Genomic DNA, 111334 nt, shown 5'->3' on the forward strand with positions numbered 1-111334 from the left:
CGCTTTATCTGCATTGCGCTGGCCGTTACGCCGTTGCGGCAGTGGCTGCGCTGGAACTGGCTGGCTGCCTATCGCCGCATGTTTGGCTTGTATGCCTTCTTCTATGCCAGTCTGCACTGGTTGGCCTACGTCGTCTTTGACATGGGGCTGGACTGGCCTTCGATCGTGGACGATCTGATCAAGCGTCCTTTTATCTTGGTGGGAACACTGGCCTGGCTGATCCTGCTCACGCTGGCCATCACGTCCATCCCCAAGCTGATCCGGCGCATGGGCGGCAAGCGCTGGCAAATGTTGCACCGTGCCGTGTATGGCGCAGCCGCGCTGGCGGTGCTGCACTTCTGGTGGATGCGCTCAGGCAAGAACAACTTTGCCGAAGTCTGGCTGTATGGGCTGATCCTGGCCGCTTTGCTGGCGGCGCGATGGGTTTTTCAAAAGCGCAAGCAGATGCAGGCGGCGGCCAAGGCGGCCCGGGCCTGACCAGCGGCTAGCCGCTTATCACCTTGTTCGCAGCGGCTGCTTGTAGGCTCGATGGCCTAGCTTGCAGCCGGCTGCCGATGCCAGCAGAGCATTGCCCGTACCGCACAATCACAGCATGAACCCCAGTAAACGTATCCTGATCGTAGAAGACGATGCCCCCATCGCGGAGCTGCTGCAATTGCATCTGCGCGATGAAGGCTATGAGGTCGTGCATATGGCCGACGGCGATGCGGGCATGCAGGCCTTGGAGCGGGGCGGCTGGGATGCCTTGGTACTGGATCTGATGCTGCCGGGCGTGGATGGCCTGGAGATTTGCCGACGCGCCCGCGCGATGGCCTATTACGTGCCGATCATCATCACCAGTGCCCGCTCCAGCGAGATGCACCGCATCCTGGGCCTGGAGCTGGGCGCGGACGATTACCTGGCCAAGCCTTTCTCGGTGCTGGAACTAGTGGCGCGAGTGCGCGCACTGCTGCGCCGCAGCCAAGCCTTGGCACAAAACGCCCGGCTGGATGCGGGTGTGCTGGTGCTGGGCAATCTGGAGATTGATCCGATATCGCGCGAGGTGAAGGTCGATGGCGGCCAGGTGGAGCTGACTCCGCGCGAGTTTGACCTGCTGTATTTCTTTGTGCGCCACCCCGGCAAGGTGTTCTCCCGGTTTGACCTGCTCAACCAGGTCTGGGGCTATCGCCATGATGGCTATGAGCACACGGTCAACACCCATATCAATCGCCTCAGAACCAAGATCGAAGCCGACCCTAGCAGCCCCAAGCGTATCTTGACGGTCTGGGGCCATGGCTACAAATGGGCGGAGGAAACGCCATGAAGCGCCTATCCACCACCTTGGCCCAGCGCCTTACCCTCGTCTTTGTGCTCTTGCTGCTGGCCTGCAGTGCTGCAACCGTCTGGCTGCAGATGCGCGTGTTTGACCAGCGCGAACAAGAGGTGGTGCAGCGCCTGTCGCAAGATGTGGCCGCGCGTATTGCCCGTTACCCAGAGCTGATGCGCGCTGATGGACTGAACGCCGGTGCCAGCCGCGAACTGTTTGGCAAGCTGATGCAGGTCAACCCCAGCGTGGAGGTCTATTTGCTCGACGAAAGCGGCACCATCCAGGCCTACGATGCGCCGCAAGAACGGATACTGCGTCAAAAAGTCGATCTGGAGCCCTTGCAGCGCTTGTTCAGCGGAGCGGCGCTGCCGGTATTGGGTGATGACCCCCGCAGCATGACCGAGCGCAAGGTATTCAGCGCCGCGCCATTGATGCAGGGCGGCCAACGATCGGGCTATGTCTATGTGATCCTGCAAGGGCAGGGCCGTGATAGCTTGGCCGCACGCGCGAGCAGTGATGGCGCTCTGCGCAGTTTGCTGTGGTCGCTGCTGGTGGTGGTGGTGCTAGGCGCAGTGGCGGCCGCCGTGGCCTTTGGCATGATCACCCGGCCATTGCGGCGCTTGACTGCCGCTGTGCAAGATCTTCAAACCGATGGCCTCGCCGATCTGCCCCAGGCCCAGGCCAAGCTGCGGCAAGCCGCCAGTGGTGGTGCCGATATCGCCGTGCTCAGCCAGGCCTTTGAGCAGCTGGCGCAGAGAGCATCGGAGCAGTGGCAAAAGCTGCGCACACAAGACCAGCAACGCCGCGAGCTGTTCGCCAATATCTCCCACGATTTGCGCACGCCATTGACGTCATTGCATGGCTATCTGGAGACCCTGCAAATCAAGGCGGATCTGCTCTCAGCGGATGAGCGGCGCCGCTACCTGGGCATCGCGTTGGACCAAAGTCGCAAAGTGGGTGATCTGGCGCAAAAGCTCTTCGAGCTGGCGCGGCTGGAATACGGCGTCGTTAAACCCGAGCCAGAACGTTTTTTCATGCCCGACCTGCTGCAAGACGTGTTCCAGAAATTTGAGCTGGCCGCGGAGGCCAAGTCACAGCGACTGCACGCCGTCATCGACCCCGATCTGCCCCCCGTCACCGCTGACTTGGGCATGCTTGAACGGGTCCTCGTCAACCTGATCGACAACGCTATCTGCGCCACGCCGCCAGGAGGCGATATCCAGGTGGAGCTGCATGCCGCGGAGCAGGGCCGCATCAGCGTGACAGTGCAAGATAACGGCCCAGGCATACCGCCCGCGCTGCGCGACAGCCTGTTCGAACGCCCCACCTTGAGCCGCATGCACAGCCGCAGCGATGGGCGGTCTGGTGGCTTGGGCTTGATGATCGTGCACCGCATTCTGCAGCTGCACGACAGCTCGATTGAGTTGCTGAGTGGGGCGGGGGATGTGGGGGCTCGGTTTAGGTTCTATTTGCGCTAGCCGCGCATTGGCTGGCCACTTTCACAAGCGCAGGGCCGACCCCCAATTGGCCTGCCAACATTGTCTTTGCTGCAGGCAGGGCGAACCATTCTTTTTAGACACTGCCCGTCTCATCTCTCAAAAGCGATAGGGATGGGACGCTGACTCTGCATTACTTAGTGTGAATGCTTGCCTCAACCCATGAGGCCGTCGATGCGCAAATCTCCAAAATTTCCCGATTTATACCGATACGTATGCGACATCCCTTGCGCAGTGGCAAGGAGCGGGAATTTCTGACCCCTACGGTTGTAATTTTGAGACGAACTTTTAGCATGGAGCAATTCGTGCAACAAAAGGTGTCAGTAGAAGCTAAGATCAATGTGTATGGTCAATAAGTTGACTGGCAACGAAAGCTCATCTCATTTTCGCGCTAGGGTTATATGGAAGCTATTTTCTGGATTGGCATGATTTTTGGCTTCGTGGGGAGCACCTGGTTACTGTTGGAGGCCTTCACGACAGGTATCTGGTGGGGACTTGCTACTTTGTTTTTTGCCCCTGCTGGTCTGTTGTATGTTATAAATCATTGGGATAGAGCAAAAAAACCATTTCTCGTTCAGCTGTTCGGGACAGCGTTGGTCCTGATTTTTGTATTCAAGTAAAGCTGCGGAAGTCGGATAATTGTCGAGACGTAGAATTACGGGATCGAGAAGTTGGTCAATGCGTTCTTGGCCACCTGGCAGGGGGCTGCAGTCTCATGTCGATCTTAGCTTCAAACAGCGGCGCCTTTTACTGTCGGAACGCCCTGACTTCAGATCTGAAGCTGTTTTCAGCCTGCTTCTCTATCACCTCGGATTTTCTACCTGCTTGACAACGTTCAGCTTTAAATTCAGTTTGTTATCAAGTGGTGTCGGCTGAGTCTTTAACTCCGACTTGCTTATCCCTTCGGGTAAGTCCAATGGGTCAACGCTAATACGGACGGGCCACAGACATAAAAAAAAGCACCCTCAAGGGGTGCTTTTCAGTGTTCTGGCGGAGAAGGCGTCCGCTTGAGAGCTAACTCACATGCGGGTTGTACTGTGTTTTTTCAATTTTTAGCCCTTCCTACAGGCCATCGATATTTTTCTTTGCCCGCTTTTGGATCTACCGTTATTGTCGTAAGTAAGCAACATTTGCTGAACAAGCCCGATTGTGCGGCCCTGCGCAGCAACGGGATAGCCTAGGTTTTTTAGTGGGTAAAAATGGCCGAAATCGGCAGCAATCAGCCCATGATGAGGTGTCATAGGGCTGGAAAATCGGTGGCTTAATGGGTTTCAAGTTCTGACATGATTTCTGAATTTGTCGCACCTAAATTTCTAGAGCGTATTGCTAGGTAATTTTTATACATAGCTTCAACCTCTGATCGTTCGTGATTGTTACAATCAGAGAGGTGCTATCATCCATTTTTTTTGTTGCCAAGGAAGAAATCATGAGCAAAATCATCTGCTTATTCAATCACAAGGGCGGCGTTAGTAAGACGACCACTGCATTTAATTTAGGTTGGATGCTAGCAAAGAAGGGAAAGCGAGTGCTTCTAGCTGATTTCGATCCTCAGTGCAACTTAACTGGAATGGTGTTGGGTTTTAAGGGTGTTGATGACTTAGATGATTTCTACGTTGCAAATCCGCCGAACAATGTAAAGGATGCTTTAGCTCCAGCGTTTGAATCTCAACCAAGACAGATCACGGGAGCTGATTGTGTAGAAGTTGACGGTATTGATAATCTATTTTTATTGCCGGGAAATATTGGGCTATCCGAATATGAAACAACGCTTGGTATCGCGCAAGAATTGAGTGGTTCGCTGCTTCCACTTAGAAATCTTCCCGGCTCTTCTCGGTTCATGTTAGAGGTGACGGCTGCGAAATACAACATTGATATTGTGCTCGTGGACTTAAGTCCAAGCCTCGGAGCACTCAATCAGAATCTTTTAAGCACTTCTGATTTCTTCTTAGTTCCATTGCATCCCGACTACTTTTCTTCAATGGCACTGTCCTCACTTGCGAGGACGTTGCCTAGATGGCAGGCGTGGGCCAATACAGCTTATTCCATCGATGTGCTGCAAAACGCAGACTATCCATTCCCCAAGCCACATGCGACCTTTGCGGGGGCAGTTATTCAGAAGTATCGTCCGCGCAATGGGGGAGCATCAGCCGCCTTCCAAAAATGGATAGACCAATTAGGCTCTGGGCTTAAGGATACGCTCCTTCCTACCCTTGAAAGGGTTGGCATGGTGGATCAAAAAGCGTTTGCCGCTAAAGCAGGCATTGATCCTTGGATGCCACTAATGGAGGTAGCGGATTTCAACAGCCTGATTGCATTCTCGCAGGAGCATCAAGTCCCGGTGTTCGCCCTACAGCAAAAGCACTCCGACCAGTCTGGCGCAGTATGGGATCGTACGGCGATGAGCATGAAGTCTTTTGAAGAGGCATTTGATGAATGTGCTGAGCGTTTACTAAAACTTATTGCATAGTCACTGTATGTTGCCTATTGATCAGTTCAAGGAAGCATGGGGACGTTGCGATCATCTTTCAGTCATCCACGCTTTCCTGTCGCGAAATGTTGCGCCTGTTTTACGCCCTGACGAAATTCTTCGAGCCGAATGGGCTGCGCGTGTTAGTGCGCTTGACATGTACATCCATGAGCTTGTCGCTCAGCGCATGCTAGCAATCTTCGAGGGCAGGATTGTCCGATGCCCGGGTTTCTCATCTTTTAGTGTGCCGACAGAAACTATGGAACGCATTAGAACAGCCGCAACGCCTACAGACGCGAGCGCGGCGTTTGATTTAACCGTGCGGGACCAACTTTCTCGGAGGACATTTCAGTATCCAGAAGATATTGCCGATGGCTTGAGGCTGTGTTCTGGCGTTGCTTTGTGGGGCGAGGTAGCCTTGAAGTTGGGGGCGACTGTTCAAAGCAAGGATAACGAAGCAAAGCGAATGAAGAAAGAGCTAACTCAAATAGTGGCCCGCCGCAACAAGATCGTTCATGAAGGCGACATGCAACCAATTACCCCACGCGCCCCGTGGCCTATCAATCAAGCTGACGTGGCTTTCGTTACAGGGTTTATCAATTCTTTAGTAAATGCGATTGATGTGGTTGTTTAGGGTTGGCGCGGCCTGTTGTTGAGTCGTGGCGTGGCTCAAACGTGCCGACGTCAGATCAAATCCTGAACCCTAAAGAAGAGACAGCTGATCGTTGGTTACATACGGGGATGCAACTGCCATAAAGAGCGATTTGATCCAGGTCGAAGGTGAACTTTAATGGCTGAAATTCTACAAGACGAAGCCCGACGTTTCCCGACACTTAACTAGGTGGCAAAAATGCCCTGCGAGGCCCCGCCAGTGCTGGAAAGCGGAACCGCCGACTGTGCCGACGTTTGCGACCCATTAAGAGAGCGGGCGCGGCGGGGTCTCGACCGCGCGCAGCGGGGGTATGCAGGGGGTGGGCCTGGCGCGGGGTAGGGGGCGGGGTGCCCCCTGGGCTTGCGCAGGGGCCTGTGGCTGTGCCTGCGGGCCGTGGTGCGGGCGCAGGGCGTGGGCAAGGGAGTGCGCTGCCCATGCAAAAGGCCCGCGCTGTGGCGGGCCTGTGGGGCTGGGTGCGTGGCTGGCGGCGCGTGCGGCGCGGGCTGGGCCTGCTGTGGGTGTGCTGGGGCGCCGACCTAGGCCGGGCTGGCCGTAGTGCCCGGCTGGCAGACGGCGGGTAGCGCTACTCGGCGGCCTGGCCCTCGCTCAGCTGGTAGGGCTTGAAGCGCACCACCTCGCGGCCGGCTTGTGCGTTGATCGACCCGGCTATGTCGCTCTGCAGGGTGGTGATCTCATTGCGCGCAAAAACCATCGCAGCCTTTTCAACATCACCGAAGCCGCCCGTATTGTTTGGAAGCATGCCAATCAGCTGCGGCGGCACGCGGTGCGCGGCCAGAACATCGTCGCGGCTGCTGTTCTTGATGTTCAAGAAGTCATCTTTGGCCGCCACTTCGCTGATTGGGATCAGCTGCAGGCCGTCCTTCTTGCCGCCTGGCGCATAGAAGAAGACGTTGCGGAAGTTACCGCCGTTCTTCGTCTGGGTCAGCTGCTTGCGCAGGGCGTCAATGTCGCCCTGGCTTTGTGCTGGGTCAGTCGCATACAGGATGAAGCCAGCGTGCGAACCGTTGTTGTAATAGCGGCGCCGGAACAGCGTTGCGCTTTCGTTGAGCTGGGCCGACTGCATGGCGCCCAAGTAGCCGGGGACACCATAAATTTCCTGATGCAGATCGGGCTCGCGCAGGTGCAGGATAGACCCGGCTTTGAATTCATGCGGCGATTGCAGATCCGTCACGAAAAAGAATCGCCCAGGCTCGATGCCCACCCGCATGTACTTGGCCAGGGCGTGGCGCAGTACCAGCTTGTCCCCCAGCTGGTTTTCGCGCCACTCCAGATAGCCGTTGCCCAGCACACAGAAATTAAAGGCCATGGCCTTGAAGTCCGCGGCATTCAGCCACTGGGTGGGGATGAACGTGCTGGCCAGGATGTTGACCTTGCAGCGCAGGGCTGATTCATGGTGCGCGCCCACGCGCAGCAGGCGGGCCAGGGCGGCCAGGCTGACTGGTGGCTCGTACCATTCACCGTTCTGCACACACTCGGCATACTCCATCAGTGCGCTGCGCCCGCCTATCACGGGCTCGGGTTCGCCGAAGCTGAATGCCTGCACATTGGACGGCTCGCCCGCCACTGGTGCAGGTGCGGGCGATGGGGCGGCCATTGCTGCCGTGCGCTGGGGCTGCGCGGGTTTGCGTTTTCTCATGACGGATAGACCTCGATAAAGGATTGCGTTTGCGTTGTGGCCAGGCCGGTGCCCACTTCCAGTGCTTCATTGCTGAGCGCATTCATGCAGGCCCATGCCAAATCAGAGTGGCCGGTGTCTTTGCTACGGCCTGCCGCGTAAGTCACGCTGCGACCACTGGCGGTCATCTCGCGTTTGATGGCCATGAATGAGGCGGCCAGTTCTTTGTTGCCAGCGTCCCACTGCAAGCGCTTGGACTTGATGACCTGCAGGGCTTTCATCACCAGCATGGTTTTGCTTTCCACGCTGTAGTTGATGCCTCGGGCAGCGGGGTAGAACTTGACCACCAGCTGGTAGACGGCATTGCCGATGCTGGTTTGGTCAATCGTGAGCTGCTGCACGTTGTAGGTGTCGCACACCTTTTTGATCTCGGCCGCCTGCGCTTCAAAGTCCAGGCCGCGCAGCTGGCGGGTGTACAGCACGCGCAGGGGGCCGCCCGGCGTCTCAGGCGGGGCCAGCACCACCAAGCCCGCGCTGTCACCGTTTAGGCTGGGGTCATAGCCCACCCATACCGGCTGCCAGCCAAAGGGCCGCTGAGTGAATGGCTTGAAGTCCTTCCAGACCTCCCAGCTGTCCACCAAGCAGGGCTGCAGGTTGGTCAGTGGGAAGACGCTAAAGGAGTCATCCACAAAGCCGCACATCAGCAGGTTTTCAAACTCGGGGTCGGAATACTCCAGCCGCAGCTCGTCAATGTCGAAAAGATCGCAGCCACCGGCCTCTGCGTCCAAGATGTTGACGATGTGGCGCCACACCTTGTCCTCGCCCGTGAAGCCGCCCGCCAGCTTGCCGTGGGTGATATCGATATCGGTTTTGAACCGGCGCGCAAACTTCTTGGCGCTCCACAGCACATAGGCGGCGTGCTGGATGCTCGATGGCGTGCTGAAATAGGTTTTGCGCCATTTCTTGTGCATGGCCATGCCGCTGGCCACCTTGTTCAGGCGCTCAAAGTCAGCTGTCCAGAAGTACTCATCAAAGTAGAAATTTCCGTGATAGCCCTGCGCGGTGCGCGCATTGCTGCCCAAGAAGTAGAGGGTTGCGCCGTTGCCCAAAACGATGGGATCGCCCTTTAGCTCCACCTGGCAGACCTCAAAGACAAACGCCTGGATGTACTGCTTGAAGATGTGCGCCTGCGCCTTGCTGGCTGACAAGAAGATCTGATTGCGCCCCGTCTCCAGCGCATCAATCAGCGCTTCGCGGGCAAAGTACCAAGTGGCGCCGATCTGGCGGCTTTTAAGGATCTGTCGTGTGCGCTGGTGGCTGTTCTGCCACCAAGTGAGCTGGTACTTGAAGCACGATTCAATGAATGCATCGTGCAGCTGCTCGATCTGCTCTTGCGTCAGGAAGTTTTTGATGGGCTGCTTTTTGGCGACTGCATTGCGCGCATCGATATTGGGATTTAGATCGCGCTCGCGGCCCGACTGGCGATAGTTGCTGATGCGCGCGAAGCGCTCCATTTGCCGCCCGAGCAAGTCAATTTCTTTGTAGTCGCTGCCCGTCTTCTCATCTTTGGCCACCAGCTGGGCGTAGCGCGTCTCCGTCACGCCCTCGGCGCGCTGGGTGGGGCTGGCATCGGCCCAGCGCTCGGCCTTGTGCCAGCCGTGAAGCGTGGCGCGGGGCACGCCCAGCTTTTCGGCGATGTGGGTCAGCTTCCAGCCCTGCCAATAAAGGTCACGGGCGTGGCGGCGCTGGCCGGCGCCGCCATCTGTGATCGCGCTGCACTTGCCAGCGGGCAGGGCGTCAAGTTCAAACGGCAGCCCCTTGCCCTCGGGCGAAATGTCTTTGAGGACGGCAGCAGTAAACGCCTGCTCGGGCGTCACCGTGGTGATGTGTGGCCAGAATTTGCCGCTCAACTTGGACTTGGCCAAGCGCTTGACGGCACGCGCAGGAGCGCTGCTGCTGGCGGTGTCGGCAGGGGCTGGGCTGGCGTCTGGCTTTTGCGGTGCTACTTTCATTCAGCCAGTGTCTGCCGCGCGCGCGCGGAAATCGACAAGTGCAAATTGTCTGAGACGCAGCCACAGCGCGCGGAGATTGCTACAAAAACAGGGTGCGCGGAACATAGCGATAGATCAACAACCGCTTATCAGCCGCACCATGAAAACAGCCAAATTCCGCGTGGCCACCGCTGGCCCAACCGTCGATGGCCGCGTCATCAAGCCCGAATGGCTGCATGACATCGCTGAAACCTACAACCGCGACCTTATGTATGGCGCCCGTGTCTGGATGGAACATGAGCGTGGCTCTACCGACACCAGCGCATTCAATGCCCTGGGCGATGTGCAGAGCGTGGAGCTGCAAACCAACAATGGCCGCCTGGAACTGTTCGCAACGGTAGAGGCACTGCCTGCGCTGGTGGACATGAACAAGCGCGGCCAGAAGATCTATCCGAGCATTGAAGTGCGGCCGAACTTTGCGCAGACGGGCAAAGCCTATCTCACGGGTCTGGGTGTCACTGATTCCCCCTCCAGCGTGGGCACGCAGGCCTTGAAGTTCAGCCGCAATGACAAGGAAGGCGGAGCGCTTTTCTTCACGGCAAACGAAGAAGCCAAGCTCCAGATCGAAGGCGAAGACGAACCCAGCGACGACAAGCCAGCGGTCGACGACGGCAAGGGTGACGGCTTGAGCGCGAAATTCAAGAGCTTGCTGGCTAAGTTTTCGGACAACAGCAAGAAATCCGATGCCAAGCACAACGCCATGAGCGGCCAGGTGCTGGAGGTGATGACCGCTGCGCAAGAGGCCATTGAGCATGGCGCCAAGGTGCAGGCTGACCTTGACGAAAAGTTCAGCAAACAAGGCACCGAGCTGGCAGACCTCAAAAAGGACTTCGCCACCCTGAAAACCAAGCTCGAAGGCACCGAGAACCACAGCGGACAGCGCCCACCTGCCACCGGCAAGGATGCCTCGGAGCTGGCCGACTGCTAAGCAAGTTACAGCCGCTCAATAGACGCTCTCACCAACAACCGACACCAGTTTTTATAGGGACGCAATCATGCGCAACGAAACCCGCCTGAAATACACCGCCTACGTGGCGCACCAAGCCGCGCTGTCCAATGTGGAGTCTGCCGCCGTCAAATTCGCCATCGCGCCCAGCGTGCAGCAAACCTTGGAGCAGCGCATTCAAGAATCCAGCTCGTTCCTGGGCAAGATCAACATCGCCCCCGTGGATGAAATGATGGGCGAGCGCCTGGGCCTGGGCGTGAACGGCCCCATTGCCAGCCGTACCGACACCAGCGGCAACGATGAGCGCAAGCCCACCGATGTGTCGGACATGAACAGCCATAAATACATGGCAGTGCAAACCAACTACGACACCGCCATTCGCTATGCCAAGCTGGACATGTGGGCCAAGTTTCCCAACTTCCAAAAGCTGCTGTCGGGCGCCATCATTCAGCAGTGCGCGCTCGACCGCATCATGATTGGCTTCAATGGCATCAGCGCGGCGGCTAACACCAACCGTGCAGCCAATCCCCTGCTGCAGGACGTAAACAAGGGCTGGTTGCAAGACCTGCGCGAGAACCGTCCCGAAGGTGTGATGAAGGCTGGCCAGACGGCGGGCAAGGTCAAGATTGGCATGGATGCTGCCGGCCAGAAGCTGGCCGATGCGGACTACGCAAGCCTGGACGGCTTGGTGTATGACGCCCGCCATGCGCTGATCTCGCCCATCTTTTCGGAAGGCGCTGACCTGGTGGCCATCGTGGGCCGCGACCTGATGCACGACAAGCTGTTCCCCATCGTGGACGGCCAAAGCGCACCCACCGAGATGATCGCCGGCAGCCTGGTGGTCAGCCAAAAGCGCCTGGGCGGCCTGCAGGCTGTCACGGTGCCATTCTTCCCGCCTAACGCCGTGCTGATCACCAGCTTGGACAACCTGTCCATCTACTACCAGGCCAGCGCACGCCGGCGCATGGTCAAAGACCAGCCGGAAAAAGACCGCATCGCCACGTTTGAATCGTCTAACGACGCATTCGTGATCGAGAACCTGGAAAAGGCCTGCCTGGTCGAAAACATCGAGCTGGCCTAAGTCCAAGCGCACCGGCCTGCCATCGGCGGCTAAAAAAATAGGCCGCTCTTTAGCGGGCCGGTGCCCACCAACACCAAGCGGGGAACATCCACATGCGACAGACACCAGCCCAAGCGCACTACATGCGCACCATGGCTGCCCTGGCGGCCAGCGCTGGCAGTGCCGCCGACGCCCATGGCCAAACCATCGGCACCGCCTACGAGCTGCAGCTTGCCCAGCTGCACCAGCATCGCATCGCGCTGAAAGACATCAAGGCCAACGAACGCAAGGCCGAGGCCAAGCGCGCCATGCTGCCCGAATATGACGCCTACCTGGCGGGGGTGTTTGACACCCAGCCCGGTACGCAAGACGAAGTGGTGGCCACCATCCTGATTTGGGCCATTGACGCGGGCGACTATGCGCGTGCCATGCCTCTGGCCGAATACGCCCTGGCCAGCGGCATCAACCCGCCCGACAACTACAACCGCGACATGGCCAGCGTGGTGGCCGAGGAAATCGCCGAAGCCGTGCTGGCTGGCCGCTTGAAGGATCAAGACGCCATCGCAGTCACCCAGCGCGTGCTGGAGCTGACCGCCGAGACCGACATGCACGACCAGATCAAGGCCAAGCTGAACAAGGCCGCAGGCTGGGCGCTGCTGGGCAAGACCAACAGCCAGGACATTGCCATGGATGCCAAGGGCCGCACGCTGCAGGTGTGCGGCGCGGCCCTCCCGTACCTGCAACGCGCCATGGAGCTTGATCCATTGCGCGCAGGCGTCAAAAAAGACATTGAGCGATTGGAAGCGCGCCTCAAAAAGTAGCGCCCCCATCGCCATACCGTTCGCACCCCGCGACCGTGGCGGCCCCAGGGCAAAGGCAGCATTGATTTGCCACCGCCTGACGCCCTGGGCCACCGCCACACCTCAAAACCCTGAAAGCCTGAGACCGTGAATTCGCCCTTTGTCGCTGTCGCCAACCCGCCTATCAAGGGCGCCGAGCCATCGGTGGCCAATGACGGCTGGTGGCCCGAGGTGGAGTGCGAGAAGCTGCGCGAAGACGCCCGGCTCGATGGCACCGTGACGCCGGCCCGCCTGCTACTGGCTGTTGAGGACGCCATGCTCAGTGTCAACAGAGAGCTGGCCGACTGGCAGGCCGCGCAGCTGGAGCTGGGCTATGCCAGCCTGGCCGATGTGCCCGCCACCCAGCTGGGCGGCCACAGCGTGAAGCTAAAGCACTACCTGCGGGCCATCCAATCGCATGTGCAGTCGCAGCTGGCCAGCGCCTACCGCGACATTGACACCCTGCCAGACGGTGCTGGCAAAGAAAGCCGGGTGCGCAGCGCGCTGGAGATCCGGCAAGACAGCCTCGACACCCGCACCCGCCACGCCATCGCTGACCTGCAGGGCTTACCCCGCGTGATTGCCGAGCTGCTATGAACGGAGCGCAAAACACCATCACCGTGCGGGCGCTGCAAAACGATGTGCTCGACGCCCTGGTCAATCGCCACCTGGGCAGCACAGCGGGCCACGTAGAGGCAACGCTTGCCGCCAACCCCGGCCTGGCCAAGGTGGCCATGGATATCCCCATGGGCATGCCCGTGCGCCTGGTCAAGGCCGCGCAGCCCGTGCAAGACCGCATCAACCTTTGGGACTGACGACACCATGAACAAGCTGCAAACCTATTTGACCGAGGCCGGTGTGCCGGCCGAGCTGCACGCCCAGGCACTGGCCAGCCTTCAGAGCGCGCGCAAGCCTGCATTGATCCGCTTTTGGCTGGGCCTGACCGCGCCCATCGTGTGGGTGTTCATCGCTGCCTTGCTGCCCCGCAAGGCCGAGCAGCTGCCGCGCTGGCTGCGCTGGTACGACAACAACATCAGCATCAACGGCGACCGCTCGGATTGGGCGCTGATTGATGGGCGGCATATGCGCATGCCGGCGCCCGATGAAGATGTGGTGCACGACGATGGCCAGCATGTGAGCTACTGGCCGCCATACAGCCCCCGCAGCTTTCTGCCGCGCTGGAATTTCAACGGCATTCGCAACCGGTGCGGCTGGCTGGCCAAGAAGTGGGGCCAGACCCTGGAGAACATCACCTACCGCGCCGGCTTGCCGGTGCTGGATGGCGAATGGGGCAACCCCGATATCGGCCGCCAGGTGATGGGCATCCGCGTAGCCTGCGTCGGCGGCGTCTGGCAGCTGGTGCGCACCAGCAATCTATGGGGCGGCACCAAAACCGAGAACTACGGGTATGAGGTGCTGAACGCCAACACCATCGACCGTTTTGCCACCTGCACATGGACGGCATGGAGCTGGAAGGGGCCCAAAAAATGAACATCGAAGAAGCTGCACGCGATGCGGCCATGGCATCGGCTGGTGGCAAAACCGCACTGACCAGCGGCGGCGCACTAGTGGGATGGGGATTTCTAAACAGCGAATGGGTATTTGGATTCATCGGCGCCTTAATCGGCATTGGCGGAATGGCCGTGCAGTACTACTTTCTCAAGCGCCGGCGCGAGGATGACCGCATGCAAGCCGCCGAAGCAAACCGACGCGCCGAAGAACTCCACAAGCTGAAAATTCAGCTCTACAACAAGCAGCTGAACGGCGTGCCGAGCCCTGAGGCATCGGTGATCGTCAGCCCGCCGCCCACGCGCAGCAAGCAAAGCGAATTCGTGACCGACTTTGGAGGGCTGCCCGATGACTAGACCGCTGCCATACGTGCCCAAGGGCACCATCATTGCCGGGGGCGCCACCGCCGTGGGTGCTGCAGTTGCCGCGATCCTGCTGAACACCTTGCCGGTGGACGAAGGCCGGGTGCTGCCGGCCTACCTTGACCCGGTGGCCATTCCAACCATCTGCGAGGGATGGACGCGCGGCGTAAAGCTGGGCGATGTGGCCACTAATGCCGAATGCGACGCACTCACCATTCAGGGGATACAGGAAGCCTGGCAGATTTTTGAGCGCTGGGTGCCCGCTGAGGTGCGCGACAGCATGCCGGCCACCAGCGTGGCCGCGTTCCTCTCGTTCATCTACAACGCCGGCCCAGGCGCGCCGGGCGTAAAGGATGGCTTTGTCTATCTGAAAAGCGGCAACCACAGCACCATGCTGCGCCTGCTGCGGGTGGGTGATGTGGCGGCCGCCTGCCGCCAACTGCCTGCCTGGGCATCAGCCAAGGGGGTCAAGCTGCGCGGCCTAGCGCTGCGCCGTGATCGAGAAATGGCCATGTGCCTGAAAGACCTCAAGCCATGAAGCAACAACGCGGAATGCTGGATCTATCCATGGCGGCCATCGTGGCCGGGCTGGTGGTGCTGACTGTGGTGGTGGGCCTGGTGCAGCAAAACCGCATCAGCAAGCTGCGACTGCAGCACGCCGACACGTTGACCGGCATCGCGCAGGCCAATACCAAGGCCTACGAGGCGCTCGACCGCTATCGGGCTGCTGTGGACACTGCGGGCCGCGCGCTCGCGCAACAGATTCAAACGCAAGAAGGGGAAACCAATGCAAAAATTGAAGCGCTGTCTGATCTTGCTGGCATCGAGCGCGCTAGCCGCCTGCGCGACCAGCGCACCTACGACGACAGCATCCGTCATTGGCAGGGTCTGGCCAGGCGTGCCAGCACTGACGGCGAGCGCCAAGCAACAGCAGCCGCCATCGGAGTGCTTGCCGACCTGCACGCAAGACTTGATGAAAGAGCGGGAGTCTACGCGGGCCAGGCTGACCAGTGCCGCGTCCGAGGCCTGGCCTGCGAAAGAGCCTACCAAACCGTAGCCGACATGATCAACGCCGGCCCGCCAAAGGACGAATAGCATGTGGAAGCTACAAAGCCTGCGCACCCTTATCGAGGCCGCAGTGCCTGACCTCAAAGCCAACCCCGAGAATATCGAAGTGGTGGCCACCTCGGGCCGGGCAGTGGGCACGATGGCAAAAAGCCTGTCGTTTGAGTACGCCTACACCATCGAAGTGGCGGTGCTGGACTTCACTGGCCACACCGATGCGCTGTTTGTGCCGCTGATGGCATGGTTGCGCGTCCACCAGCCTGAGCTGTTGCTCAACCCTACCAGCCAGGCCAGCGGCCTGCAGTTTCGGGTGGAGCTGCTCAACACCGCAGGCGCCGATATCGGCATTCTTGTGCCCGTCACCGAGCGCGTGATTGTCACCGCCGACCCCAACCACCCCACGCGCCTGATTTGTGACCACCCCGCCGAGCCCCAGGTAATAGGCACCAATCGCCTGCCCGAGCATTGGGAGCTGTGGCTTAAAGACCAGCTGCTGGCCACATGGGACATTCCAACACCGCCCGAAGAAGCGCGGTTTGTGCTGTAGCCGATGGCAGACTTTCGCGCCATTGAAGACTGGGCCGGCCACCTGCTGGCCAAGCTGGACGGCACCGCGCGCCGGCGCCTGGCCGTGGACATTGCCCGCAAGCTGCGCACGGCCAACACCCAGCGCATGCGCGCCCAGACCGACCCGGACGGCAACGCCTGGGCACCGCGCAAGGCCCCCAGCGGCGCCCTGCGCAGCAAGCGCGCCCAGGTGCGCCAACAGGCCCAGCAGCGCAAGCCCATGTTTGCCAAGCTGCGCATGCAGCGCAACATAAGGGCGCGCAGCGAGGGCGGCAACGCGGCGGTGGTGGAGTTTGTCGGCCGCGCCCAGCGCATCGCCCGCGTACATCACTATGGCGAAACCGATCTGGTGAACCCGGGCGGCCCAAGCTACGACTACCCAGCGCGCGAGCTGATCGGCATCAGCAAAGATGACACCGATTGGCTGCGCGAATACCTGCTGGACTACCTGAGCAAGTAGCAGCCACCCGCTGCAGAAATTGTGCGAGGCGCAGCCACAGCGCCCGCTGCTGGCCTTCCGCGCGCGCGCGGCCGACACTGGCCGCATGCCCCCAAACACCAGCCCAGAAACCAACCCGCTAGAGCTATCGCGCCAACTGGCCAACGTGGCCCGCATGGGCACGATTGCGGCTGTTGACTTGGGCGCCGCGCGCTGCCGCGTCAAGACAGGCGACAACGAAACCGATTGGCTGCCATGGTTCACGAGCCGAGCCGCAGGCGACAAGGGCAGCCAGTGGTGGCCACCTGTCAAGGGTGAGCAATGCATGGTGCTGGCCACGGGCGGCGACATGGGCCAGGGCTGCGTGCTGCTGGGCGTTTACAGCGACCGCATGACCGCCCCCAGCAACCAGGCAGACACCTGCCGCACCCAGTTCAGCAAACAGGACTACAGCGAAACCGCCAAGGGCGAACACCTGCTGCACCTTGAAAAGCGCGTGCGCTTTGAAGTGGCAGAGGGCTGCAGCATCACCATGGAGCAAGACAGCATCACGTTGCAGGCCGGTGGCGCCACGCTCACCATTGGCTCGGGCCAGATCGCGGCCAACGTCAATGTGGTGGGCGAAGCCGATGTGATCGCCTCGGGCATCAGCCTGGTGAGCCACCTGCACAAGGGCGTCATTCCTGGCCCTGCATTGACCCAAGGGCCGGTGCCAGCATGATGAACGCCCAGACCGGCACCCGCATGGATGCCATCAGCCACTTGCGCCAATCGGTGATGGACATCCTGACCACGCCCATCGGCAGCCGCGTGATGCGCCGCGACTACGGCAGCCTGCTGCAGGCGCTGGTCGATCAGCCCGACAACCTGCTTGCGCAAACCCGCGTTTTTTCGGCTATCCAATCGGCGCTGATGCGCTGGGAGCCGCGCATTGAAGTCAAGCAGATCAAAAGCCTGCGCGACCCAAGCCGCCCCGGCTATGCCGAGTATCAAATTTTGGGCACCTACAACAGCGACTTTGGCGCAAGCCAGCCGCTGCGCCTGTCGGTGCCCATTGCGTGGGGGGCATCCGCATGATCGAGCTGGCCACACTGCCCGCGCCTGATGTAGTCGAAGCGCTCAACTACGAAACGATTCTGGCCACCAGCAAAGCCGACCTGGCCGACCTGCTGCGCCCGTACCTACCAGCCGTAGACGATGTGCTGGCCCTGGAGAGCGAACCGGTCACCAAGCTGCTGGAATCCTTTGCCATGCGCGAAATGGCATACCGTGCGCGCGTCAACGATGCCGCCCGTGCCCACCTGCTGGCATTTGCCAAGGGCGCCGACCTTGACCATATCGCGGCCCTGGTGGGTGTCACACGCATGGACGGCGAGGCAGACAACCGGCTGCGCACCCGTGTGCAGCTGCGCATTGCGGCGCTGGCAAGCCAGGGTACACGGGAGTACTACGAGTTTCAGGCGATGACCGCCAGCCTCAACGTGCGCGCGGCCATGGCGACCAGCCCGCTGGCTGGCAAGGTGCTGCTGCAGCTGTGGTGCCAAGACCAAGCGCAGGCCGCCGCCACGCTGGCGGCAGTCTCTGCCGTGCTGAACAGCGATGCCGGGCGCATGCTGGGCGTGCCCATCACGGTGGTCGTGTCCCAGCCAAAGGCCGTCAACATCACCGCCAACATCTACCGCACCCGCAACGCGCCGGCCAACCTGCAGCAGCTGCTGCAGACCCGGCTGCAGGATGCCTTTGCCAGCATGGGCGACCTGCGCGCGACCGTGGCGCGCAGCTACATCACCACGCTGGTGCATGTTGAAGGCGTGGCCCGGGTGGAATACCCAGACAGCACGGCGCCTGCGGAAGTGACTTCCATCCCGGTGGGCTACTTCCCAACCTTGGGCCAGGTGCTGCTGGTGGACATGGGGGTGGCATAGCCATGGCCGGCCCCAAAGTTTCCCAGCGCCACCGCAGTGTGCTGCCGCCCAATGCCAGCCTGCTGGAGCGTGCCATTGATGGCAACTTTCCAGCCGACTGGGCCAGCCTGGCCGACCAGGCCGAGCCTGCCGCAGATCCTGATGTGCTGCTGCCCTGGGTAGCGGCTCAATGGCAGCTCACCCAGTTCGACCGCTACTTTTCCGACCCGCGCGAGCTGCTGGCCAAGGGCCTGCCCTGGCTGCGTGAGCGCGGCAGCGCGGCGGCAGTCAAGCGGGCCATGGGCTGGCTGGGCTACACCGGTGTGCGGATCGAGGAAGACGGAGCGCGCCTGCACATCAGCCCGGGCCGGGAAGTCTCCATTGCCGACATGCAGCACATCGCCTACATGGTGCGGGCCAGCATCCCGCTGCATGTGAAGTTTTACCGCCTGTTCCACCGCTATGACCTGCGCCGCATCCGGCTGGACAACCGCCCACGGCTGGACAGCGGCATGCTCGACAGCGACAGCGGCGTGCCCATTGACCTGGGCGGCGAAATTGTCCTGGGCAGCCAGGGTCAGTACTTCAACGCCGTGGCCCAGCGCCCCAAGAACGGCCAGGTGCGCGCGCTGTGCACCATTGGCTGGAGCATGCGAACCCGCCGCAGGGACGTGCTGCGCCTGGACTCTTGGCGGCTCGACAGCCGCTTGCGCAAGGCGCCGCGCCTGATACCCACCCAAGTGGAAGCCCCAAACACGCCGGCCTATGTCCGGCTGCTGCCAAAAACAGGCTTTGGCCCGGCCTATGCCATCACCGCCGCAGCCCGCAATGCGCAACCCCAGCAGACGCGGGCCGAAACCTATTGCGCCGTCGTGCCGCGCACCGTCAGCGCCCGCACTTGGACGGGGTACTGGGACGGGCACGCCTGGCAAGAGTCTGAAATCGCAACCAAATTCACCGAGGAAAACACACCATGACAGTTGCTGTCTTGCAAGACGCTGGCCGCATCGCACTGGCCAAGGCCCTGGCCGCCATGACCGCCCACTTTGCGTGGGGCCGGGGCGATGGCGCTTGGGGAGCCCCGCCCGCCGTGCCCAGCAACCGCACCAACCTGCTGGCCGAGGTGGGCCGGCGCCTGGTCACCACCGTGCGCTATGTGGTGCCCGCTGTCGAGGCTGATTTTGATGTGGAGATGGACGGCAAGCAGTTCTACAAGTTCAGCGCCGACCCCACCCCCTACCTGTACCTGCGCGCCGAGTTTTCCACCGATGACGCCCTGAATGAGGAGATCCGCGAATGCGGCCTGTTCTTCGGCACGGTCGCCAAGGCAGGCGTGCCAGCGGGCCAGCGCTACCTGAAACCCGAGCAGGTGCAGGACGCGGGCTTTATGTACCACCTGACCTACCGCAGCAAATCGACGCGCGAAGGCCAAAAGGCCTATGAAGAAGCGGTGCTGCCTCTGTAATTCAAGGCCAAACAATGACCATCTACAAAACCTTTGACCGAGCTGATGGCTTTGTCAGCGTGGATCACCATGCAGACCGCATCCTGCAGTCGCGGGAGTTGAACGACAGCCAGGCCATGCAGCAAGATGCGCTGCGCCGGATCGCTGACGGAATCTTCAGCGATGGCGACATTCGCGAGGGCGCCCGCTGCGCCATGAGTGCAGCCACGGGCATCGCCACCATGGACGCCGGCAGCATCTACATTGCCGGCCGCATCCACGACGTTGCCGCTGCCCTGGTGGCAGTGCCGGTTATCGGCACCCAGTATGTGGGCATCTACCTGGACACCACGAAGGTGACCGCAGTGGATGATCCGCGCCTGTACAACCCAGCTGTGGAGGGCGAGGGACAAAACGAGCCAGGCGCCGACCGCACCCGCATGGTGGCGCGCTGGGGGCTGGCCGGCAGCCTGACAGTGCCCGGGGACTTCTTCCCGGTGTGGACGATTGAAGATGGCGTGGTCAAGCCGCGCGAGGCGCTGGGCACCAATAGCCCAATCATCGGGGCCATTAAGGATTACGACATTGCCAGCACTGGCGGCGGCAACTACGTGGTAGACGGCCTGGCGGTTCTCATGAAAGAGGATGATCCAGAGGGCAACCAGGTCTACACCGTCCAAGCCGGAGAAGCGCGGGTGGGTGGCATTGCTGTGTTCCGGCCCATCGACCGAACCGTGATTTACCCGGCTGTGGCCAACACCATGCTGATTCAGAGCGAGCCCCATGCCGCCAGCGGTGAGGAGCTGCAGACCATCGCATTTGATCGCTTCCCGGTGTTGAAGCCTGCCACCGTCCGGGTGCAGCGCAAGAAAACCCAGCTGGTGACGCGCGGCCCGGTGGCGGGCGGAGCTGACCCACTGAACGAGAACAGCGTAGTAAAGATCAACAGCGTCAAGCTGGGTGGGGTCACCTATGTGCCCAACACCGATTACAAGCTGACTGCAGGGCAAGTGGACTGGAGCCCGGGCGGTGCCGAGCCAGCGACCGGCAACCAGTACACCGTCGATTTTGAGTACATCAGTATCGAGCCGGTGCTGAACCAAACCCCGACCACCTTCCAGATTGCCAACCCGGTCAACGGCACCGTGCATTACGTGGACTACGAATTTGCCATGCGCCGCTTTGACCGCCTGGTGATGGATGACCAGGGGGTGTTCAGCGTCATCAAGGGCGTGCCGGCCACCTGGCTGCCCGTGAAGCCCGATGTGCCTGCTGGCCAGCTGCTGCTGGCCACCATCTATCAAAGCTGGATGCAGGACACGCGCCAACTGCTGCTGGACAGCTGGCGAATGGTGCCCATGCAGACCATTGCCAACTATTCCAACCGCATGGACGATATCGAGTTGGATTTGGCCGAGCTGCGTTTGGCCACCGATGTGAACGGGCGCTACAGCGGTTTGAAGAAGGGCTATTTTGCTGATCCCATGCGCGACGACAGCATGCGCGACCAGGGGATGGAACAGACAGCGCAGATCGCCGATGGGGCGCTGCAGCTCTATGAGGACTTCGGAGCGCACCTGCTTGACGATGGCAAAACCGCCTATGCCATGGGGTACGACCTTGCGGTGGGCCTGCGCCAATCAGCCTACAGCCGGAGCATGGCCATCAACCCCAGCGTGGCCGTGGGCCAGCTGCCTGCATCCATCACGCTGGCACCGCCCATCGACAGATGGGAAGTGCCAGGGGTGCGCAAGTATCCCAAAAGGGTGCAGTTCCTCTACGCCCCTATTTACTTCCCGGGGCAAACCGTTGCCGGCAGCGTGCAATCGGAGTTCGACAAGAACTTCGACAAATCCCTGATCGATACCAGCGACATCTATCTGCGCGAGATCGATGTGGGCGTGACGATTGCCGGGTTTGATCCGCTGGAGCCTGTGAAGGCTGCCACCTTTGACGGCCAGGACATTGCGCTAAAAGATGCCCAGGGACAAACGCCAACGGCGAATGCGCAGGGCGTGGTGCAAGGCAGTTTCAAGGTGCCCAAGGGCATCACTGTCGGCACCAAGCGCCTGCGGATCGAGGGCGATAACGGGAGCTATGGAGAAGCCAGCTACACCGGATCGGCCACCTTGAAGCTGTCTGTCTCTTTCCTCTATCGCGGCGACTTTATCGTGGCCGGCGTGGGCAACCAAACGGTGAACTATGTCGTATAACGTCCTGACTCAAGCAATCAACCCGCCAGCCACCGGCCAATATGCGGGCGCAAACCTGTTCTTTGCGAAGAAGGGCGAGGCCGTGCTGATCAGCATCGGCCAGGCCGACGAAAAGGGCTTGCCAAAGAACGAGATGGCCACTGTGCGGCTGGAGCCGGCGCAGATCAACACTGCGGGCGCCACGAATGTCATCTGGCCCACGCCCGTGCTGCTGCAGGCTGGCTTGCCCTATGCACTCAGCATCAGCGCGGCCGATACCGACACCGCGCCCTATGTGGCGCAGGTGGGCGAAGTCAACCAGGCGGGCGGCTATGTCACGCAGCCACCGGCAGAAATTGGCGCGCTCAGTCACACCAACGAATCGGGGGTGGTGACCAAGTATCTCAACCGCTTCTTGCGCTTTGAGCTGCTGGCCGTGCAGTACCAGCAGACAGCGCAGACCTTTGTGGTGGGGCAGCATGCGGTGGTCAACGCCACAAACCTGACGGTGAACGCCGGCGCCATCCAACCCGCGCCAGATGCCCGGGTGACCTACCAGCTCAAGCTGCTGGACGATCAGGGCGCGCTCAAGGCCACCCACGATGTGGATGTGGCGCAGCCCATTCAGCTGGCGGCGCCCCACACCGGTGGCGTGCAGGTGGAGGCCACCTTGCGGCGTGCAGCCAACGGCCTGGCACCCGTGCTTGAGCAGGGCACTGTGCTGGTGGTGGGCAGCTTGCTGGCTGATGGCACCTACATCACGCCGGCTGTTCAGCTGGCCGGTGGCAATGCCATCACGGTGATCTTCGAGGCCAGCCTGCCCGCTGGTTCCTCTGTGCAGGTGGCCTGCAGCACCGACGACGGCGCTATCTGGATTGATGTGCCCTTTGACAGCAGCAGCGCGCAGACGGCGGGCGATGTGGAGCTGACCCACAAGCGGACGGGGCTGGCCGGTGCTGCGCTGCGCTTGCGGCTGCGGCTGCTGGGGAACACCAATGCACGGCCCAAGGTGCGCAACCTGCGCGCCGTCATTCTGTAAGGGGCGGCCATGGCGACCCAAGAAGACAACACAGAGTTTTACGACCTGCCGCTGCCCTATGCGGGAAACAAGCTCTCGGACGATGTGGAGCGACTGCGCGCATTGGGCCGTGCGGTGGACGCTGCGCTGCACGAGCTGAGCGAGCTGGTGGACACCAGGGCGGACGCCGAGGCGGTAGACGGTGCGCTCGATGCGCTGCAAGAGGCCATCAACAACCTGGGCGCTGCGCGGGTGCGAACCGTCAACGGAAAAGCCGGGGAAGAAATTACCCTGGCGCGCGCCGACTTGAGGCTGGGGCCGGCTAATGGCCCAACCGCGACGAGCATCGCCTATGACCCCGGCGGGCGCGTGTCGGTGGTGACCGAGACGCTGGATGCTAAGCCAGCAGTCACCACCATCAGCTACGACGAAGACGGCAACGTCAAAACCGTGGTGACCATCTACGACGGACGCAAGCGCACCGAGACCCTGACCTACAACAACGGGCGGCTGGAAAGCTCCGCCGCAACGGAGGAAGCTGTATGAGCGTTCCATTGCTTGGGCAAGTCCTGGCGATGCTGGGCCAGGTGGCCACCAGCTTGGGCACCGCGATTACCAAAATCGCTGGAGTGCAAGACACTGCCAACACTATCCGCACCGATATCACCAGCGCTCGGGACAACATCAACACCACGACGAACAATGCGCGCGATAACGTCAAAACGCATGTATCGACAACGGTGGCGAATCTCGCCTTGAGGTCCCCAGTTAAAAGCGTTCAAAGCGGGACGATTCGAATTACCAATACGGTCACCACGGGATCGGCAACCATTACGCCGGTGAATGCGGCTGCGTGTGTGGTTCAGTTCAGTGATGGCGTTACGACTGGCGGGAGTGTTGATAGCGTCGTAAGTTCCTACTCAATCAGCGGCAGCACGTTAACAATTAATCGCAGTAACGGTAACGCTGGAACGCGCGATTTCCGGTGGAGCATCGTTGAATACAACACCAATCTGGGCTGATATGAATTACACATACGCTGAAATTGACGGGGCTGGCATGTGCTTCGCTGTATCAAACTTGGCTTCCGAAGTCGTGGATGCGAAACTGATTCCGATTGCAGCCGGAGCGATGCCTATTGGTCAACGATGGACTGGCAGCAAGTGGGTGGCGCCAGTGGCACAGGCCGACCAAAGCCCGGGGATCGTGGTGGAGAACATCACCGCCGATGCCGCTAGCAACGCCCAGACTGTCATCGCTGACACCTTCGCCGAGGTGCGCACTGTGGTGGGCACCGTGCTGACCATATCGGTGCGCATGGAGGTGGGAGGCCAGCTCTACCCGGTAAACGAGGCATTTGATATGCCCATCACCAGCGTGGATGGCCGCGTCTACCCTAAGCGGGTGCTATTTGAAGCGGGCCGCGCCACGTTCACCATCACCATGACCGAGCCCCGGATCTGGAACGTCACTGCGGAAATGATCAACAGCAGCCTGCCCCCTGAAAAGCACATGCGCTTTGCCGGCCTGCGCGTGGTGGCTGCCGAGATCTAGCCCCGCTCCCCAACCCACACACAACCCGCCCAGGCGGGTTTTTTTGTGCCTGGCGCAGCCACAGCGCCCGCTGCTGGAGTTTCACGCGCGCGCGGCAGACACTGACGGCTACAGAGAAATCAAGCGCGCCCATGCACCGGATTGCGCACCCATTCACCCTTTGGAGTATCCGAATATGGCAACAGGAAACCTGGCCAATTACCACCACGGCGTGCGCGTTGTAGAAGTCTCGGGCGGCACCGCTGAGCTGCGCATTCCATCGACCGCGGTCATTGGCCTGGTGGCCACCGGCCCCGATGCAGACGCGGCAGCTTTCCCCCTGGATAAGCCCGTGCTGTTCAGCAGCATCAGCAAAGCCCAGGCAGCAGCCGGCAGCGAAGGCACGCTGCCTCAGGCGCTGGCCATCATCGCCGACCAAGTGCGGCCCATCATCATCGTGGTGCGCGTGGCCGAAGGCGTGGGCGAAACCGACGAAGAGAAAATGGCCGACCAGATCAGCAAGGTGGTGGGCGAATACATCGGCGGCAAACGCACCGGCATTCAGGCGCTGCTTGATGCCCAATCCCAGCTCAAGGTCAAACCGCGCATCCTGGGCGCCCCTGGCCTGGACGCTAAACCCGTTGCCGAAGCGCTGACCGCAGCAGCTGAAAAGCTGCGCGCCATGGCCTATGTATATTGCGATGGCTGCGAGGATGTGAGCGAGGCCATTGCCTACGCGGAGGGCTTCGGCAAGCGCGAAACCATGGCCATCTGGCCCAACGTGATGCGCTGGGACTCGACTGCCAAGGCCAACGTGGTGGTGCCCGCTGTGGCGTTCGCCATGGGCGCCCGCGCCAAGATCGACACCGAGCAAGGCTGGCACAAAACCATCTCCAATGTGCCGCTCAACGGCATCACTGGCCTGGAGCATGCCGTCTTCTTTGACCTGCAAAGCACGGCCACCGATACCGATCTGCTCAACGAAGGCAAGGTAACCACCTGGATTGCGCAGGATGGCTACCGCCTGTGGGGCAGCCGCACCTGCTCGATTGAAACCGAGTTCACCTTTGAAAGCGCTGTGCGCACTGCGCATGTGCTGGCCGACACCATGGCCGAGGGCCACTTCTGGGCGGTGGACAAGCCCATGCATCCCAGCCTGGCTAAAGACATTCTGGAAGGCATCAACAGCCGCCTGCGCAGCCTCAGGAACCTGGGCTACATCCTGGGCGGATCGGCGTGGCTCGATACCGAGGTGAACACCACCGAGACCTTGAAGGTGGGCAAGCTCACCATCGACTACGACTACACGCCTATTCCGCCGCTGGAGGATCTGGGATTTATCCAGCGCATCAGCGACAAATATTGGGGCGACTTTGCCCAGCGCGTGGCCTCAGGCCTGTAAGCGCACCAACCACGCCACAACGCCACCACGCATAAGGACGCAACACCATGGCATTGCCCAGAAAACTCAAAAATTACGCTGTATTCAAAGACGGTATCAGCTACATGGGCGAGGTGCCCGAGCTCAATCTGCCAGTACTCACCCGCAAGATGGATGACTACCAGGCCGGGGGCATGGGTGGCCCGGTAAAGCAAGACTTCGGCATGGAAGCCATGTCGATGGAATACAAGATGGGCGGCTGGGCCGATGGCAGCCACAGCGGCTTTGGATCGGGCCGCCATGACGGCACCATGCTGCGCTTTGCTGGTGCGCTCGACAGCGAAGACACCGGCCAGGTAGATGTTGTCGAAGTCGTGGCGCGCGGCCGCATCAGCGAGATTGACAAGGGATCCGCCAAGGTAGGCGAGGCCACCGAACACACCTACAAGATGGAGCTGAGCTACTACAAGGAAGTGCTCAACGGCCAGGTCATTGTCGAGATCGACTTTGTCAACATGATCGAAAACATTGACGGCGTGGACAACATGGCCGCCGTGCGCGCGGCTCTGACCGCGTAAGCCCGCAACCCTACGCAGCTTTGCCAAGCTGCTGGGCGTGTCTCGTTACGGGGCCGCCCAGTTTCAACAGCGGGCCGCGCATCAAACCGTGCGCCCGCTGTCTTTTTGATTACCCGGAGAAGAACATGCAAACAGCTGAGCAAACCAAGCAAACCACTGCAGCCCACACCCGTAAATCGGCATCTGTCACGCTGGTGCAGCCTGTCGTGCGTGCCGGTCAGACCATTGGCCAGGTGCAGATCCTCAAGCCCAGCGTGGGGGACCTGCGCGGCCTGCTGCTGGTTGAGGTCTTGAACATGAAAGTAGATGCGCTGGCCAAGCTGCTGCCGCGTGTCACCGTACCCAATTTGATGGAGGCGGAAATCTTCCAAATGGACACCGTTGATCTGGTGTCGATGGCTACGGAGGCCGCCATTTTTTTGACTGGTGCAACGGTGCCGACCGAGTCGGAATAAAGACCGTTGAAGACATGATGGCCGACATGGCCGAAATGTGGCATTGGCAGCCATCGGACATGTGGCCGATGGAGGCGGGAGAGCTGAGCGAGTGGCGCAATCGAGCAATCAAGCGCTACAACGAAAAGCAGGAAGCCAAGGCCAAGGCCGGTAAACGATGAAAAGAGGGGCAGCATGGTCAACAAACTGCGCTTAGAGGTATTGCTGCAGGCTGTGGACAAGGTGAGCGGACCGCTCAAACGTGTGATGGCGGGTAGCGCTGCCACCTCCAACAAGATCAAGCAACTGCACAGCGACTTCAAGGCCATGGAGTCGCAGCACGGGCTTATCAACAATTTCCGCAACAGCGTTAAGGCATCCGCTGGCCTGCGTGCCGAGCTGGCCAGCCAGCAGGCCAAGGTCAAGGCCATGAGCTTGGCGCATGATGCGGCGGGCAACGTCACTGCCGGCATGGCGCGGAAGTTTGAGAAGGCCAAGGCCGAAGCTGCAGCGCTGAAAAGCCGCCTGCAGGATCAAACCCAGACCACCCAGCGTCTGCGCGAAAAAATGGCGCAGGCCGGCTTGGCCACATCAGGCCTGGCCGAGCAGGAGCGCAATCTGCGCGCGCGCATGGAGGCCTCGACAGCAGCCATTACCAAACAACGCGAGCGGCTAAAGAGCCTGGCCGAAGCGCAGCGCAAAGCCTCTGCCATGGCCGCCAAAGGCGCCACGATGGCGGCCGCAGGTGGCGCCGCGATGTATGGCGGCAAGAAGGTGATGGACATGGGCCTTAAGCCCGTGGGCGCCTTCATGCAGCACGAAGACGCGATGCTGGGCATTGCGCGACAGGTGCAAGGGGCGCGCGACGAGGCGGGCAATCTGACCGAGGTTTACCGCAAGGCCGAAGCGCAGGTGCGCGACCTTTCCACCAGGCTGCCGCAGACCACCGTGCAGATTGCGGAAATGATGACGGCCGCCGCGCGCATGGAGGTGCCCACCGATGAGCTGGGCAACTTTGTGCAGCTGGCCAGTGAAATGGCTACTGCGTTTGATGCGGTGCCAGATGAGATCGCAGAGAAAATGGGGAAGGTCGCCAAGAACTTCAACATTCCCATACAGGATATTCGAGGACTGGCCGATTCCATTAACTACCTGGATGACAACGCGATCAGCAAGGGCGCGGACATTATCGGGGTACTGAACCGCACTGGTGGCGTGGCGGCCACGGTGAAAATCTCGGGGCAGAATCTCGCGGCCTTCGCCAGCACGCTTTTGACTCTGGGGGAGCGAGAAGAGACAGCCGGCACGGCTATCAACGCCATTTTCACCAAGTTTGCTGCAGCTACTAAAGGCACAAAGAAGTTTCAATCTGCGGTGAAAGAGATAGGGCTTTCATCGAAGCAAATTCAGAAGGGTATGGCCACTGATGCAGCGGCCACCATGCTAAAAGTCTCCGAGGCCATTGCCAAGCTTCCAAAGAAGGATCAGCTCGGGGTTATGGTGGAGCTTGTCGGCATGGAGCATAGCGATACCCTGGCCAAACTGGTGGGCAAGCCGGAAGAGTTGAAGCGGCAGATGGAACTGGCAAACGGGCCAGCGGGTAAAGACAGCATGGCTAAAGAGGCTGCAGCGCGCAATGACACGCTCTCGGCCAAAACCATGATGGAGCAAAACCGCCTGTTCAACAGCATGGCGGTGGCAGGCGAGCAACTCAAGGCGCCGTTGCTGGAGATCTACAAGACACTCAATCCGCTGCTGGAGAAGTTCACCGCCTGGATGCAGGCCAATCCCGCAATCGTGGGGGGGCTCTTGAAGCTGGTGGTGGGCGCGGGCCTTTTGATGGGGGCAGTGGGCGCGCTGCTGATTCCGCTGGGACTAATGCTCGCAAAAGGTGCATTGCTGCGATTCATGCTTGCGCGCTTGGGGCTGTCCTTTGCCAACATTGGTACAGCGTTGCGCTTGGTGGGCAGTGCCTTTACTTTTGGTGGTCAGTGGCTGGGGGCCTTTGGTGCTCGCGTTGCACTTTACATTCCAGCAATCCTGAGGTTTGGCGCAGTCTTCTTGCGACTCTTGGGGCCCATCGGACTACTGATTACCGCTGGCACCATGCTCTACAGCCGGTGGGACGATGTGGTGGGCGGCGCAAAGCTGCTTTGGCAAGACCTGACCTCTGCCATTGGCAGCGGCCTGCAGGCTGTCATGGGCCTGACCAGCCAGTTTTTCAACGCCGGCGCCAACATCATTCAGGGCTTGGTCAGTGGCATCACCAGCCGCATTGCGGCCGTGCGCGATGCCGTGGGCGAAGTGGCCAGCAGCAGCATTGGCTGGTTCAAAGAAAAGCTGGGGATACACAGCCCGAGCCGCGTTTTTGCTGAGCTGGGCGGATACGTGGGCGAAGGGGCCGCGCAGGGCATTACTGGCAGCTCTAGCCTGGTGCGCAATGCTGCGCTGGGAATGGCGGCGGCCACCTTGGTACCCATGGGTGCCATGGCGCTGCCAATGGGCGGCATGCTTCCTATGCCAGACATGGCCAGCATGGCGGCAGCGGCCCCTGCTGGTGGCGCAGCTGGTGGCGGCGGTGCCAGTAGCTATGTCATCAACATCACCGTGCAAGGCAACGCCAAGGGCGACGAGATTGGCGCCGCTGTGCGGGCCGAGATTGAGCGCATCGAGCGACAAAAGGCCGCCCGCCGTGGCAGCAGCCTGACGGACATTGACTAGGAGTAGCGCAGCATGATGGCAGCCCTCGGGCAATTTGTATTTGGCCTCTCGACCCTGGCCTACAACGATCTGCAACGCAGCCAGGAATGGCGTCACCCCAGCAGCAGCCGGGTGGGCGACCGCCCGGCGCGCCAGTATGTCGGACCGGGGGATGACAAGATCACATTGACCGGCCTGCAGGTGCCGGAGTTCATGGGCGACCGCAAGGCCCTTGACCGTCTGGCAGAAATGGCAGATGCAGGCAAGGCCTACAACCTCTGCACCGGAACCGGTGAGGCGCTGGGCGCCTGGGTGATTGAAAGCCTGAACACGACGCGCAGCGTTTTCATCCGAGAAGGCGCGGCGCGTAAGGTGGAGTTCACGCTGTCCCTGGCCCGCGTGGATGCGCAGCAGGTTGACCCAAGTGGAGGATTGGACACCGGGCCGGATGGCGGCGCTGGTGATGATGATTGGTACGACAGCGACCCGTGGGATTGGTGGCTGGGCGATGATGATGACGACGATAAATGGTGATAGTCAATGGCTGAGACAACCCAACAACCCGAGGCCCTGGACGCCGGCAGCGAATACCGCCAGCCCACCTACATGCTGACCATCAACGGCAAAGACATAGGCCCAAAAATCAATGGCCGGTTGATCCGCATTGCGCTAACAGAGAGTCGCGGCGAGGAAGCTGACCAGCTCGATGTGGAGCTGAGCGACCATGACGGAAAGCTGGCCATCCCACCAAAGGGCGCCACCGTAGCCTTGCGCTGGGGATGGGTGGGCAACAGCCTGGTGGACAAAGGCGAATTTACCGTGGACGAAATCAGCCACAACGGCACTCCCGATGTGCTGAATATCCGCGCCCGCAGTGCCAACCTGGGCAAAGGCCTGCGCAGCCGCACCAGCAGCAGCTGGCACGACACCACCCTGGGCCAGATCGTGAAAGATGTAGCCAAGGCCAACGGCCTGGAAGCCAAGGTGGGGGCAAGCCTGGCCAGCAAGCGCGTGCAGCACATTGACCAGACCAACGAAAGCCCGGTGCATTTTCTGACCCGCATTGGCCGGCAGCATGATGCTGTGGCTACGGTCAAAAAAGGCGTTCTGCTGTTCCTGCCAATCAACGGTGCGGCCACCGCCAGCGGCAAGGCTATGCCGGCCGTCGTGCTGACGCGCCGCGCCGGCGACCAGCACAGCTACAACAGCTCGGAGCGCGACAGTTACAGCGGCGTGCGCGCGTACTGGGGCGACACCAACAAGAGTCAGCGCCGGGCCTCGATCGCGGGCACTGAAACCAATCTGAAAACGCTCAAAGACACCTACGCCACAGAGGATGACGCGCTGGCGGCCGCGCAGGCCGAGATGGGCCGCATTGTGCGCGGCAAGGCCACGCTGCAGATCAGCCTGGCCATCGGCCAGCCGGCGCTGGCGGTGCAAACGCCGGTCAAGGTCAGCGGCTTCAAGCCTGAGGTAGACGGCGAGGATTGGCTTATCAAAACGGTGACCAGCGAGCTGACCGGGGACGGGGGATTTACGACGAAGCTGGAGATGGAGCGGAACGGCGAGGATGACGCGCCGACGAAAACAGACGACGCGGATGAAGACGATGATGAATGAGGGTTGAAGCGCCTCATAAGTAGCGAGGCGTTAAAAAAGCCACTCTTGAGTGGCTTTTCGTCTTACTTGCTTTATTGAATTGCTTTGGCCGCCTGCTGGATATCCAGAGGCGTGCGGCCCTGGCCGCTTTTAAACGCACCGGGGTAGGTGGCGCTGCTGTATGAGCCTCCCCGATTGATGCGATCAAGAGCTGTTAGCGCTTTGCCATTCATCGCGTAAATGGTGTAGCTGTCTCCCTGCATGACCACTTCCCAATAGCCAACCTGTGCAAGAGAAGTTGAGCCGAGAGAAAAGCCGATCCCACATCGCACAATGTGACGCGATTCCAACTGACCCTGCTTGCAGTTGGTGTACTTGGCATCTGCTGGTTTTACGTCCATAACATAGGCTTCATCTAGAGCCGACACCGCTGCCTTTATCGATGGCGCATTGTCTTTGGCTGCATGAGTGCCGCTTGATGCGACGGCCAAGAATGCGAACGCAGCTGCCAATCTAAAATTCATTGTCTTCCTCGTTTATTGCTCGTAATCGCCAACCGTCGATAGCCATTAAAAGCGCCGACCGTTCCACCCGTACACCACCATTCCGCAGATCCGCACCTCGTGGCCGCCGTTCAGAATGTCGGTCTGCTTGATTGCTGGGTTGTCGCTGCTGATCTCGTATCTCCCATCCATGCGCTGCCGCACGCGCTTGATGAACAGGCGCTGGTGCGCTTCCAGCACATACACCCCATCGATATCGACTGAGTGGATATCGGTATCCACCAAGGCAAAGTCGCCACTTTCCAGCGTGCCGCGCATGCTGTCGCCATATGCATGCACCAGGCGCAGTGCTTCGGGCCGGCTTCGGGGTAGGTTCATCTGTACCCAGATCAGTGACACGGGTACATCGCCCATGACCACATCAGCGGCCAGCGCTTCGGTGCCTGGGCCCATGCTGCCGGTTGCACTGAGGAGCGGAATGTAAAGGGTGTCTTCTGAATGTGCCGGAGTTGGAGCCGGGCCGGTGAGGGCGTGACGACTAGGGGCTAAAACATCCTGGCCTTCCGCTGCCCGCTTGCCGGTGATGATGAATTGAACATCCATCCCGGCATCAGCCGCATGAGACAGAAATGCAGCAGGAGGCGAGTTGTCTCCCCTTGCCCAGGCATAGATCGTGCCCTTCGCGTAACCCTTGCCAATGTCAGAAAAATAATCAGCCTTGAGGCTCAGGCGCTCAAGTTCGGTTCGCAATCTTGAACCGATTCCTTTTGCGAGGCCGGAATCCTCAACCGATTCAGTTTCTTTTTTTGAACTCATTGTTGCTTTGTTTAGAATTCTGAACTATCATCCAGCCGTAACACCAAATTACGTCCCTTCTGGGGATGGTACACGACACCGCCGTAGGCGGGGAGGCTTGGCAAATGGCATACAAGAACCCGGATCACGCACGCACGGCCAAGAAGACCGTGCGATTCCGCCCAGAGGACTGGGCCATGTTGGAAGCGATGGCCCAGCGCCTGAAAACTGAACCAGCAACGCTGGTCTACGACATGACGATGCGCCGGGTGGATAACGAGTTGCAGGCATTGGGCCTGGGCGACGTTGCAAACCAACACAGCGCCGGCGCCGCCTGCTAATTGGCGGCCCCCGCACAACACAAGCGGCAATGACCCATGCAGCTTTCCATCGATGAGATCGGCTACAGCAAAGACCAGCTGGAAAAGCTGGAGCTGTACCGCCAGGCGATGCAGCTGCCAAGCATTGAAGCGGCTATAGAGCAGCTCAACCGCAGGCAGTTAGACAGCATGGTGGCAGCCATGACCGGCAAGCGGCCTGGCCCGCAGCTGGCAATCAACAACACAACGGCACTAGCCGGGAGCGCAGATGACAACAGCAATAAACCAACGTGAGCGCCTCACCCAACTGGCGCACGCCCGCAAGCCTGCTGCCCTGGTGGCCAAGGCTGAGCAGCCGCACAAGAAGATGGCCAGCATGCGCCTGTTTGATGGGGAAATGCAGGAGGCCGCCACCCTGGCCAGCACCAAGTGCTGGCGGCGTGGCTTCTTCATGCGCAAAGTGTTCCTGATGGGATGGGAGGAGCTGCAGGCGCAAGAAGATCCGCTGCAGTACTTCCTGGCCAGCGGCGTGGATGCCAAGCCCACCGATGAAGAGGCCAAGCACCCTAATGTGCTGGCAGGCTTGCGCTTGTATCCGCTGGAGCTGGATGCGGCCCTGCGGCAGGCCAATGCCCTGGGAGTTGAAGCGGCTGCGCCATTTCTGCGTTTTGTGTACCTGCTGGGCCTGCAGCTGTTCAAACAGCAGCGCGGCTATTGAGCGGCTCAAAAGTGGCTATATCGACGGCACAGAGGCACATCATGATGCACACCACAGCAGAACAAAAGGCATTGCACAAAGCGGTGCTAAAGACGGCCGAGCTGCGCAAACCGCGCGGCAACCACACGGGCCGCCGCCTGCGCATGGAGGGCACCCGCATGGAGTGCCCCCACTGCAAGGCAACCTGCGAAATCCGCACCAGCAAGCCGGTCAGCGCCACGATGCGCGAAACCATCTACCAATGCACCAACGTGGAATGCGGCCACACCTTTGTGGCCACCACCGAGATTGTGCGCACGCTGAGCCCCAGCGCCACGCCTGACCCCACCGTCAACCTGCCGCTGTCTACCCATGTGCGCCGCGACATGATGCGCGTGGTCCTCGACAACGCAGGCGAGGCGGCCCATGACGCCCAATTCACCCCGCCCATCACGGGCGACCTGTTTGCCGGCGACAAGCCCACGGGCGCGAGCAGCTAGCGCCTGAGCCGCTCAATAGCGGCCACCCAACACCAACCCCAATCAATTTTTGCAAGGCCTGCGGGTCTGGCAGGGGCCTTTTTTGCCCAAAAAAGCGGAGTTTTCGAAATGAGCATGTACGCAATGCACTACCTGGCCGCCAGCGGCACGCGCCACACCCATCACATTCTGGCCAGCTGCATGCAGTCGGCATGGGATGCAGCCTGCGATATCGCCGAGCAAGCCGGCGTGCGCATCGGTGGCTTTGCTGTTGAAGGGCTGGCCCGCGCATGAAGCAAGACAAGGCCGAAGCCAACGCAGTGGCAGCCGCATTGCCCTATGGCCTGCGCAAGCTGCCGGTGCGCGATGTGCCGCAGCTGCAATGCCTGGCGCCTGACTTTGAGATTGCTACGCGAAAGCCTTCGCGCCCTGCACCCATAGTGCCACCGCTCAAGAATCAAGGGGTCACTGTCGAGGAAGCCAAGGCCATGCTCGATGGCCTGCGCGATGAGTTTGCAAAAAAGGCCAGCGGCGGGCTGTACCGCGATGCAGCCGATGCCGAATGGCGCAGTCTGCCCATTGAAATGCGCGAATGCCTGCTGCGCGTAGCTGGTGTGCGGGCCAAGAGCAAGCCCGAGCTGCACAGCTTGGCCAGCCGCGCCTGGCAAGAAATGCCGGATACCGAGCGCGAAGCCATCAAACGTGTGGTGCGCTTGTTCAAACGCTATGTGCTGCCGCTGTCGGCCCTGGCCGCCAAGGTCTAAACCATGGTCAGCCCCATCCCCCGCCAAGAGCCCAAGCGCAATAGCGTGCATGAGTGGTTGCAAAACCGCCCAACCCACGCACTGGCTGACGCCCATCTGGAACGGATCGTGGAATCTGCGCCCGTAGAGTGGCAGGAGGCCTTGCGCACGCGCTATGCCTATGTGGAGCTGACCCCGCAGAACGACCCCAAGCGCCAGGGCGATAAATCGGCGCGCTACATCAAGCGCGGCACGGTGGCTTATGACAAGTGGGAACTGGAGCAAGCACCCGAGAGCTTCCGCGCCTGGGATCGCATGCAAGCCATGGCCGACTTCGAAGACAAGTTTGGCGCCGCGCTGCGGTTCAACCTGAGCGACGAAGAGATCCGCGACTGGGCCAATAAGCTGGTTTTTGATGTGGAAGAGCTGGACGCCTGGGCCGCTGTAGCCGGTGTGCCGCTGCATGCCCGCGTGGACATGGTGCGCAAGATCGCGCGCGTGATCGGTATCACCGAAGAACAGCCCATCAAAGGTGAGCCAGCCATTAAGCGGGCCAAAGACCCCAAGTGGTGGCGCCGCCGCCTGCGCAGTCACGTTGCCCGCGTGGTGGAGGCTGGCTTTATCAGCATGGGCCAGGTGCATTTGCGGGAAGGCAAATACGTCAGCAATGCAGGCATGACACGCCGCCGCCAGCAGGTGGCACGCAACGCCGCCACCCTGCAGCAAACCTTGTTCACTAACGAAGCGGGCCAGGTCTACAACCTGGGCGAACTGGCAGCCCTGGGCACCAGCAATCCGCTGGTGCGTGGTGGCGAGCTGATGACCCGTATCCGGGGCGCCGAAGAATATGCAGATCAACGGGCGCATGTGGGCTTGTTTGTCACCCTGACAGCGCCAAGCCGCTTTCATCCCATCACGGTGGGCGGGGGCAAGCCGGTGCGCAATAAGAACTACAGGGGCGCGACACCGCGCGATGCGCAGCTGTGGTTGCGTGACAAATGGACCAAAACCCGGGCCAGCCTGAACCGCCAGAATGTGCGCCCCTACGGCCTACGCGTGGCCGAACCCCACCACGACGGCACCCCACACTGGCACGCCTTGTTTTGGGTGGAGACGGAAGCCCAAGCCGAGCAGCTGGAAGAAACCATTCGGCACTACTGGCTCAGTGATGGCGGCGATGAACCCGGCGCCAAGCAGAACCGCGTCAACATCAAACGGATGGTGTCGGGTGGTGCTGCTGGTTACGTGGCCAAGTACATATCCAAGTCCGTGGGCCACCATGCCCTGGCTGAGCATTACGACTTGGTGGACGGTGAGCTGATCGAAATGCGGATGACGGCCCCCGCGCTTGAGGGCGAGGCAGGGCAAGCCACGGCTATCGACGGCGCCACACCAGCAAAGAAGGCCAAGCCGGAAATCGTCAACGGCCATTTGCGTGTGGATGCCTGGGCCGCTACTTGGGGCATTCGCCAATTCCAAACCATCGGCATGCCATCGGTGACGGTGTGGCGTGAGCTGCGCCGGGTGACGCATGACCAGCTGGAGCTGTTTGACCGTGAGGGCGACAGCCAAACCGTGCAGGCGTTTCGCGCCTGCCATCGCAATGGCGAGATCAAGGCCAACTGGTGCGAGTTTATGGAGGCCATGGGCGGCCATGCACGCAAGCGCACCGACTGGCACCTGGCCCCCGTTCGCCGCCATGTGGAAGAGGGCGCCGCCAACAAATACGGGGAAGAACTGAAATGCGGGCGACTGATTGGCTTGACGCCACAGCGCGGGCGCATGTGCGGGCGCTACCTAGTGAGCCGCCGCATTGCATGGAAGCCCTTTATTCAAACCGCCGAATCTGCTGCAGGTGCTGCAGTGGACGGCCCGAATTTTGAGCATGAAGAAGGCCAAGCGCAGGGCGTAGGTGCAACCGCGTCCCGGCAGGCTCTGCCTGCCGCTTGGACTCGTTTCAATAACTGTACGGCCCGCCTGGATGCGACCCAAAACACCGAGTTGCTGACCACCAGATTGCAGGAATTGGGCAGCTTAGAGGCCGCAATCGAGGCCGTCGAGTTTGAGGAAGGTGCATGGCTATGACCAAAACCCCCGCCCAGATCAACGCCACCAACGCCCAGCAGGGCCGCCGCATGCGCGAAGTCAGCCCACTGCTGCAGCAGGCCCTGGATGCAGGCCGCCGCGTGTGCGACGACATGCAGGACGGCCCCGAAGCCCGCCAGGCCATGAAGCGCGAGATTTTGGAGATTGCCGACACCGATGAGCGCCTGCTTGTCGGCCTGGTCGCCGGCCTGACCCACCCGCGCCTAAAGCGCGCCGATTTTGCCACCACCACCCAGCAACCAAAGGAGTAAGTGCCATGAACGCAAAACGCACGGAGCCCCGCACCCACACCTATCAGCGCAGGCCAGGCGCATATGTGGGCTCCGGCCACGACGCCAGCCACCTGGCCGCAGTTTTTGCGGCCGAGCGCGAGCGCCTGGCCAACGAAGCCGCTAAGTCCAAGCGCCGCCGTAAGCCCAAGGCCGAAGCAATGGCCAGCACCGACAAAAACCCCAACCAGCTCTGCCTGGTTGCCTGATCCCACCGAAAGACCAACACCATGCGACAAACCACCGAAATCCAACCCATGCGCAGCTACCGCGCCTTCGTCTATCCCCGCACCGCCAGCGCCTGGGACTTGGAGGGCGAGGAAGGCAGCAAGCTGGTGGACAGCATCCACCTCAAAGCCGCGAGCAGCGAAGACGCTGCCGAAAAGGCCCGCCATGTCACCGGCAAAGCCGTTCTGCGTGTTGAGCGAAAGGACTGAGCAAAATGAAGCGAGACGCCTTTTCCTTGCCCCTGTCGTTTCCCGGCGAGCTGATCATTGACAACTTCGCGGGCGGCGGCGGCACCAGCACCGGTCTGGAAGCCGCATTTGGCCGCCCCGTGGATATCGCCATCAACCACGATCCCGAGGCGCTGGCCATGCACGCAGCCAACCATCCACACACCAAGCACCTGTGCGAGAGCGTGTGGGATGTGAAGCCGGCCGAGGTGACGGGCAACCAGCCCGTTGCCCTTGTGTGGCTGTCCCCTGACTGCAAGCATTTCAGCAAGGCCAAGGGCGGCACGCCTGTGAACAAGCGCATTCGAGGCCTGGCCTGGGTTGGTATGCGTTGGGCGGCTGTGTGCAAGCCCCGTGTGCTGATGTTGGAGAACGTGGAGGAATTCCAGACCTGGGGGCCGTTGATCGTGGGCGAGGATGGCACGGCCAGGCCAGACCCTGCGCGCAGGGGCAAGACGTTTGAATCGTTCGTGCGCCAGTTGAGGGGCCTGGGCTACCAGGTGGAATGGCGGGAGCTGCGCGCAAGCGACCACGGCACGCCCACCATCCGCAAGCGCTTGTTTCTCGTCGCGCGCCGCGACGGCCTGGCCATTACCTGGCCTGAGCAGACGCATGCCGAGGCTACAGACCGCCGCGTGCTGGCTGGCAAGCTGGCAGAGCAGCGCACTGCGGCCGAGTGCATCGACTTCGCCCTGCCCGCCGAAAGCGTGTTTGGCCGCAAGCGCGCCCTGGTCGACAACACCATGCGGCGGGTGGCCAAGGGCCTGTGGCGCCATGTGCTGACCAGTGCGAGCCCGTTCATCGTGGGCGACAGCGCGCCATTCCTGAACGAACATGCCAACAGCAGCAGCCAGCGCACGATGGCCGCCGACGCTCCCCTGCGCACCATCTGTGCCCAGGTCAAGGGCGGCCACTTTTCGGTGGTGGCTCCTACCCTGGCCCCGCTGCGCGGCACGACAGAGCAGCACCTGCTGAGCCATTCTGTGGATGCGCCACTGTCCACAGTGGCCGCAGGCGGCACCCACCATGCGCTGGTGGGTGCCAATCTCATCACCATCGGCTACGGTGAGCGCGCCGGCCAAGAGCCCCGCGTGCAGGACATTCAGACCCCGCTGGGCACCGTGGTGGCCGGTGGTGTCAAAAGCGCCCTGGCCATGGCCCATATCACCAAGTTCAACACCGGCAGCGTGGGCAGCGCCATGGATGCGCCTTTGCCGACTGTGACCGCCGGCGGCACGCCCAAGCGGCCAAGCACCGGCATCCAAATGGGCATTGTGGCCGCGCACCTGACCCACCTCACCCATCACGGCGAACGAAGCGGCCACGATCCACGGCAGCCGTTGCGCACTGTCACCGGTGCACACCGTGGTGAACAAGCAATGGTGGCCGCATGCCTGGAGCAGGCCAACGGCGGCTTCTACGACGGCGACGGGCGCGCGGCTGATGATCCCATGTCAACCATCACGGCGGCCGGCAGCAACCAGCGCCTGATAACCGCCTACCTGGTGAAGTACTACAGCGAGGGCGGCCAGGACAGCGCCTGCAGCGTACCAATGCACACGGTGCCCACCAAAACCCGAATGGGCCTGGTGCAGACGGCCCAGGTGCTTGCGCACACGCTGTCGCCAGAGCATGAGCAGCGTGCGCGCCAGTGTGCTGAGCTGCTGAAAAAGCACCTGCCCGAGCAGTTTCCCGATGTGGCCGAGCTGGTGATGATGTGGCACGCGGGCAACTGGTGGGCACTGGTTGACATCACCTTGCGCATGCTCAAGCCGCGCGAGCTGTTCCGCGCCCAAGGCTTCCCCAAGGACTACCGCTTTGAACGTGTGCCAGATCCTGACCTTCTGTTCCGCAACGGCAAACAAGTGGAGGGCAACCCGCTGGACTTGCCGCAGATCGGCCTAAGCACCACCGCCCAGGTTCGCATGTGCGGCAACTCAGTCTGCCCGCCAGTGGCCGAAGCCCTGGTGCGCGCCAATTTCGCCCATGAGGCACTTATTTATGGAGCTCAACATGCTTGAACATGACCTGCAAACCATGACGCGCCAGGAATGGCAGCGGCAGTTTGCAAAGCATCTGATCGACACGGCCGACTGTGGCGAACACTTCGCCATGAAGCGCGCGGCCGACTTCGCCAGGGAATTGGAAGAAGAGGCCCTAGCAGTTATGCGGGCCGGCCTTGGTAACGGCGTGAAGTGGGAAAACCCGATCTGGTATGCCAATGAAGAAATGGCGAGTTGGAGCGACGATCTATGAAAACACCAATCCACAGCCGGGCAATGACGCGCGGCCTCTATCGCAAGGCGGCGCCGATGATGGCACTGATGGTGCGCAAGAACATGGAGGCCGAATACACCAGCGTGGGGCTGCACTGCGTGCAGGCCGATCACCAGTCAAACCAGACCGAGCTGCTTGCCCGCCTAGCCTACCTGCTTGGGATGGGTGCAGAGATTGCGCGAGCCATTCCGGTGGCCGGCGACAACCGGCCAGGCCTGCACCAGGCGCTGGCCACCGTGGTGGACATGGCGGTGGACGGGCACCGCTGGGATTCCAGCTGGGGCGCCCAGCTGTCGCTGGCCGCCGATATCAGCATCGACCTGTTTTGCAGCTACTCAAACCTGGCGCGAAGGTTTGAGCCTGGCGCGCGCCTCCTGTCGCAGCATGTGATGGCGGGCACTGTGAGTGACGATGTGATCAGGCCGGTGGAATTCCCGAACGGGAATGAAGGGGCCTAAGCGGTGTGTCTGGCTGCTGAATATTCCCGCTAGGGAATACCAGCGGAATCAACGAAGCGTAAACAGGGAGATATGGCCATGGGCATTTACCGCATGAACAAAGAAGAAGTACTGGCAGAAATGGACGTGGCCGAAATGACGCTGCGCAACCTGATTGAAAACCACGGCTTCCCGCACCCGCGCAAGGCTGGTCCACAAAAGCTGTTCTGGCTGGTCAGCGAGATTTTGACTTGGTTGGAAGAATGCCCCAAAGCTTGGCAAGGTTAAATTTCATATTCGTGCAGTCTGGTGTTAAATTCTAGCTTGAATTATTTACACAAATACTAGTTGGTGAAGGGGGTGCAAATGGGTAAAGGATATAAATCTCTTAATGTGTGTATGTATTGCGGAAGCACGGAGAATCTTACGAAAGAGCACATTGTCAACTACGGCATAAACGGTGAGTTAACTCTTAAAAATTCGAGCTGTAAATCCTGTAATGGGATTACTTCGCGGAACGAAGAATCTGTTCTAAGAGGGCAGATGGGGCAGGCTAGAATTGTTGGAGGGTTAAGAACCAGAAATCCGGAAAATCGACCAGACTCCATAAAGATAAATGTATCAAGCGTGACCGGCGAGTCCGAGGAGTTAGACGTACCCATAAAGGAGGCAACGGCATTTTTGCATATACCGTTGTTTACAGAGGCAAGTTTTTTGTCTGGCGGTAAACGTAAGGCGGGGGCTGAGGTATGCGGATTCGATACCCTGTACTTTGGAGAGAATCCAAAGGATTTTTTGCTTAAAGAGAATTATCATGGCATTACTGATAGAGTGAGAATCGATGTTCATGCTTTCGCTAAGCTTCTAGCAAAAACAGCTTATGCATTTTATGTTGCCGAGAAGGGATTATTTCCTAGGTCTGAAAGTCCAGCGCTTGCATTAATGAATGGCGAGTTGAGGGACACAAGTATCTGGGTGGGTAGTAGCTTTCAACCTTTGGCTAAAAAAACTTCGGAATTACACCAATTGGAAACTAAGGTGGTAAAAATTCGTACTGGCAAAGAAGTTGAAATTGTTCGCGTTCAGCTGTTCGCGCCTGCAGGAACGTGCATCTATGAGGTTGTAGTTAGAGCTGCAAAGTGGCGGCTTTATTTAAAGTAAAACTCAAAAACTTGCGGTGGTGAAATTTGCCCACTCCTGCATGATCACTGTCCGTTTCTCCAGCATGTCGCCGCGTCTATACGCGGCTTCTGTTTTTGTGTCGATAGCATGAGCCAAGCACAGCTCTATCGCATCGCGTGGATGGTGCGTGCATTCCCCGGCCCAATCGCGGAAGGTGGAGCGGAAACCATGCGGCACGGCTTCGGGGTAGTGCCGGCGCATCACCGCAGTTAGGGACATATCGGAGAGCATGCCGCCGCGATTGGACACAAACACCAGCTCGTCCGGCTCGCCTGGCTTCAATTGGTTCAACATGGCGAGTGCCTGCGCAGGCAACGGCACCCGGTGAAGGCGTTTGCTTTTCATGCGTTCAGCGGGCACCAGCCATAGGCCAGCAGATAGATCTAGTTCTCCCCAGCGCATACCGCGAAGTTCGCCGGATCGCGTCGAAGTCAAAATGAGCATCTGCAGCGCGCGTGCGCTTTGGCCTTTGACACTGCAAAGGCGCCGATAAAAATTAGGCAGGGCGGCGTAAGGCACGGCGGGGTGATGTTGAACCGGTGCCACCTTGTTAGGATTCGCTAAAACGTGTTCTAGCAGGCCCTTCCATTTGGCAGGGTTAGGCCCGCTGCGATGACCGTGGACGGTTGACCAATCAAGGATTTGCTCGATGCGCCCGCGCACACGTGTGGCTGTTTCTGTCTTGGTCTTCCAAATTGGAGACAGGACACGCAGCACATGCGCCTGTTCAATGTCTGCCACGTTCAGGTGGCCCATGACGGGGAAAGCGTAGGTTGCCAGCGTGCTGCGCCACTGGTTGACGTGCTTGAGGTTTCGCCAGGTGCTTTCATGCTCCTTGATGAACTTCTCTGCTGCTTGCTCAAACGGCATTTGGTAGGAAGCAGCGAGGCGGGCGGCCTCACGTTCAGCGGCACGCGCTTGCAAAGGATCAGCGCCACTGTTGCGAAGGGTGAGGGCCGATCGAGCGGCATCTCTTGCAGCTGCCAGCCCCACAGCGGGATAGCTGCCCAAGCCCATGCGCTTACGCGCGCGATGGTGTGTGTATCGATAGACCCATGAACGAGAACCGCCGATGATCTGCAGATACAGCCCGGTTACCCCTCCGACTGCGTGCGCACCTTCCTCGCGTAGGCGAGAGACTTCCAGGGCAGTTTTTTCAAGGATGCGTTTAGGCATAGGGCAGTTCCACAGGCCATCAGATAGGCCAACAAAATTTAGATTGGGGTAGTTAGGCGTTCCAGGTAAATACTGTATATAACACCAGTTAACTAAGCGTAACACGTTGGAGTATATAGAGCAATAGGCCGCGAATGGGCATAAAAAAAGCACCCTCAAGGGGTGCTTTTCAGTGTTCTGGCGGAGAAGGCGGGATTCGAACCCGCGGTGGGCTATTAACCCACACACGCTTTCCAGGCGTGCGACTTAAACCACTCATCCACCTCTCCGCATGTTTTGTACTTTTTACATCCTGTGGTGGCCAGGAAATAAAAAGCCAAGCGTGGACAGCTTGGCTGACATTTCACCTGTTGACTGGCGGAGAAGGCGGGATTCGAACCCGCGGTGGGCTATTAACCCACACACGCTTTCCAGGCGTGCGACTTAAACCACTCATCCACCTCTCCAGTCGGTGAAGCGTGTATTCTAGCCTGAAATTTGGCGCCTTCTGGCAAAGCGGGGCCTTGTTTGGCAAAAATGCAGCGCCTCCCCAGAAGGGGTGGCGCTGCATGCATGTTCGCACGCTTGGCGTCTGCGTGATTTACACGCTGCCCTTGCCGGTCTGGATCATGCGCATGGCCGAGGTGATCAGGCTGGAGACCTCGGTCATGTTGCTGGGGACGACCAAGGTGGTGTTGGCATCGCTAGCCAGTCGACCGTAAGCATCGACGGCTTGCTCGGCCACTTTCAGCTGCACGGCTTGCTCGCCGCCAGGTTGGCGGATGGCGATGGCGATGCGCTCCAGTGCTTGCGCGGTGGCATCGGCCACGGCGGTGATGGATGCGGCCTCGCCTTGTGCCTTGTTGATGGCGGCTTGCTTCTCGCCTTCGGAGCGGGCGATGAAAGCTTCGCGCTCACCGGTCGCGATATTGATTTGCTCTTGGCGGCGGCCTTCGGAGGCGGCAATCAGCGCGCGCTTTTCACGCTCGGCGGTGATCTGCGCTTGCATGGAGCGCAGGATTTCTGCTGGTGGCGTCAGATCCTTGATTTCATAGCGCAGCACCTTCACGCCCCAGTTGAGGGCCGCCTCGTCAATGGCTGCGACGATCTGGGCGTTGATCATGCCTCGCTCTTCAAAGGTCTTGTCGAGTTCCAGCTTACCGATCACGCTGCGCAGCGAGGTTTGGGCCAGCTGGGTGACGGCCATGATGTAGTTGGACGAGCCGTAGCTGGCACGCATCGGATCGGTGACCTGGAAGTACAGGATGCCGTCCACTTGCAGCTGCGTGTTGTCGCGGGTAATACAGACCTGGCTGGGGACATCCAGCGGGATTTCCTTGAGGCTGTGTTTGTAGGCCACCTTATCGACAAAGGGGATGATGAAGCGCGGGCCGGGGGCCAGGGTGCCGGCGTAGCGGCCCAGGCGTTCTTTGACCCAGGCGTGCTGCTGGGGAACGATCTTGACGGACATCGCGATAAAGATGATGGCGATGACAAATATGACGACGGCAACTTCCATGGATTCTCCTCGTGGGCGCGCTCGGCGGGCAACGCGCCAGTTTTTTCAGTGATCGGCTGGGGGCAAGCCCCTGGCTCAAAGGTCTTGGCCATTACACCATGCTGGTGTGACGGACCAAGGCGGGGTTGCGGGGCATGGCTTTGGCAGTGCTTGTTATGTTTGTACGCCCCAGGTTTTAGGGGGTGGCGGGGTTGGCGGGTTCCACAAGCAGGCGGTTGCCTTCCAGCCGCACCACACGGTAGGTGCCGGCCAGCGCAGGGTGTTGGCCCAGCAGTGCCGCAGTCCAGGGCGCGCCGCGGTAGCGTACCTGGGCGGTGCGGTCAGCATCCCATTGCTCAACATGGATGTGCTCGCCAATGTCCAGGTGCATATCCTGGTCGCGCTCCCCAGAGAGCAGCGAGCCACGGCGCTTTTGCCGCATGTAGCAGGCCAGCACCGTACCAGCGCCGACGACGGCGGCCACCAGGATTTGCACCACCTCGCCGGCACCCAGGTGCGCAGCGATGGCGGCAGCGGCCATGCCAATCGCCACCATCAGCAAATACAGCGTGCCGGTGAGCAGCTCGGCGACGACGGCCAAGCCGGTCAGCAGCCACCACACGGTTGATATCTCCATAACTCTCCCCCTTTGTTCGATGACGTTTGTAGGCTGATTGTGCGATATGCCGACCAATTTTGCGGCAATTGGCGTGGGATACATAAAAAGGGCGTGCAAATTCCGTACACTTCGCGGCTGTTTCGATTGTTTTAGTGAGGCCCGCGCTGCGGGAACGCCCATGAAGTTTCGCTTTCCCATCGTCATCATTGACGAGGACTTTCGCTCGGAAAATACTTCCGGCCTGAGCATCCGCGATCTGGCTCATGCCATCGAGGAGGAAGGCTTTGAAGTGCTGGGCGTCACCAGCTACGGTGATTTGCGGCAGTTTGCACAGCAGCAAAGCCGTGCCAGCGCTTTTATCCTGTCGATCGATGACGAGGAGTTTCAGCTGGGCGGTGGTGATGACGAGGTCGTGCACAACCTGCGTGACTTCATCACCGAGGTGCGCCGCAAGAACCCGGATGTACCAATCTACATCTACGGTGAGACGAAGACCAGCCGCCATCTGCCCAACGACATCTTGCGTGAGCTGCACGGCTTCATCCATATGTTTGAGGACACACCGGAGTTCGTGGCCAAGCACATTCTGCGCGAAGCCAAGAACTACCTCGAAGGCATCCAGCCGCCGTTCTTCAAGGCGCTGCTGGACTATGCGGAAGACGGCTCCTACAGCTGGCACTGCCCCGGCCACGGCGGCGGTGTGGCTTTCTTGAAGAGCCCCATTGGCCAGATGTACCACCAGTTCTATGGCGAGAACATGCTGCGCGCCGACGTCTGCAATGCGGTGGAAGAGCTGGGCCAGCTGCTGGACCACAACGGCGCCATTGGTGAGAGCGAGCGCAATGCGGCCCGCATCTTCAATGCCGACCACTGCTTTTTTGTGACCAACGGCACCTCCACCTCAAACAAGATGGTCTGGCACCACACGGTGGCTCCGGGCGATGTGGTGGTGGTGGACCGCAACTGCCACAAGTCCATCCTGCACTCCATCATCATGACGGGTGCGATTCCGGTTTTCTTGAAGCCCACGCGCAACCATTTCGGCATCATCGGCCCGATCCATGAGAGCGAGTTTTCGCCCAAGACGATCGAAGCCAAGATTGCGGCGAACCCGCTGCTCAAGGGCGTGGATGCCAAGTCGGTCAAGCCACGGGTGCTGACCCTGACGCAGTCGACCTATGACGGCGTGCTCTACAACACGGAGACCATCAAGCAAAAGCTCGATGGCTATGTCGACAACCTGCACTTTGACGAAGCCTGGTTGCCGCATGCGGCTTTCCACCCCTTCTATGGCAGCTACCACGCCATGGGCAAGAAGCGCGCGCGCCCGAAGCACTCCGTTGTTTACGCGACCCAGTCCATCCACAAGCTGCTGGCCGGTATCAGCCAGGCATCACATGTACTGGTGCAAGACAGCCAGACGCAAAAGCTGGACTTCAACCTGTTCAACGAGGCGTACCTGATGCACACCTCGACCAGCCCGCAGTACAGCATCATCGCCAGCTGCGATGTGGCCGCCGCGATGATGGAGCCGCCCGGCGGCACCGCGCTGGTGGAAGAGTCGATTCTGGAGGCGCTGGACTTCCGCCGCGCAATGCGCAAGGTGGATGATGAGTTTGGCGAGGACGACTGGTGGTTCCAGGTCTGGGGTCCCGATGCCCTGGCTGACGAAGGCGTGGGTTCGGCCCAGGACTGGATCATTCGCGGCCCCGACGCATCGCGCAAGTCCAAGGGCAAGAACGGCAAGGAGTTCGACAACTGGCACGGCTTTGGCGATCTGGCTGATGGCTTCAACATGCTGGACCCGATCAAGTCGACCATCGTGACGCCGGGCCTGGACCTGGACGGCGACTTTGACGAGACCGGCATCCCCGCGTCCATCGTCACCAAGTACCTGGCCGAGCACGGTGTGGTGGTTGAGAAGACGGGTCTTTACTCGTTCTTCATCATGTTCACCATCGGCATCACCAAGGGCCGCTGGAACACCATGCTGACGGCGCTGCAGCAGTTCAAGGACGACTACGAGAAGAACCAGCCAATGTGGCGCATCCTTCCCGAGTTTTGCCAGCAGCACAAGCGCTATGAGCGCATGGGCCTCAAGGACCTGTGCCAGCACGTACACCAGCTCTACGCCAAGTACGACATCGCCCGTCTGACCACGGAGATGTACCTGTCGGACCTGACTCCTGCGATGAAGCCTTCGGACGCTTTCGCGCACATTGCCCGCCGCAAGACGGACCGTGTGGAAATCGATCAGCTCGAAGGCCGTGTCACCGTTGGTCTGGTCACGCCATACCCACCGGGCATTCCGCTGCTGATTCCGGGCGAAGTCTTCAACAAGAAGATTGTGGATTACCTCTTGTTTGCGCGTGAGTTCTCCAAGCTCTGCCCGGGCTTTGAGACCGATATCCACGGTCTGGTGGAGTTGGTGGACGAGGATGGTGAAGTGCGCTACTACGCCGATTGCGTGGCCCTGGATGCCAGCGACCAGGCAGTGCAGACCCAGGTGGTGTCTGCCCCGGTCGCTTCGTCCAAAAAGCGCAGCCCCATGCTCGCCAGCAAGGCCCCAGCATCGACTGCCAAAAAGCGCTCGACGGCCGCGATGAAGAAAGCACTTCAGGCAGAAAAGCCCATGGGTGATGCCAGCGACGGTGTCGTGTCGCCGGTCGCAAAAAAGCCGCAGGCAGCACCCAAGCCTCGCAGCGTCGCCAAGCCGCGTTCACCGAAGGTGTGATCGGCAAGGCCGAAATGAGCAGGGGATTTTGAGTCCCCTGCGTCGTCCTTCCAAAAAAGCAGCGCTTGCGCTGTTTTTTTTACGTCTGGCCGGCGCTCAGGGTTCCATCGACTGATGGTTGGCGCCGTCAGGTGGCATCCCTTCTTCACGCACGCGCCAGAACGTCGCAAAGCGGGGTTTTCCGCTGTCGTGCAGGCCGCTGTACCGGTAGGTCACCCAGCTGCCGATGGCCGGAGGATGGCGCCGCTGTTTGTCGCTCAAACCGCTGCCAAGTTTGAAGGTGATCCCATCCGCGGTGCGCACCAGCAACGCGCCGGTGAGCCCCAGGTATTTGCCGTGCCCGGGCGCATAGCCGACGACCTGGGCTTCCGCATCTTCATAGGGCTTGAGCTTGAGCACAGCATCGCCGCGGCCGCTGCGGTACAAGGCACTGGCTTTGTGCAGCATCAGGCCCTCGCCGCCTTCGCGCACGACGCGCTCCATCTGCGCCATCAGGCGGGTTTCGTCGGTCTCGATCCATTGCGGTGCGGCCTGCACCCAGGGCTGCTGTACGGCGGCTACAAACTGCGTCATAGCCTGCATGCGCTGCGTAAAACTGCCCGGCGCCGCCGTTGCATCAAACACCATAAAGCGCAGGTCTTTCCACTCTGCATCGGTCGGTATAGCCTTGCGGGTGATGGATTGGGCGCGTGCAAACTGGCCGCGCCCGGCCCAAAGCTCCCCCTCCATCGGCGTGGTGGGCCAGCCCGCCGTGTACCAAGGCGGCGCGGCGATGGGGGTGCCCTGGCGTGTCCAGAGCGCTTGGCCATCCCAGTAGCCGCGAACACCATCGTATTTCTCGCTCACCCAGTACCGCTGCAGATCGAGCCCGCCCGGGTATTTTTGGGCAAGCCACAAGGCCGGCTTGGTGCTGGCCTGGGCCAGTGCCGCGAAGCAGCAGAGCAGGGCGGCCAGCCATAGCTGGCGCCACCATGGACGGGAATAAATACGCATGCAGCCCCCTCAGAATGCGGCCGAAATGGCCGTCTATCTGCATGCTAGCTTTGATAGTCATAGACTGCCAACCGCCACTGTGGTGCAGTGAGGTAAGCAGATGTTGGTAGGGGGCTAAGGCTGGTAGTTAATGAGGCCGCGATTGCAGACGTGCATACAGCCCGCCCAGCTCCATCAGCTGCTGGTGCGTACCTTGCTCGGCCACCTGGCCCCGCTCCATCACGATGACGCGGTCCGCGTGCTCGATGGTAGAGAGGCGGTGGGCAATGACCAAGGTAGTGCGGCCTTTCATCAGGCGCGAGAGAGCCTCTTGCACCAAACGCTCGGATTCGGTGTCGAGTGCCGAGGTGGCTTCATCCAGGATCAGGATCGGCGCGTTTTTGTACAGTGCCCGGGCAATCGCCAAGCGCTGGCGTTGGCCACCAGACATTTGATTGGCATTGTGGCCCACGATGCTGTGGATGCCCTGGGGCTGGCGCTCGACAAAATCCTGCAGGTTGGCGGCAGCCAGGCATTCGAGCAGGCGCGGTTCGTCGACTTCCTGGCCCAGTGCCACATTGGCGGCAATGCTGTCATTGAACATCACCACATCCTGGCTCACCATGGCGAACTGGTTGCGCAGGCTGTGCAGGTCCCAATCCGGCAAGGCCACGCCATCAATGCTGATCTGGCCTTCGCTAGGCTCCACAAAGCGTGGCAGCAGGTTGACCAGGGTGGTCTTGCCCGCGCCTGATGGGCCGACCAGGGCGACGACTTCACCGGGGTGGATCATCAGACTCAGGTGGCGCAGTGCAGGGGCTTTGTCATCGCCAAAGGCCACGCTGACATCCTGCAGCGCGATGGCGCCGCGTGCTTGATCCACCTTGTAGCCGCCGCCTTGCTCAGGCGGGATTTCTTCCAGCAGGCCCAGGCCGCGCTCCAATGCGGCAACGCCCCGGGTCAGCGGGTTGGCCACGTCGGCCAAGCGGCGGATGGGTGCGATCAGCATCAGCATCGCAGAGATAAAGGCCACAAAGCCGCCGACGGTCACATCCTTGGCATTGATGCCAGTGGTACGGCTCTGCCAGAGCGCAATGCAAATCACAGCAGACAGCGCAACCGCTGCGAGGAGCTGGGTCAGCGGCGTCATGGCTGCGGAGGCAATGGTGGCCTTGATGGCCAGCTGGCGCAGCTTGCGGCTGAGAATCTGGAAGCGACCAGACTGGCTGGCCTGGGCGGCATGGATGCGCACCATGCGGTGTGCGAGCACATTTTCTTCGACCACATAGGCCAGCTCATCGGTGGCTTGCTGGCTGGCCTTGGTGATGTGATAAAGCCGTTTGGAGAGCTTTTTCATGATCCAGGACACGCTGGGTAGCAGCACGGCGACGATCAGCGTCAGCTGCCAGTTGAGGTAGAGCAGGTACATCAACAGCGCGATGACCGTAAAGCCATCGCGCGAGAGCATCAGCAGGGCTTGCACGATGAGGGTGGAGCCGTTTTGCACTTCGTACACCACCGTGTTGGACAGTGCGCTGGCCGACTGCTTGGTGAAGAGCCCCAGGTGCGCATCAAGCACGCGGCCAAACAGGTTCTCGCGCAGGCGCATCATGCCGTCGTTGGCGATGCGGGCCAGCGCGTACTGGTTGATGAACTGCGCCAGGCCACGAATAAAAAATACCCCCACGATGGTGACTGGCACTGCCCAGAGTGGAAGGGTCCCGCCGGTAAAGCCTTGGTCGAGCAGGGGCTTGAGCAAGGCGGGGATGGCCGGCTCCGTGCTTGCTACGACGATGGTGGCAAGGATGGCGAGCACCCAGGTCCAGCGTTGGTAGCCAAAGTAGGGCGCCAGGCGCGACAGGCGTGCGCGCAGTGGCATCTGCGCAACGCTGCCAGCCGGTTTGTTGCCTTCGGCGCTGCCTGATGCCTCAGATGCACGCGAAGAAGATGGTTTTTCAGTTGTGGACATGTGGAGGTGATTCTAAAATGCACGGCTGTCGACGTTGGACGATAATAAAGAATTTGTGGGGTGTGTAACATCCTGCAGCCTTCAAGGCTTGTCATGCATAGCGCATTTATGATGGTCGGTAATGACTAAAACACGCTTCCCATCTCTCATCACGGAGGCGGCCAAGCCGCTTATCCATCGTCGTCACGTTTTGGGAGCTGCTCTCGCGGCTCCTGCAGTTCCCGCCCTGGCGCAGTTCCGGGTCGAGATCACAGGCGTTGGCATCAAGCAATTTCCCATCGCCTTACCCCAGTTTCGTGGTGAAGACGGTTCGCCCCAAAAAATCTCGGCCATCGTGCAGGCCGACCTGGTGCGCAGCGGACGCTTCAAATCCATCGATGCATCGGGGGAGCAACTCGACGAAAGCTCCCGTCCTGATGTCGCCAAATGGACGGCCAATGGCGCTGAGTATCTGTCGGTCGGCAGTGTCACCCGGGGCGCCAACGGTTTTGATGTGCGCTTCCGCTTGTGGGATGCGGTCAAGGGTGCAGACCTTGGTGGCCAGAGCTACAACGTGCCTCAAGCCGATCTGCGCTTGGTGGCGCACAAAATCTCCGACTACATCTACGAAAAAGTCACTGGCGAAAAGGGCGTGTTCTCGACCCGCATCGCCTATGTGACCAAGGCCGGTCCCCGCTATACGCTGTGGGTAGCGGATTCGGATGGTGAGAACGCGCAATCGGCGCTGGCCAGCCCAGAGCCCATCATCTCGCCCACCTGGTCACCCGCCGGCACGCAATTGGCGTATGTGTCCTTTGAGTCACGCAAGCCCGTGGTCTATGTGCATGAGGTCTCGTCGGGCCGCCGCCGCCTAATTGCCAACTTCCGCGGCTCCAACAGCGCGCCCGCCTGGTCGCCCGATGGCAGCACCTTGGCTGTCACCTTGAGCCGCGATGGCGGCTCTCAGCTCTATACCATCCCCTCGGGCGGTGGTGAACCCCGCCGCTTGATGCAGAGCAGTGGTATCGATACCGAGCCGACCTACTCTAAAGACGGCCGCTACATTTACTTTGTCAGCGACCGTGGCGGTGCACCGCAGATCTACCGCGTGGGTGCCCAAGGCGGCGGTGCTGAGCGGGTCACGTTCAGCGGGTCCTACAACATTTCTCCTTCCATCAGTCCTGATGGCAAGACACTTGCTTACATCACCCGTGCCGGTGGTGGATATAAATTGCAGGTCATGGATCTGGCTTCCAGCAATGTGGAGTCGATCACCAGCACCACGAGTGATGAAAGCCCCAGTTTTGCTCCGAACAGCCGACTCATCGTCTACGCAACCCGCGAAGGCGGTCGTGAAGCACTCATGACCACGACGCTGGATGGCAAGATCAAGGCACGACTGGCTGGGCAGAGCGGAGACATACGGGAGCCCGATTGGGGCCCATACCAGCCCTAAGATTGGTTTTTGGTAGTTAATTATTTTTATACGAGAAAATCGTTTCGGAGAGTTTTACATGTTGTCATTTAAGAAAGCTTCGCTGGCCCTGGTGGCTGCTGCCGTGTTGGCTGGTTGCAGCTCTGCACCTCCTCTGGATAACGCACCTGTCGAAGACAAGGGTGCTGCCACCGCCAATAACGGCGCTGGCGCCGGTGGTGTTGGCCAAAGCACCGTTCCCGGTGTAGACCTGAACAACAGCGCTGCCAATGGCCAAGGCCCGGTTGGCGTTGCACGCATTGTGTACTTTGACTTCGACAGCTACTCTGTCAAGGCCGATGCACAATCGATGCTGGACGCACACGCACGTTTCCTGAAGGCCAACCCTTCGCGCAAGGTCATGCTGGAAGGCAATACCGACAACCGCGGTGGCCGCGAGTACAACCTGGCCCTGGGCCAAAAGCGTGCAGAAGCCGTGCGCCGCTCGCTGAATGTGCTGGGCGTGAGCGACAGCCAACTCGAAGCCGTGTCCTTCGGCAAGGAAAAGCTGGCTGCAGAAGGTAACTCGGACGATGCGCACGCACAAAACCGCCGCGTTGAACTGAACTACCGTTAATAGGCTCCATGAACCTCACTCGCAGTACTCCCCGTTGGATTGCACTGGCCGCACTGCTGGCCTGTGCAAGCACCTCTCAAGCCGCTTTGTTTGAAGATGGCGATGCGCGTCGCGCCATCATTGAGCTGCGTCAGCGTGTCGACCAGCTGACCCAGGGAAACAACCAAAACGGTGAGGACACCTCGCAAGTGCGTCGCAGCCTGCTGGATTTTCAATCGCAGATTGAATCCATGCGTGGCGAGATGAACAAGTTGCGCGGTGAAAACGAGACTCTGCGACGTGAGGTTGCTGATCTGAAGCGCGGCCAGACCGATCTGGCCAAGGGCGTTGAAGCCCGACTTCAGCAGTTTGAGCCCGTGTCCGTCACCGTTGATGGGCAAGAGATCAAGGCAGATCCTGCTGAAAAGCGCGACTTTGAAGCGGCACTGGCGGTATTCCGTACCGGCAAGTTTGCCGATGCCGCCGGCGTATTCAGCAGCTTTATCCAACGCTATCCCAAGAGTGGCTATGTGCCATCGGCACGCTTTTGGCTGGGCAACGCGTACTACGCCACCCGCGATTACAAGCCCGCCATCGATAATTTCAAGCTGATCCTGGCCCAGGCGCCCGAACACATGCGTGCGCCCGATTCGGCCTTGTCCATCGCCAATTGCCAGATTGAGCTGAAGGATACCAAGGCAGCCCGCAAGACCTTGGAAGACCTGATCAGCGCTTACCCGCAAAGCGATGCGGCGGCTGCCGCCAAAGAGCGTCTCTCCAAATTGAAGTGATATGAGTGCACCGTCCCCATCGGCGCCCGATCAGCAGGACGCTGAAGCGGACGTTGACAATCAGCGACGCTTTGGAGGCCTGGACCGTTTGTTTGGCGTGGCGCCCGCTGCGCGAATGCGCGCCAGCAGTGTTGCGGTCATTGGCATTGGAGGCGTCGGCTCATGGACAGCAGAGGCGCTCGCCCGCAGTGGCGTTGCCCGCCTGCGCCTGATCGACTTGGACAATGTGGCCGAGTCCAACATCAACCGCCAGATCCACGCACTGACCGACACGATTGGCATGGCCAAGGTCGATGCGATGCGTGACCGTATCCGTCAGATCAATCCCCATTGTGAAGTCGAGCTGGTAGAGGACTTCCTCACCGCCGAGAACTGCGCTGCTCTGCTTGAAGGCGTGGACGGTTTTGTGGATGCCTGCGACCAGGTGCGTGCCAAGGCTGCAATGGCCAACTGGGGGCGGCGCAACCAGCGGCCTTTTGTCTGCATCGGTGCAGCGGGTGGCAAGCGCCTGGCCTGGAAGGTAGAGCAGGCAGACTTGTCGCAGACCACCCACGATCCCTTGCTGGCCCAAGTGCGCTATCGGCTGCGCAAAGAATACGGTGCGCCCAAAGACGGCAAGAAGATGCAGGTGGCCTGTATCTACAGCCAAGAGGCCGTTGCCGGCCCCGATCCTTCTTGCGCGGTCGATGGTGATGGCTCGCTGAACTGCCATGGCTATGGCTCGTCGGTGGCGGTCACGGCGACCTTTGGGATGTGTGCTGCCAGCTGGATTTTGGAAAAATTGGCGCATTCCCCAAAATGACAAAAAACCTACGCTATAATCTAAGTCTGTTGTGAGCAAGACCTCTTCTTAGGAATTTGTCAAGCAAACGCGGCGGGTCTTTAGCTCAGTCGGTAGAGCAGCGGACTTTTAATCCGTTGGTCGCGAGTTCGAATCTCGCAGGACCCACCAAGAGATAAGTATGAAAATCAAGCCCTTGCGCGAATAGCGCAGGGGCTTTTTTCTTGCCTGTGTTACCAAGGTTAGGCTCCTTTTCGCGAATCATAAGCGGCTGATTTTTTCCTTCGGGAGGGTGAAGGCCATTGCTGCCAGCTTTGTCCAATGCCTGATCCGCAAATGCCTTGATTCCCGATGCCGAAGATAAGGTCCAACATTGGTGCGGGCCTTCGAATGTTAGGAATAGCGGAGGCAAAAAAAAGCCACCGGCTGGGATGGCTTAAATGCCCGTAGGGTAACGGGCGGGAGGGATCTGGCTGACGATGGACTTTCTAAGCAATGCCCAAGTCTTGCGATGATCCTATCCAAGAGCCTTGCGTGGAATTTGTCTCTGATGTGAAGCTATATGTAACTTTTCGCAACTCTGCGAATCAGCGCGCTGGGCTGCACCACAGGCTGGTGTATAGGGACGCTGTACATCTTGCTCGAAACGAGAAAGCGCCCTGATCAGGGCGCTTTGGTTGGCAGCTTGAGGCTTAATGCTGGCATCGGCTGTTAAATTGGATGCGATTCTGAGCCTCACAGCGAGGGTTGGCTGAACTCAAGCCTATCCCGGATTCTTGAGGCCCGGCTAAGGCTGTGGCCGAGCGCAGCAGGTCTACTTAAGATCGTGCCGTCTCAGTGCATTCTGGGTGCGTCTGAAGAAGGGCAACGCTTTCGTTGGTTGGTCCAGATCAGCTTGTGGCGCCATGTACTGCTCCTGGGCAGGCGCATAGCGCTTTCCCGGAAACAGGCTTTCCTCGATTTTTCTAAAGGTTCTGGGGCCGACGCTGGGCATTTGCAGAAGCTTCTCCGGATAGCTCTCTGCGGCCTGCTCGATGGTGGTAATGCCATTCCTGGCGAGTACCCTCCACAAATGAGGAGGAAGTACCCCCTTCAGAGTACTGGCCGCATGGAACGATGGGTGTGCAGTGCTGGTATTCATCTCTAGCCATCCAACAAAGTGGTACTGAAACTCGGCCGCCTCTGCGCTTTTTGGGCGAAAGGCTGTCGAGTGACAAGCATAAAGATTCCCCGTAACAATAGGTATCACTGAAATTAGTGAATCTGCGATGGTTGATGCAAGCTGCACAGGTGCAGATGGATCTATGTGGGTATGGAGTTCGCTGGTCCATACGCTGATGGCAGAGGGCGGAGCACAAGGGGTTTTTTGATGCAACAACCGGAGCGATGATGCTGATCCCCTTTGGCCAGCATCTCGGCGTTCAGGGGAGCTGAAATTGAAGTCGCCTCGACAGCTTGAGCGCCGCCTGTGTTTATGTCGCTATGCCAGGGCCAAAAAAGTGGCCACCCGAAGGTGGCCAGAGGCGCTGTAAAAAGCCGTTCCTGATAGCTCAGGCATGTTCATGCAAATATAGAGAGGGAGGGAGGATGGTGCATGAACCCGGCAAAATCGTTAGATATATTCTATAGACTGATATAAATCGATTTTGCAAGGGTATTCCCTATATTTGCAAAAAAAAAGCCTGCCACCACCGGGACGGCCTGAGCTTCGGAGTTGGGGCAGTTTTCGCATTGTCCGTTGCTGCGATCCTGTGCCGAAATGCGTGACTGCAGATTGAAAGCGATCACAACTGCGTATGGCAGTGGACTTTCAATGCCACATTGTTTGGCCTCTACTGCCCTGGCGCACAGGAGCGGGCAGGGATCACACCCGCCGCATGGCAGAGGGCTTCAATACCGGTGTGGCTAAAACGCTTAGCTCAACAGCAAGCTCCCTGCATCCATGGCAGGTGGCCGTAAAAGATCGTCATTGACACCCATGGCCAGGCTTGCGCGCTCGATCGCTTGCCAGAGGTTGGCGGGCATACGCAAGATGTCTTCGGGAGAATCGGACCGGTCGATCCAGGCACTGATTTCCACATGTTGTGCGTGGGTGAGCAGGTCCAGGCTGAGCATCTCGTCGATGGTTTTCATAGGGGCAAGCGGTTGGGGTGGTGAGCTGACAGGAGGCATTCACCAGCGGCCATTAGAAGGGAATCTCAGTGAAAGACGGGGAGGGGGCGTGGGCGGTTCCCAGCCCAGTTGCAAGCGTCAAAGAGCGCTGGGAGCGGGTCGCTTATCGCCATGTGCTTGCATGTGTGGGCTCTGGCAGCGCTGCGCATTAGTGACCATCGAATCCTCCTCGTGCTATGGCCCACTGTAACCGGTTCCTGAAGGTACTCATGCACATTTGTTGTCGTGCAACACAGCCGTTTGCTGCGAGGCTGGCTCGCGAAGCGGATGACTCGGCTGGATCGGCGAGGGCAGTTTTGACGCAGACCGTATGTACGGAACATTTCACCCGACAATAACGGCTGTAGACAACAAGGAAAAGTCGTGAACCCTTCCCCTGAACATGCCGAGATGATTGCCAGCTACCAAAAGCTGGTTGCCGAAGTCAACAAGAAAACGGCCTTGGTACGCGTCGCATCGCTCAAAGGACCGCAGGCGATGCGTGCAGCGGCGGAGACTGCCGCCAAAGCCGAGCGCCGGCGCGATGTATTGGCATCAAAGCTGGCTGCACTCGGTGTAGTGCTTGGTGAGTGATCGAGCGCTTTTAAAGCCCGCCACTGAAAGTCAGCCGGTGAGGCCACGCACCCCGAGATGAACGCCCGCCGTGCCTGCTAGGGATGCTCTGCAAAACCCTCGCCAAGCGGGATGGACGCGGATCGGGATGAGCCGCAAGGCGTCTTTTGCAGTCAATAGCTGTAGCTATTGACAAGGAAGACAACGCAGCGGATCGCCCGAGACCGTTTTCAGACCACGGCAGGGAGTTTTGCAGAGGGTTCCTAGGCGGGTGAGCAGAATGCCCGGTTGGGATAGAGAATGTCCGTGAGCACATGCTGGCCACGGGTCTGAAGCAGGTAGGTGCCGGGGCCGCCATCGGCAATGGCCTGCTCCAGCAGTTGCAGAAATTGCTGGCGATGGTAGGCGTCATCGGGCAGCCATGCAGAAGCAGATACGGCGTTGTCTGCGCCGTCGCTCTGGGAATTGATCAACCTAATCTCTTTCATGTTGAACAATTCTCCATTCATGATTGACATTGTGCAAGTTGTTTTTGCTTGAGTTAGCAATGGTTAAAGAATCTGCGAATGAGAAAATTCATATCTATGTAAACACGAGCCTCAAAATAACGCTATATAGATCAAGTTATTGGTGCATGCGAAGGCCTTGGCTTGGCGGACTGCTGTAGTCATGTCTTCAGTCAGTGACTCAATCGGATGTAACAAAAATCTTGAAAATTCGCAGTCGATCCTGTGTCCAGTCCGACAGTGATGGCTATAGGCAGCCACGTGACTTCAGGCGCGGCCTGGTATTTTTCGCGCACAATGCTGCCTCTTGCAGCGGAGGTGCAGGGCCGTTGAATTTTGTGTCTGTCGATGGTTGGATGACGCACGTAGCGGGCTTATGCGGACGCCAACGATCGGCAGGGCCGTCAATTTGCTGCAGGTAGATGATTCAGGATGTTTGTTGTCCAGAATGTATGGGTATTGGATTTTCTGGTGTTTTGCACATATTTGGTGCAAAAATCCCTACCAATGCCCTGCATAGGTGCAAAACTCGCTATTTACTAGCACATAAGTGACATATTTGGCAATCCTTGGCATCCCTCTTGCGAGAGTTTATTAGACCTATATGCTGTCTCCGCATCGCATCTGATAGTTGCTGTATTGGCAATGTCTGCGATCCATAGCTTGATTAAAAAAGGATTCCGATATGAAGGTACCGTTTCGCCTCAACTCGATGGTGGTTGCATTTGGTCTGGCCGGCAGCATGCTGGCTGGCGCAGCCCAGGCTCAAAATATCAAGATTGGCGTGGTTATTCCTGCGACGGGTCCGCTGACCCAGTACGGTGACATGGTCAAGGAGGGCGTGGATACGGCGCTGGAGCAGATCAATGCCGCAGGGGGCGTGAATGGCAACAAGCTCGAAGCGGTGATCGTTGACGATGCCTGCGAGCCCAAGCAAGGCCCAGTGGCCGCCAACCGCGTGGTCAACGCCAAGATCCATTACGTAGTTGGTCCCGTGTGCTCGGGCGCGGCCATCGCTGCAGCGCCGATCTACAACAACGAAGGTGTGGTGGTCGTGACCCCATCGGCCACCTCGCCAGCGCTGACCGAAGGCAAGAACTTCACTTCCATCTTCCGCACCATTGGCCGTGACGACCAGCAAGGTCCTTTCGCTGCCAAGTTCATTTCCCAGAACGTCAAGCCCAAGAAGGTTGCCGTGCTGCATGACAAGCAATCCTACGGCCAAGGCATTGCCACGGCGGTGCGTGACACGCTCAAGGCAGACGGCGTGAACGTCGCGTTGTTTGAAGGTATCAATGCCGGTGACAGCGATTACTCGGCCGTGATCACCAAGCTCAAGAGCGCAGGCGTGGACTTTGTCTACTACGGCGGCTACCACCCAGAAATGGGTCTGCTGCTGCGCCAGTCGGCCGAGCAAGGCCTGAAGGTCCGCATCATGGGCCCAGAAGGTGTGGGCAATCCTGAGATCAATGCGATCGCCGGCCCGGCTGTTGAAGGCATGCTGGTGACCTTGCCAGCAGACTTCGCGTCCAACCCCAAGAACGCCGCCATCGTGAAGGCGTTCAAGGACAAGAAGCGCGATCCTTCCGGCTCGTTCCAAATGGGTTCCTACACCGCTGTGCAAGTCATTGCGGACTCGATCAAGGCCGTGGGCAATGATGGCGCCAAGGTGGCCAAGCACCTGCACACAGCTACTTTTGACACCCCACTGGGCAAGCTCGCCTGGGATGCCAAGGGTGACCTGAAGTCCTACGACTTCCAGGTGTTCAGCTGGCACAAGGACGGCAGCAAGTCGGCTGCAACCAAGTAAGTGTTTGGCAAAAGCATGGCTCTACCACATAGAGCCATGCTTTTTTATTTTGGCTGCCACAAGCGCCAATGGAATTGGGTTGGTACGGTATGAACGATTTTTTGCCCCAATTCATACAGCAGTTGTTCAATGGCTTGTCACTGGGTGCGATCTACGCGCTGGTGGCCATTGGCTACACGATGGTGTATGGAATTATCGGAATGATTAATTTCGCCCACGGCGAGATTTATATGATTGCGGCCTATATCGGCCTGGTGACCTTGTCAGCCATCGGCACACAAAGCGGGCTGCCGGTTTTTGTGGTGATTGGTGCGATGCTGCTGGTGGCCGTGGTGCTGACCGGCGTTTACGGCTATGTCGTTGAGCAAGTGGCCTACAAGCCCTTGCGCAGCAGCCCACGCCTGGTGGCGCTGATCTCGGCCATCGGTATGTCCATCTTTTTGCAGAACTGGGTGGCCCTGGGGCAGGGCGCGCGCGATATGGCGGTGCCGTCGCTGTTGCCTGGTGCATTCAACTTCCACATGGGTGATTTCGAGGTGTTTGTGCCTTACACCCGTGTCTTGATCATTGTGGTCGCAGTGGTATTGATGGCTGCGCTGACGCTCTACATCCGCCACTCGCGCATGGGCCGCGCGTCGCGCGCCTGCTCGCAGGATATGCAGATGGCCAACCTGCTGGGCATCGATACCAACAAAGTAGTGTCGTTCACCTTCATTCTGGGTGCCGTGCTGGCTGCCGTGGGTGGGGTGCTGATTGCGCTGGCGATTGGCAAGCTCAACCCCTACATCGGCTTTGTCGCCGGCATCAAGGCCTTCACGGCGGCCGTGCTGGGCGGTATCGGCAGCATTCCGGGCGCCATGCTGGGAGGCGTGTTGCTGGGCGTGGCAGAGACCATGGCCGCCGCCTATATCTCCTCGGAGTACAAAGACATCGTCGCCTTTGGCCTGCTGGTGCTGATCTTGCTCTTCCGCCCCACGGGCCTCTTGGGCAAGCCTGAAGTGGAGAAGGTCTGATGATGAAAGCGAACCTCAAAAACGCCATCATCTCGGCGGTGCTGGCAGCCTTGGTGGTGGTGCCCATCTTTGGTCTGCACCTGGAGCGCAAGGGCGGCCAGAACTACATTGAGCCGCACTGGAACCTGGTGATCTGGGGCTTTGTGATTGTGCTGGTGCTGCAGCTCATCAAACCAATGCTGGGCAAGCACATGGCGCGTGTGCAGGCACCGCGCCTGCCCGCGGTGAGCGCGCGCATGCGCATGACCCTGATGTGGCTGGTGATTGTGGCAGCTATTGCTTGGCCGTTTTTCAGCGGCCGCAATGCAGTCGACATCGCCACGTTGGCCTTGATCTATGTGATGCTGGGCCTGGGGCTGAACATTGTTGTGGGCTTTGCCGGTCTGCTGGACCTGGGCTTTGTCGGCTTTTATGCCGTGGGTGCCTACACCTATGCCTTGCTGTTCCACTGGGCCGGTTGGTCGTTCTGGGAGGCGCTGCCACTGTCCGGCGCTGCCGCTGCCTTGTTCGGCTTCTTGCTGGGCTTTCCGGTGTTGCGCCTGCGCGGCGATTACCTGGCCATCGTGACCTTGGGCTTTGGCGAAATCATCCGCCTGCTGCTGGTCAACCTGGTGGATTTCACCGGTGGTCCTGACGGCATCTCCAGCATTCCCAAGCCCACCCTGTTCGGATTTGAGCTGACGCGTACGGCGTCCCAAGAAGGCGCACAGACCTTGCAGCAGTTCCTGGGCATGGAGTTCAACACCATGCACATGGTGGTCTTCCTCTACCTGCTGGCGCTGGGCCTGGCGCTGTTCACCTTGTGGATCAGCAACCGCCTCATTCGCATGCCGATTGGCCGTGCCTGGGAAGCCTTGCGCGAAGACGAGGTGGCCTGCAAGTCGCTGGGCATGAACCCCACCAAGATCAAGCTCTCGGCCTTCACCTTGGGCGCCATGTTCGCTGGCTTTGGCGGTGCATTTTTTGCGGCACGCCAGGGCATTGTCAGCCCCGAATCCTTCAGCTTCATCGAGTCCGCCCTGATCCTGGCCATCGTGGTGCTGGGTGGCATGGGCTCGCAAATCGGGGTGGTGGTCGCTGCGATCCTGATCACGGTGCTGCCGGAGCTGGCGCGCGAGTTCTCGGAATACCGCATGCTGATTTTCGGCCTGGTGATGATCTTGATGATGGTGTGGCGTCCACAGGGTCTGTTCCCAATGAAGCGCTACCACGAAGAGTTGAAGCAATGACCGTAAACACGGAAAACGCAAACAGGGAGAAGTGTTTATGAGTCAAAGCATATTGAAGGTGGAAGGCCTGTGCATGCGCTTTGGCGGCTTGCTGGCCGTCGACCAGGTCGCGCTCGATGTCAAGCCGCAAGAGGTGTTTGCCATCATCGGCCCCAATGGCGCGGGCAAGACCACGGTGTTCAATTGCATCAGCGGCTTCTACAAGCCCACGTCCGGCACAGTGTCGCTGGATGGGCAATCGATTGCCGGGCTGGCCAGCCACCAGGTCGCCAACCACGGCGTGGTGCGCACCTTCCAGAACGTGCGCCTGTTCAAGGGCATGACGGTGCTGGAAAACCTGTTGGTGGCACAGCACCAGCAGACCAAGCGCAACTTGCTGTCGGGCCTGTTCAAGACCAAGGCCTACCGCCAGGCGGAGGAACAAGCCCAGGAGCGGGCCGTTCATTGGCTCGATGTCATGGGGCTGCGCGCCTTCAGCAACCGCGAGGCGGGCAACCTGGCCTATGGCCACCAGCGCCGGCTGGAGATCGCGCGCTGCATGATCACCAAGCCCAAGCTGCTGATGCTTGACGAGCCCGCTGCTGGCCTCAACCCGCAAGAGAAGGTGGAGCTGCAGCACCTCATCGACCGCTTGCGCCGGGAGTACGGCGTGACCGTGCTGCTGATCGAGCACGACATGAGTCTGGTGATGGGGGTGTCCGAGCGCATCCTGGTGATGGAGTATGGCAAGCCGATTGCACTGGGTGTGCCGGAGGTCATTCGCAATGACGAACGCGTGATCAAGGCGTACCTGGGAGAGTCCTGATGCAGCCGATGTTGGAAATCAAGAATATCAGCACGCATTACGGTGCGATTTGTGCGGTCAACGATGTGAGCCTGCATGTCAACCACGGAGAGATCGTCTCGCTGATCGGCAGCAATGGCGCTGGCAAGACCACCTTGCTGATGAGCGTCTGCGGCAACCCCTGCGCGACCACGGGTTCGATCAAGTTCGAGGGCGAAGAGCTGGTAGGCCAATCCTCGCACCTGATCATGCGCAAAGGCATCTCCATCTCGCCCGAAGGTCGGCGGGTCTTCAAGGACCTGACGGTCATGGAGAACCTGCAGATGGGTGCGTTCTTTTTGAACAAGCAGGAGATTGCGCAGGGCATTGACTATGTCTACGGCCTCTTTCCCCGCCTCAAGGAGCGTGCCGATCAACGTGCCGGCACCATGTCGGGCGGCGAGCAGCAGATGCTGGCCATTGGCCGGGCGCTGATGAGCAAGCCGCGCCTGCTGCTGCTCGATGAGCCTACCTTGGGCCTGGCGCCGCTGATCATTGCGCAGATCTTCGAGATCATCAAAGCCGTGCGTGAGCAAGGCGTGACCGTGTTCCTGGTGGAGCAAAACGCCAACCAGGCGCTGCAAATTGCCGACCGCGGCTATGTGCTGGAGACCGGCAAGGTCACGTTGGAAGACACGGGCGTCAACCTGCTGCGCAACCAAGACATCCGCAAGGCCTACTTGGGCGGTTGATCCGCGCAACGGCCGAGCGGGGCACACAAGGCAAAGCCGCTCCCAGTAGGGAGCGGCTTTTTCGTGGGCGCTGTGTCAGGCCGTCAGGCGGGCTGGTAATAGGCCTGGATAAGGCGGCAGGCCTCGTGCACATCATCGGTGATGTTGAACAGCTTGACGTTCTCGGGCGAGATGGTGCCGTACTCGATCATCACGTCGAAATTGAGCATGCGCGTCCAGTAATCAACGCCAAACAGCACGATCGGCACGCTCTTGGCCTTGTGGGTCTGTACCAAGGTAAGCACTTCAAAAAGCTCATCCATGGTGCCAAAGCCGCCCGGGAACACCACCAAGGCCTTGGCGCGCATCATCAGGTGCATCTTGCGCAGCGCAAAGTAGTGGAACTTGAAGCACAGCTCGGGGGTGATGTAGCGGTTGCCCGATTGCTCGTGCGGCAAGGTGATGTTCATGCCGACATTGGGTGCATGCTCTTCGGAAGCCCCGCGGTTGGCGGCCTCCATGATGCCGGGGCCGCCGCCGGTGCAGATGTAGAGGCGGTCTTCGAGTTTCTGGGTTTCGCTGAACTTGGCGACCAGGCGCGCAAAACGGCGGGCTGCATCGTAGTAGCGGCTGGTGGCCACTGCGCGCTGCGCCACCGCAATGGCTTGGGCATCACCTTGGGCAGTGGCGGCCGCCAGCAGCTGCGCCGCTTCATCCGGGGCCACAAAGCGTGCGCTGCCAAACACCACCACGGTGTTGTTGATGCCCTGAGCCGTCAGCTCCAGATCGGGTTTGAGCATCTCCAGCTGGAAACGGATGGAGCGGGTTTCGCGGCGGCTCAAAAACTCGGGATCGGCAAAGGCGAGGCGGTAGGAATCGCGCTTGGCGGCTTGCTCTGCCGGCATTTCGTTACCGAACAGGTTCCAGTCATGCGCCATGACTTGTTCGTCGAGTTGGGTGTTGGCGTCCATGGTCTTCTCCAGCTTTCTCAATGCCGGTGCCCAGCAGGCAGCAGCGTTCACAAAAAACACGAGCAGCGCAAGCGGGGCCTGCGCTGCTACTGAATATAGAGCGATTTGGGCACGCTGCTGGTGCAATACTTCAAAAAATAGGTATCAGCGTGGGGCCCAGAGTGCCTGGCCGGTCGCCAGTCCCAAGGCGGTGAGTGCCAGCGAGCCCAGCAGGTGCAGACTGCATTGCAGCAGTGCCAAGCCATAGCGCTGAGCCTGCAGCATGGATACCGTTTCCGCCGAGAAGCTGGAGAACGTGGTGAGCGCCCCCAGAAAGCCGGTGATCAGCACCAGACGCCAGACCGGGTCTATGCCGGGCGAGTTCTGGAACAGAGCCACCAGCAACCCAATGGCGTAGCCGCCCACCAGGTTGGCCGCCAAGGTGCCCCAGGGCAGCAGCGCATGCGGCTGGTTGAGCCAGCGACCCAATTGCCAACGTGCCAGAGCGCCCAGGCAGGCGCCAATCGATATGCCAATAACATTCCACATGGCAGGCAGCTTAGCAGGGAGTGGCTGTTTGCGTGAAGAACCGAGCTCAGCCCTGGGAGGCATTCCTGCTCAGCGCGTTTGCACAATGTCCTGCCAGGCGGCATAGGCGGCCAGCACGGCGGCGCGCTGCACGGTATGGGCAAACACCAGTGCATCGCCCACCACCGTCTGGTCGGGGAACTCGGTGATCAGGCTCACGGGAGTGAGCCCGTCGTTATCGACCTGCATGGTGCAGGGCGTGCCATGCCGCAGCGCAAACGGCTGGCGACCGGAGTGGCTTTGGTACAGCGCCAATTGGCGGCGGTTGTACTCTGGCAAGCCCTCAACCCGCAGCAAGGCCAGCGCCACTTGCTCGGCAAGCGCTTCTGCCTGGGGCTGCCAGTCTTCGTGGTAGCGCAGTATCAGAAAAAAACCTTTAGGAATGGTCCACAGGTCAAAGCCTTGCGGCACATAGCCCGACAAGGGACGCGTCCATTCATGCGCCGGGTAGCCATGCAGGCTCAGGTGCAACTGCGCAGCACTGGCGGCAACCGCATCTCGCCGCACGGCGCCCTCCCACCAGGGCGCATGGTCGCGGTAGGCCAGGTCATCGCCCAATGCGGTGTAGCGCGTAGCATGGTGCATCTGCTCAGGGGCGTAGCGGCAATACCACTGGTGCAGGTCATAACCGTCCGGGTTTTCAATGGGGATGTAGGCGAAGTGGCTGTCTGCCTGCTGGGCCAGTGCCAGCGCGCCGCGCAAGGCCCCGGTGACGCCCGATATCTCATTGGCATGCTGGCCGCCGCTCAGCACGACGGGGTGCTGGCTGCCTTTTTTATAGGTCGCGGCAATGCTGCGGCCCTGCACGCTTTGGCTGCTGCAGGCGATTCCGTAGGCGTCGAAGAGCGGCTGGACCAGCGCGTGCATCTGGTCCAGGCTCGGTGCACGCTGCAACTGCGCGGCATTGGTATCTGCATCGGCGATGTTGTTGGGGCTGAATGCGGCCGGTGGCAGGCGGTCATGTCCCTCCGGCAGCGGCTCGGACAGCGGCAGGGCACGGATCTGCAGATCGATGACCTGCAGCTCCAGAGGCTGGGATTGCGCAGCCATGCGAATGTCCGGCACGATCTGGCCGGGCTGCAGGCGGCGGTCACCGGCTGCGCGGCCGGACAGCTTTTGGAAGTGCTCCAGCAGCGAGAAGTACAGATCCTCGTGCATGGCCTCTGGCGTGCTCATGGTCTCGCCAGTGGCGGCAATCGCCTGCTCAAAACCCGGCAGTTGCATGGCAATGTGCAGGCGGCCAAAAAACGGCTCAGTCTGCGGCCAGGCATGCTGCGCAATAGCCTGCATGGCCTGGGCATAGGCTGCTTCATAGTCGCTGAGCAAGGCGGCATCGTGCACGAGTTCCCCCTCGTCATTGTGCGCCTGCTGCCAGCCGCAGGGGGTGATGCCGCTACCGCCATGTGCGGACTGGAAGGCCCGGTTGGGTGCGAACACGCGCAGCTTGTGGCTGCGCCCATCCTGGTAGTGCAGTTGAAGATCGTAGGTGCTGTTGTGCTGGCCGGCCTGCATTTGCAGCGCTGCACCGGGCGGCAGCATGGCGGCCAGCGGGTAGGCTTCCAGCATGAAGCGGTTGGGCGCGGCATCCGCATGCAGCGGGTAGTGCAGATGCAGGCTTTGCAGACCGGCGGTGTCCAGGTCCTCCAGCACCGCATGCACCAGGGGTTTGTAAGCGCTGTGAATGCGGGCGCGGACGCCCAGCTGGGCCAGTTGCTGCTCGGCGGCCCGCCGCGCGGCGAGGCCCTCAAAACACCAGAGCTGCCACAGCAGATCGGGCTGCGGTTGGGCAAGGCGCTCCGCGACCCAGTGGGTGAGCGTGCGGTCTATGGTGCTGGAGAGCAGAAGCGTCATGGCGAGGCCTGGGGTGAGGATGCGTGTGATCCAGCAGCATAGAACAAGCCTGCTGTTCTTGCTGTCACCCGGCCCTTATTCCCGCATGCGACTGATCCGTGGGACTCGGTTAGCCGTCTATCGCCATCCTGGGTTCAGGCGTCGTTGGCATCAGGGCTGGCAGAAACGATGCGGCTCAGGCTGGGCGGCACATCCTTGCCCATGCGACGGTCGCGGAACAGCGCAGCGCGCATCAAAAAGATGTTCGTGATGGGCACGGCCACCGACAACAGCACAGCAATCAGCAAAGTGTGAAAGCTGGGCTTGTGCGACTGCAGGCTGAAAAAGAGCACCGAGCTCCAGACAATCAGCCAGCAGCCGGCGCAGGCAATGATCGATGGGGTATGCACGCGCTCGTAGTAGCTGGGCAGGCGAAACAGGCTGAGCGCACCAATCAAGGTGACCAAGGTGCCAGCCAGCACCAGCACCGATACGACGATCTGCACCCAGATCGGCAGGTTGATTTCCGTCATTCGATCACCTCCCCGCGCAGCAGGAACTTGGCCATGGCCGTCGAGCTGACAAAGCCGAACAGCGCGATGAGCAGCGCGGCCTCAAAGTAATTGACCGATGCATAGTGGATGCCCAGCACTAGCATGGCGAGCATGCCGATCAGGTACATGCAGTCCAGTGCCAGCACGCGGTCCTGGGCCTGCGGCCCTTTGAGCAGGCGGATCATCGCAAACAACATGGCCAGCAGCAAAATGAAAAGGGCTGCCGGCATGGTCCAGGCAAGAATGATGTTCATTCGAAAATCTCCATGAGGGGCCGTTCATAGAAGGCCTTGATGTGGTCGATGACGCCCTGGGGGTCATCCGCCTCCAGCACATGCAACAGCAGGATGGATCTGTCGCGCGATATCTCGGCCCAGGCGGTGCCCGGGGTGATACAGACGATCATCGCGAGCACGGCCAAGCCGTTGGGATCCCGCAGCTGCAAGGGAACATGCACAAAGCCGGCGGGTTTCTTGCGGCTGCCCGGCATCAGCAGCAGGCGCAGCACCGCAGCATTGGATTGCACCGAATCAGCCGCAACCCGCAGGCCCAGGCGAAGGATGGTGCCGGGCTTTTTGATGCTGACCGAGCGCGGACGCAGGCCTTGGGTGAGCATGGGAATCAGCCATCCCAGCAGCACGCCGAGGATGATCTGCCCGGGGCTGGCACTGCGGTTGAGCAGCAGCCACACCAGGCACAGGAGCACGGAAAGCAGGGGCGCAGGGAAAAGCCGCTTCATGGCGTGCTACCTCCGTCGTTGGGTGCATCCAGCGCAGGCGCGGACTCGGGCAGGGTGGCAGGTACCTCGGCTGCGCCCGCAGGCTTGGATGTGGGGGAGGGCTTGGGATCGGTCTCCAGCACGGCGCGGATGTAGTTGCCTGGCGAATGGAGGTTGTCGGCTGCACGCTGGGTGTAGCGCATCACGCTGGCGCCATGGGTCACCATCAGAATGCAGCACCCCAGCAAGACGGCCAGAGGCAGGCCCTCGATCACCTTGAGCTCCGGTGTGCCGCGGCTGATGCTGGACCAGAACTCGCGAATGCCGATGCGCACCAGCGCCATCAAGGCCATCAAGCCCGTAGAAATCAGCACGGCCATGAACAACCAACCCAGCCACCCCATCTGGGTGCCTGCCGAAGAGCCCAGGCCCAAAGGGTTGAGCAGCGCCGACAGCATCGCAAATTTACCGATGAACCCGGATAGCGGAGGCAGCCCGGAGATCACCAAGGTGCAGAGCATGAACGATAGCCCCAGGAATGCCATGGCCGCCGGAATGGCCCGGCCAATCAGCACTTCCTCGTCCTCGTCCAGGTTCAAGCCGTCGCGCGGCAGCAGCTCTGCGGTCAAAAACGGCGCCTCCTCATCTTCAAAGCGTACATTGGCGCCGTCCGTCGTTCGCCATCGCTCGATCAAATCGGTGATGAGGAACAGCGCCGCCACCGCCAAGGTGGAACTGGGCATGTAGTACAGCAAGGCGCTGGTCATCAGGTTCTGGCCAAAGCCGGCAGCGGCCAGCAAGGTGCCCGCAGACAGGATGGCCGCATAGCCAGCGACATAGCCCAGGCGCTGCGTGCCCAGGATGGAGACGGCTGCATAGAGCATGGTGGCCAGTCCGCCAAGGATCAGCCAGGCGCTGCCAAAATGGGCCGACGGCCCGGCCTCGCTGCTGAACATCAGGGTCCACAAGCGCACAATCGTGTAGATGCCGACCTTGGTCATCAGCGCGAATATGGCGCCGACCGGGGCCGTGGCCGAGCCATAGGCCGGCACCAGCCAGAAGTTGAGCGGCCAGACCGCCGCCTTGATCAGGAAGGCGGTTGCCAAAATGCCGGCCGCAGTATGCAGCAAGCCCCGGTCAGCGCTGCTGACGCTGGGGATGATGCGCGCCAGGTCAGCCATGTTCAAGGTGCCGGTGATGCCGTAGAGCATCGACACGCCAATCAGGAACAGCGACGACGCCGCCAGGTTGATGGCGATGTAGTGCAGGCCATGCTGCACCCGTGATTTGCCCGAGCCGTGCAGCAGCAAACCATAGGATGCCGCCAGCATGATCTCGAAGAACACAAACAGGTTGAACAGATCGCCAGTCAGGAAGGCGCCCGCCAAGCCCATCATCTGGAACTGGAACAGCGGATGGAAGTGCACACCCGCGCGGTGCCAGCGGGAGCCCGAGTACACGACGGCACACAAGGCCACCACACTGGTGGTCAGCAGCATCAAGGCCGAGAGCCGGTCGAGCACCAGCACAATGCCAAATGGCGCGGCCCAGTTACCCGACAGGTAGACACTCATCGAGGTGGCCATGCCATCCTGGTTGCTCCACTTGACCAGGGCCATGGCGACGACCAGGCCGATCAGGCAGGAGCTGATGTTCATCAGCAGTTTGGTGCGTTGGTACTTCTCGCCCAAGGTCAGCATCAAGGCTGCCGTCAGCATGGGCAGCAAAATCGGTGCCAGCAGCAGGTGCGGCATCAGGCGCTCAGTCAGCGTCATCAACGACATCAAGGCGCCTCCTGCACATCGTTGGAGAGCGAGCCGTCCACGTGGTCAGTGCCGGTCATGCCGCGCGAGGCGAGCAGCACCACCAGGAAGAGCGCGGTCATCGCAAATCCGATCACGATGGCCGTCAGCACCAGGGCCTGCGGCATGGGGTCGGCATAGTGCATCAGATCGGTGGGCACGCCCGGTTGCAATATGGGTTCACGGTCGATGGCCAGGCCCACACGGCCCATGCTGAAGATAAACAAATTGACCGCATACGACAGCAGGAGCAAACCCATGATGATCTGAAAAGTCCGTGGGCGCAGCAGCAGCCAGACGCCGGAGCCGGTCAATACGCCAATGGCAATGGCCAGTACGATTTCCATTTGGTATTGTCCTTAGGGTTGAGAAGCGGAGTCGCTGCGTTCGCCTTGCTGGCGCTCGTGGAAGCGGAATCCCCGGACGGATTGGTGGGCAATACTGGTGAGCATCAGCATGGTCGAACCGACGACCAGCGAGAACACCCCAATGTCAAAGAACAGCGCGCTGGCGATGTGGATCTCTCCGACCAGCGGCAAGCTGAAGTGGGCGGTGTGGCTGGTCAGGAAGGGGTAGCCAAAATACCAACTGCCCACGCCGGTACCCAGCGCAAACAGCAGGCCGGCCGCAATCCAGCGGCGCGGGTAGATCGGCAGATGCGATTCCACCCAGTGCGTGCCCGAAATGATGTACTGCAGCAGTAGGCCAATGGCCAGGGTCAGGCCCGCGACAAAGCCACCACCAGGCTCGTTGTGGCCGCGCATGAACAGATACATGGCCACGATGGCGGCAAACGGCAACAGCAGCCGCACCAGCACGGCGGGGACCATCAGATAGCCCACAGCGGTATCGGTGGCGCTGCGCGGATTGAGCAGGTCGGTCTGCAAGTCAGCCGGCAAAAAGCGCTGCTGCTCGGGCACATCCATGGCCTCGGGTGCGGGGCGGAAGCGGCGCAGCAGCGCATACACCGTGAGCGCCACAATGCCGAGCACCACAATCTCGCCAAAGGTATCAAAGCCCCGGAAATCCACCAGCATGACGTTGACGACATTGGTGCCGCCGCCCTCCGTCTGGGCGCGCTCCAGGAAGAAGGTGGAGGTGCTTTCGGGGAAGGGGCGGCTCATCATTGCAAACGACAGCCAGGCCATGCCGCCACCGGCGAGCAGGGCAATCGCGAGGTCACGCCAGCGGCGCAACGTGACCAGCGCACCTTGCTGGGACACCTTTTTCAGCTTCTTGTCGCGCTTGGGCAGCCAACGCAGGCCCAGCAGCAGCAGCACGGTGGTGACGACCTCCACCACCAGCTGGGTCAAGGCCAGATCGGGGGCGGAGAACCAGAGGAAGGTCATGCAGGTGGCCAGACCTGCACCGCCCAAGGTCACCAAGGCGGCCAGGCGGTGGTATTTAACGAGGAAGGCTGCAGCCAGCGAGCAGCTGATACCGATCAGCCACAGAATGCCAAAGGCCGGCGACAGCGGTTGCAGACCCCGGTTGCCCAGCTCCAAACCGTGGATTAGCAAGGGCAGGGTAGCGGTCAGCAACGCCGCTAGCACCAGCCACAGCGCTTGCCACTGCCAACGGCGCGTGCCCAGCCAGCGCCGCATATGGCGCGCGCCATTGGTGATGATGGCCATCACCGCCTGGAACACCCATTGGCCATTCAGGCGCCCGACCAGAGGGGCATCGTCGAGGTACTGCTTTGTCCGTAACAACCGCAGCAGCAGATAGAGCAGAATGCCGGCCAGCATGGCGATGATGCTCATCACCAGCGGCGCATTGATGCCGTGCCACAGCGCCAGGCTGAACTCTGGCAAGCTGCCGCCCACGACGGGCGACGCGGCTGCATCCAGGTACTGGCCGACCGCCCAGGCCGGGAAAATGCCCACCAGCAGGCAGATCAGCACCAACAGCTCGACGGGCACCCGCATCCAGTGCGGTGGCTCATGGGGCTCGTGGGGCAGGTCAGTGGCAGGCGGTCCAAAGAACACATCGACGGTGAAGCGCAGCGAATAGGCGACGCTGAAGATGCCGGCCAAGGTGGCCGCGATCGGCAGGGCGGTGGTCAAAAACGGTGTGGTGTTGATGTACACCGTTTCGGCAAAGAACATTTCTTTGGACAGGAAGCCATTGAGCAAGGGCACCCCCGCCATGGCCGCGCTCGCCACCATGGCCAAGGTGCCGGTGATCGGCATCATCTTTTGCAGACCGGAGAGGCGGCGGATATCGCGGGTGCCCGATTCGTGGTCGACAATGCCGGCGGCCATGAACAGCGAGGCCTTGAAGGTCGCGTGGTTCATGATGTGGAAGACAGCGGCGACGGCAGCCAGCGGGCTGTTGAGGCCCAGCAGCAAGGTGATCAGACCCAGGTGCGACAGGGTGGAGTAAGCCAGCAGCGCCTTCATGTCGTGCTGGAACATGGCGATATAGCCGCCTAGCAGCAAGGTGATGGCACCTGCGCCGCCTACCAGCCAGAGCCATTCCTCGGTGCCACTGAGTGCAGGCCACAGCCGGGCCAGCAAGAAGACACCTGCTTTGACCATGGTGGCCGAATGCAGGTAGGCCGATACGGGGGTGGGTGCTGCCATCGCGCGCGGCAGCCAGAAATGGAAGGGAAACTGGGCGCTCTTGGTGAGCGCGCCCAGCAACACCAGCACAAGGGTAACGCGGTACAACTCATGGTTGCGGATCTGGTCCCCGGCAGCGAGCACGTTGTCAAGCTCATAGCTGCCGACAATGTGGCCCAACAGCAAGACACCCCCCAGCAGGCAAAGACCGCCCGTTCCGGTGACGGTCAGCGCCATGCGTGCGCCCATGCGGGCATCCTTGCGGTGGTGCCAGTAGCCAATCAGCAAGAAGGAGAACAGGCTGGTGAGTTCCCAGAAGAACACCAGCTGGATCAGGTTCCCCGACAGGACCACACCCATCATCGATCCCATGAAGGCCAGGAAGAACGAGAAGAAGCGCGGCACTGGATCGGCCTGCGACATGTAATAGCGCGCATACAGCACAACCAGACTGCCGATGCCCAGCACCAGGATGGAGAACATCCAGGCAAAGCCATCCATGCGGAAGTGCAGATCCAGTCCCAACTGACCCAGCCAGGCTACGTTGTGGTGCACCACGCCGTTGTTCTGGGTTTCGGGGAACAACATGGCGACTTGGACCACACAGAACACTGCTATGGCCCCTGCCAGCGTGGACTCTGTGTTACGCGCGTTGGCAGGCAGCAGCGCTGCAATAGCGCTGCCGATGAAGGGGAGGAGGATCAGGTATGAAAGTGCCATTTCTTTGTAAATTCTACAAGCTGGCCCGATCCCAGCTGCTACTAAAACCCGAGCAAGTTCAGGATATTGGTCATGGTTTATCGATAGTCAATACCCCATGTTAGTGACTGCAAATGCGCGAACAAAGGTGTTTTCTTGATGCCTGTTTTGAGTATGCGCCCATGCATGCTTTGCATGAATAGCCCGGCGGTTGCCCATAGCACAACACTGCAGGCTTGCTGCAGTGTCAGGCGATTGGTTCGGGGGGAGTCGATGGTGGCGCCGCGGGCCAAAAACACCGATTAGGCGTGGCGGAAGCGCATATTGCACTGCTACTGGCGTGTGGCAGCAGAATGGTGCGGGCGGGGCTGGGCTGCGTGGGGTCCGGTGCCGTGGCATATCAGGGCTCCTGCGCCCCAGGGCAGGGCGTTCACGCATCCTAGCAGAAGCAACCGGCAAGTCCTATCGCTGTTTGGATAGGTTTAGAACTGTTCTTACTGCTCTTCTACCCGGCGAGGCGGGTAGCTGTCCCAGGATTGGCAGCCCGGGCACTGCCAAAAATGCTGCCGTGCCTCGAAGCCGCAGGCGGCGCAGCGGTAGCGGGTGAGGGGTTTGGCGGCATTGTCCAGTGCACGCTGCACAGCAGGGTGGTGCTCTTCATGGCTGAGCGTTTCTTGCGCCAGCCAGCGGCCGGCGGCCACCAACGAGGGCTCATGGCGCAAATGCTCGACATACCAATCGCGTCCAACCGGACCGTCCGCATTTTCCACTCGGGCAAATTCGTCCAGCTGCACCAGGCTCTGCATCACATCCAGCGACGGCGAACTGTGGTAGTTGGCCACCAGCAGCGCGCGTACCTGCGGCTTGCGCTTGTCGGTCTTGACCAGCTCCAGCATCAGCGGCGCCACCAAAGGCACCGAAGAAGGTGACACTGAGGCTAGCGCCATCAGCGATCCCAGTGCCTGCACGGGATCGCCGCTCTTGTGCTGTAGGTGGGCGAGCTCGATCCGGGGGCGTGGTGCATGGGGCGCCTCCGACTGGGCTTGCTGCAACAAGTCCTTTGCAGCGTCGAGCTGGCCTTGGGCTTGTTGGCCCAGCGCCTGTTCGCAGAGGTAATGTGCAATGCGTACGCTGTAGTCGCCCTGGTTGTGGCTGTGCATCAGGCGCGCGATCTGCACGGCCTGTGGCCAATCATGGGCGCGCTCATAGATGGCCAGACGTGACAGACGCGCTTCGTTCTCGTAAGGGGTGTGCTCCAGCCGGGCAAGTGCGTCTTCAGCACGGTCAAGCAGGCCTGCCTTCATGAAATCCAGGGCCAGCGCATGCTGGGCACGCTCGCGTTCAGGCTTGCTGATGTCGGCGCGCGAGAGCAGGTGTTCATGAACGCGCACGGCACGGCTGTATTCGCCCCGGCGGCGGAACAGGTTGCCCAGCGCAAAGTGCAGCTCGGCAGTATCGGGGTCGTTTTGCACAGCCTCAATGAAGGCGTCGATGGCCTTGTCCTGCTGCTCGTTGAGCAGAAAGTTCAGCCCCTTGAAGTAAGCCTTGGGGGCGCTGCGGTTCTCGCGTCGGAGCTGGCGTAAATCGAAACGGGATGCCAGCCAGCCCAGCACAAAGGCGGCTGGAAAGCCCATCAGGATCCAGGAGATGTCAAATTCCATGAGGGGGCAGCGGGAGGGGGGCGTCCGCAGGGGCGTTGTTGGGAGGGGTGGGCTCAGCCGCTGCGGTTTGCGCAGCTGCTGCGCGCTGGGCGGCTTTGCGGTGCTTCCACCAGCGCGGCACCATGCCGATGATGCCGACAATCACGCCTCCGCTGAAGGCGAGCAGCACAACCAGAACGAGGGGAGCCTGCCATTGGGTGCCAAAGAACAGGTGCACCACCACATCCCGCTGGTTATTGAGCGCAAATGCAAACAGGGTGAAGAAGATGACAGCTTTGAGCAGCCACAGCAGGTATTTCATGGCGGTGACGGAGATGGCCTGGGCGCCATTCTACGTGGATTCCCGCGCGTACCTTGGAAAAGCAAATGCCAGCACAAGGCTGGCATTGGTCAAAAGAAGGTGACGAGCCTGACCGCTGTCAGTTTGCCACAACACCTTATGCAAATCAATGACTTGCGGGATGCTATCTAACCTCAACGTGCACAGTGCTGGGTCACAGTTAAAGTCGCTAGTCTAGCAGGTTGTAGGGTGAGCCTGTAGAGGATTCCTGGAGTAAAAATATTGGAAAGAACTCTCTGAGGGCATCTCAATAAGACCTTGGGCTCAGGTTCCCCCGTGTGCGGTCCTGAGGAGGACTCCGGAGGGTTGAAGGGGGGGGGCTATGATTGCTGATTGGCTTGTTGCGGTCGAATAATCTTTCCGTATATTTGGCAGTCTTGCTGACGGTTGGCTTATCTGTAAACAAAGGAATTCTTAGAGTGAACTTTCGTCTTTTGAGTCTTGTTGCTTGTTTAGCTATTGCTTCTTGTTCTGATGCTGATACTCCTAAGCCTCCGGGGACTGCGAAAGCAGATCACTCTCCCGTACAGGTCTCCACCGGGCTTACGTACGATGCTGAAAAGGTGCCTGCTAGCTTGCGGTCCTCAGTAGCTGAAAACTGGCCCAAGGTCCAGGCTTCATGCCCCGGCTTCAAGAAGTACTCCAACCAACTCGAATTTATGGATGTTGAGTACGGTGGCTCTCCTAATGCTCCCAGGGTGGAATTGAGGTTTAAGGTTCTGGATGAGCCCAATGTCATCCCTGGTGTCTATCGAGCGCATGGGCACATCTGTCAGTTTGGCTTTGCAGCGGATGGCAGTAAGTCGATCATTATGAAAAGACCATGCTCCTCAATCTGCCTTGATCGTGAAGTGGATGAGTCCCCTCTTGAGAGGCCGCTCTAACGTGGGTGTGACCACAATCGGTCGTTTACGGTCAGGGGTTCAGAGGGTGTCCGAAATATAGGGTGACATTGTTTTGTACATGGTGTATATTACGGACATCCGTTTAGTACACCCTGAGGAGCCCTTCCAGATGTCCACCAGCGCCAGCAGCACCCCTAGAGTCTTTGCCTACTGCCGTGTCTCTACCTCAGACCAGACTACCTCCAATCAGCTACAGGAGATCGCTGGAGCGGGCTTTGAGGTCTCCCCTAGGCGAGCCATCACTGAGACCGTTAGCGGCTCTGTAGCGGCCTCTGAGCGCCCTGGATGGGCCTCCCTGCTCGCCAAGCTGGAGGCTGGGGATGTGGTGGTGGTCACCAAGCTGGATCGACTAGGGCGGAATGCTATGGATGTGCGGACCACGGTAGATACCCTTGCTGCTGAGGGAATTCGGGTCTATTGCCTAGCCCTTGGTGGGATGGACCTCACGAGTCCAGCGGGCCGGATGACCATGGGGGTTATTGCCGCTGTAGCTGAGTTTGAGAAAGACCTACTCATCGAGAGGACTCAGGCAGGGCTGACCAGAGCGAAGGCTGAGGGCAAGAGCCTGGGGAGACCCAAGAGCCTGACCGATGAGGAGACTCAGGAGGTCCTCAGGAGGCTTGCTGCTGGTGAGGCTGTAGCTGCAATCGCTAGGGCTATGGGGACCAGTCGTCAGACCGTTATGCGGATCAGGCAGGGTAATCTAGAGGCGGTCTAAACTGCCCCACTGGAGGCCTCCAGGGGCTGCCTGTGAGGCTCTGGGGTCTAGCTGGTGGGGTTGCCTACATGCACGGCTATTGGTGCTCCTGAGGGCTTCCTGTGGGGCTGCCGATTAACCCACACCATCGGTAGGCGTAAGACCCTTCCAGAGGAGCCCAAAGGCACCGGAGTTCCTGTAGAGAATGACCATCATCAGATGAAGCTAGTCAGTCTTGAGGAGAGCCCGTAGTCCAGAGGAGAAACCTACAGAGAGACCCAATGGAGTCCATAGGAGCCCTATAGAGAGATGACCATACAGAGATGACCATCACTAGAGGAGAGTCTAGACCCAATGGAGAGCCCTTAAGAGTACCTATAGGGGGCATTTAACCCACACCATAAGGGACTTGAGGCCAATTGGGGTCTCCATCTGTAAAGGCATCAGTACTCCTGAGGAGACTCCTTATCTAGTCTTCTTTGGTCTTGACCTTGTAGCCCTTCTGGCGGCCTCTGGAGGCCTTCTCCAGGCGTGGCGAGGTGTAGACCCTCGGGAGGCTAATGGAGCTGTAGGAGAGGCTCAGGATGGCTTCTAGCCGGTCCTCTAGGTCAATACCTTGGTAGACCCTGGTTCCTATGCTGCCCTGCGTCTCGTGTCCTGTGATGGCATCCTGGACCTTCTCTGGTATCTTGGCCTTGGACATGCGGGTCCTGACCAGATGCCTGAAGGAGTGGAAGTCTGGATAGGCTTCAGTTAGGCCGCTATCCCTGCGGTATTGACCGAACCAATTGGAAATGTTGAGCCCTGGTCTCTCTGGTGGCAATGTGAGGATCGGCCAGAGGCTCGCATGACCTGCCTTGCGGATGGCTTCCGCATACTCCAGCAGGCCTAGCCGGATCAGTTCGGGGTGAATGGGGATGGACCTCCGGGAGGCATCTGTCTTTAGTCGTTTCCCGTCCTCATCCGTGATGCGCAGGACTGGGGTTCCGTCTTCATCTGTGATGTCTGTGGTCCGTAGCTGCGCCAGCTCTCCTATGCGGGCTCCGGTATAGAGACCTAGCAGGGGAATCCAATAGGCTGAATCGCTTCCACTCTTGGAGCCCTTGGGGGTGTCATAGGCTTGGAATAAGGGTTGACCAAATAGCGTCTGTAGCTCCTCTTCCTTCCAGCTCCTGCGGGTGGGAGTCTTGGGGACTCTGATGTCCAGACCTTCCCAGGGCTGTTTGTCAATCAGTCCCAGTTCCCTGTAGGCATAGATCAGTAAAGACTTGATGGCCGTGAGCCTGTCCCGGGCAGTCTTCTTGCCGATCCCTCTATCTGATTCCTGCAGCCATGACCTGAATGAGTCCCCCTGTTCTCTGGTCACCCGTTGGACATACAGAGGTCTGCCTAGATGCCCTTCGCACCACTCTACCGCCAGCTTGTAAGCCTGTTCTGTGGATGTGGTTCGGGTCTTGATCTTCAGCCAGCGGCCATAGACCTCCATGAGGGTGGTATTAGTGTGGCTTTTGGAGGCCGCTAGAGCCCCTGTGGAGTCCTTTGGTGCAAAGGTGAGGGGTAGGGGGTTATCCGTCTCAATAGGCTCTCCTGCGTCCCTCTGGGTGGCTTCCTGCCAGCCCATGCGGTAGGCTGATAGGTAGGCATAGAGCGCCTCCTTCAGGCCTCCGGTCTCCCTGATAACGGTGAAGCCCATGGCCAGAGCATCAGCCTGAAGGAGTGGCAAGACAGATCGGAGATTCATCCGAGCTAGGTCCTCCCCGGCCTCCTGAAACTGCCTGCCGTTCAGTACCTCTAGGCCGATTGTCTCCCATAGCGAGAGACCATCCAGAGGGTCCCTCTCGGGCAGAGTAATGGAGCCATCCGGATTCGGCATGAAGGGGAGTCGGGATAGGGCTGCCTGGGATAGAGCATTGAAGATGGGGTCATTCCCCTGCCTTCGGCTCCGGTCTCCCTGGAGGACTCTACGGCGTGCACCATCGGCTAGGACCTGCGCCAGCTCCGGAGTGATGACATCTAGGGCTTTGGGGTTGAGGACCTTGCTCTTGGCCTCAAACTCCTCCAGTAGCTCAGTGCGCCTGCGGTTTGCCTTGAGGATTGCCTCTTGCCGGTCGGAGGTCTCAAGGCTCTCCCGGATGCGGTCAGTGCCGTATGTGCTCTTGAGGCCTTCGGGTACTGCTACACGCAACTGGTAAATGGAGGAGCCTTTCCGTAGATGGAGGCCCACCGCTCCTCTTGCCATATCGTTTCCTGGTCTAGATTTAGATGGAAGTGACACAGCAAAAGGGCACAGTTGAGGAGGTCTAAGTCCTTGCTAGGACTCAAGTTCTTGATCTGAAAGAACTCTAAGGAATGAAGGTGACGAGCCTGACCCCGGCACTGGATCCACAGTTAGGGCTGCTTGGTTCCCCACCTGACCCGGTTGGCCGCTTCCCCATGCGAGGAGGCCCGTCAGCTGCTGATTGTACCTAAAGAAAGCCACCCTCCAGGCTAAGCGGCTGAAAAAGTCCCTGATCGGCCATGCAGCATAAGGGTGCCCGCCAAAAGTATTGCAGCCTGCGCGCACCCAGTGCCATACATGGCCGCGACAGACCGTAGAATGCGATGCTATGTCTTATCTTGTTCTCGCTCGCAAATACCGTCCACGGAATTTTTCTGAAATGGTAGGCCAGGAGCATGTGGTGCAGGCGCTGTCCAATGCGCTGGTGCAGCAGCGCTTGCACCATGCCTATCTGTTTACGGGAACCCGTGGCGTGGGCAAGACGACGGTTTCGCGCATCTTGGCCAAGTCGCTCAACTGCACCGGCGTTGATGGCCATGGTGGCATCACTGCCGCACCTTGCGGCGTCTGCCCGGCCTGCACAGAGATCGACAGCGGGCGTTTTCCTGATTACACCGAGCTGGATGCCGCGTCCAACCGGGGAGTGGATGAAGTGCAGGGCTTGTTGGAGCAGGCCGTGTACAAGCCAGCGCAGGGCCGCTTCAAGGTCTTCATGATCGACGAAGTGCACATGCTCACCAATACCGCTTTCAACGCGATGTTGAAGACCTTGGAAGAACCGCCCGAGTACCTGAAGTTTGTGCTGGCCACCACCGATCCGCAGAAGGTGCCGGTCACGGTGCTGTCGCGCTGCCTGCAGTTCAACCTGCGTCCGATGGCGCCCGAGACTATTCAAGAGCACCTGGGCCGTGTGCTGGTGCAAGAGCAGATTGCTTCTGAGCCCCAGGCGCTGCGTTTGCTGTCGCGCTCGGCCCGTGGCTCCATGCGCGATGCGCTGTCGCTGACCGACCAGGCCATCGCCTTTGGCGGCGGCCAGTTGCAGGAAGCCAGCGTGCGGCAGATGCTGGGCGCCGTCGATTCCAGCCATGTGTTCGGCCTGATTGATGCGCTGGCGCGCGGTGATGGCGCCGCGGTGGTCGATACCGTCGACCAGCTGCGCCACCAAGGCCTGTCTGCAGCTTCCACTTTGGAAGACATGGCCGTGCAACTGCAGCGCATGGCGGTATTGCAGGCGGTCCCCGATAAGGCGCGTGCATCAGCCGCTGAGGACGATGTCGACCAGCAAGAAGTGCTGCGCCTGTCCCAGGAAATGCCTGCCGATGAAACCCAGCTGCTCTACAGCATTGCCTTGCACGGCCGCGCTGAACTGGGCTTGGCGCCCGATGAATACGCCGCGCTGACAATGGCCTTGCTGCGGCTGCTGGCCTTCAAGCCTGCGGGCTCGGCTGAAAAAAAAACTCTGAATAATGCGCTAGCGCAGCCTCCCAAAGCGCCCACGCCCACGCCCCCGCCCCCAGCGGCTGCGACCATACCGGCTGCTGCCGCGCCGGTCGCAGTATCCGCCCCACCAGCGTCTTTGCAGCCAGCTGCAGCAGTCCGGGCGCCCACGCCAGCGCCTACACCTACCTCAGCACCTGCGCCAACCCCGGTCGTTGCAGCAGCTGAAGTGCAGCTGCCACCGGCCATCGCCCCCGTGGTGGATGCCGTCAAACTGCCGGTCCGCACGGCCGAGGACCTGATTCCCACCCGTGTGGCCGCGCCCTTGGCCCCCGTGGCGGTGGAGCCTCCTACGCCGGCCCAGACCGAGCAGGAGCTGGTGGAGGAGGAGCAGCCGCAGTCGCACGACGACGACGCAGCGCCCCTGGCCGATAACGAAGGCGATGATGACGGCGACATCCCAAGCAGCAGCGCCGACGACGATGCGCCGTACTTCGATGAAGTGCCTGCTGAAGCCTATGCTGACGACGAAGATACCGTGTCGGCAGGCGCCCCGGCTGCTGAGGCAAATACAGCGGGTCTGCCACCGGTGGCAGAAGAGCGCGCTAGCTTGATTGCCTTGCCGGTGCAGACACCGCAGGCCAGTGATTTTGACCGGCCGGCCAACTTTGGCGAGAACCTGGGCCGGGTGCCTGCGGAGTTTGAAGACACGGCGGAGGGCCGGTTCTGGAACGATACCGTCACCCAGCTGGTGCAGGCCGAGGCCGTGACTGCGGTTGCACGCCAACTGGCGCTGCGCTCACAGCTCCTCAAGCGCGATGCCGATGAATGGCAACTGCGGGTGGATCTGGAATCTTTGGCCCAGCCGGGGACCGTCGAGCGCCTGCGCACCGCCTTGGTGGCCGCTGGCTTGGTCGGCAAAATCCAGGTGTCGGTCGGTGCGGTGGATGACAGCCCCGCGCGGCGCAAGGCCCATGCCGTGCAGGCCCGCCAGCGCGCTGCCGAGGCCACCGTACGCCAAGACCCCTATGTCCAGTCTTTGATACAGCAATTTGGCGCGAAAATAGTGCCCGGCAGCATTCAGCCTCTATGATGCGGCGTTCGCTGGCAGATGGGCTCTCCCGCCTGCCGCAGGTTTTTATACAAAAGGATTTCTCATGTTCAACAAAGGACAACTCGCTGGTTTGATGAAGCAAGCCCAGGCCATGCAGGACAACCTCAAGAAAGCCCAGGATGACCTGGCCAATATCGAGGTCGAAGGCGAGTCCGGCGCGGGTCTGGTCAAGGTGCTGATGACCTGCAAGCATGATGTCAAGCGCGTCACCATTGACCCGAGCCTGCTGTCCGAAGACAAGGACATGCTCGAAGACCTGGTGGCCGCCGCCTTCAACGCTGCGGTGCGCAAGGCTGAAGAAACCAGCAATGAAAAAATGAGCAAGATCTCCGCCGGCATGCCGGGCCTGCCTGGTGGCATGAAGCTCCCGTTCTAATCCCTTGTCCGATGCCTCGCTCTGTTGGCTGCCGCTGTTGGCCATGCATAGGGCGGGGCGCGTTGGATGCATTAGGCCATTTGTGAGCTATTTCCATGTCTGATACCGGCACCCTGGAAGCCCTGGTACAGGCGCTGCGCCGCCTGCCGGGCGTCGGCGTCAAGTCGGCCTCGCGCATGGCCTTCCACCTGCTGCAAAACGACCGAGAGGGCGCTGAGCTGCTCTCGCGCGCCTTGCATGAGGCCAGCAGCCGCGTGCGCCATTGTGAGCGCTGCCATACCTTTACCGAAAACCCCGTCTGTGACACCTGCCTCGACGACGGGCGCGATGCCGCTCGCCTGTGCGTCGTGGAGACCCCTGCCGACCAGGCAGCGTTGGAGCGTACGGGTGCCTACAAAGGCTATTACTACGTGCTGATGGGGCGTTTGTCGCCGCTCGATGGCATTGGACCGCGCGATATTGGCGTGCAGCAACTGCTGCAGCGCGCCAGCGATGGGGTGGTGCAAGAGGTTATTCTGGCCACCAACTTCACCGCCGAAGGCGAGGCCACCGCGCATGTCATCTCTGAGGCCTTGCAGCGCAAGGGTGTAGGCTTTACGCGCTTGGCGCGGGGTGTGCCCATTGGCAGCGAGCTGGAGTACGTGGACCTGGGCACGATTGCCCATGCGCTGGCGGACCGCCGCTGAAGCCTGGCTGAGTTTGGGCTTCAATGCCCATCCCATGGATTCTTGCCTTGGCGCAGTCTGGGGTGTATCGCGTCCCGCAGTTCGGGAAAAACCGGTTCTCCTGCACCAGCATCAGGGGTAAATGAGTCTTAAGCGGCTTTCATGCTGCTTGCGACCGATTACAATTCAATGCTGATCTATAAGGTTATTTATGCATTGCATGCATGAATGGGCCTCGGTGCGGCCTCTGTTTTTCTGGATCTGCCCGCTTTTCTGTCTCGCACGCCTGTCTCTCTGGCTGCACCGCTCCAAAGATCATTCTCCGTTCTCGTTATTGCATCAAGCCGTGTTCAAGGCCGGCTGTGCCTCGTGTTTTTTAGGATTTTTGCGTGCAATCTACTGCTGTATCCAAGCGAAATATTCTGGCCGCTGTCATTGGCAATGCGCTCGAATGGTATGACTTTCTGGTCTTTGCGTTCATGACGCCCATTGTGGCGAAGCTGTTTTTCCCCTCCAACCCCAACGATCCCAGCGATGACCTGAACCGCATCTTGATGACGACGGCCGTCTTTGGCGTGGGCTTCTTTATGCGGCCAGTGGGCGGCATCCTGCTGGGCCTGTATGGCGACCGCAAGGGCCGCAAGGCGGCTATGGTCATGGTCACCGGCATCATGGCCGTTGCCATCGCCTTGATCACCTTTGCGCCTACTTATCAGGGTGTGGGGATCTGGGCGCCGATCTTTATCGTGCTGGCGCGTTTGCTGCAAGGCTTTGCCGCAGGTGGTGAGTTCGGTACTTCGACAGCCTTGTTGATCGAGCTTGCGCCCAAGGGCAAGCGCGGTTTTTATGGCTCCTGGCAGATGACGGGCCAGATGGCAGCGTTGCTGATTGGTGCTGCTGTGGGCACCCTGATTACCGACTTCTTCACCCAGGAGCAGCTGATGTCCTGGGCATGGCGCATTCCGTTTGCGGTGGGCCTGTTGATTGTGCCGGTCGCCATCTATATCCGCCGCCATGTAGAAGAGCCTGAGACCTTTGTGAAGATGCAGGCTGCGCAAAAGGCCGGTACCGTCAAGCAAGTGGGCGTCGTCGAGATGCTGCGCACCCATGCGCGTGAGACCCTGGTGGGCATGGGCCTGGTGGTGACCGCGACGGTGTCCATCTACATCACCTTCACCTACTTGGTGACCTACTCGACGGTTACCCTCAAGCTGCCCCTGCATGACACCTTCATGGTGCAAATGGCCGGTGCGGCGCTGATGGTCGTGCTGATGCCCTTCATGGGCGCCTGGTCGGACCGCGTGGGCCGCCGCCCGCTGATGATCGGCTCGCTGCTGGGCTACCTGCTGGTGCTCTATCCGCTGTATGCCTGGCTGACCGATGGTCCCACCATTTCCAAGCTGATGACCGTGCAGGTGGTAGTCTGCCTGTTTGTGTCGGTGTTCTTTGGCGTGTTCAGCACGGTGATGGCTGAGCTGTTCCCGGCCAATGTGCGCTCGGTCGGCATGTCCATGGCCTACAACGTGGCCGTGATGGTGTTTGGCGGCTTCGCCCAGTTCATCGTGACCTGGCTGATCAAGACCACGGGCTCGACCATGTCGCCCGCGTTCTATGTGATGTTCGGCGTGACCTTGGGCCTCATTGCTGCCTTCTTCATCCGAGACCGCGCGCACGACGACAATCTAGACGGCGATATGGTGTAGGCGTTCTGTACAGCACCGACCCAGGGGCTGAACCAGCGACGAGCAAAAAACCAGGTGCTGCATGCCAGCGCCTGGTTTTTTTATAGTGGAGCCTCGGAGAGGCAAACGCTCAGGCCAGCACGGGCAGCATGGACTGCCATTCGGCGGCCAGCAGGTGCACAGTGTGGGCCAGGCTGCCAGGCAGCAGTTGGCTGGCGGATTGGTCGACCGTCAAGCCCAGGATATGGCCCAGCAGCAAAGCGGCGGCGACCAGATGCAACTGGACCGCAGGCACATCCGGCCATTGCACCTGCGCCTTGGCCGCCAGTGCGGCGCTCAGCCGGGGATAGGCTTTCTCGCATTGCTGGATCTGGGGCAGTTGCGGAATCTTGGCAGCCACGGCCTGCAGCATGGTCTCCCAAGCCTTGAGGTGCTCGGCCGGGTAGGCCTCTACCAGCTCCTGCAAGGACAGGAAGGGCCTGCGCGCCTCCAGCGATTGTGATTGCGCCATGCGCAGCAGATTGAACATCAACGCCGGGCGGTGCTGCAGCAGCTCGACGAGGGCTGGCGTATCGGCCTGGTTGCTCAGCGCCTCTGCCAGCGCCGCGACATCGGCGGTGCTGGGCAGCACCACTCTGGCGGCAATGGGCTCGGGGCGGCTGACCGCATAGCCTTGCAGCAGATGGGCCTTGTTCTCTTGCGCCAGTTGCAACTGTGCGCTGGACTCGATCTTGTCGGCCACCAAGGTTGCGCCAGAGATGCGCCGTGCCCATTGCAGCATCAACACCGCACGCTCGGCAGACAGCACCGAGAAATCGATCTTCAGGTAGTTGACCAGGTCGTGCCAAGGCGCATACGACGAGTCGAGCACCGAGTGGTTGAAAGCCAGCGCAAAGCCCTTGGCGCGCAGCGCTTCCAGAGCAGGGCGGCGGGCCATCGCTTCGGAGGATGCGGCATGGCCCAGCGAGGGAATCTCCAGCACCACCTGGTGGGCTGGCAGCAGATCAAGATGGCTGCCGCGCAGGCTCTCAAAGGTCGTGTTCAGGAACAGCAGCCCTGCGCCCAGCAATTGCGCGGGCTCGATGGGCGACAGCACGGCATGGGTCAGCGCCAGATCGGATTCCAGGGTGTGGGCCGACGCCGTGCGAGAGCGGTTGAATATCTCGTGGCCGACGACGTTGCCGTCGGCATCTTTGATCGGTTGCCAGGCAATGGGGGGTGCGGGCGACGTAAACACCATGGCGGCTGCCGTGGCGGGGGGAGTTGAAGGGGGCGCGCTCTGTTGTTGCATGTACGGCTGAACCAATGCATGCATCAGTGGTGCCTCACCAGCAACTGGCGCAAGCAGTGTCTGCATTTCGTTATCTCGGGATCGACGTGCATTGTCCTTCATATCAGGCATTTCGCGCGGCGGTGGGGGGAGTGAACCTGCTGGTTTTGTAGCAAACTGAAGACGTTTTTGGTGTTTAAAAAGCGTCTGTTTGTTACAGTTGCCCCTGCAGCCAGTCCAGCTCACTCGCGCTGAACCCTGCTTGGAGGCGGGCAGCCATGTTGATCGGCGGGCGAGGGCGGGGTGCTTCGTAGTGGCTGACCAGCCAGCTGTAGTGCTGCTCAGGGTCCAGATTGCGCTGCGCGCAAAGCTGTCGGTACCAGTGGTTGCCGATGGCCACATGGCCGACTTCTTCGCGCAGGATGATGTCCAGGATGGCCACCGCCTCCAGCGCGTCCTCCGCAGAGGTTTGTTGCAATTTTGCCTGGATTTGGGGAGTGGCATCCAAACCACGGGCTTCGAGGGTACGGGGCACCAAGGCCATGCGCGCCACGATGTCATCTGCCGTTTTCTCGCACATGGTCCACAGGCCCTGGTGCGCGGGGTAGTCGCCATAGTCATGGCCCCACTTGCGCAAATGGGTGCGCAGCAGCCGGAAATGCTTGGCCTCTTCCGCTGCTACCTGCAGCCAATCCTGGTAAAAGGCCTCAGGCATGCCGCCAAAGCGCCAGATGGCATCCAGCGCCAGGTTGATGGCGTTGAACTCAATGTGGGCGATGGCATGCAGCAAGATGGCGCGGCCCTCGGCCGTGGCCGGGGAGCGCCGGCCCATGGCGGTATGTACCTTGAGCTCGGGTTTGGCGGGGTGGCCCGGCAATACAGTGCCCTCGGGCAGTACCAATAGCGCTTGCGGCGCTATTGAAATAGTGGCCCTTTGCGCATACATGGCAAGGGTGAGCGCGGATTTTCCTCGGCATCGGCCACACACAGGGCTTGCAAGGCGCATTGACGTAATTCCATCCCTACAATTATGGGGCTGCTGCTCCCTGCAGGCATGCTGCGACTGGCAAGACCACCCGCCGGTCAATGGGTGGGGGCGGCTTCACCGATAACAAGCTGGAGACAAGATGGCCAAGTATGAACTCGATGGTGTGCAACCCCTGGTCGCGGACTCGGCCTGGATTGCCGATACGGCCCAGGTGATCGGCCGGGTAGAGATGGCAGCAAACAGCAGCGTCTGGTTTGGTGCCATCTTGCGCGGTGACAACGACCCTATCCGCATCGGTGAGGGTAGCAACATACAAGACGGCAGCGTGCTGCACACCGACAAGGGCAAGCCTCTGGAGATCGGCAAGCATGTGACCATCGGGCACAACGTGATCCTGCATGGCTGTACGGTGGGCGACGAGTCGCTGATCGGCATGGGTGCCATTGTGCTCAACGGTGCCAAGATTGGGCGCCATTGCCTGGTGGGCGCCGGTGCGGTGGTGACCGAGAACAAGGAATTTCCCGACGGCAGCCTGATTGTGGGCAGCCCCGCCAAGGTGGTGCGCACGCTGACCGAGGAGCAGATCGAAGGACTGCGGCGCAGCGCGCAAGGCTATATGGCCAATGCCCGCCGTTTTAAGGCAGGTCTGCGAAAATTGCCGGATTGAGAGGGCGCTTGCCTGGGCCATGGGCCCGGACACGGCAGGCCCGCATGATTTGAATTGGAAGAACTACAGTGTCTGAACTGCATAAATTTTTGTTTGATGGGCTGCCCGTGCGTGGCGCCATTGTTCGACTGACCGACGCCTGGCAAGAGATCTTGCAGCGCCGCGCCGTCAACACCAGCACCGGACCTTACCCGCTGCCGGTGCAAGAGATGCTGGGCGAGATGACCGCTGCCGGCGTGCTGATGCAGTCCAACATCAAGTTCAATGGCGCGCTGGTGTTCCAGATCTCGGGCGATGGCCCCGTCAAGCTGGCAGTGACCGAGGTGCTGACCAATCTGAGCGTGCGCTCCACGGTCAGCCTGCAAGGTGACCTGCCAGCCGATGCAACCCTCACCGATATGGTTAACGTGCATGGCAAAGGCCGCTGCGCCATCACCCTGGACCCCAAGGACAAGCAGCCCGGCCAGCAGCCTTACCAAGGCGTGGTGCCGCTGGTGGATGTGGATGGCCAACCGCTAGAGAGCATGGCTGCCATCTTGCAGCAGTACATGCGCCAGTCCGAGCAGCTCGACACGGTGCTGGTGCTGGCCGCCAACGACAAGGTGGCCGCCGGCCTGATCGTGCAGCGCATGCCCATCAAGGGCGAGGCCAACCTGGCGGGCGGTAGCGCGCACACCGACGAGGTGGACCAGATCGGCTTGAACGAGGAGTACAACCGCATTGCGCACCTGGCCGCCAGCCTGACCCGCGATGAACTGCTGAACCTCGATGTCGAGACCATCCTGCACCGCCTGTTCTGGGAAGAGAAACTGCTGCGCTTTGTGCCCGAAGACGGCGAAGGCGGCCCGCATTTTGCCTGCACCTGCAACCGCGAGCGCGTGGGCATCATGCTGCGCAGCCTGGGCCAGGAAGAGTCGGACAGCATCATTGAAGAGCAGGGCATGATCGAAGTGGGCTGCGAGTTCTGCGGCCAGCAATACCGCTTTGATGCGGTCGATGTAGCGCATCTGTTTACCGAGCGCGGCAACGACCCGCCAGCGCCGCACCTGGTGCAGTAAGCGGTCGACTGCGAGGTTGGCAGCCAGCGCCTCAGTTTTTCTGGGGCGCCAACAGATCCTGGAACAGCCGCAATTCGCAATCAGGGTCGCTGCACTTTTCGCAGCTCCAACCCGCGCGCGCACCATGGTTGGCAGCGCGCAAAGCCATCCGTAGCGCTTGCAGCGCCTCTGCGTTGGGGAACCAATTGCACAGGGCTGCCAGCGCTTCTTGCTTTAGGCGCTGGCCCTCGCTGAACAGCAGCTGAAACGCCTGGCCGCGTGCCACCAGTTGCAGGCGGGTGTGCATCAGCAGCGTTTGGGCATCGGCAGTCTCATGGACCTGCTGGGTTGCATGTGCTTGGCTGGCATCGGCAGCGCGGGCTGACAGCGGCGGCGCCATCAATAGCACCGCATCCTTCGCAGCCATTGGTAGCTCCAGCAACTGCACCAGGCTGCAGGCCTGCAAGCTGAATGCCGCAGGCGCGGTGGCGGAGTGCTGTGCCAGGTAGTGGCCCAGCTGCACTGCCAACGCGGCGCTGTCGTCACTGTAGAGGGCGGCCAAAAAGACGCGGGGCGGCGCAGCCGAATTGCTAAACGTCATGGCGAAAGCGGAAGGAATGAGGCGCAGGCATGGCCGCGATGATACGGTCAAAGCAGCCCGGCCCAAGAAAAAAGCGCCTGCAAAGAGGCGCTCGGTAGGTGGTGATTGGCGTATCGCTTATTTTCGCGTGTACTGCACAAACACCTCATTGGGCTTGACCATGCCCAGCTCGTTGCGGGCCTTGCCTTCGACCATGTCCATGCCTTGCTTGAGGTCGCTCACCTCGGTCTCGAGGCGAACATTCTCACGCAGCGCGGTCTCGTTCTCGGTCTTCTGCGTGGCAATTTGCTCTTTCATGTCCTTCACGTAGGGCACGCTACCGCGCCCACTCCAGAGTTGAGCATGGATGCTGACCAGGATGGCCAGCAGCACAAAAGGAACAATGCGAGAGATCATGGCAAGGATGGGTCGGGAAGGCGATCGGGACACGGCCACAGGCCATGCCCCGAAGCGGGCTTAGCGCAGATTGTAGAACGCTGAGCGGCCGGGATACACCGCCACTTCGCCCAGGTCTTCCTCGATGCGCAGCAGCTGGTTGTACTTGGCCATGCGGTCCGAACGGCTCAGCGAACCGGTCTTGATCTGGCCTGCGTTCAAGCCCACAGCGATGTCGGCGATGGTGCTGTCTTCGGTTTCGCCCGAGCGGTGCGAGATTACCGCGGTGTAGCCGGCGCGCTTGGCCATCTCGATGGCGGCGAAGGTTTCGCTCAAGGTGCCGATCTGGTTGATCTTGATCAGAATCGAGTTGGCGATGCCCTTGTCGATGCCTTCCTTGAGGATCTTGGTGTTGGTGACGAACAGGTCGTCACCCACCAACTGCACCTTCTTGCCCAGGCGCTCGGTCAGCACCTTCCAGCCATCCCAGTCGCCTTCGTGCATGCCGTCTTCGATGGAGATGATGGGGTACTTGTCGCACCAGGCGGCCAGCATGTCGGTCCATTGTTCAGCCGTCAGGCTGATGCCGCCTTCGCCTTCGAGCACGTACTTGCCGTCCTTGTAGAACTCGGAAGCGGCGCAGTCCAGGGCCAGTGCGATCTGGTCGCCCGCGGTGTAACCGGCTTGGTCGATGGCTTCGAGGATGAGCTGGATGGCAGCCTCATGGTTCTCGACCGATGGCGCAAAACCGCCTTCATCACCCACGGCGGTGGGCATGCCACGGCTGTCGATGATCTTCTTCAGTGCGTGGAACACTTCTGCACCCCAGCGCAGCGCTTCGCGGAAGCTGGGCGCGCCCACGGGCACGATCATGAACTCTTGCAGGTCCAGGCTGTTGTTGGCGTGGGCGCCACCGTTGATGACGTTCATCATCGGCACGGGCAGTTGCACACCGCCCATGCCACCAAAGTAGCGGTACAGCGGCAGACCGGCTTCTTCAGCGGCAGCGCGGCCCACGGCCATCGACACGGCCAGCATGGCGTTCGCGCCCAGGCGGCTCTTGTTGTCGGTGTTGTCGAGGTCGATCAGGGTCTTGTCGAGGAAGGCTTGTTCAGCAGCATCCAGGCCCAGAATGGCTTCGGAGATTTCGGTATTGATGTGCTCCACGGCCTTCAGCACGCCCTTGCCCAGGTAGCGGCTCTTGTCGCCGTCGCGCAGCTCGATGGCCTCGCGCGAGCCGGTGGAGGCGCCCGATGGGACGGCCGCGCGGCCCATCACACCCGATTCCAGCAATACATCACATTCCACGGTGGGGTTGCCACGCGAATCCAGAATTTCGCGGCCAACGATATCAACAATTGCACTCACTTTAGAGCCTTTCAGAGATTGAGAAAAGGGTTGGTGCGCTGCAAACGGGTGGACTGCAACTGCACGGAATCAATGGGGGTTGGGGCGTAGGCCTTAAACGCCTTCGACCAGCACCATGCGCATGATGGCGGCACCGTCGCGTGCCTCGCGCGCCTTGCTGTACTCGGGCGAATCATAAAAACGGCGGGCTTGCTCGCTGTCCTTGAACTTCAGGATCACGGTGCGACCGGGGTTCCAGTCGCCCTCGATGACCTCTACCTTGCCACCGCGCACGCAGACCTCGGCACCATAGGTTTGCATGGCGATGGTGCTGTACTTGCGGTACTCCTCGTACTGCTCGGGGTTGGTCACGGTGACCGAGGCAATGATGTATGCGCTTGGCATTTAAGCTCCAAAATTGTTTTCCAGGAAACCGTTCTTCTTGGTGATGCCGTCCAGCGCCACCATGGTTTCGAGCAAGGCCTTCATGTGCTTGAGCGGCACGGCATTGGGGCCGTCGCTCAGGGCGTTGCAAGGGTCTGGATGGGTTTCCATGAACACGCCAGCGACGCCCACGGCAATGGCAGCACGGGCCAGCACGGGCACCATCTCGCGCATGCCACCGCTCGATGTGCCATTGCCGCCAGGCAACTGCACACTGTGGGTGGCATCGAACACGACGGGCGCATTCGTCTCGCGCATGATGGCCAGCGAGCGCATATCGCTCACTAGGTTGTTGTAGCCAAAGCTGGCGCCGCGTTCGCAGGCCATGAAGATGTCTTCGGGCAGGCCTACTTCCTTGGCGGCAGCGCGGGCCTTGTCGATGACATTCTTCATGTCATGCGGGGCCAGAAACTGGCCCTTCTTGATATTGACCGGCTTGCCGGATTGCGCGACCGCACGGATGAAGTCGGTCTGGCGGCACAGAAAGGCCGGCGTCTGCAGCACATCGACAATGCTGGCCACGTAGGGCACTTCGGCCTCGTTGTGGACATCGGTCAGGATGGGCACATTCAGCTCTTTTTTCACCTTGGCCAGAATCTCCAGGCCCTTTTCCATGCCTGGGCCGCGAAAGCTCGTACCCGAGCTGCGGTTGGCCTTGTCAAAGCTGCTTTTGAAGATAAAGGGGATGCCCAGGCTGGCCGTCATCTCCTTGAGCTGTCCGGCCACATCCATCTGCAGCTGCTCGGACTCGACCACGCAGGGGCCGGCAATCAGGAAAAAGGGCTTATCAAGCCCGATATCAAATCCGCACAATTGCATGGACGGTGTTCCTTAAAGGTGGTGTGAGAGCAAAGACGCCATGAGAAACGCAGCGTTGGGGAAGGCTTTGTTTGTCATGGCTTCTGGTTGTGCCGCAAGCTGGTTGCAATTTTACTTGGCTGCCAGCTTCTTGCGATCGACTGCGGCCTTGATAAAGGCATTGAACAGCGGATGGCCGGCCCAGGGGGTGGACTTGAACTCGGGGTGGAACTGCACGCCGATGAACCAGGGGTGCACCGCCTTGGGCAGCTCAACGATCTCGGTCAGGTGCTCACGCTGGGTCAGCGCAGAGATCACCAAGCCGGCGCTGCGCAGCTGGTCCAGGTACTGGGTGTTGGCTTCGTAGCGGTGGCGGTGGCGCTCGGTGACCACATCGCCGTAGATGCTGTGGGCCAGCGAGTCCTTTTGCACATCGGACGATTGCGCGCCCAGGCGCATGGTGCCGCCCAGATCGGAGTTTTCGTCGCGGGTCTTGATGGTGCCATCGGCGTCCTTCCACTCGGTGATCAGGGCGATCACGGGGTGGGGGGTCTGGCGGTCGAACTCGGTGGAGTTGGCGTTGTCCAGGCCCGCCACATGGCGGGCGTATTCAATCGTCGCCACCTGCATGCCCAGGCAGATGCCGAGGTAGGGCACCTTGCCTTCGCGGGCAAACTTGGCGGTCGAGATCTTGCCTTCGACACCACGCGAGCCAAAGCCGCCGGGCACCAGAATGCCGTCATAGCTCTTGAGCAGCTCAGCCGCATCGCCGTCGTGGATGGTTTCCGAATCCACATGGGTGATCTTCACGCGGACATGGTTTTGCATGCCGGCGTGCTTGAGCGCTTCGTTGACGGATTTGTAGGCATCCGACAGCTCGACATACTTGCCGACCATCGCAATGGCCACTTCGCCCTTGGGGTGCTCGGTCTCGTAGACCAGGTCATCCCAGCGTTTGAGGTTGGCCGGCGGCGTGTTGAGACGCAGCTTGTCGCAGATAAGGCCGTCCAGGCCCTGCTCGTGCAGCATGCGGGGCACCTTGTAGATGGTGTCCACATCCCACATGCTAATGACGCCCCAGGATTGCACATTGGTGAACAAAGAGATCTTTTCGCGCTCTTCTTCGGGCACCGCATGTGAGGCACGGCAGAGCAGCGCATCGGGTTGGATACCGATCTCGCGCAGCTTTTGCACCGTGTGCTGGGTCGGCTTGGTCTTGAGCTCACCGGCCGCTGCAATATAGGGCAGGTAAGTCAGGTGCACAAAGGCCGAGTTGTTGGGGCCGAGCTTGAGGGACAGCTGGCGCACCGCTTCCAGGAAGGGCAGCGACTCGATATCGCCAACCGTGCCGCCGATTTCGCAGATGGCGACATCGACTGCATGGTCGGTACCGATGCCGGCGCCGCGCTTGACGTATTCCTGGATCTCGTTGGTGATGTGGGGAATTACCTGGACGGTCTTGCCCAGGTAATCACCACGGCGCTCTTTTTCAAGAACGCTTTGGTAGATACGGCCGGTGGTGAAGTTGTTGGTCTGGCGCATGCGCGTTTCAATGAAACGCTCATAGTGGCCCAGGTCCAGGTCGGTCTCAGCGCCATCGTCCGTCACAAACACTTCGCCGTGCTGGAAGGGGGACATGGTGCCTGGATCCACGTTGATGTAGGGATCCAGCTTGATGAGGGTGACTTTGAGTCCGCGCGATTCCAAAATCGCGGCAAGGGAGGCTGAGGCGATTCCCTTGCCCAGGGAAGACACCACACCGCCAGTGACGAAGACAAATTTGGTCATGTCTTTTAGGGAGGTGGGAAATTCTGATTATAAAGGCGTATGCCAGCCTGTGCGGCGAGCTGCAATAAATGGGCTTCAATGCCCACAGGTTTGGGCCTGCCGTATGGCGGCAGAGATAGCCGTTCTGGCACTGTTTGCTTGTCTGCTGCAGTGCAGCGGCAGCGGGCCTGCTCTGCTACATTGGCGGGCATGAACCAGCTCCACGGAAAACATATTGTCCTCGGCATGTCCGGCGGTGTTGCCGCCTTCAAGTCTGCCGAGCTGTGCCGCCGATTGACCAAGGCCGGTGCGACGGTGCAGGTCGTGATGACCGAATCTGCTACTCAGTTCATGACCCCGGTGACGATGCAGGCGCTGTCTAACCGCCCGGTCTATGTCTCGCAGTGGGATGCACGCGAGCCCAACAACATGCCGCACATCAACCTGAGCCGCGAGGCCGATGCGATTGTGGTGGCCCCTTGCAGTGCTGACTTTATCGCCCGCCTGGTGCAGGGCCGGGCCGATGAGCTGCTGAGCTTGTTGTGCCTGGCGCGGCCGATGGACAGCGTGCCGTTGATCCTGGCCCCGGCCATGAACCGCGAGATGTGGGCCCACCCCGCCACCCAGCGCAATCTGCGCCAGGTGCAGGCCGATGGTGCTGTGGTTCTGGGCGTTGGCAATGGTGACCAGGCCTGTGGCGAGACGGGGGACGGCCGCATGCTGGAAGCGGCCGAGATTGAGGAAGAGCTGCAGTATTTCTTCAGCGCCAAGGCGCTGGCGGGCAAAAAACTGCTGATTACCGCCGGCCCCACCTTCGAAGCGATTGACCCGGTGCGGGGCATCACCAATCTGTCGAGCGGCAAGATGGGCTTTGCGATTGCGCGTGCGGCGCAGGCAGCTGGCGCTGATGTCACCCTGATCGCTGGCCCCGTGCATGTGCCTACACCGCGTGGTGTGCGCCGCATTGATGTGCAATCGGCGCAAGATATGCTGCAAGCGGTAATGGGCAGCATTGAGGGAGCCGATATTTTTGTGGCCACCGCCGCAGTGGCCGACTGGCGCCCCGCCAGCGCGGCTGACCAGAAGATCAAGAAAGATGGCAGCGGCGCGGTTCCGCAGCTGGCCTTTGTTGAGAACCCGGACATTTTGGCCACGGTGGCCCAGCTACCGCGCGCTCAAAGCGGCGATCTGTACTGCGTTGGCTTTGCCGCAGAAAGTGAAAACCTGCTGGCCAATGCGGAGGCCAAGCGCCTGCGCAAGCAGATTCCCCTACTGGTCGGCAATATCGGCCCCGCGACCTTTGGCAAGGACGACAACGCCTTGCTGCTGGTGGATGCGCAAGGCCACCAGGAGCTGCCCCATGCCAGCAAGGCGGTATTGGGTGAGCAGCTAGTGGCGGAGATCGCCAAGCGCATGGCGCGCTAGGTGGACAAGGCGCGACGTTGTAGTCGCCCTCAAGCCTTGCTGCGGGGGATGCGACCCATCAGATAGAACTCCTCATTGGGCTGCATTCCGGCAAAGCTGGCCATGCGGTTGCTCAGGCCAAAAAATGCGGTGATGGCCGCGATGTCCCAGATATCTTCGTCATCAAAGCCATGGGCCTGCAAGGCCTCAAAATCCGCGTCATCCACTTCTTGCGAGCGGGTGCAGACCTTCATCGCAAAATCCAGCATCGCGCGCTGGCGTGCCGAGATATTCGCCTTGCGGTAGTTGACCGCCAGCTGGTCGGCCAGCATCGGCGCCTTGTCATAAATACGTACCAGCGCGCCATGGGCGACCACGCAGTACAGGCATTCGTTGTGGGCGCTGGTGACGGTGACGATCATCTCGCGCTCAGCCTTGCTGAGGCTGCTTTCCTCGCGCTCCATCAGCGCATCATGGTAGGCAAAGAAAGCGCGCCATTCGGCGGGGCGGCGCGCAAAGGCGAGGAAGACGTTGGGGATAAAGCCCGCCTTTTCCTGCACCTGGGCAATGCGTGCCTGGATGTCTTCGGGCAGGCTTTTCAGATCAGGCAAGGGGTAGCGCGCAGTTGCAGCCATGGTGTTGTCTCCACAGAGTTGTTCTGCGGACCATCATAGGGGCAAGCCCTGCGCTGGGCTTGCCTCTTGGTGACTGCTGGCCGAGTGGGCCTTAGGGCGCGGTAAAGGGCCGGCCGCGCAGTTGGGTGCCCGCTGCAATGCCTTTTTGCTTGAACCAGCCCTGGTTCATCTCCAGCACATAGCGCACGGGTTTGCTGGAGCAGTGCGAATCCTCGGTCATCGGCTGCATGTCGGCCAGGTTGACGATGGTCCCGTCGTCGCTGACAAAGGCGGCCGTCAGCGGCAGCAGGGTGTTCTTCATCCAGAAGCACTGGGTGCCGGGGCGGTCAAACACAAACAGCATGCCTTCGTTGGCCGGCATCTCCTTGCGGAACATCAGGCCGATTTCCTTCTCGCGTGCCGATTGCGCCACTTGCGCATGGATGCGGTGCATGCCGGCGCTCAGCTCAGTGCGGGCCAGCTGTGTTTGGGGCTCTCCGGCAGGCGCCGCTTTTTGGGCCGCAGCCGGCAAGGCAGCGGCCAGTGCGCAGGCCATGGCCGATCCGATGAGGCAGCGCTGAACGAGGCGGGGACGGCGGGTGGCCAAGGGGGTAGAAAACATGGTGGTCAAACTCTCACAAAGCAAAACAGCACGGACTGTGCAGCCGCAGCGCATGGCGCCATAGCCGGTTTTATACACCATGCCAGAGGCGGGGCGCTGACTTGGGTCTGGGCATCTGCTGTGTCCAGGTGTCGGCGATTGCGCTGTCCGGCCTGGCCGGCATTTGTCGATAGAATCGTTGGCGGTAACACATGCGCCTGGTGCCTGCTGTGGGGCTGGGCGAAGAATCAGATTGGGAGATTTGTGACGATGCGTGCTCAACATATCCAGCTGCCCGAGGGCGGACAGGCCATCACTGCCAACGCGGACCACAGCCTGTGCGTGCCCAACCAGCCGATCATCCCCTTCATCGAAGGCGACGGCGTGGGCCGCGACATCACGCCGGTGATGCGCAAGGTGGTAGATGCCGCGGTGGCCCAAGCCTATGGCGATACCCGTCGCATTGCCTGGATGGAAGTGTTTGCCGGTGACAAGGCGCTCGGCCTGTATGGCGACGGCCAAAGCCTGCCCCAGGAAACCATGGATGCCATCGGCCAGTACCTGGTCGCCATCAAAGGCCCGTTGAACACGCCGGTAGGCGGCGGTATCCGCTCCCTCAATGTCACCCTGCGCCAAACCTTGGACCTGTATGTTTGCCTGCGGCCGGTGCGCTACTTTGAAGGTGTGCCATCGCCGGTGCGCGAGCCGCACAAAACGCATATGGTGATCTTTCGCGAGAACTCCGAAGACATCTATGCCGGTATCGAGTTTGCAGCGGGCTCCGACATTGCGGTCAAGCTGATCGCCTTTTTGCAGCAGGAGATTGGCTCGCAAAAGATCCGTTTTCCGGACAGCTCGGGCATTGGCATCAAGCCCGTGTCGCGCGAAGGCACGGAGCGCCTGGTGCGCCAGGCCATTCAGTACGCCATCGACCACGACAAGCCCAGCGTGACCTTGGTGCACAAGGGCAACATCATGAAGTTCACCGAAGGCGCCTTCCGTGACTGGGGCTATGCGCTGGCGAAAAAAGAGTTTGCTGCCGAAGTGATCGATGGGGGACCCTGGCTGCGCCTCAAGAGCCCCAAGGATGGCTCCGAGATCATCATCAAGGATGTGATTGCTGATGCTTTCTTGCAGCAGGTGCTGCTGCGCCCGGCCGATTACTCGGTGATCGCCACCTTGAATTTGAATGGCGACTACATCTCGGATGCAGTCGCTGCCCAGGTGGGCGGTATCGGCATTGCGCCGGGTGCCAATCTGTCAGACAAGGTAGCGGTGTTTGAGGCCACGCATGGCACGGCGCCCAAGTATGCGGGCAAGGACTATGTGAATCCCGGCTCGCTGATCCTGTCGGCCGAGATGATGCTGCGCCACATTGGCTGGACTGAGGCGGCTGACCTGATCATTGCGGCGATGGAGGCCACCATTGCCTCCAAGCGCGTGACCTATGACTTTGCGCGGCTGATGGATGGCGCCACGCAGGTTAGCACTTCGCGCTTTGGCGATGAGATGATCAGCAATATGCAAGCTGCTGCCTGACCTTCCACCCGGCTGGGCTGCGCATGAAGCCGCATCCCCCCCCTTACCTTGTTGCCCATGGCCATGGACACACCGCACATCATCGACACCGCCCGCCAAGTGCTGGAGATTGCGGCGACGATTGCTTTTGCGCTGTCCGGGGTGATCAAGGCGGCGCACAAAAAGCTCGATGTCGTCGGTGTCTGCGTGGTGGCCTTTGTGGCCGCTTTTGGTGGTGGCACCTTGCGCGATCTGCTGCTGGACCAGCGGCCATTTTTCTGGGTACGGCAGGAGACCTTTGTCTGGGTGATCCTGGGCATCAGCCTGCTGGCCATTGTGTTTTTGCGACAACGCCACTTTGCTTTGACCGAGCGGGCCATGCTCTGGCCCGATATGCTCGGTCTGGGCCTTTTTGCCGCTGTGGGCGTGGATATGGCGGCAGAGCAGGGCCTGCCCGCACTCATCTGCGTGATGATGGGTGTGATCACTGGCGTGTTTGGCGGGGTGCTGCGCGATGTCATGTGTGGCGAGATTCCGCAGGCCTTCCGCGACCACCAGCCCTATGCGGTCTGCGCCTTTGTGGGTGGCTGGGTGGATTTGCTGCTGCGCAGCTCGCCGGTGCCCGAGATGGCACCGATGCTGGGCTGCGTATTGGTCACTGCTGGTTTGCGGGCCATTGCGCTGTGGCGCCATTGGCGGCTGCCGAGCTGGCGGGTGGATTAACCCAGGTTGAAGCTATAGGAGTTGTGCAGGCATGGGAAAAAAATTGACATGGTCACTGCTGGCGCTGCTGGCCTTGATAGGCGCTGGCGCCATCTGGTATCTGGCTGCCAAAACCTATGAGATCCGTATCAGCCAGGCGCAGCTGGAGCAAAAGCTGGCTGAGCGCTTGCCGCTGACCCAGCGCTATCCGTTGGTGTCCGTCACCCTGGCGCAGCCCCGGGTGCATTTGAACGAGGACAGCGAGCGGGTCGACTTTGGTCTTTACATGACGGTCAACACCAACACCAGTGGCAGCCAGCTGCTGGGCGCGCAGATCGATATGTCTTCCTCGCTGCGCTATGACGCCGAGCGTGGCGCGATCTTTCTGGACCAGCCTCTGATGGACAAGCTGGTGGTGCAGGGCCTGGATGAGCGGCGCACGGCGATGGCGCAGGTCGCGCTGGAAGCTGCGATGACCTCCTACCTGGCCCAGCAACCGATCTACACGCTCAATGCCGCGGATGCCCGCCAGCGTGTGGCTCGCATGACGGTGCGGGACATCAGGGTGGACAAGGGCGTGCTCGTCATCATTCTGGGCCTGTGATACCGCGCTGTTTTTCTTTATTCTAAAAACACCATAAATTAACAAAAATATATTCGTTTGAGTTTTAAGTACAAAAGTCCACAATTTGCTACATCACTTCATACGAACGGGTAGCAGAACATGAAATTCGGTGGATTCAAATCTTTGGTGGTGGCCGCAGCCTTGGTGGCCAGTGGTTCGGCGCTGGCACAAAACCAGTTGCTCAATGTCTCGTATGACGTGGCCCGTGAGTTCTACAAGGACTACAACACGGCCTTTATCGCCCACTACAAGAAGACCAAGGGCGTGGACATCAAGGTGGACCAGTCGCACGGCGGCTCCAGCGCCCAGGCGCGTGCCGTGTCTGAAGGTCTGGCCGCCGATGTGGTGACCTTCAACACCACCACCGATGTGGAGTTCCTGGCCGAAAAGGGCGTGGTAGCGAAGGACTGGGCCAAGAAGTTTCCCAACGACGCATCGCCCACTACGTCGACCATGCTGTTTCTGGTGCGCAATGGCAACCCCAAGGGCATCAAGGACTGGGATGACCTGATCAAGCCAGGTGTGCAGGTGGTGGTGGTGAACCCCAAACTGGGTGGCAATGGCCGCTACGCCTATCTGGCCGCCTGGGGCCAGGCACGTGAAAAGGGTGGCTCGGACGCTGACGCGCAGGCCTACATCAGCAAGCTTTACAAGAATGTGCCCGTGCTGGCCAAGGGCGGTCGCGATGCGACGGCCGCCTTCCTGCAACGCAATGTGGGCGATGTGCTGATCACTTTTGAATCGGAAGTGGTGTCGATCGACCGCGAGTTTGGCAAGGGCAAGGTCGATCCGGTCTACCCTTCGGTGAGCATCACCGCTGAAAACCCGGTGGCTGTGGTGGAACGCACCGTCGAGAAAAAGGGTACGGCCGAGCTGGCCAAGGCCTACCTGGACTTCCTCTACTCGGATGAGGGCCAGGAGATTGCTGCGAGCCACGCGATCCGCCCGCGCAGCGAAGCGGTGCTGAAAAAGCACGCCGATATTTTCAAACCGATCAAGCAGTTCACCGTAGGCAAGTACTTCGGCAGCCTGGGTGAGGCGCAGAAGACCCACTTTGGGGATGGCGGCTACTTCGACAAGCTGTTCACCGAACCCAAGAAGTGATGAGCCAGCAGCAGCGCCCGCCAGACGGGCGCTGACTGCGTATTTCCTGTAGATTTTTGCCGATCGGATTCCATGTCAGCTGCCATCACTGCCCCGGCCAAGGCCGTGCCCAGTGCCAAACGCCGCGGTGCCAAACGGGTACTGCCGGGCTTTGGACTCACCCTGGGTTACACGATTTTTTACCTCAGCATCATTGTGCTGATTCCCCTGGCTACCCTGCTGTTCAAAACCTTTGAGCTGACCTGGGACCAGTTCTGGACCACCATCTCCGCCCCCATTGCTGTGGCCGCCTACAAGGTCACTTTTGGCGCATCGCTGATCGCCGCGCTGGTGAACCTGGTGTTCGGCATGTTGATCGCCTGGGTGCTGGTGCGCTATACATTCCCGGGCAAAAAGATTGTCGATGCGCTGGTGGACTTGCCTTTTGCCTTGCCCACTGCTGTGGCCGGCATCTCGCTCACCGCCTTGCTGGCCGACAACGGCTGGATCGGTCAGCTGTTTGCGCCGCTGGGTATCCAGCTGGTGTTCAACCGCGTGGGTATCGTATTTGCGCTGATCTTTATCGGCCTGCCGTTTGTGGTGCGCACGGTGCAGCCGGTGCTGGAGGATTTCGAGCGTGAGCTGGAAGAAGCCGCTGGCAGCCTGGGTGCGTCGCGCTGGCAAACCTTCTACAAGGTGATTCTGCCGGCCATTGGCCCCGCACTGCTGACCGGCTTTGCGATGGCCTTTGCACGTGCGGTGGGTGAGTACGGTTCGGTGATCTTTGTCTCGAACAATATTCCGATGGAATCGCAGATCACGCCTTTCGTCATCATGGCCAAGCTGGAGCTGCATGACTATGCCGGCGCCACTGCCATTGCGATGGTGATGCTGGTGATTTCTTTTGTGCTCCTGCTGCTGATCAATGGCTTGCAAAGCTGGCAGCGCAAGCGTTCGGGGGCCTAAACCATGCCAACCATGTATCTTGTATTGATTGCCATCGTCGTGGTGGTATTGGGCACGGTGATTACGCGCTACCGCTATGTGGCCCGCCATGAGCCAGAAGAGCAGAGCACCGTGACGGAATCGCGCTGGGTGCGCTGGACGCTCACTGGTATTGCGCTGACCTTCATGCTGCTGTTCTTGCTGCTGCCGCTGCTGGCCGTGTTTGTCGAGGCGCTGCGCAAGGGCTGGGACACCTATGCGGCCGCGCTGACCGAGCCCGATGCCTGGTCGGCCATCAAGCTGACCTTGATCACCGCGCTGATTGCCGTGCCGCTGAACCTGGTGTTTGGCGTGGCTGCAGCCTGGGCGATTGCCAAGTTCGAGTTCAAGGGCAAGGCCTTGCTGACGTCGTTGGTGGATCTGCCGTTCTCGGTATCGCCCGTCGTGGCCGGTTTGACCTATGTGCTGCTGTTCGGTGCGAACGGCTGGTTTGGTTCCTGGCTGGAGGCCCATGACCTGAAGGTGATCTTTGCCGTGCCGGGCATTGTGCTGGCCACCGTGTTCGTGACCTTCCCCTTTATTGCCCGCGAGCTGATTCCGCTGATGCAGGCGCAAGGCAATGACGAGGAGCAGGCGGCCATTGTGCTGGGCGCCACTGGCTGGCAGACCTTCTGGCGAGTGACCCTGCCCAATATCAAATGGGGCCTGCTGTACGGCGTGATTCTGTGCAATGCGCGTGCCATGGGCGAGTTTGGAGCGGTGTCCGTGGTCTCGGGCAGCATCCGTGGCCAGACCAACACCATTCCGCTGCATGTCGAGATTTTGTATGCCGACTTCCAGTCGTCTGCTGCCTTTGCGGTGGCCTCCTTGCTGGCCTTGCTGGCGCTGGTAACCCTGGTGCTCAAGTCGATCGCCGAATGGCGCGCCGAAAAGGAGCACAAGCTGGCCGCTAACCTGCCCCCTGAGCGCCCTCGGGACGACAGCGCGGTTCCTGCATAAACACGGTATTTTCGAGGTCGGATATGAGCATTGAAATTCAAAATATCTCCAAGTCGTTTGGCAACTTTCAGGCGCTGAACAATGTCAACCTGGATATCAAATCGGGCGAATTGATTGCGCTGCTTGGCCCTTCTGGCTGCGGCAAAACCACCTTGCTCCGCATCATTGCGGGCCTGGAGTCTGCCGACCAAGGCACCATCCAGTTCAGCGGCGAAGACACCACCGATGTGCATGTGCGCAACCGCAATGTGGGCTTTGTGTTCCAGCACTACGCGCTGTTTCGCCATATGACGGTGTTCGAGAACGTGGCCTTTGGTCTGCGCATCAAACCCCGCAAGGAGCGGCCCAGCGAAGCCCAGATCCGCGAGAAGGTGATGAGCCTGCTCAAGCTGGTGCAGCTCGATTGGATTGCCGACCGCTACCCCTCACAACTGTCGGGCGGCCAGCGCCAGCGTATTGCGCTGGCCCGCGCGCTGGCGGTGGAGCCCAAGGTGCTGCTGCTCGACGAGCCCTTTGGCGCGCTCGATGCCAAGGTGCGCAAAGAGCTGCGCCGCTGGCTGCGCCGCCTGCACGATGAGCTGCATGTGACCAGCATCTTTGTGACCCATGACCAGGAAGAGGCGTTGGAAGTGGCCGACCGCGTGGTCGTCATCAACAAGGGCCAGATCGAGCAGGCCGGTACCCCACAGGAAGTGTGGGACAGCCCGGCCAGCCCCTTCGTTTATGGCTTCCTGGGCGATGTGAACCTGTTCCGTGGCCGAGCCAACGATGGCCATACCGTCGTGGCAGGGGGGGTGCAGATCGATTCGCCCGAGCTGGCATCCGCCAGCAATGCCCAGGCCTTGGCCTATGTTCGCCCCCACGAGTTGGAGGTGGAGCGCTATTCTCCCGGCCAGGAAAAGGATGCCGATGGCCGCCAGCGCGGCATTGTGGTGCAGCTTGAACGGGCGATTGTGGTCGGCCCCATCGCGCGTCTGGAACTTATTGCCATCGGTGGGCACCAAGCCCAGGGTGCCGAGGCTTCGGACAGCGATCAGCTCATTGAAGCGCAAATATCTGCGCAACAGTTCAAAGCCATGGGCCTGAAGGAAGGCGAGACGCTGGTGGTGACACCACGACAAGCCCGGGTTTTTCTCGACCAAGCGGCCAATATCTGAAGCTTGACGTTTTGCGCCTGCATCTGAAGCACAGAAATCCGGTTCCGCCTTGGCGGGGCCGGTTTTCTGGCTTTAGGACGAAGCAGGTGCGAACGCGTAAGATGGCGGGGTTGGCAGCATAAGGACATGACTTGAACTGGATTTGGAACGCACCGCGCCGCACCTTGGCGCTGATTTTTGTGGCCTGCGCGGCCATGATGGCCTTTGGCATGTACTTGCAGCATGTGGTAGGGCTGGAGCCTTGCCCGATGTGCATCGTGCAGCGCTACTGCCTGATTGCTGTTGGTGTGCTGGCGCTGCTGGGCAGCCTCAAGCCCTCTACTGCCGGCTGGTGGAAGAGTTTTGGCGGCCTGGCCTTGCTGTTTTCTGTCTTTGGCGCCTTCACCGCTGCACGCCAAACCTGGCTGCAATGGAACCCTCCAGAGTTCGCCACCTGCGGTCGCGATTTCTACGGCATGATCGAGAACTACCCGATCAGCCGCTCGCTGCCGATGATTTTCCGTGGCTCGGGCGATTGCACCGCCATTGACTGGACCTTCCTGGGCCTGTCGATTGCCAACTGGTCCTTTATCGCATTTGCGGTGTTCACGATTGTTCTGCTGCTGGCGCTGTTCAAAGCCAAGCGCTGAGCTTTTGCGATCTGCATACTGACGCCCCTTTCGAGGGGCGTTTTTTTATGGCTGCTTTGGAGTGAGGAGGGCTTGGCAGCCCTTTATCGCCAATGCGACTGGTGTGCGTAATAGCGAGCTTGTGCAGAAAAACGGCCGCACTAATATGCTGATCTGACAGGCATCGAGATGGGCCACAGCGCCCGGATCACAACAACCAACAAGCAACAAGGAGATCGCATGATCAGCTATGACGTCACAGGCTTTGGTGAACCCCTGGTGCGCAGCGAGCGCCCAACCCCGGTACCAACGGGAGACCAGGTGCTGGTGCGCATCGAGGCCGCCGGGGTGTGCCACTCAGACCTGCACATCTGGCATGGCGAGTACGACCTGGGCAATGGCAAAAAGCTGTCCATGGCCGACCGGGGCATGAAGCTGCCCTTGACCCTGGGTCATGAGATTGCTGGCGAGGTGGTGGCGATGGGGCCCGATGCCAAGGGTGTGGAGATCGGCAAGCGCTATGTCGTCTTCCCCTGGCATGGCTGCGGCGAATGCAAGATTTGCAAGCGCGGTGATGAGAACCTCTGCCTGGCCGGCAAATCGATGGGCGTGTACCAAAATGGCGGCTACGCCGACCATGTGCTGGTCAACCACGCCTATTACCTGGTGGACATTGGCGACATGCCTGCCGAGCGCGCAGCGCCTTATGCCTGCTCGGGGCTGACCACCTACAGCGCGATCAAGAAGATTGATTCCCAGGTGTTTAAGGACGAAAAGATTGTGTTGTTTGGCGCCGGCGGACTGGGCCTGATGGCCATCTTGCTGATGAAGGCCATGGGTGGCGCTGGTGTCGTGGTGGTCGAGCCCGATGCCAGTAAGCATGCCGCTGCGATGAATGCCGGCGCAGATGTGGTGATTGACCCCAAGTCGCCGGACTTTATCGCCCAGGTCAAGCAAGCCGCTGGCGGTGCTGTTTGGGCCATCATCGATTGCGTGGGCTCCAGCCAAACGGTGCAGCAAGGTATCGACATGCTGACCAAGGGCGGTCACCTTGTACAGATTGGTTTGTTTGGCGGCCATGTGGATCTGCCCACCCCCACGCATGCGATCCGCGCCATCACCTACCAAGGCACCTATGTCGGCAACCTGGGTGATCTGCGCGAGCTGATCGCGCTGGTGCGCGACAAGAAATTGAGTCCGGTACCGACCACCTGCATGCATTTCAGCAAGGCCTTTACCGCGCTGGTGGCGCTGGAGCAGGGCAAGGCCGTGGGTCGGCTGATGCTGACCCCCCACGAGGAGGCGGTGGCCTGAGTGCGTTGCTGCTGAATCCCGACGGCCACGGGCAAAGCACCGGCCATGCAAAAAGTCCGCAAATGCGGACTTTTTTTCGTGGGGTGGCAGGCAATCAGTCCTGTGTTTCCACGCTGGGCACCGAGCCTGATTTCACCACGATCTCGAAGCTGCCAACCGAGACCTGATCACCTGCATACAGCACCTGGCGCTTCACGCGACGGCCGTTAACAAAGATGCCATTGGTGCTGTCGTGGTCCTCCACCATCAACAAACCAATGTAGTAGTTGAAGGAGCCATGGTCGCGGCTGATGCTTGGGTCGCTCAGGAACAGACCGCTGCTCGGTCCTCGGCCAATAGCCGTGCATCCGCGCTCCAGCTGAATGGCGCGGGGAGGAGATTGCAGATCAGAGCGAACAAGGATTTCCGGCAACATGGTGAGCCCCTAGAGGAACTGGCTATTGAATGGTCTGGGTGGATTATGCGGCTATTATTCGCTCACAATTGATACACATTGCCAATCATTGTCATAGCGGCGCTTTATGCGCAAAAACTATGAAAAAAACCAAATAAAAACAAAGAATCTAAAAGACGGGTGGGCGATTGTAGGGGTTACTACGGATATGACGTTTAGAATTTTTGTCAATTCCCACTGTTTTACTCAGCAAGCACGATGCCCTTGCTGGGGCTTGATATGGGTCCCATCGTAGGTCGGTACGGTAGAGGCCATGCGCGGTGGCATACGGATGCCCCTATTTGCCGGGGGAAGCAATGCAGGCCAAAGAGATGCGTTGCACAGCCTGCCTAAGGGCTACAAGCGCTATCAGCGCCGGTCTCTGCATTGCTGTCCAAGCCGTTTCTCTGATGGCGGCAATTCCAAACGAACCATTGATTTGCTGTAAGCCTTTCCCCACCATTTAACAAGTACTGCACCTAGCTTTATCCATGCTTTGGCACGCTATCGTTGACCCATCCCAACGTTGCGTTGCAACACCACTGAAGGAAATGCATGAACAAAAATCAAGTCGCTGGTGCCGTAAAAGATGCTGCTGGCAAGGTTCAGCAAAAGGTCGGCGAAGCGGTGAACAGCCCGGAGCAGCAAGCCAAGGGCATCGCCAAGCAAGCAGAAGGCAAGACGCAAAAGGCGGCTGGCAATGTGCAAGAAGCCGTCAAAGACGCCGCCAAGAAATAAGGAGCCGACGATGAAATCCAAATCCATTCTGGCGCTTGGCGCCTTCGCCATCACGATCGCCGCAGGCTCCTCTTTCGCACAGACACCAGTTCCTGTTGCGGGTGGCGTAAGGCTCGGCGTTGAGCAGACGGAGATCCAGGCAGTGGCTACGGGCTGGAGCCTGAAGAAGTCGGTGCTGGGTAAAAGCGTCTACAACGAAGAAGGCAAGTCAGTCGGCAAGATTGATGATGTGATCGTTGCGCCCGACAAGGCGGTGTCCTATGCCATCATTGGCGCGGGCGGTTTCCTGGGTGTCGGCAAGCACGATGTCGCCATTCCTGTGGGTCAGTTCCGTGTGCAGAATGACAAGATCACCTTGCCGGGTGCTACCAAGGATGCCCTTAAGGCGCTGCCCAAGTTTGAGTACGCCAAGAAGTAATAACTGCTTGGCTGCACAGTCCTTAAGAGCCCCGCAAGGGGCTTTTTGCGTTGGATGCTGCTTTGCCATTTAGCTCCGTTCATTCCAAGCCAAGACAACAGCCGCCGCCCAAACTCCTTGAGCGCGCCTGTAGCGGGTTTGGGCGGATGATTCAGTGCATAATGGCGCCCAGTCATAAAAAAACAATAATGACCATTGCGGAGCGCTCCGCAAAATTGTCTGATTCCGGGTGAGCCATCAAGGCAAAAATCCTCAGAAAATCAAACATCTGCCCGTAGCTCAGTTGGATAGAGCAACAGCCTTCTAAGCTGTGGGTCACTGGTTCGATCCCAGTCGGGCAGGCCATCATCTCCAGCGGCAGGTTTCAGCATCAACCCTTGGGGCCCTCTGCAAGACTCCCTGCCGTGGTCTGAACGCGGTCTCGGGCGATCCGCTGCGTTATCTTCTTTGTCAATAACTACGGCTCTACTGCGAAAGACGCCTTGCGTCTCATCCCGATCCGCGCCCATCCCGCTGGGCGAGGGTTTCGCAGAGGATTCCTAGCGTCCCCATTTCTCAACGCCGATCACCCACCTTGGCCTGTCTGCTGCCACCCTGACGCGGCGCTTTCCCATGGCGGTGGCTGCCACGATGGCCGGAAAAAACGACGCCCGCAGTAAAAAATGCAGCGGGCGCTTTCCATTTTGGGGTTGCCATGCATCGTTCAGTGCAGGGCGCCCTGGGCAGAGGCAGAGCAGTGCTTATTCGGTCTCTTCGTAAACCAGCGAAGGGTTGTTCATCGACCGGGCCACATCGTTGAGGCTGGGGATGATGTGGTTAGCGAAGAAGCTGCTTTGGGTATCGGGCTCCAGCGCTGCGATGGCCACATTGGCCAGGGATTGGTTCAGCGGCACGTAGTAGCTGCCCTCAGGCACATCAATGGCGACGCGCTCCAGGCCGACCTTGACCCGTTCTACGCTTTGGTTTCCAGGGCCCAGAACATCGCTTTTGGCTGCACTGTTGCGCTCCAGCTCCTGGTAGGTGTCGGCCAGCAGATTGCCTGGCTCGGCCACGCGCAGCACCTGCAGGCCCAGCGCGCGAAGCTTGTCGACGGCGTCGGTGGCATTGCCGGCGAGCCAGTAGCCGCAAGGCCGGGCGCGTGTGGGGCCAGGGCTCAGCTTGACGGACGAATGCCAGTCCACTTCTTGCTGCATGTCTTCACCGGTTTGCGGGTCAATAAAAATTACGCGGCGCTTTTCAGTCGTCTGCTGGGCTTCCAGGCTGAACTCACCTCGGCAGGCCTGGGAGGCGATGTCCCGGTTCGCGTAGGTGCGCACCTGCTCAAGTTCCTTGGTGCGCTGGGCAGTGGTCTGCAGCGCGGAGGACAGCGCTACATATTGGCTATGCACACGGCGTTGGATATGCGCGCGGCCAATGCCGACACCACGTGTTTCGATCAGCATCGTGGCCGCGTTCTTGAGCGCGTTCACATTGCGCCCGGTGTCCGGGCGCACGCCGCCCATCGACAGCGACAGGTCCTGTGGGTTGCGGGTGGTGGTGTAGTACCAATTGGTGCTTTGCCCTTGCTCGGTCAGCGCCTTTTGCATGGGCAGCAAATACCATTCGGTCGAGGCCTTGGCAATGAACTCATGTACGTTGGCGGTGGTCGGCGTTTGCAGCAGTGCATCGTAGCGCTGTACGCCCTTGAACTTTTCCAGGTAGCGGCCAGCCACCGTGAACTCATGGGCATCCAAGACCGCCACGGGGCGGTAGTTGCGACTCAGCTTGGCCAAGGCCTGGGCTTCCGGTGTCTGCAGCAGCAGGTGGTCGCGGTTCATATCCAGGCCGTTGGCGGTGGTACGCCGGCCAGCGGCTGCGCCATCGGGGTTGGCGCGAGGCAGCACCAGCACATTGATCTTGTCCAGGACAGAGGCCAGCGGCCCTTGCTTCAGATCCTGGGCCAGCGCCAGCAGGGCTTCGCTGCCCGCCGGCTCATCGCCATGCTGCTGGCCGATGAGCAACACGGTAGGGCGCTGGCTTTGGTCCAGATCGTGCAGGCTGGTGCTGGCCGCGCGGGTCAGCAGCAGCGCCAAAATGGGCTGGCCTTCTTGCGAGGTGCCAGCAGTCACCAGCTCGGTCTTGGTGCCGGATGTGCCGGGTGTGGCCAGCTGGCGCAACCATTGGCCCAGCTCGGCATTGCTGGTGTAGGTGGTACGGCCTGCCGCTAGTCCGGGGGTGGTGTAGCTGCGCTCAGGGTCGGGAAATCGGGCCGCTACCTCGGCGCTCTCCTGCCAGCCGCTCAAAGGGCTGCCTTGCAGCGGCACCGATTCGACCGGAGTGGACACTACGCCGGAGTTGCTGACGCCGGGGATGTGCACGGGGCTGGGGCCGCTGGCGGGCCGGGTCGTCACCGTTCCGGGGGCCGGCTGGCCGGAGATCGGCGTGCTGTTCCAGCTGGGCAGCGGCGTGCTGGAGCAGGCTGTCAAGGCGAGTGCTGCCGCCATCACGGTCAGGCTGGTCCAGCCGGGTATCGGGCGCTGGGCAGATGGGGATACTGCGTCGTGTTTCATCATCATTGTTGTGCGTGACAAATCACGCCCCTCCTGAAAAATACGTTGCCATTATGCAAAGCTGTATGCAGCTTTTACGTAGGATGGGTGCGAAACAATAAGTTTCCGTGCGTAACCGACAGACGCTGTATCGGCAATGGTCTCGCGGTAGCGGCGCGGCCTGAGGGCTTCAACGCAAGCACCAGACTCCGGAATCGGGCGCTCAGGCTGTTAGGCGCCGCCCGTCGACTGCTCGAATGTACCAGCCGCATCCAGGTCAGCAGATAAATCCCCGATACCGGAGCCAGGGGCCGGGGCACGCATGCGCAGCAGGGCCCGCACAAAACCATGGTCTGAGCGGCTGCGGTCGCGGCCTTCATGCAGGTGGTCGTTGAAGTAATCGACCCGGCGCACATCGCCCACCGCATGGCGGCTGCGAGGGTCGAATTCCTCACTCACCAAAATCTGGTCAAGCACAGCGGGAGCGCCCTGGTGGATATGGGAGTAAGCCACATCTTTCTTGAGCGCCGCATCGCCCAGCAGATCGAAGGCATTGAACAGCGCGCGGTCCCGGGCCTTGCGGTCGTAAGCCACCTCGGAAGCGGCAGAAATCATCTGCGTGGTCACGCTGTCGGGCGTGTCGTTGAAATCGCCCATCACCACCAAGGGCATGCGGGTGTGGCGCAGCAAGTCAATCACCAGGCAGCGCAGCGCCGTCGCTTCTACGCCGCGCATGACCAGCGACCGCAATGAGGCCAGCGCGGCAATCTTGGGGTTGTCGCGGTCTTCCAGCGGATTGCCGGCGGCGTCCAGCAAGAACTTGGGGCGCTTGGATTTGAGGTGGCAGGTCAATACAGTCAGAATCTGGCCGCGTTTCATCTGCAGGGTCGCCACAAGCGGCGGTCGCTCGAAGCGGGTGTGGATGCCCAAGCCCGGTATGGGCTGGCCCAGACCAGCGGGAAAGTCGCTGAAAGAGCGGGTCGCCAGTACCTTGAGCCGAGTGGCCAATCCCACACGTGGCGTGCCCATCGCCCCCGGGCGGCCCTCGGTATTTTCCGCACCCGGCACGCTGGCAAAGTGGTAGTGCAGGCCGCTGGCGGCGAGCGCATCCATCAGTGCGGCTTGGTCCCAGACCTCTTGCACGGCCAAGATATCCGCATTGAGCGCTTGAAACCGGCCCCCCAGCCACTGGATCTTGCGCGTGTACTGGGCTTGGGTGTACGGCGTTTGGTTGGCATAGAACTCCCGCTCTGGCAGCGCCAGGTTCAGTAGGTTGCACGTGGCAACGGTGAGGGTGTCTGGCGCCAACGCAGGCGACGGGGAAGGAGTCATAGAAAAAGGCCGCATAAGAATCTCATTCAGATGCGGCCTTACCCTAGCGGAAACGGGCTTTCAAATCAACTGCCATGCATGCATGGCGGTGTTGAACGGTGCCCAGACCGTTGTTTATCGCGAAAACGAGTGGTTGCGACCACCTCGGCCGCCACCGCCACCACCACCACCGCCGCCATTGCGGTTGCCGCCGCCAAAGCCGCCTCGGCGACCGCGCTCAGCCATGCTGTCTACGCTGGTGCGCATCGGATCAGGCTGGGCTGCGCCGCTGCGGCGATGGTCACGTCCGTCAACGGTGCCGCCGAACTGGGTACCCAGGTGGGCATCAGCGCGGGGTTGGCGGTCATTTTCCGGACGTGGACCACGGGCTGCGCCGGCATTGGCGCCACCGCCCTGGCGTGGGCCTTGACCTTGCGATTGGCGCTGCTGACCACCTTGGCCACGGCCGTCTGCCGACGGATGGCGAGGAGCTTGGCGGCCATCGCGGCGTGGCGGACGTGGGTCGCGGCGGGCCTCCGAACCTTCGCCTGCAAATTCCGCAGCGCCTTCAGCGCGCGCGCCACCACGGGGGGCATTGCGCTTGGCATTGCCGCCACCACGCTGGCCACCGCCTGCGTTGCTACCAGGCGCACGAGCCACCTTGTTGGTGCGCACGCGCTCCATCATCTCTTGGCGAGCGGCCTTGGCGGCTGCTTGCATCACATCACGGCTAGGTGGCTTGCCGGCACCGCCCCAGATAGTCTGGCGGCCCATGGCAATCGGTTCGGCCCGTTCGCCGTCATCCGGGCCAAAGCCTTCCAGCAGCTGCACGGGGATGTCTTGCTTGGTGAAGCGCTCGATGTCCATCATGAAGCCTTCTTCATCCATGCACACCAGGCTCACGGCATTGCCTTCGCGACCGGCGCGGCCGGTACGGCCGATGCGGTGCACATAGTCTTCCGAGACATTGGGGATCTCGTAGTTGACCACGTTGGGCAGCTCATCGATGTCGATACCGCGTGCGGCGATATCGGTCGCCACCAGGGCGCGCAAATCGCCGGACTTGAAGCCCTCAAGGGCTTGCGTACGGGCGCTTTGGCTCTTGTTGCCGTGCAGAGCCATGGCAGTGACGCCATTCTTGCTCAAGAACTCGGCCACATTGTTGGCGCCAAACTTGGTGCGGGTAAAGACCAGCACCTGGCTCCAGTTGTTCTCTTGCACAATGTGCAGCAGGACCTGCTTTTTCTTGCCGCGGCCCACGGGGTGGATCACCTGCTTGATGCGCTGCACCGTGGTGTTGCTCGGGGTGACCTGGATCGACTTGGGGTTCTTCAGCAGACCGCTGGCCAGATCGCGGATTTCATCGCTGAAGGTGGCCGAGAACAGCAGGCTTTGCTTGTCCTTGGGCACCAGAGCCAAAACCTTTTTTACGTCATG

The 111334-nt window shown here is 60.3% G+C and carries 117 protein-coding genes, 4 tRNA genes, 1 other RNA gene and 1 pseudogene (2 of these 123 only partly in view); 82 read left to right on the top strand and 41 right to left on the bottom strand.

Annotated features, from left to right (window positions below):
* From HS961_RS12465 to HS961_RS12495, 7 genes are all read left to right on the top strand, one after another.
* Nucleotides 1-477, top strand: the 3' portion of a protein-coding gene (locus HS961_RS12465; protein WP_182322394.1) for a sulfite oxidase heme-binding subunit YedZ. It extends 162 nt beyond the left edge of the window; only the last 477 of its 639 coding nucleotides appear in the window; its start codon lies beyond the left edge, outside the window; the stop codon is at nucleotides 475-477.
* A 115-nt stretch (nucleotides 478-592) separates the two neighbouring features.
* Nucleotides 593-1303, top strand: a complete 711-nt coding sequence (locus HS961_RS12470; RefSeq protein ID WP_182322395.1) for a response regulator transcription factor — start codon at nucleotides 593-595, stop codon at nucleotides 1301-1303.
* Entirely contained in the window at nucleotides 1300-2784 is a 1485-nt protein-coding gene (locus HS961_RS12475; protein WP_182322397.1) for a sensor histidine kinase, read from the top strand. Before HS961_RS12470 ends, HS961_RS12475 begins: the two co-directional genes overlap by 4 nt.
* Nucleotides 2785-3203: 419 nt before the next feature.
* Nucleotides 3204-3422, top strand: a complete 219-nt coding sequence (locus tag HS961_RS12480; protein ID WP_182322399.1) for a hypothetical protein — start codon at nucleotides 3204-3206, stop codon at nucleotides 3420-3422.
* Between the two features lie 806 nt (nucleotides 3423-4228).
* Entirely contained in the window at nucleotides 4229-5269 is a 1041-nt protein-coding gene (locus tag HS961_RS12485; RefSeq protein ID WP_182322401.1) for a ParA family protein, read from the top strand.
* A gap of 7 nt (nucleotides 5270-5276) precedes the next feature.
* Complete coding sequence (locus HS961_RS12490; RefSeq protein ID WP_182322403.1) at nucleotides 5277-5903, top strand: hypothetical protein; 627 nt, start codon at nucleotides 5277-5279, stop codon at nucleotides 5901-5903.
* 452 nt (nucleotides 5904-6355) lie between these two features.
* Entirely contained in the window at nucleotides 6356-6502 is a 147-nt protein-coding gene (locus tag HS961_RS12495) for a hypothetical protein (RefSeq protein ID WP_182322405.1), read from the top strand.
* A 2-nt stretch (nucleotides 6503-6504) separates the two neighbouring features.
* Here the strand turns inward: HS961_RS12495 and HS961_RS12500 are convergent, their stop codons facing one another.
* Together HS961_RS12500 and HS961_RS12505 are read right to left on the bottom strand one after the other, a co-directional pair.
* Complete coding sequence (locus tag HS961_RS12500; RefSeq protein ID WP_182322407.1) at nucleotides 6505-7578, bottom strand: phage portal protein; 1074 nt, start codon at nucleotides 7576-7578, stop codon at nucleotides 6505-6507.
* On the bottom strand, nucleotides 7575-9569 hold the full coding sequence (locus HS961_RS12505) for a terminase large subunit domain-containing protein (protein WP_182322409.1): 1995 nt from the start codon (nucleotides 9567-9569) through the stop codon (nucleotides 7575-7577). The genes HS961_RS12500 and HS961_RS12505 overlap by 4 nt, the downstream gene beginning before the upstream one ends.
* 139 nt (nucleotides 9570-9708) lie before the next feature.
* Between HS961_RS12505 and HS961_RS12510 the strand changes: the two genes are divergently transcribed.
* From HS961_RS12510 to HS961_RS12645, 28 genes are all read left to right on the top strand, one after another.
* Complete coding sequence (locus tag HS961_RS12510) at nucleotides 9709-10536, top strand: GPO family capsid scaffolding protein (protein WP_182322411.1); 828 nt, start codon at nucleotides 9709-9711, stop codon at nucleotides 10534-10536.
* A gap of 67 nt (nucleotides 10537-10603) precedes the next feature.
* Nucleotides 10604-11635 (top strand): phage major capsid protein, P2 family, encoded by a 1032-nt coding sequence (locus HS961_RS12515; RefSeq protein ID WP_182322413.1) that lies wholly within the window; start codon nucleotides 10604-10606, stop codon nucleotides 11633-11635.
* A 92-nt stretch (nucleotides 11636-11727) separates the two neighbouring features.
* On the top strand, nucleotides 11728-12435 hold the full coding sequence (gene gpM, locus HS961_RS12520; protein WP_182322415.1) for a phage terminase small subunit: 708 nt from the start codon (nucleotides 11728-11730) through the stop codon (nucleotides 12433-12435).
* A 126-nt stretch (nucleotides 12436-12561) separates the two neighbouring features.
* A complete protein-coding gene (locus tag HS961_RS12525; protein WP_182322416.1) occupies nucleotides 12562-13050 on the top strand; it encodes a head completion/stabilization protein in 489 nt (162 codons plus the stop codon).
* A complete protein-coding gene (locus tag HS961_RS12530) occupies nucleotides 13047-13268 on the top strand; it encodes a tail protein X (RefSeq protein ID WP_182322418.1) in 222 nt (73 codons plus the stop codon). The genes HS961_RS12525 and HS961_RS12530 overlap by 4 nt, the downstream gene beginning before the upstream one ends.
* 7 nt (nucleotides 13269-13275) lie before the next feature.
* On the top strand, nucleotides 13276-13944 hold the full coding sequence (locus tag HS961_RS12535; protein ID WP_182322420.1) for a hypothetical protein: 669 nt from the start codon (nucleotides 13276-13278) through the stop codon (nucleotides 13942-13944).
* The gene (locus tag HS961_RS12540; RefSeq protein WP_182322422.1) at nucleotides 13941-14318 is read left to right on the top strand and encodes a holin; all 378 of its coding nucleotides are present in this window, start codon (nucleotides 13941-13943) and stop codon (nucleotides 14316-14318) included. The genes HS961_RS12535 and HS961_RS12540 overlap by 4 nt, the downstream gene beginning before the upstream one ends.
* The gene (locus tag HS961_RS12545; protein WP_238347589.1) at nucleotides 14311-14862 is read left to right on the top strand and encodes a lysozyme; all 552 of its coding nucleotides are present in this window, start codon (nucleotides 14311-14313) and stop codon (nucleotides 14860-14862) included. Before HS961_RS12540 ends, HS961_RS12545 begins: the two co-directional genes overlap by 8 nt.
* Nucleotides 14859-15419 (top strand): DUF2514 family protein, encoded by a 561-nt coding sequence (locus HS961_RS12550; protein WP_182322424.1) that lies wholly within the window; start codon nucleotides 14859-14861, stop codon nucleotides 15417-15419. The genes HS961_RS12545 and HS961_RS12550 overlap by 4 nt, the downstream gene beginning before the upstream one ends.
* A 1-nt stretch (nucleotide 15420) precedes the next feature.
* A complete protein-coding gene (locus tag HS961_RS12555; RefSeq protein WP_182322426.1) occupies nucleotides 15421-15936 on the top strand; it encodes a phage tail protein in 516 nt (171 codons plus the stop codon).
* 3 nt (nucleotides 15937-15939) lie between these two features.
* Nucleotides 15940-16416, top strand: a complete 477-nt coding sequence (locus HS961_RS12560; protein WP_182322428.1) for a phage virion morphogenesis protein — start codon at nucleotides 15940-15942, stop codon at nucleotides 16414-16416.
* Between the two features lie 85 nt (nucleotides 16417-16501).
* Nucleotides 16502-17116, top strand: coding sequence for a phage baseplate assembly protein V (locus HS961_RS12565; protein ID WP_182322430.1), 615 nt, complete (start codon nucleotides 16502-16504; stop codon nucleotides 17114-17116).
* Nucleotides 17113-17472, top strand: coding sequence for a GPW/gp25 family protein (locus tag HS961_RS12570; protein WP_230777938.1), 360 nt, complete (start codon nucleotides 17113-17115; stop codon nucleotides 17470-17472). The genes HS961_RS12565 and HS961_RS12570 overlap by 4 nt, the downstream gene beginning before the upstream one ends.
* Nucleotides 17469-18320 (top strand): baseplate J/gp47 family protein, encoded by an 852-nt coding sequence (locus tag HS961_RS12575; protein WP_182322432.1) that lies wholly within the window; start codon nucleotides 17469-17471, stop codon nucleotides 18318-18320. The genes HS961_RS12570 and HS961_RS12575 overlap by 4 nt, the downstream gene beginning before the upstream one ends.
* A gap of 2 nt (nucleotides 18321-18322) precedes the next feature.
* Nucleotides 18323-19276 carry a phage tail protein gene (locus HS961_RS12580; protein ID WP_182322434.1) on the top strand — a complete coding sequence of 318 codons (954 nt, stop codon included), beginning with the start codon at nucleotides 18323-18325 and terminating at the stop codon, nucleotides 19274-19276.
* Entirely contained in the window at nucleotides 19273-19764 is a 492-nt protein-coding gene (locus tag HS961_RS12585; protein WP_182322436.1) for a hypothetical protein, read from the top strand. Before HS961_RS12580 ends, HS961_RS12585 begins: the two co-directional genes overlap by 4 nt.
* 14 nt (nucleotides 19765-19778) lie before the next feature.
* The gene (locus HS961_RS12590; RefSeq protein ID WP_182322438.1) at nucleotides 19779-21956 is read left to right on the top strand and encodes a DUF4815 domain-containing protein; all 2178 of its coding nucleotides are present in this window, start codon (nucleotides 19779-19781) and stop codon (nucleotides 21954-21956) included.
* Nucleotides 21946-22974, top strand: coding sequence for a virulence-associated protein (locus tag HS961_RS12595; protein ID WP_182322440.1), 1029 nt, complete (start codon nucleotides 21946-21948; stop codon nucleotides 22972-22974). Before HS961_RS12590 ends, HS961_RS12595 begins: the two co-directional genes overlap by 11 nt.
* A gap of 9 nt (nucleotides 22975-22983) precedes the next feature.
* On the top strand, nucleotides 22984-23499 hold the full coding sequence (locus HS961_RS12600; protein ID WP_182322442.1) for a hypothetical protein: 516 nt from the start codon (nucleotides 22984-22986) through the stop codon (nucleotides 23497-23499).
* Nucleotides 23496-23975 carry a hypothetical protein gene (locus HS961_RS12605; RefSeq protein ID WP_182322444.1) on the top strand — a complete coding sequence of 160 codons (480 nt, stop codon included), beginning with the start codon at nucleotides 23496-23498 and terminating at the stop codon, nucleotides 23973-23975. The genes HS961_RS12600 and HS961_RS12605 overlap by 4 nt, the downstream gene beginning before the upstream one ends.
* A gap of 109 nt (nucleotides 23976-24084) precedes the next feature.
* Nucleotides 24085-24507 (top strand): hypothetical protein, encoded by a 423-nt coding sequence (locus HS961_RS12610; RefSeq protein WP_182322446.1) that lies wholly within the window; start codon nucleotides 24085-24087, stop codon nucleotides 24505-24507.
* 190 nt (nucleotides 24508-24697) lie between these two features.
* The gene (locus HS961_RS12615; protein WP_412101658.1) at nucleotides 24698-25888 is read left to right on the top strand and encodes a phage tail sheath protein; all 1191 of its coding nucleotides are present in this window, start codon (nucleotides 24698-24700) and stop codon (nucleotides 25886-25888) included.
* A gap of 47 nt (nucleotides 25889-25935) precedes the next feature.
* A complete protein-coding gene (locus HS961_RS12620; protein WP_182322449.1) occupies nucleotides 25936-26445 on the top strand; it encodes a phage major tail tube protein in 510 nt (169 codons plus the stop codon).
* 125 nt (nucleotides 26446-26570) lie between these two features.
* The gene (locus HS961_RS12625) at nucleotides 26571-26900 is read left to right on the top strand and encodes a phage tail assembly protein (RefSeq protein WP_182322451.1); all 330 of its coding nucleotides are present in this window, start codon (nucleotides 26571-26573) and stop codon (nucleotides 26898-26900) included.
* Between the two features lie 17 nt (nucleotides 26901-26917).
* A complete protein-coding gene (locus tag HS961_RS12630; RefSeq protein WP_182322453.1) occupies nucleotides 26918-27061 on the top strand; it encodes a GpE family phage tail protein in 144 nt (47 codons plus the stop codon).
* Between the two features lie 13 nt (nucleotides 27062-27074).
* Nucleotides 27075-29600, top strand: coding sequence for a phage tail tape measure protein (locus HS961_RS12635; RefSeq protein WP_182322455.1), 2526 nt, complete (start codon nucleotides 27075-27077; stop codon nucleotides 29598-29600).
* Nucleotides 29601-29612: 12 nt separating this feature from the next.
* A complete protein-coding gene (locus HS961_RS12640; RefSeq protein ID WP_182322457.1) occupies nucleotides 29613-30113 on the top strand; it encodes a phage tail protein in 501 nt (166 codons plus the stop codon).
* 6 nt (nucleotides 30114-30119) lie between these two features.
* Nucleotides 30120-31199 carry a contractile injection system protein, VgrG/Pvc8 family gene (locus HS961_RS12645; RefSeq protein ID WP_182322459.1) on the top strand — a complete coding sequence of 360 codons (1080 nt, stop codon included), beginning with the start codon at nucleotides 30120-30122 and terminating at the stop codon, nucleotides 31197-31199.
* Nucleotides 31200-31270: 71 nt separating this feature from the next.
* On the opposite strand, the gene HS961_RS12650 is transcribed toward HS961_RS12645, so the two are convergent.
* Entirely contained in the window at nucleotides 31271-31702 is a 432-nt protein-coding gene (locus HS961_RS12650; RefSeq protein ID WP_182322461.1) for a hypothetical protein, read from the bottom strand.
* 45 nt (nucleotides 31703-31747) lie between these two features.
* Nucleotides 31748-32497, bottom strand: coding sequence for a S24 family peptidase (locus tag HS961_RS12655; RefSeq protein ID WP_182322462.1), 750 nt, complete (start codon nucleotides 32495-32497; stop codon nucleotides 31748-31750).
* 104 nt (nucleotides 32498-32601) lie between these two features.
* Here HS961_RS12655 and HS961_RS12660 point away from each other — a divergent pair, with 104 nt between their 5' ends.
* The 15 genes from HS961_RS12660 (at nucleotide 32602) to HS961_RS12730 (ending at nucleotide 41420) form a co-directional block, all read left to right on the top strand.
* Complete coding sequence (locus HS961_RS12660; RefSeq protein WP_182322464.1) at nucleotides 32602-32817, top strand: hypothetical protein; 216 nt, start codon at nucleotides 32602-32604, stop codon at nucleotides 32815-32817.
* 36 nt (nucleotides 32818-32853) lie between these two features.
* Nucleotides 32854-33090 carry a hypothetical protein gene (locus HS961_RS12665; protein ID WP_182322466.1) on the top strand — a complete coding sequence of 79 codons (237 nt, stop codon included), beginning with the start codon at nucleotides 32854-32856 and terminating at the stop codon, nucleotides 33088-33090.
* Entirely contained in the window at nucleotides 33065-33514 is a 450-nt protein-coding gene (locus HS961_RS12670; RefSeq protein ID WP_182322468.1) for a hypothetical protein, read from the top strand. The genes HS961_RS12665 and HS961_RS12670 overlap by 26 nt, the downstream gene beginning before the upstream one ends.
* Before the next feature lie 41 nt (nucleotides 33515-33555).
* Nucleotides 33556-33993 (top strand): ogr/Delta-like zinc finger family protein, encoded by a 438-nt coding sequence (locus tag HS961_RS12675; RefSeq protein WP_182322470.1) that lies wholly within the window; start codon nucleotides 33556-33558, stop codon nucleotides 33991-33993.
* A 108-nt stretch (nucleotides 33994-34101) separates the two neighbouring features.
* Nucleotides 34102-34266: a hypothetical protein gene (locus HS961_RS12680; protein ID WP_182322472.1), complete on the top strand. Its 165-nt coding sequence runs from the start codon at nucleotides 34102-34104 to the stop codon at nucleotides 34264-34266.
* Nucleotides 34263-34736, top strand: a complete 474-nt coding sequence (locus HS961_RS12685) for a hypothetical protein (protein ID WP_182322474.1) — start codon at nucleotides 34263-34265, stop codon at nucleotides 34734-34736. Before HS961_RS12680 ends, HS961_RS12685 begins: the two co-directional genes overlap by 4 nt.
* 3 nt (nucleotides 34737-34739) lie before the next feature.
* On the top strand, nucleotides 34740-36800 hold the full coding sequence (locus tag HS961_RS12690) for a replication endonuclease (RefSeq protein ID WP_182322476.1): 2061 nt from the start codon (nucleotides 34740-34742) through the stop codon (nucleotides 36798-36800).
* Nucleotides 36797-37072: a hypothetical protein gene (locus tag HS961_RS12695; protein WP_182322478.1), complete on the top strand. Its 276-nt coding sequence runs from the start codon at nucleotides 36797-36799 to the stop codon at nucleotides 37070-37072. Before HS961_RS12690 ends, HS961_RS12695 begins: the two co-directional genes overlap by 4 nt.
* A 5-nt stretch (nucleotides 37073-37077) precedes the next feature.
* Nucleotides 37078-37299 carry a hypothetical protein gene (locus HS961_RS12700; RefSeq protein ID WP_182322480.1) on the top strand — a complete coding sequence of 74 codons (222 nt, stop codon included), beginning with the start codon at nucleotides 37078-37080 and terminating at the stop codon, nucleotides 37297-37299.
* A 21-nt stretch (nucleotides 37300-37320) separates the two neighbouring features.
* A complete protein-coding gene (locus HS961_RS12705; protein ID WP_182322482.1) occupies nucleotides 37321-37527 on the top strand; it encodes a hypothetical protein in 207 nt (68 codons plus the stop codon).
* A 5-nt stretch (nucleotides 37528-37532) separates the two neighbouring features.
* Nucleotides 37533-39566, top strand: a complete 2034-nt coding sequence (locus HS961_RS12710) for a DNA cytosine methyltransferase (RefSeq protein ID WP_182322484.1) — start codon at nucleotides 37533-37535, stop codon at nucleotides 39564-39566.
* A complete protein-coding gene (locus HS961_RS12715; protein WP_182322486.1) occupies nucleotides 39559-39801 on the top strand; it encodes a hypothetical protein in 243 nt (80 codons plus the stop codon). The genes HS961_RS12710 and HS961_RS12715 overlap by 8 nt, the downstream gene beginning before the upstream one ends.
* A complete protein-coding gene (locus tag HS961_RS12720) occupies nucleotides 39798-40280 on the top strand; it encodes a hypothetical protein (protein WP_182322488.1) in 483 nt (160 codons plus the stop codon). Before HS961_RS12715 ends, HS961_RS12720 begins: the two co-directional genes overlap by 4 nt.
* A 78-nt stretch (nucleotides 40281-40358) precedes the next feature.
* Nucleotides 40359-40547 carry a helix-turn-helix transcriptional regulator gene (locus tag HS961_RS12725; RefSeq protein ID WP_182322490.1) on the top strand — a complete coding sequence of 63 codons (189 nt, stop codon included), beginning with the start codon at nucleotides 40359-40361 and terminating at the stop codon, nucleotides 40545-40547.
* Between the two features lie 78 nt (nucleotides 40548-40625).
* On the top strand, nucleotides 40626-41420 hold the full coding sequence (locus HS961_RS12730; RefSeq protein WP_182322491.1) for a hypothetical protein: 795 nt from the start codon (nucleotides 40626-40628) through the stop codon (nucleotides 41418-41420).
* A gap of 3 nt (nucleotides 41421-41423) precedes the next feature.
* On the opposite strand, the gene HS961_RS12735 is transcribed toward HS961_RS12730, so the two are convergent.
* The 5 genes from HS961_RS12735 to HS961_RS12755 all read right to left on the bottom strand — a co-directional run bounded on the left by HS961_RS12735 (nucleotide 41424) and on the right by HS961_RS12755 (nucleotide 44731).
* Nucleotides 41424-42617 carry a tyrosine-type recombinase/integrase gene (locus HS961_RS12735; protein WP_182322493.1) on the bottom strand — a complete coding sequence of 398 codons (1194 nt, stop codon included), beginning with the start codon at nucleotides 42615-42617 and terminating at the stop codon, nucleotides 41424-41426.
* 178 nt (nucleotides 42618-42795) lie between these two features.
* Nucleotides 42796-42886: transfer RNA gene (locus HS961_RS12740), tRNA-Ser, on the bottom strand.
* Between the two features lie 86 nt (nucleotides 42887-42972).
* Nucleotides 42973-43063: transfer RNA gene (locus HS961_RS12745), tRNA-Ser, on the bottom strand.
* 134 nt (nucleotides 43064-43197) lie between these two features.
* Nucleotides 43198-44115 (bottom strand): SPFH domain-containing protein, encoded by a 918-nt coding sequence (locus HS961_RS12750; RefSeq protein ID WP_182322495.1) that lies wholly within the window; start codon nucleotides 44113-44115, stop codon nucleotides 43198-43200.
* Nucleotides 44116-44290: 175 nt separating this feature from the next.
* Nucleotides 44291-44731: an NfeD family protein gene (locus tag HS961_RS12755; protein WP_182322497.1), complete on the bottom strand. Its 441-nt coding sequence runs from the start codon at nucleotides 44729-44731 to the stop codon at nucleotides 44291-44293.
* Nucleotides 44732-44891: 160 nt separating this feature from the next.
* On the opposite strand from HS961_RS12755, the gene HS961_RS12760 reads away from it, so the two are divergent.
* On the top strand, nucleotides 44892-47447 hold the full coding sequence (locus tag HS961_RS12760) for an arginine/lysine/ornithine decarboxylase (protein WP_182322500.1): 2556 nt from the start codon (nucleotides 44892-44894) through the stop codon (nucleotides 47445-47447).
* A gap of 96 nt (nucleotides 47448-47543) precedes the next feature.
* Here the strand turns inward: HS961_RS12760 and HS961_RS12765 are convergent, their stop codons facing one another.
* The gene (locus tag HS961_RS12765) at nucleotides 47544-48440 is read right to left on the bottom strand and encodes a DNA ligase (RefSeq protein WP_182322502.1); all 897 of its coding nucleotides are present in this window, start codon (nucleotides 48438-48440) and stop codon (nucleotides 47544-47546) included.
* A gap of 127 nt (nucleotides 48441-48567) precedes the next feature.
* A complete protein-coding gene (msbA, locus tag HS961_RS12770; RefSeq protein WP_182328254.1) occupies nucleotides 48568-50298 on the bottom strand; it encodes a lipid A export permease/ATP-binding protein MsbA in 1731 nt (576 codons plus the stop codon).
* A gap of 211 nt (nucleotides 50299-50509) precedes the next feature.
* Between msbA and tolB the strand changes: the two genes are divergently transcribed.
* The 5 genes from tolB (at nucleotide 50510) to HS961_RS12795 (ending at nucleotide 54140) form a co-directional block, all read left to right on the top strand.
* The gene (gene tolB, locus HS961_RS12775) at nucleotides 50510-51823 is read left to right on the top strand and encodes a Tol-Pal system beta propeller repeat protein TolB (protein ID WP_182322504.1); all 1314 of its coding nucleotides are present in this window, start codon (nucleotides 50510-50512) and stop codon (nucleotides 51821-51823) included.
* A 58-nt stretch (nucleotides 51824-51881) separates the two neighbouring features.
* A complete protein-coding gene (gene pal / locus HS961_RS12780) occupies nucleotides 51882-52418 on the top strand; it encodes a peptidoglycan-associated lipoprotein Pal (protein WP_182322506.1) in 537 nt (178 codons plus the stop codon).
* Between the two features lie 8 nt (nucleotides 52419-52426).
* On the top strand, nucleotides 52427-53188 hold the full coding sequence (gene ybgF / locus HS961_RS12785) for a tol-pal system protein YbgF (RefSeq protein WP_182322508.1): 762 nt from the start codon (nucleotides 52427-52429) through the stop codon (nucleotides 53186-53188).
* Nucleotide 53189: 1 nt separating this feature from the next.
* Nucleotides 53190-53990, top strand: coding sequence for a tRNA threonylcarbamoyladenosine dehydratase (locus HS961_RS12790; RefSeq protein ID WP_182322510.1), 801 nt, complete (start codon nucleotides 53190-53192; stop codon nucleotides 53988-53990).
* Nucleotides 53991-54064: 74 nt separating this feature from the next.
* A tRNA-Lys gene (locus HS961_RS12795) sits at nucleotides 54065-54140 on the top strand.
* Nucleotides 54141-54783: 643 nt separating this feature from the next.
* On the opposite strand, the gene HS961_RS12800 is transcribed toward HS961_RS12795, so the two are convergent.
* Entirely contained in the window at nucleotides 54784-55110 is a 327-nt protein-coding gene (locus HS961_RS12800) for a helix-hairpin-helix domain-containing protein (RefSeq protein WP_182322511.1), read from the bottom strand.
* 773 nt (nucleotides 55111-55883) lie between these two features.
* Nucleotides 55884-56102 (bottom strand): hypothetical protein, encoded by a 219-nt coding sequence (locus HS961_RS12805; RefSeq protein ID WP_182322513.1) that lies wholly within the window; start codon nucleotides 56100-56102, stop codon nucleotides 55884-55886.
* A 402-nt stretch (nucleotides 56103-56504) separates the two neighbouring features.
* Here HS961_RS12805 and HS961_RS12810 point away from each other — a divergent pair, with 402 nt between their 5' ends.
* Nucleotides 56505-56714 carry a hypothetical protein gene (locus tag HS961_RS12810; protein ID WP_238347590.1) on the top strand — a complete coding sequence of 70 codons (210 nt, stop codon included), beginning with the start codon at nucleotides 56505-56507 and terminating at the stop codon, nucleotides 56712-56714.
* A gap of 242 nt (nucleotides 56715-56956) precedes the next feature.
* Here the strand turns inward: HS961_RS12810 and HS961_RS12815 are convergent, their stop codons facing one another.
* Nucleotides 56957-57166, bottom strand: a complete 210-nt coding sequence (locus HS961_RS12815) for a hypothetical protein (protein WP_182322515.1) — start codon at nucleotides 57164-57166, stop codon at nucleotides 56957-56959.
* Nucleotides 57167-57884: 718 nt separating this feature from the next.
* Here HS961_RS12815 and HS961_RS12820 point away from each other — a divergent pair.
* The 5 genes from HS961_RS12820 (at nucleotide 57885) to HS961_RS12840 (ending at nucleotide 62766) form a co-directional block, all read left to right on the top strand.
* On the top strand, nucleotides 57885-59009 hold the full coding sequence (locus HS961_RS12820) for a branched-chain amino acid ABC transporter substrate-binding protein (RefSeq protein ID WP_182322517.1): 1125 nt from the start codon (nucleotides 57885-57887) through the stop codon (nucleotides 59007-59009).
* Between the two features lie 89 nt (nucleotides 59010-59098).
* Nucleotides 59099-60022, top strand: coding sequence for a high-affinity branched-chain amino acid ABC transporter permease LivH (gene livH, locus HS961_RS12825; protein ID WP_182322519.1), 924 nt, complete (start codon nucleotides 59099-59101; stop codon nucleotides 60020-60022).
* Nucleotides 60022-61251 (top strand): high-affinity branched-chain amino acid ABC transporter permease LivM, encoded by a 1230-nt coding sequence (livM, locus tag HS961_RS12830; RefSeq protein WP_412101595.1) that lies wholly within the window; start codon nucleotides 60022-60024, stop codon nucleotides 61249-61251. Before livH ends, livM begins: the two co-directional genes overlap by 1 nt.
* A gap of 37 nt (nucleotides 61252-61288) precedes the next feature.
* The gene (gene livG / locus HS961_RS12835; protein ID WP_182322521.1) at nucleotides 61289-62056 is read left to right on the top strand and encodes a high-affinity branched-chain amino acid ABC transporter ATP-binding protein LivG; all 768 of its coding nucleotides are present in this window, start codon (nucleotides 61289-61291) and stop codon (nucleotides 62054-62056) included.
* Between the two features lie 8 nt (nucleotides 62057-62064).
* The gene (locus HS961_RS12840) at nucleotides 62065-62766 is read left to right on the top strand and encodes an ABC transporter ATP-binding protein (RefSeq protein WP_182328257.1); all 702 of its coding nucleotides are present in this window, start codon (nucleotides 62065-62067) and stop codon (nucleotides 62764-62766) included.
* 83 nt (nucleotides 62767-62849) lie between these two features.
* Here the strand turns inward: HS961_RS12840 and HS961_RS12845 are convergent, their stop codons facing one another.
* From HS961_RS12845 to HS961_RS12895, 11 genes are all read right to left on the bottom strand, one after another.
* On the bottom strand, nucleotides 62850-63716 hold the full coding sequence (locus tag HS961_RS12845; RefSeq protein WP_182322523.1) for a TIGR00730 family Rossman fold protein: 867 nt from the start codon (nucleotides 63714-63716) through the stop codon (nucleotides 62850-62852).
* 144 nt (nucleotides 63717-63860) lie between these two features.
* On the bottom strand, nucleotides 63861-64244 hold the full coding sequence (gene crcB, locus HS961_RS12850) for a fluoride efflux transporter CrcB (protein ID WP_182322525.1): 384 nt from the start codon (nucleotides 64242-64244) through the stop codon (nucleotides 63861-63863).
* 69 nt (nucleotides 64245-64313) lie between these two features.
* Nucleotides 64314-66134, bottom strand: a complete 1821-nt coding sequence (locus tag HS961_RS12855) for a peptidase M14 (protein ID WP_182322527.1) — start codon at nucleotides 66132-66134, stop codon at nucleotides 64314-64316.
* A 134-nt stretch (nucleotides 66135-66268) separates the two neighbouring features.
* Nucleotides 66269-66646, bottom strand: a complete 378-nt coding sequence (locus tag HS961_RS12860) for a monovalent cation/H(+) antiporter subunit G (RefSeq protein WP_182322529.1) — start codon at nucleotides 66644-66646, stop codon at nucleotides 66269-66271.
* The gene (locus HS961_RS12865) at nucleotides 66643-66921 is read right to left on the bottom strand and encodes a K+/H+ antiporter subunit F (protein WP_182322531.1); all 279 of its coding nucleotides are present in this window, start codon (nucleotides 66919-66921) and stop codon (nucleotides 66643-66645) included. Before HS961_RS12865 ends, HS961_RS12860 begins: the two co-directional genes overlap by 4 nt.
* Nucleotides 66918-67406 carry a Na+/H+ antiporter subunit E gene (locus HS961_RS12870; protein ID WP_182322532.1) on the bottom strand — a complete coding sequence of 163 codons (489 nt, stop codon included), beginning with the start codon at nucleotides 67404-67406 and terminating at the stop codon, nucleotides 66918-66920. The genes HS961_RS12865 and HS961_RS12870 overlap by 4 nt, the downstream gene beginning before the upstream one ends.
* Nucleotides 67403-69169, bottom strand: a complete 1767-nt coding sequence (locus HS961_RS12875; RefSeq protein ID WP_182322534.1) for a monovalent cation/H+ antiporter subunit D — start codon at nucleotides 69167-69169, stop codon at nucleotides 67403-67405. The genes HS961_RS12870 and HS961_RS12875 overlap by 4 nt, the downstream gene beginning before the upstream one ends.
* Nucleotides 69169-69534 (bottom strand): Na+/H+ antiporter subunit C, encoded by a 366-nt coding sequence (locus HS961_RS12880; RefSeq protein ID WP_021028259.1) that lies wholly within the window; start codon nucleotides 69532-69534, stop codon nucleotides 69169-69171. The genes HS961_RS12875 and HS961_RS12880 overlap by 1 nt, the downstream gene beginning before the upstream one ends.
* Nucleotides 69535-69546: 12 nt before the next feature.
* Nucleotides 69547-72471: a monovalent cation/H+ antiporter subunit A gene (locus HS961_RS12885; RefSeq protein ID WP_182322536.1), complete on the bottom strand. Its 2925-nt coding sequence runs from the start codon at nucleotides 72469-72471 to the stop codon at nucleotides 69547-69549.
* Between the two features lie 473 nt (nucleotides 72472-72944).
* The gene (gene lapB, locus HS961_RS12890; RefSeq protein ID WP_182322538.1) at nucleotides 72945-74111 is read right to left on the bottom strand and encodes a lipopolysaccharide assembly protein LapB; all 1167 of its coding nucleotides are present in this window, start codon (nucleotides 74109-74111) and stop codon (nucleotides 72945-72947) included.
* On the bottom strand, nucleotides 74101-74412 hold the full coding sequence (locus HS961_RS12895) for a LapA family protein (RefSeq protein ID WP_182322540.1): 312 nt from the start codon (nucleotides 74410-74412) through the stop codon (nucleotides 74101-74103). Before HS961_RS12895 ends, lapB begins: the two co-directional genes overlap by 11 nt.
* 1053 nt (nucleotides 74413-75465) lie before the next feature.
* On the opposite strand from HS961_RS12895, the gene HS961_RS12900 reads away from it, so the two are divergent.
* Entirely contained in the window at nucleotides 75466-76074 is a 609-nt protein-coding gene (locus HS961_RS12900; protein ID WP_182322541.1) for a recombinase family protein, read from the top strand.
* A 448-nt stretch (nucleotides 76075-76522) separates the two neighbouring features.
* Here HS961_RS12900 and HS961_RS12905 read toward each other — a convergent pair whose 3' ends face one another.
* Nucleotides 76523-78292 (bottom strand): DUF6538 domain-containing protein, encoded by a 1770-nt coding sequence (locus tag HS961_RS12905; RefSeq protein WP_182322543.1) that lies wholly within the window; start codon nucleotides 78290-78292, stop codon nucleotides 76523-76525.
* A gap of 115 nt (nucleotides 78293-78407) precedes the next feature.
* An RNA gene (gene ffs / locus HS961_RS12910) (signal recognition particle sRNA small type) lies at nucleotides 78408-78503 on the bottom strand.
* Nucleotides 78504-78659: 156 nt separating this feature from the next.
* Between ffs and dnaX the strand changes: the two genes are divergently transcribed.
* The 4 genes from dnaX to HS961_RS12930 all read left to right on the top strand — a co-directional run bounded on the left by dnaX (nucleotide 78660) and on the right by HS961_RS12930 (nucleotide 83626).
* Nucleotides 78660-80861, top strand: a complete 2202-nt coding sequence (dnaX, locus tag HS961_RS12915) for a DNA polymerase III subunit gamma/tau (protein WP_182322545.1) — start codon at nucleotides 78660-78662, stop codon at nucleotides 80859-80861.
* A 64-nt stretch (nucleotides 80862-80925) separates the two neighbouring features.
* Nucleotides 80926-81258 carry a YbaB/EbfC family nucleoid-associated protein gene (locus HS961_RS12920; protein ID WP_182322547.1) on the top strand — a complete coding sequence of 111 codons (333 nt, stop codon included), beginning with the start codon at nucleotides 80926-80928 and terminating at the stop codon, nucleotides 81256-81258.
* A gap of 95 nt (nucleotides 81259-81353) precedes the next feature.
* Entirely contained in the window at nucleotides 81354-81944 is a 591-nt protein-coding gene (gene recR, locus HS961_RS12925) for a recombination mediator RecR (protein WP_182322549.1), read from the top strand.
* Between the two features lie 368 nt (nucleotides 81945-82312).
* Nucleotides 82313-83626, top strand: coding sequence for an MFS transporter (locus tag HS961_RS12930; RefSeq protein ID WP_182322551.1), 1314 nt, complete (start codon nucleotides 82313-82315; stop codon nucleotides 83624-83626).
* A 109-nt stretch (nucleotides 83627-83735) separates the two neighbouring features.
* On the opposite strand, the gene HS961_RS12935 is transcribed toward HS961_RS12930, so the two are convergent.
* On the bottom strand, nucleotides 83736-84845 hold the full coding sequence (locus HS961_RS12935) for an EAL domain-containing protein (protein ID WP_182322553.1): 1110 nt from the start codon (nucleotides 84843-84845) through the stop codon (nucleotides 83736-83738).
* Nucleotides 84846-85089: 244 nt separating this feature from the next.
* Nucleotides 85090-85895: pseudogene (locus tag HS961_RS12940) on the bottom strand (ferritin-like domain-containing protein).
* A 107-nt stretch (nucleotides 85896-86002) separates the two neighbouring features.
* On the opposite strand from HS961_RS12940, the gene HS961_RS12945 reads away from it, so the two are divergent.
* Entirely contained in the window at nucleotides 86003-86530 is a 528-nt protein-coding gene (locus tag HS961_RS12945) for a gamma carbonic anhydrase family protein (RefSeq protein ID WP_182322557.1), read from the top strand.
* A 68-nt stretch (nucleotides 86531-86598) separates the two neighbouring features.
* A complete protein-coding gene (locus tag HS961_RS12950) occupies nucleotides 86599-87588 on the top strand; it encodes an Hsp33 family molecular chaperone HslO (RefSeq protein ID WP_182322559.1) in 990 nt (329 codons plus the stop codon).
* Between the two features lie 31 nt (nucleotides 87589-87619).
* Here HS961_RS12950 and HS961_RS12955 read toward each other — a convergent pair whose 3' ends face one another.
* The 6 genes from HS961_RS12955 to HS961_RS12980 all read right to left on the bottom strand — a co-directional run bounded on the left by HS961_RS12955 (nucleotide 87620) and on the right by HS961_RS12980 (nucleotide 92920).
* Nucleotides 87620-88168, bottom strand: a complete 549-nt coding sequence (locus tag HS961_RS12955; RefSeq protein ID WP_182322561.1) for a hypothetical protein — start codon at nucleotides 88166-88168, stop codon at nucleotides 87620-87622.
* A 117-nt stretch (nucleotides 88169-88285) separates the two neighbouring features.
* On the bottom strand, nucleotides 88286-88564 hold the full coding sequence (locus HS961_RS12960) for an FtsB family cell division protein (protein ID WP_182322563.1): 279 nt from the start codon (nucleotides 88562-88564) through the stop codon (nucleotides 88286-88288).
* 60 nt (nucleotides 88565-88624) lie between these two features.
* Nucleotides 88625-89911, bottom strand: a complete 1287-nt coding sequence (eno, locus tag HS961_RS12965) for a phosphopyruvate hydratase (RefSeq protein ID WP_182322564.1) — start codon at nucleotides 89909-89911, stop codon at nucleotides 88625-88627.
* A gap of 93 nt (nucleotides 89912-90004) precedes the next feature.
* Entirely contained in the window at nucleotides 90005-90295 is a 291-nt protein-coding gene (locus HS961_RS12970) for a DUF1330 domain-containing protein (RefSeq protein ID WP_182322566.1), read from the bottom strand.
* Entirely contained in the window at nucleotides 90296-91153 is an 858-nt protein-coding gene (gene kdsA / locus HS961_RS12975) for a 3-deoxy-8-phosphooctulonate synthase (RefSeq protein ID WP_182322568.1), read from the bottom strand.
* 111 nt (nucleotides 91154-91264) lie between these two features.
* Entirely contained in the window at nucleotides 91265-92920 is a 1656-nt protein-coding gene (locus HS961_RS12980) for a CTP synthase (protein WP_182322570.1), read from the bottom strand.
* A 189-nt stretch (nucleotides 92921-93109) separates the two neighbouring features.
* On the opposite strand from HS961_RS12980, the gene coaBC reads away from it, so the two are divergent.
* On the top strand, nucleotides 93110-94324 hold the full coding sequence (gene coaBC, locus HS961_RS12985) for a bifunctional phosphopantothenoylcysteine decarboxylase/phosphopantothenate--cysteine ligase CoaBC (RefSeq protein ID WP_182322572.1): 1215 nt from the start codon (nucleotides 93110-93112) through the stop codon (nucleotides 94322-94324).
* Nucleotides 94325-94353: 29 nt separating this feature from the next.
* Here the strand turns inward: coaBC and HS961_RS12990 are convergent, their stop codons facing one another.
* Both HS961_RS12990 and HS961_RS12995 read right to left on the bottom strand, forming a co-directional pair.
* On the bottom strand, nucleotides 94354-94938 hold the full coding sequence (locus HS961_RS12990; protein ID WP_182322574.1) for a peroxidase-related enzyme: 585 nt from the start codon (nucleotides 94936-94938) through the stop codon (nucleotides 94354-94356).
* 91 nt (nucleotides 94939-95029) lie between these two features.
* Nucleotides 95030-95473 carry a DUF192 domain-containing protein gene (locus tag HS961_RS12995; protein ID WP_238347940.1) on the bottom strand — a complete coding sequence of 148 codons (444 nt, stop codon included), beginning with the start codon at nucleotides 95471-95473 and terminating at the stop codon, nucleotides 95030-95032.
* A 315-nt stretch (nucleotides 95474-95788) separates the two neighbouring features.
* Between HS961_RS12995 and icd the strand changes: the two genes are divergently transcribed.
* The 9 genes from icd to HS961_RS13040 all read left to right on the top strand — a co-directional run bounded on the left by icd (nucleotide 95789) and on the right by HS961_RS13040 (nucleotide 104469).
* The gene (icd, locus tag HS961_RS13000; protein ID WP_182322578.1) at nucleotides 95789-97057 is read left to right on the top strand and encodes an NADP-dependent isocitrate dehydrogenase; all 1269 of its coding nucleotides are present in this window, start codon (nucleotides 95789-95791) and stop codon (nucleotides 97055-97057) included.
* 57 nt (nucleotides 97058-97114) lie between these two features.
* Nucleotides 97115-97759 (top strand): trimeric intracellular cation channel family protein, encoded by a 645-nt coding sequence (locus tag HS961_RS13005; protein WP_238347591.1) that lies wholly within the window; start codon nucleotides 97115-97117, stop codon nucleotides 97757-97759.
* 31 nt (nucleotides 97760-97790) lie between these two features.
* The gene (locus tag HS961_RS13010; protein WP_182322580.1) at nucleotides 97791-98342 is read left to right on the top strand and encodes a DUF1439 domain-containing protein; all 552 of its coding nucleotides are present in this window, start codon (nucleotides 97791-97793) and stop codon (nucleotides 98340-98342) included.
* 120 nt (nucleotides 98343-98462) lie between these two features.
* Nucleotides 98463-99467: a sulfate ABC transporter substrate-binding protein gene (locus HS961_RS13015; protein ID WP_182322582.1), complete on the top strand. Its 1005-nt coding sequence runs from the start codon at nucleotides 98463-98465 to the stop codon at nucleotides 99465-99467.
* Nucleotides 99468-99539: 72 nt separating this feature from the next.
* Nucleotides 99540-100412: a sulfate ABC transporter permease subunit CysT gene (gene cysT, locus HS961_RS13020; RefSeq protein ID WP_182322584.1), complete on the top strand. Its 873-nt coding sequence runs from the start codon at nucleotides 99540-99542 to the stop codon at nucleotides 100410-100412.
* A gap of 12 nt (nucleotides 100413-100424) precedes the next feature.
* Nucleotides 100425-101390 carry a sulfate ABC transporter permease subunit CysW gene (gene cysW / locus HS961_RS13025; protein ID WP_238347592.1) on the top strand — a complete coding sequence of 322 codons (966 nt, stop codon included), beginning with the start codon at nucleotides 100425-100427 and terminating at the stop codon, nucleotides 101388-101390.
* Between the two features lie 23 nt (nucleotides 101391-101413).
* Nucleotides 101414-102547 carry a sulfate/molybdate ABC transporter ATP-binding protein gene (locus HS961_RS13030; protein WP_182322588.1) on the top strand — a complete coding sequence of 378 codons (1134 nt, stop codon included), beginning with the start codon at nucleotides 101414-101416 and terminating at the stop codon, nucleotides 102545-102547.
* A 131-nt stretch (nucleotides 102548-102678) separates the two neighbouring features.
* On the top strand, nucleotides 102679-103176 hold the full coding sequence (locus HS961_RS13035) for a disulfide bond formation protein B (protein ID WP_238347593.1): 498 nt from the start codon (nucleotides 102679-102681) through the stop codon (nucleotides 103174-103176).
* Nucleotides 103177-103395: 219 nt separating this feature from the next.
* On the top strand, nucleotides 103396-104469 hold the full coding sequence (locus tag HS961_RS13040; protein ID WP_182322590.1) for an alcohol dehydrogenase: 1074 nt from the start codon (nucleotides 103396-103398) through the stop codon (nucleotides 104467-104469).
* Nucleotides 104470-104563: 94 nt separating this feature from the next.
* Here HS961_RS13040 and HS961_RS13045 read toward each other — a convergent pair whose 3' ends face one another.
* The gene (locus HS961_RS13045; RefSeq protein ID WP_182322592.1) at nucleotides 104564-104884 is read right to left on the bottom strand and encodes an FHA domain-containing protein; all 321 of its coding nucleotides are present in this window, start codon (nucleotides 104882-104884) and stop codon (nucleotides 104564-104566) included.
* A gap of 573 nt (nucleotides 104885-105457) precedes the next feature.
* Here HS961_RS13045 and HS961_RS13050 point away from each other — a divergent pair.
* The 3 genes from HS961_RS13050 to HS961_RS13060 all read left to right on the top strand — a co-directional run bounded on the left by HS961_RS13050 (nucleotide 105458) and on the right by HS961_RS13060 (nucleotide 106403).
* The gene (locus tag HS961_RS13050) at nucleotides 105458-105640 is read left to right on the top strand and encodes a CsbD family protein (RefSeq protein ID WP_182322594.1); all 183 of its coding nucleotides are present in this window, start codon (nucleotides 105458-105460) and stop codon (nucleotides 105638-105640) included.
* Nucleotides 105641-105650: 10 nt separating this feature from the next.
* Nucleotides 105651-106058 (top strand): PRC-barrel domain-containing protein, encoded by a 408-nt coding sequence (locus tag HS961_RS13055; protein WP_182322596.1) that lies wholly within the window; start codon nucleotides 105651-105653, stop codon nucleotides 106056-106058.
* A 268-nt stretch (nucleotides 106059-106326) separates the two neighbouring features.
* Nucleotides 106327-106403 (top strand) — tRNA-Arg (locus HS961_RS13060).
* A 395-nt stretch (nucleotides 106404-106798) separates the two neighbouring features.
* Here the strand turns inward: HS961_RS13060 and HS961_RS13065 are convergent.
* The 3 genes from HS961_RS13065 to HS961_RS13075 all read right to left on the bottom strand — a co-directional run.
* Entirely contained in the window at nucleotides 106799-108613 is a 1815-nt protein-coding gene (locus HS961_RS13065; RefSeq protein ID WP_182322598.1) for a M14 family metallopeptidase, read from the bottom strand.
* Between the two features lie 204 nt (nucleotides 108614-108817).
* On the bottom strand, nucleotides 108818-109918 hold the full coding sequence (locus HS961_RS13070; RefSeq protein ID WP_182322600.1) for an endonuclease/exonuclease/phosphatase family protein: 1101 nt from the start codon (nucleotides 109916-109918) through the stop codon (nucleotides 108818-108820).
* A gap of 114 nt (nucleotides 109919-110032) precedes the next feature.
* Nucleotides 110033-111334: the 3' portion of a DEAD/DEAH box helicase gene (locus tag HS961_RS13075; RefSeq protein WP_182322602.1), read on the bottom strand. The gene runs 507 nt beyond the window's last position; 1302 of the gene's 1809 nt are visible here — the last part of the coding sequence; its start codon lies off the right edge, out of view; the stop codon is at nucleotides 110033-110035.

The organism is Comamonas piscis, from assembly GCF_014109725.1.
In the GTDB taxonomy this organism is placed as follows: domain Bacteria; phylum Pseudomonadota; class Gammaproteobacteria; order Burkholderiales; family Burkholderiaceae_C; genus Comamonas; species Comamonas piscis.

Coding starts and splice junctions, on each gene's coding strand:
- HS961_RS12995 (WP_238347940.1), bottom strand. CDS start 95,473: ATGGCCTGCGCACTGGCCGCTGCCTTGCCGGCTGCGGCCCAAAAAGCG.
- HS961_RS12735 (WP_182322493.1), bottom strand. CDS start 42,617: ATGCCTAAACGCATCCTTGAAAAAACTGCCCTGGAAGTCTCTCGCCTA.
- HS961_RS12605 (WP_182322444.1), top strand. CDS start 23,496: ATGAGCGTTCCATTGCTTGGGCAAGTCCTGGCGATGCTGGGCCAGGTG.
- HS961_RS12920 (WP_182322547.1), top strand. CDS start 80,926: ATGTTCAACAAAGGACAACTCGCTGGTTTGATGAAGCAAGCCCAGGCC.
- HS961_RS12620 (WP_182322449.1), top strand. CDS start 25,936: ATGGCATTGCCCAGAAAACTCAAAAATTACGCTGTATTCAAAGACGGT.
- HS961_RS12480 (WP_182322399.1), top strand. CDS start 3,204: ATGGAAGCTATTTTCTGGATTGGCATGATTTTTGGCTTCGTGGGGAGC.
- HS961_RS12955 (WP_182322561.1), bottom strand. CDS start 88,168: ATGACGTTTAGCAATTCGGCTGCGCCGCCCCGCGTCTTTTTGGCCGCC.
- HS961_RS12730 (WP_182322491.1), top strand. CDS start 40,626: ATGGGTAAAGGATATAAATCTCTTAATGTGTGTATGTATTGCGGAAGC.
- HS961_RS13030 (WP_182322588.1), top strand. CDS start 101,414: ATGAGCATTGAAATTCAAAATATCTCCAAGTCGTTTGGCAACTTTCAG.
- HS961_RS12545 (WP_238347589.1), top strand. CDS start 14,311: ATGACTAGACCGCTGCCATACGTGCCCAAGGGCACCATCATTGCCGGG.
- HS961_RS12590 (WP_182322438.1), top strand. CDS start 19,779: ATGACCATCTACAAAACCTTTGACCGAGCTGATGGCTTTGTCAGCGTG.
- HS961_RS13010 (WP_182322580.1), top strand. CDS start 97,791: ATGGGAAAAAAATTGACATGGTCACTGCTGGCGCTGCTGGCCTTGATA.
- HS961_RS12705 (WP_182322482.1), top strand. CDS start 37,321: ATGCGACAAACCACCGAAATCCAACCCATGCGCAGCTACCGCGCCTTC.
- HS961_RS12805 (WP_182322513.1), bottom strand. CDS start 56,102: ATGAAAACCATCGACGAGATGCTCAGCCTGGACCTGCTCACCCACGCA.
- HS961_RS12870 (WP_182322532.1), bottom strand. CDS start 67,406: ATGAAGCGGCTTTTCCCTGCGCCCCTGCTTTCCGTGCTCCTGTGCCTG.
- HS961_RS12865 (WP_182322531.1), bottom strand. CDS start 66,921: ATGAACATCATTCTTGCCTGGACCATGCCGGCAGCCCTTTTCATTTTG.
- HS961_RS12570 (WP_230777938.1), top strand. CDS start 17,113: ATGATGAACGCCCAGACCGGCACCCGCATGGATGCCATCAGCCACTTG.
- HS961_RS12500 (WP_182322407.1), bottom strand. CDS start 7,578: ATGAGAAAACGCAAACCCGCGCAGCCCCAGCGCACGGCAGCAATGGCC.
- HS961_RS12625 (WP_182322451.1), top strand. CDS start 26,571: ATGCAAACAGCTGAGCAAACCAAGCAAACCACTGCAGCCCACACCCGT.
- HS961_RS12575 (WP_182322432.1), top strand. CDS start 17,469: ATGATCGAGCTGGCCACACTGCCCGCGCCTGATGTAGTCGAAGCGCTC.
- HS961_RS12490 (WP_182322403.1), top strand. CDS start 5,277: ATGTTGCCTATTGATCAGTTCAAGGAAGCATGGGGACGTTGCGATCAT.
- HS961_RS12725 (WP_182322490.1), top strand. CDS start 40,359: ATGGGCATTTACCGCATGAACAAAGAAGAAGTACTGGCAGAAATGGAC.
- HS961_RS12800 (WP_182322511.1), bottom strand. CDS start 55,110: ATGAATACCAGCACTGCACACCCATCGTTCCATGCGGCCAGTACTCTG.
- HS961_RS12935 (WP_182322553.1), bottom strand. CDS start 84,845: ATGGTGTTTACGTCGCCCGCACCCCCCATTGCCTGGCAACCGATCAAA.
- HS961_RS12580 (WP_182322434.1), top strand. CDS start 18,323: ATGGCCGGCCCCAAAGTTTCCCAGCGCCACCGCAGTGTGCTGCCGCCC.
- HS961_RS12880 (WP_021028259.1), bottom strand. CDS start 69,534: ATGGAAATCGTACTGGCCATTGCCATTGGCGTATTGACCGGCTCCGGC.
- cysW (WP_238347592.1), top strand. CDS start 100,425: ATGTATCTTGTATTGATTGCCATCGTCGTGGTGGTATTGGGCACGGTG.
- HS961_RS12875 (WP_182322534.1), bottom strand. CDS start 69,169: ATGTCGTTGATGACGCTGACTGAGCGCCTGATGCCGCACCTGCTGCTG.
- livM (WP_412101595.1), top strand. CDS start 60,022: ATGATGAAAGCGAACCTCAAAAACGCCATCATCTCGGCGGTGCTGGCA.
- HS961_RS12790 (WP_182322510.1), top strand. CDS start 53,190: ATGAGTGCACCGTCCCCATCGGCGCCCGATCAGCAGGACGCTGAAGCG.
- coaBC (WP_182322572.1), top strand. CDS start 93,110: ATGAACCAGCTCCACGGAAAACATATTGTCCTCGGCATGTCCGGCGGT.
- HS961_RS12980 (WP_182322570.1), bottom strand. CDS start 92,920: ATGACCAAATTTGTCTTCGTCACTGGCGGTGTGGTGTCTTCCCTGGGC.
- HS961_RS12600 (WP_182322442.1), top strand. CDS start 22,984: ATGGCGACCCAAGAAGACAACACAGAGTTTTACGACCTGCCGCTGCCC.
- HS961_RS12540 (WP_182322422.1), top strand. CDS start 13,941: ATGAACATCGAAGAAGCTGCACGCGATGCGGCCATGGCATCGGCTGGT.
- HS961_RS13050 (WP_182322594.1), top strand. CDS start 105,458: ATGAACAAAAATCAAGTCGCTGGTGCCGTAAAAGATGCTGCTGGCAAG.
- HS961_RS12695 (WP_182322478.1), top strand. CDS start 36,797: ATGACCAAAACCCCCGCCCAGATCAACGCCACCAACGCCCAGCAGGGC.
- HS961_RS12720 (WP_182322488.1), top strand. CDS start 39,798: ATGAAAACACCAATCCACAGCCGGGCAATGACGCGCGGCCTCTATCGC.
- HS961_RS12495 (WP_182322405.1), top strand. CDS start 6,356: ATGCAAAAGGCCCGCGCTGTGGCGGGCCTGTGGGGCTGGGTGCGTGGC.
- HS961_RS12555 (WP_182322426.1), top strand. CDS start 15,421: ATGTGGAAGCTACAAAGCCTGCGCACCCTTATCGAGGCCGCAGTGCCT.
- livH (WP_182322519.1), top strand. CDS start 59,099: ATGAACGATTTTTTGCCCCAATTCATACAGCAGTTGTTCAATGGCTTG.
- HS961_RS12700 (WP_182322480.1), top strand. CDS start 37,078: ATGAACGCAAAACGCACGGAGCCCCGCACCCACACCTATCAGCGCAGG.
- icd (WP_182322578.1), top strand. CDS start 95,789: ATGCGTGCTCAACATATCCAGCTGCCCGAGGGCGGACAGGCCATCACT.
- kdsA (WP_182322568.1), bottom strand. CDS start 91,153: ATGCAATTGTGCGGATTTGATATCGGGCTTGATAAGCCCTTTTTCCTG.
- HS961_RS12655 (WP_182322462.1), bottom strand. CDS start 32,497: ATGAGTTCAAAAAAAGAAACTGAATCGGTTGAGGATTCCGGCCTCGCA.
- HS961_RS12515 (WP_182322413.1), top strand. CDS start 10,604: ATGCGCAACGAAACCCGCCTGAAATACACCGCCTACGTGGCGCACCAA.
- HS961_RS12595 (WP_182322440.1), top strand. CDS start 21,946: ATGTCGTATAACGTCCTGACTCAAGCAATCAACCCGCCAGCCACCGGC.
- HS961_RS12610 (WP_182322446.1), top strand. CDS start 24,085: ATGCCTATTGGTCAACGATGGACTGGCAGCAAGTGGGTGGCGCCAGTG.
- HS961_RS13040 (WP_182322590.1), top strand. CDS start 103,396: ATGATCAGCTATGACGTCACAGGCTTTGGTGAACCCCTGGTGCGCAGC.
- HS961_RS12670 (WP_182322468.1), top strand. CDS start 33,065: ATGACAACAGCAATAAACCAACGTGAGCGCCTCACCCAACTGGCGCAC.
- HS961_RS12550 (WP_182322424.1), top strand. CDS start 14,859: ATGAAGCAACAACGCGGAATGCTGGATCTATCCATGGCGGCCATCGTG.
- HS961_RS12765 (WP_182322502.1), bottom strand. CDS start 48,440: ATGCGTATTTATTCCCGTCCATGGTGGCGCCAGCTATGGCTGGCCGCC.
- HS961_RS12710 (WP_182322484.1), top strand. CDS start 37,533: ATGAAGCGAGACGCCTTTTCCTTGCCCCTGTCGTTTCCCGGCGAGCTG.
- HS961_RS12820 (WP_182322517.1), top strand. CDS start 57,885: ATGAAGGTACCGTTTCGCCTCAACTCGATGGTGGTTGCATTTGGTCTG.
- HS961_RS12485 (WP_182322401.1), top strand. CDS start 4,229: ATGAGCAAAATCATCTGCTTATTCAATCACAAGGGCGGCGTTAGTAAG.
- tolB (WP_182322504.1), top strand. CDS start 50,510: ATGACTAAAACACGCTTCCCATCTCTCATCACGGAGGCGGCCAAGCCG.
- HS961_RS13005 (WP_238347591.1), top strand. CDS start 97,115: ATGGCCATGGACACACCGCACATCATCGACACCGCCCGCCAAGTGCTG.
- HS961_RS12560 (WP_182322428.1), top strand. CDS start 15,940: ATGGCAGACTTTCGCGCCATTGAAGACTGGGCCGGCCACCTGCTGGCC.
- HS961_RS12945 (WP_182322557.1), top strand. CDS start 86,003: ATGGCCAAGTATGAACTCGATGGTGTGCAACCCCTGGTCGCGGACTCG.
- HS961_RS12565 (WP_182322430.1), top strand. CDS start 16,502: ATGCCCCCAAACACCAGCCCAGAAACCAACCCGCTAGAGCTATCGCGC.
- HS961_RS12665 (WP_182322466.1), top strand. CDS start 32,854: ATGCAGCTTTCCATCGATGAGATCGGCTACAGCAAAGACCAGCTGGAA.
- dnaX (WP_182322545.1), top strand. CDS start 78,660: ATGTCTTATCTTGTTCTCGCTCGCAAATACCGTCCACGGAATTTTTCT.
- HS961_RS12675 (WP_182322470.1), top strand. CDS start 33,556: ATGATGCACACCACAGCAGAACAAAAGGCATTGCACAAAGCGGTGCTA.
- HS961_RS12510 (WP_182322411.1), top strand. CDS start 9,709: ATGAAAACAGCCAAATTCCGCGTGGCCACCGCTGGCCCAACCGTCGAT.
- HS961_RS12585 (WP_182322436.1), top strand. CDS start 19,273: ATGACAGTTGCTGTCTTGCAAGACGCTGGCCGCATCGCACTGGCCAAG.
- HS961_RS12755 (WP_182322497.1), bottom strand. CDS start 44,731: ATGGAGATATCAACCGTGTGGTGGCTGCTGACCGGCTTGGCCGTCGTC.
- HS961_RS13055 (WP_182322596.1), top strand. CDS start 105,651: ATGAAATCCAAATCCATTCTGGCGCTTGGCGCCTTCGCCATCACGATC.
- HS961_RS12650 (WP_182322461.1), bottom strand. CDS start 31,702: ATGAATTTTAGATTGGCAGCTGCGTTCGCATTCTTGGCCGTCGCATCA.
- HS961_RS12855 (WP_182322527.1), bottom strand. CDS start 66,134: ATGACGCTTCTGCTCTCCAGCACCATAGACCGCACGCTCACCCACTGG.
- HS961_RS12635 (WP_182322455.1), top strand. CDS start 27,075: ATGGTCAACAAACTGCGCTTAGAGGTATTGCTGCAGGCTGTGGACAAG.
- HS961_RS13065 (WP_182322598.1), bottom strand. CDS start 108,613: ATGATGATGAAACACGACGCAGTATCCCCATCTGCCCAGCGCCCGATA.
- crcB (WP_182322525.1), bottom strand. CDS start 64,244: ATGTGGAATGTTATTGGCATATCGATTGGCGCCTGCCTGGGCGCTCTG.
- HS961_RS12970 (WP_182322566.1), bottom strand. CDS start 90,295: ATGCCAAGCGCATACATCATTGCCTCGGTCACCGTGACCAACCCCGAG.
- msbA (WP_182328254.1), bottom strand. CDS start 50,298: ATGCCACTGCGCGCACGCCTGTCGCGCCTGGCGCCCTACTTTGGCTAC.
- HS961_RS12895 (WP_182322540.1), bottom strand. CDS start 74,412: ATGAAATACCTGCTGTGGCTGCTCAAAGCTGTCATCTTCTTCACCCTG.
- HS961_RS12505 (WP_182322409.1), bottom strand. CDS start 9,569: ATGAAAGTAGCACCGCAAAAGCCAGACGCCAGCCCAGCCCCTGCCGAC.
- HS961_RS12990 (WP_182322574.1), bottom strand. CDS start 94,938: ATGGCTGCAACTGCGCGCTACCCCTTGCCTGATCTGAAAAGCCTGCCC.
- pal (WP_182322506.1), top strand. CDS start 51,882: ATGTTGTCATTTAAGAAAGCTTCGCTGGCCCTGGTGGCTGCTGCCGTG.
- HS961_RS13015 (WP_182322582.1), top strand. CDS start 98,463: ATGAAATTCGGTGGATTCAAATCTTTGGTGGTGGCCGCAGCCTTGGTG.
- HS961_RS12470 (WP_182322395.1), top strand. CDS start 593: ATGAACCCCAGTAAACGTATCCTGATCGTAGAAGACGATGCCCCCATC.
- HS961_RS13070 (WP_182322600.1), bottom strand. CDS start 109,918: ATGACTCCTTCCCCGTCGCCTGCGTTGGCGCCAGACACCCTCACCGTT.
- HS961_RS12530 (WP_182322418.1), top strand. CDS start 13,047: ATGAACGGAGCGCAAAACACCATCACCGTGCGGGCGCTGCAAAACGAT.
- HS961_RS12845 (WP_182322523.1), bottom strand. CDS start 63,716: ATGGACGCCAACACCCAACTCGACGAACAAGTCATGGCGCATGACTGG.
- HS961_RS12860 (WP_182322529.1), bottom strand. CDS start 66,646: ATGACGGAAATCAACCTGCCGATCTGGGTGCAGATCGTCGTATCGGTG.
- HS961_RS12885 (WP_182322536.1), bottom strand. CDS start 72,471: ATGGCACTTTCATACCTGATCCTCCTCCCCTTCATCGGCAGCGCTATT.
- livG (WP_182322521.1), top strand. CDS start 61,289: ATGAGTCAAAGCATATTGAAGGTGGAAGGCCTGTGCATGCGCTTTGGC.
- HS961_RS12715 (WP_182322486.1), top strand. CDS start 39,559: ATGCTTGAACATGACCTGCAAACCATGACGCGCCAGGAATGGCAGCGG.
- HS961_RS12680 (WP_182322472.1), top strand. CDS start 34,102: ATGAGCATGTACGCAATGCACTACCTGGCCGCCAGCGGCACGCGCCAC.
- HS961_RS12640 (WP_182322457.1), top strand. CDS start 29,613: ATGATGGCAGCCCTCGGGCAATTTGTATTTGGCCTCTCGACCCTGGCC.
- HS961_RS12690 (WP_182322476.1), top strand. CDS start 34,740: ATGGTCAGCCCCATCCCCCGCCAAGAGCCCAAGCGCAATAGCGTGCAT.
- HS961_RS12630 (WP_182322453.1), top strand. CDS start 26,918: ATGGCCGACATGGCCGAAATGTGGCATTGGCAGCCATCGGACATGTGG.
- HS961_RS12660 (WP_182322464.1), top strand. CDS start 32,602: ATGGCATACAAGAACCCGGATCACGCACGCACGGCCAAGAAGACCGTG.
- HS961_RS12760 (WP_182322500.1), top strand. CDS start 44,892: ATGAAGTTTCGCTTTCCCATCGTCATCATTGACGAGGACTTTCGCTCG.
- HS961_RS12960 (WP_182322563.1), bottom strand. CDS start 88,564: ATGATCTCTCGCATTGTTCCTTTTGTGCTGCTGGCCATCCTGGTCAGC.
- HS961_RS12475 (WP_182322397.1), top strand. CDS start 1,300: ATGAAGCGCCTATCCACCACCTTGGCCCAGCGCCTTACCCTCGTCTTT.
- cysT (WP_182322584.1), top strand. CDS start 99,540: ATGTCAGCTGCCATCACTGCCCCGGCCAAGGCCGTGCCCAGTGCCAAA.
- gpM (WP_182322415.1), top strand. CDS start 11,728: ATGCGACAGACACCAGCCCAAGCGCACTACATGCGCACCATGGCTGCC.
- HS961_RS12645 (WP_182322459.1), top strand. CDS start 30,120: ATGGCTGAGACAACCCAACAACCCGAGGCCCTGGACGCCGGCAGCGAA.
- HS961_RS12750 (WP_182322495.1), bottom strand. CDS start 44,115: ATGGAAGTTGCCGTCGTCATATTTGTCATCGCCATCATCTTTATCGCG.
- HS961_RS12535 (WP_182322420.1), top strand. CDS start 13,276: ATGAACAAGCTGCAAACCTATTTGACCGAGGCCGGTGTGCCGGCCGAG.
- HS961_RS12900 (WP_182322541.1), top strand. CDS start 75,466: ATGTCCACCAGCGCCAGCAGCACCCCTAGAGTCTTTGCCTACTGCCGT.
- HS961_RS12905 (WP_182322543.1), bottom strand. CDS start 78,292: ATGGCAAGAGGAGCGGTGGGCCTCCATCTACGGAAAGGCTCCTCCATT.
- HS961_RS12840 (WP_182328257.1), top strand. CDS start 62,065: ATGTTGGAAATCAAGAATATCAGCACGCATTACGGTGCGATTTGTGCG.
- lapB (WP_182322538.1), bottom strand. CDS start 74,111: ATGGAATTTGACATCTCCTGGATCCTGATGGGCTTTCCAGCCGCCTTT.
- HS961_RS13045 (WP_182322592.1), bottom strand. CDS start 104,884: ATGTTGCCGGAAATCCTTGTTCGCTCTGATCTGCAATCTCCTCCCCGC.
- recR (WP_182322549.1), top strand. CDS start 81,354: ATGTCTGATACCGGCACCCTGGAAGCCCTGGTACAGGCGCTGCGCCGC.
- HS961_RS12685 (WP_182322474.1), top strand. CDS start 34,263: ATGAAGCAAGACAAGGCCGAAGCCAACGCAGTGGCAGCCGCATTGCCC.
- ybgF (WP_182322508.1), top strand. CDS start 52,427: ATGAACCTCACTCGCAGTACTCCCCGTTGGATTGCACTGGCCGCACTG.